The 113,355-nt window shown below is 63.5% G+C and carries 104 protein-coding genes and 4 pseudogenes; 67 read left to right on the top strand and 41 right to left on the bottom strand.

Translation table 11 applies throughout. The features are described from left to right. Positions 1-71: 71 nt before the first annotated feature. Complete coding sequence (locus FEV53_RS06725) at positions 72-1,250, top strand: TIGR03862 family flavoprotein (RefSeq protein WP_142834048.1); 1,179 nt, start codon at positions 72-74, stop codon at positions 1,248-1,250. On the opposite strand, the gene FEV53_RS06720 is transcribed toward FEV53_RS06725, so the two are convergent. The 4 genes from FEV53_RS06720 to FEV53_RS06705 all read right to left on the bottom strand — a co-directional run bounded on the left by FEV53_RS06720 (position 1,223) and on the right by FEV53_RS06705 (position 5,682). Beyond that, positions 1,223-2,092 carry a polysaccharide deacetylase family protein gene (locus tag FEV53_RS06720; RefSeq protein WP_142834047.1) on the bottom strand — a complete coding sequence of 290 codons (870 nt, stop codon included), beginning with the start codon at positions 2,090-2,092 and terminating at the stop codon, positions 1,223-1,225. The two genes, FEV53_RS06725 and FEV53_RS06720, sit on opposite strands and share 28 nt — an antisense overlap. Further along, the gene (locus FEV53_RS06715) at positions 2,089-3,837 is read right to left on the bottom strand and encodes a carbamoyltransferase family protein (RefSeq protein WP_185962129.1); all 1,749 of its coding nucleotides are present in this window, start codon (positions 3,835-3,837) and stop codon (positions 2,089-2,091) included. Before FEV53_RS06715 ends, FEV53_RS06720 begins: the two co-directional genes overlap by 4 nt. Positions 3,838-3,992: 155 nt before the next feature. Then, complete coding sequence (locus tag FEV53_RS06710; RefSeq protein WP_142834045.1) at positions 3,993-5,129, bottom strand: S-(hydroxymethyl)glutathione dehydrogenase/class III alcohol dehydrogenase; 1,137 nt, start codon at positions 5,127-5,129, stop codon at positions 3,993-3,995. 64 nt (positions 5,130-5,193) lie between these two features. Continuing rightward, on the bottom strand, positions 5,194-5,682 hold the full coding sequence (locus FEV53_RS06705; RefSeq protein WP_185962128.1) for a GNAT family N-acetyltransferase: 489 nt from the start codon (positions 5,680-5,682) through the stop codon (positions 5,194-5,196). A gap of 227 nt (positions 5,683-5,909) precedes the next feature. Between FEV53_RS06705 and leuC the strand changes: the two genes are divergently transcribed. From leuC to FEV53_RS06690, 3 genes are read left to right on the top strand one after another with little or no spacing between them, the layout of a single operon-like run. Beyond that, a complete protein-coding gene (gene leuC, locus FEV53_RS06700; protein ID WP_142834043.1) occupies positions 5,910-7,331 on the top strand; it encodes a 3-isopropylmalate dehydratase large subunit in 1,422 nt (473 codons plus the stop codon). A gap of 15 nt (positions 7,332-7,346) precedes the next feature. Next, positions 7,347-7,952 carry a 3-isopropylmalate dehydratase small subunit gene (gene leuD, locus FEV53_RS06695; protein ID WP_142834042.1) on the top strand — a complete coding sequence of 202 codons (606 nt, stop codon included), beginning with the start codon at positions 7,347-7,349 and terminating at the stop codon, positions 7,950-7,952. Continuing rightward, the gene (locus FEV53_RS06690) at positions 7,949-9,001 is read left to right on the top strand and encodes an endonuclease/exonuclease/phosphatase family protein (protein ID WP_246100747.1); all 1,053 of its coding nucleotides are present in this window, start codon (positions 7,949-7,951) and stop codon (positions 8,999-9,001) included. Before leuD ends, FEV53_RS06690 begins: the two co-directional genes overlap by 4 nt. A gap of 111 nt (positions 9,002-9,112) precedes the next feature. On the opposite strand, the gene FEV53_RS06685 is transcribed toward FEV53_RS06690, so the two are convergent. The 4 genes from FEV53_RS06685 to FEV53_RS06670 form a co-directional block, all read right to left on the bottom strand. Then, entirely contained in the window at positions 9,113-10,327 is a 1,215-nt protein-coding gene (locus FEV53_RS06685; protein ID WP_142834041.1) for an aminopeptidase P family protein, read from the bottom strand. Positions 10,328-10,651: 324 nt separating this feature from the next. Next, positions 10,652-11,707, bottom strand: coding sequence for an ABC transporter ATP-binding protein (locus FEV53_RS06680; RefSeq protein WP_142834040.1), 1,056 nt, complete (start codon positions 11,705-11,707; stop codon positions 10,652-10,654). 11 nt (positions 11,708-11,718) lie between these two features. Further along, a complete protein-coding gene (locus FEV53_RS06675; protein WP_142834039.1) occupies positions 11,719-13,875 on the bottom strand; it encodes an ABC transporter permease in 2,157 nt (718 codons plus the stop codon). A 54-nt stretch (positions 13,876-13,929) separates the two neighbouring features. Continuing rightward, complete coding sequence (locus FEV53_RS06670; RefSeq protein WP_221931590.1) at positions 13,930-14,961, bottom strand: ABC transporter substrate-binding protein; 1,032 nt, start codon at positions 14,959-14,961, stop codon at positions 13,930-13,932. Positions 14,962-15,476: 515 nt separating this feature from the next. On the opposite strand from FEV53_RS06670, the gene FEV53_RS06665 reads away from it, so the two are divergent. The 7 genes from FEV53_RS06665 to trxA all read left to right on the top strand — a co-directional run bounded on the left by FEV53_RS06665 (position 15,477) and on the right by trxA (position 25,442). Then, complete coding sequence (locus FEV53_RS06665; protein ID WP_142834037.1) at positions 15,477-16,694, top strand: PAS domain-containing protein; 1,218 nt, start codon at positions 15,477-15,479, stop codon at positions 16,692-16,694. A 61-nt stretch (positions 16,695-16,755) separates the two neighbouring features. After that, on the top strand, positions 16,756-17,232 hold the full coding sequence (tsaE, locus tag FEV53_RS06660; protein WP_142834036.1) for a tRNA (adenosine(37)-N6)-threonylcarbamoyltransferase complex ATPase subunit type 1 TsaE: 477 nt from the start codon (positions 16,756-16,758) through the stop codon (positions 17,230-17,232). Continuing rightward, entirely contained in the window at positions 17,225-18,145 is a 921-nt protein-coding gene (locus tag FEV53_RS06655; RefSeq protein ID WP_142834035.1) for an aminoglycoside phosphotransferase family protein, read from the top strand. Before tsaE ends, FEV53_RS06655 begins: the two co-directional genes overlap by 8 nt. Next, positions 18,142-18,816, top strand: coding sequence for a nucleotidyltransferase family protein (locus tag FEV53_RS06650; RefSeq protein WP_142834034.1), 675 nt, complete (start codon positions 18,142-18,144; stop codon positions 18,814-18,816). Before FEV53_RS06655 ends, FEV53_RS06650 begins: the two co-directional genes overlap by 4 nt. Further along, the gene (gene addB, locus FEV53_RS06645; RefSeq protein ID WP_185962127.1) at positions 18,809-21,757 is read left to right on the top strand and encodes a double-strand break repair protein AddB; all 2,949 of its coding nucleotides are present in this window, start codon (positions 18,809-18,811) and stop codon (positions 21,755-21,757) included. Before FEV53_RS06650 ends, addB begins: the two co-directional genes overlap by 8 nt. Continuing rightward, entirely contained in the window at positions 21,754-25,065 is a 3,312-nt protein-coding gene (addA, locus tag FEV53_RS06640) for a double-strand break repair helicase AddA (protein ID WP_142834032.1), read from the top strand. Before addB ends, addA begins: the two co-directional genes overlap by 4 nt. A 56-nt stretch (positions 25,066-25,121) precedes the next feature. After that, on the top strand, positions 25,122-25,442 hold the full coding sequence (trxA, locus tag FEV53_RS06635) for a thioredoxin (protein ID WP_142834031.1): 321 nt from the start codon (positions 25,122-25,124) through the stop codon (positions 25,440-25,442). A gap of 56 nt (positions 25,443-25,498) precedes the next feature. Here trxA and FEV53_RS06630 read toward each other — a convergent pair whose 3' ends face one another. Further along, positions 25,499-26,509 (bottom strand): phosphotransferase, encoded by a 1,011-nt coding sequence (locus tag FEV53_RS06630; protein ID WP_185962126.1) that lies wholly within the window; start codon positions 26,507-26,509, stop codon positions 25,499-25,501. Positions 26,510-26,599: 90 nt separating this feature from the next. On the opposite strand from FEV53_RS06630, the gene hslV reads away from it, so the two are divergent. Further along, the gene (gene hslV, locus FEV53_RS06625; RefSeq protein ID WP_142834029.1) at positions 26,600-27,157 is read left to right on the top strand and encodes an ATP-dependent protease subunit HslV; all 558 of its coding nucleotides are present in this window, start codon (positions 26,600-26,602) and stop codon (positions 27,155-27,157) included. Positions 27,158-27,196: 39 nt separating this feature from the next. On the opposite strand, the gene FEV53_RS06620 is transcribed toward hslV, so the two are convergent. From FEV53_RS06620 to FEV53_RS06610, 3 genes are read right to left on the bottom strand one after another with little or no spacing between them, the layout of a single operon-like run. Then, a complete protein-coding gene (locus FEV53_RS06620; protein WP_142834028.1) occupies positions 27,197-28,633 on the bottom strand; it encodes an aldehyde dehydrogenase family protein in 1,437 nt (478 codons plus the stop codon). A 12-nt stretch (positions 28,634-28,645) separates the two neighbouring features. After that, positions 28,646-29,242, bottom strand: coding sequence for a glutathione S-transferase family protein (locus tag FEV53_RS06615; protein ID WP_142834027.1), 597 nt, complete (start codon positions 29,240-29,242; stop codon positions 28,646-28,648). Between the two features lies 1 nt (position 29,243). Beyond that, positions 29,244-30,041 carry an SDR family NAD(P)-dependent oxidoreductase gene (locus FEV53_RS06610; protein ID WP_142834026.1) on the bottom strand — a complete coding sequence of 266 codons (798 nt, stop codon included), beginning with the start codon at positions 30,039-30,041 and terminating at the stop codon, positions 29,244-29,246. A 340-nt stretch (positions 30,042-30,381) separates the two neighbouring features. On the opposite strand from FEV53_RS06610, the gene FEV53_RS06605 reads away from it, so the two are divergent. From FEV53_RS06605 to FEV53_RS06585, 5 genes are all read left to right on the top strand, one after another. Next, complete coding sequence (locus FEV53_RS06605; protein WP_142834025.1) at positions 30,382-31,572, top strand: ABC transporter substrate-binding protein; 1,191 nt, start codon at positions 30,382-30,384, stop codon at positions 31,570-31,572. Between the two features lie 73 nt (positions 31,573-31,645). Beyond that, on the top strand, positions 31,646-32,536 hold the full coding sequence (locus FEV53_RS06600; protein WP_185962125.1) for a branched-chain amino acid ABC transporter permease: 891 nt from the start codon (positions 31,646-31,648) through the stop codon (positions 32,534-32,536). A gap of 12 nt (positions 32,537-32,548) precedes the next feature. Beyond that, complete coding sequence (locus FEV53_RS06595; RefSeq protein ID WP_142834023.1) at positions 32,549-33,469, top strand: branched-chain amino acid ABC transporter permease; 921 nt, start codon at positions 32,549-32,551, stop codon at positions 33,467-33,469. Further along, positions 33,469-34,236 (top strand): ABC transporter ATP-binding protein, encoded by a 768-nt coding sequence (locus FEV53_RS06590; protein WP_221931589.1) that lies wholly within the window; start codon positions 33,469-33,471, stop codon positions 34,234-34,236. The genes FEV53_RS06595 and FEV53_RS06590 overlap by 1 nt, the downstream gene beginning before the upstream one ends. Further along, the gene (locus FEV53_RS06585) at positions 34,229-34,948 is read left to right on the top strand and encodes an ABC transporter ATP-binding protein (RefSeq protein ID WP_142834021.1); all 720 of its coding nucleotides are present in this window, start codon (positions 34,229-34,231) and stop codon (positions 34,946-34,948) included. The genes FEV53_RS06590 and FEV53_RS06585 overlap by 8 nt, the downstream gene beginning before the upstream one ends. A gap of 9 nt (positions 34,949-34,957) precedes the next feature. On the opposite strand, the gene FEV53_RS06580 is transcribed toward FEV53_RS06585, so the two are convergent. Beyond that, positions 34,958-35,917 carry a LysR family transcriptional regulator gene (locus FEV53_RS06580; protein ID WP_142834020.1) on the bottom strand — a complete coding sequence of 320 codons (960 nt, stop codon included), beginning with the start codon at positions 35,915-35,917 and terminating at the stop codon, positions 34,958-34,960. A gap of 198 nt (positions 35,918-36,115) precedes the next feature. Here FEV53_RS06580 and FEV53_RS06575 point away from each other — a divergent pair, with 198 nt between their 5' ends. Genes FEV53_RS06575 through FEV53_RS06550 form a run of 6 tightly spaced genes read left to right on the top strand, consistent with a single transcriptional unit; the run spans position 36,116 to position 41,317 of the window. Then, positions 36,116-37,036, top strand: a complete 921-nt coding sequence (locus FEV53_RS06575) for a glutathione S-transferase family protein (RefSeq protein WP_142834019.1) — start codon at positions 36,116-36,118, stop codon at positions 37,034-37,036. A gap of 27 nt (positions 37,037-37,063) precedes the next feature. Continuing rightward, complete coding sequence (locus FEV53_RS06570) at positions 37,064-37,480, top strand: ester cyclase (RefSeq protein ID WP_142834018.1); 417 nt, start codon at positions 37,064-37,066, stop codon at positions 37,478-37,480. Then, on the top strand, positions 37,480-38,229 hold the full coding sequence (locus FEV53_RS06565; RefSeq protein ID WP_142834017.1) for a glucose 1-dehydrogenase: 750 nt from the start codon (positions 37,480-37,482) through the stop codon (positions 38,227-38,229). The genes FEV53_RS06570 and FEV53_RS06565 overlap by 1 nt, the downstream gene beginning before the upstream one ends. A gap of 3 nt (positions 38,230-38,232) precedes the next feature. Beyond that, positions 38,233-39,042 carry an HpcH/HpaI aldolase/citrate lyase family protein gene (locus FEV53_RS06560; RefSeq protein WP_142834016.1) on the top strand — a complete coding sequence of 270 codons (810 nt, stop codon included), beginning with the start codon at positions 38,233-38,235 and terminating at the stop codon, positions 39,040-39,042. Positions 39,043-39,045: 3 nt separating this feature from the next. Then, on the top strand, positions 39,046-40,533 hold the full coding sequence (locus FEV53_RS06555) for a citrate lyase subunit alpha (protein ID WP_142834015.1): 1,488 nt from the start codon (positions 39,046-39,048) through the stop codon (positions 40,531-40,533). A gap of 49 nt (positions 40,534-40,582) precedes the next feature. After that, positions 40,583-41,317, top strand: coding sequence for a glutamine amidotransferase (locus FEV53_RS06550; RefSeq protein ID WP_142834014.1), 735 nt, complete (start codon positions 40,583-40,585; stop codon positions 41,315-41,317). Between the two features lie 13 nt (positions 41,318-41,330). Here the strand turns inward: FEV53_RS06550 and regB are convergent, their stop codons facing one another. Further along, complete coding sequence (gene regB / locus FEV53_RS06545) at positions 41,331-42,749, bottom strand: sensor histidine kinase RegB (RefSeq protein ID WP_142834013.1); 1,419 nt, start codon at positions 42,747-42,749, stop codon at positions 41,331-41,333. A gap of 68 nt (positions 42,750-42,817) precedes the next feature. Between regB and FEV53_RS06540 the strand changes: the two genes are divergently transcribed. Both FEV53_RS06540 and FEV53_RS06535 read left to right on the top strand, forming a co-directional pair. Beyond that, entirely contained in the window at positions 42,818-43,453 is a 636-nt protein-coding gene (locus FEV53_RS06540; protein ID WP_142834012.1) for an SCO family protein, read from the top strand. A gap of 67 nt (positions 43,454-43,520) precedes the next feature. Beyond that, complete coding sequence (locus FEV53_RS06535) at positions 43,521-44,075, top strand: ActR/PrrA/RegA family redox response regulator transcription factor (protein WP_142834011.1); 555 nt, start codon at positions 43,521-43,523, stop codon at positions 44,073-44,075. A 417-nt stretch (positions 44,076-44,492) separates the two neighbouring features. Here FEV53_RS06535 and FEV53_RS22035 read toward each other — a convergent pair whose 3' ends face one another. Then, the gene (locus FEV53_RS22035; protein ID WP_342778281.1) at positions 44,493-44,894 is read right to left on the bottom strand and encodes a hypothetical protein; all 402 of its coding nucleotides are present in this window, start codon (positions 44,892-44,894) and stop codon (positions 44,493-44,495) included. Between the two features lie 281 nt (positions 44,895-45,175). On the opposite strand from FEV53_RS22035, the gene FEV53_RS06525 reads away from it, so the two are divergent. From FEV53_RS06525 to FEV53_RS06490, 8 genes and pseudogenes are all read left to right on the top strand, one after another. Then, positions 45,176-46,225, top strand: coding sequence for an ABC transporter ATP-binding protein (locus FEV53_RS06525; protein ID WP_142834010.1), 1,050 nt, complete (start codon positions 45,176-45,178; stop codon positions 46,223-46,225). Between the two features lie 66 nt (positions 46,226-46,291). Next, entirely contained in the window at positions 46,292-47,521 is a 1,230-nt protein-coding gene (locus FEV53_RS06520) for an ABC transporter substrate-binding protein (RefSeq protein ID WP_142834009.1), read from the top strand. Positions 47,522-47,584: 63 nt separating this feature from the next. Continuing rightward, positions 47,585-48,613, top strand: a pseudogene (locus FEV53_RS06515) (carbohydrate ABC transporter permease). Then, positions 48,613-49,491: pseudogene (locus tag FEV53_RS06510) on the top strand (carbohydrate ABC transporter permease); the annotation flags it as partial. The pseudogenes FEV53_RS06515 and FEV53_RS06510, both read left to right, overlap by 1 nt. Positions 49,492-49,500: 9 nt before the next feature. Continuing rightward, on the top strand, positions 49,501-50,001 hold the full coding sequence (locus tag FEV53_RS06505) for a VOC family protein (RefSeq protein ID WP_142834090.1): 501 nt from the start codon (positions 49,501-49,503) through the stop codon (positions 49,999-50,001). Next, positions 49,976-51,562, top strand: coding sequence for a histidinol dehydrogenase (gene hisD, locus FEV53_RS21430; protein WP_142834008.1), 1,587 nt, complete (start codon positions 49,976-49,978; stop codon positions 51,560-51,562). Before FEV53_RS06505 ends, hisD begins: the two co-directional genes overlap by 26 nt. Further along, complete coding sequence (locus FEV53_RS06495) at positions 51,559-52,266, top strand: alpha/beta fold hydrolase (protein ID WP_142834007.1); 708 nt, start codon at positions 51,559-51,561, stop codon at positions 52,264-52,266. The genes hisD and FEV53_RS06495 overlap by 4 nt, the downstream gene beginning before the upstream one ends. Beyond that, entirely contained in the window at positions 52,259-52,828 is a 570-nt protein-coding gene (locus tag FEV53_RS06490) for an RraA family protein (protein WP_142834006.1), read from the top strand. The genes FEV53_RS06495 and FEV53_RS06490 overlap by 8 nt, the downstream gene beginning before the upstream one ends. Here the strand turns inward: FEV53_RS06490 and FEV53_RS06485 are convergent. The 12 genes from FEV53_RS06485 to FEV53_RS06430 all read right to left on the bottom strand — a co-directional run bounded on the left by FEV53_RS06485 (position 52,825) and on the right by FEV53_RS06430 (position 66,273). Beyond that, positions 52,825-55,488 (bottom strand): hypothetical protein, encoded by a 2,664-nt coding sequence (locus FEV53_RS06485; RefSeq protein WP_142834005.1) that lies wholly within the window; start codon positions 55,486-55,488, stop codon positions 52,825-52,827. The genes FEV53_RS06490 and FEV53_RS06485 overlap by 4 nt on opposite strands. Further along, entirely contained in the window at positions 55,428-56,453 is a 1,026-nt protein-coding gene (locus FEV53_RS06480) for a TAXI family TRAP transporter solute-binding subunit (RefSeq protein WP_185962124.1), read from the bottom strand. Before FEV53_RS06480 ends, FEV53_RS06485 begins: the two co-directional genes overlap by 61 nt. Positions 56,454-56,593: 140 nt before the next feature. Continuing rightward, positions 56,594-57,049: a CreA family protein gene (locus tag FEV53_RS06475; RefSeq protein WP_142834003.1), complete on the bottom strand. Its 456-nt coding sequence runs from the start codon at positions 57,047-57,049 to the stop codon at positions 56,594-56,596. Positions 57,050-57,116: 67 nt separating this feature from the next. Beyond that, entirely contained in the window at positions 57,117-58,100 is a 984-nt protein-coding gene (locus FEV53_RS06470) for an SMP-30/gluconolactonase/LRE family protein (protein WP_142834002.1), read from the bottom strand. Positions 58,101-58,139: 39 nt separating this feature from the next. Further along, a complete protein-coding gene (garD, locus tag FEV53_RS06465) occupies positions 58,140-59,648 on the bottom strand; it encodes a galactarate dehydratase (protein ID WP_142834001.1) in 1,509 nt (502 codons plus the stop codon). A 3-nt stretch (positions 59,649-59,651) separates the two neighbouring features. Next, entirely contained in the window at positions 59,652-60,539 is an 888-nt protein-coding gene (gene glxR / locus FEV53_RS06460; RefSeq protein WP_142834000.1) for a 2-hydroxy-3-oxopropionate reductase, read from the bottom strand. A gap of 18 nt (positions 60,540-60,557) precedes the next feature. Then, a complete protein-coding gene (locus tag FEV53_RS06455) occupies positions 60,558-61,346 on the bottom strand; it encodes an HpcH/HpaI aldolase family protein (RefSeq protein WP_142833999.1) in 789 nt (262 codons plus the stop codon). 28 nt (positions 61,347-61,374) lie between these two features. After that, on the bottom strand, positions 61,375-62,211 hold the full coding sequence (locus FEV53_RS06450) for an NAD-dependent epimerase/dehydratase family protein (protein ID WP_246100746.1): 837 nt from the start codon (positions 62,209-62,211) through the stop codon (positions 61,375-61,377). Positions 62,212-62,241: 30 nt separating this feature from the next. Beyond that, positions 62,242-63,225, bottom strand: a complete 984-nt coding sequence (locus FEV53_RS06445) for a TRAP transporter substrate-binding protein (RefSeq protein WP_221931588.1) — start codon at positions 63,223-63,225, stop codon at positions 62,242-62,244. 76 nt (positions 63,226-63,301) lie between these two features. Further along, positions 63,302-64,459 carry a M24 family metallopeptidase gene (locus tag FEV53_RS06440; protein ID WP_142833997.1) on the bottom strand — a complete coding sequence of 386 codons (1,158 nt, stop codon included), beginning with the start codon at positions 64,457-64,459 and terminating at the stop codon, positions 63,302-63,304. A gap of 28 nt (positions 64,460-64,487) precedes the next feature. Further along, a complete protein-coding gene (locus tag FEV53_RS06435) occupies positions 64,488-65,765 on the bottom strand; it encodes a TRAP transporter large permease (RefSeq protein ID WP_142833996.1) in 1,278 nt (425 codons plus the stop codon). Between the two features lies 1 nt (position 65,766). Continuing rightward, the gene (locus FEV53_RS06430; RefSeq protein WP_142833995.1) at positions 65,767-66,273 is read right to left on the bottom strand and encodes a TRAP transporter small permease; all 507 of its coding nucleotides are present in this window, start codon (positions 66,271-66,273) and stop codon (positions 65,767-65,769) included. Between the two features lie 150 nt (positions 66,274-66,423). On the opposite strand from FEV53_RS06430, the gene FEV53_RS06425 reads away from it, so the two are divergent. Together FEV53_RS06425 and FEV53_RS06420 are read left to right on the top strand one after the other, a co-directional pair. After that, positions 66,424-67,467 carry a LacI family DNA-binding transcriptional regulator gene (locus FEV53_RS06425; protein WP_142833994.1) on the top strand — a complete coding sequence of 348 codons (1,044 nt, stop codon included), beginning with the start codon at positions 66,424-66,426 and terminating at the stop codon, positions 67,465-67,467. 19 nt (positions 67,468-67,486) lie between these two features. Further along, positions 67,487-68,719 carry a glycerate kinase type-2 family protein gene (locus tag FEV53_RS06420; protein ID WP_142833993.1) on the top strand — a complete coding sequence of 411 codons (1,233 nt, stop codon included), beginning with the start codon at positions 67,487-67,489 and terminating at the stop codon, positions 68,717-68,719. A gap of 6 nt (positions 68,720-68,725) precedes the next feature. Here the strand turns inward: FEV53_RS06420 and FEV53_RS06415 are convergent, their stop codons facing one another. Continuing rightward, entirely contained in the window at positions 68,726-69,409 is a 684-nt protein-coding gene (locus FEV53_RS06415; protein ID WP_142833992.1) for a D-lyxose/D-mannose family sugar isomerase, read from the bottom strand. Between the two features lie 139 nt (positions 69,410-69,548). Between FEV53_RS06415 and FEV53_RS06410 the strand changes: the two genes are divergently transcribed. From FEV53_RS06410 to iolB, 9 genes are all read left to right on the top strand, one after another. Then, positions 69,549-70,580, top strand: coding sequence for a LacI family DNA-binding transcriptional regulator (locus FEV53_RS06410; RefSeq protein WP_142833991.1), 1,032 nt, complete (start codon positions 69,549-69,551; stop codon positions 70,578-70,580). A gap of 171 nt (positions 70,581-70,751) precedes the next feature. Further along, a complete protein-coding gene (locus FEV53_RS06405; protein WP_246100745.1) occupies positions 70,752-71,567 on the top strand; it encodes a TIM barrel protein in 816 nt (271 codons plus the stop codon). A gap of 79 nt (positions 71,568-71,646) precedes the next feature. Then, a complete protein-coding gene (locus tag FEV53_RS06400) occupies positions 71,647-72,594 on the top strand; it encodes a sugar ABC transporter substrate-binding protein (RefSeq protein WP_142833990.1) in 948 nt (315 codons plus the stop codon). A 103-nt stretch (positions 72,595-72,697) separates the two neighbouring features. Further along, positions 72,698-73,780 (top strand): ABC transporter permease, encoded by a 1,083-nt coding sequence (locus FEV53_RS06395; RefSeq protein WP_142833989.1) that lies wholly within the window; start codon positions 72,698-72,700, stop codon positions 73,778-73,780. A gap of 16 nt (positions 73,781-73,796) precedes the next feature. After that, positions 73,797-74,585, top strand: coding sequence for an ATP-binding cassette domain-containing protein (locus tag FEV53_RS06390; protein WP_142833988.1), 789 nt, complete (start codon positions 73,797-73,799; stop codon positions 74,583-74,585). Between the two features lie 63 nt (positions 74,586-74,648). After that, a complete protein-coding gene (gene iolG / locus FEV53_RS06385) occupies positions 74,649-75,653 on the top strand; it encodes an inositol 2-dehydrogenase (protein WP_142833987.1) in 1,005 nt (334 codons plus the stop codon). A gap of 42 nt (positions 75,654-75,695) precedes the next feature. Beyond that, positions 75,696-77,516 (top strand): 3D-(3,5/4)-trihydroxycyclohexane-1,2-dione acylhydrolase (decyclizing), encoded by a 1,821-nt coding sequence (gene iolD / locus FEV53_RS06380; RefSeq protein WP_142833986.1) that lies wholly within the window; start codon positions 75,696-75,698, stop codon positions 77,514-77,516. A gap of 82 nt (positions 77,517-77,598) precedes the next feature. After that, positions 77,599-78,744, top strand: a complete 1,146-nt coding sequence (locus FEV53_RS06375) for a phytanoyl-CoA dioxygenase family protein (RefSeq protein WP_142833985.1) — start codon at positions 77,599-77,601, stop codon at positions 78,742-78,744. A 13-nt stretch (positions 78,745-78,757) separates the two neighbouring features. Then, positions 78,758-79,564, top strand: coding sequence for a 5-deoxy-glucuronate isomerase (iolB, locus tag FEV53_RS06370; RefSeq protein ID WP_142833984.1), 807 nt, complete (start codon positions 78,758-78,760; stop codon positions 79,562-79,564). Here iolB and FEV53_RS06365 read toward each other — a convergent pair. Genes FEV53_RS06365 through FEV53_RS06355 form a run of 3 tightly spaced genes read right to left on the bottom strand, consistent with a single transcriptional unit; the run spans position 79,561 to position 82,265 of the window. After that, positions 79,561-80,493, bottom strand: a complete 933-nt coding sequence (locus FEV53_RS06365) for an ornithine cyclodeaminase family protein (RefSeq protein WP_142833983.1) — start codon at positions 80,491-80,493, stop codon at positions 79,561-79,563. The genes iolB and FEV53_RS06365 overlap by 4 nt on opposite strands. A gap of 3 nt (positions 80,494-80,496) precedes the next feature. Further along, the gene (gene rsmD / locus FEV53_RS06360) at positions 80,497-81,063 is read right to left on the bottom strand and encodes a 16S rRNA (guanine(966)-N(2))-methyltransferase RsmD (protein ID WP_142833982.1); all 567 of its coding nucleotides are present in this window, start codon (positions 81,061-81,063) and stop codon (positions 80,497-80,499) included. After that, positions 81,060-82,265 (bottom strand): NAD(P)/FAD-dependent oxidoreductase, encoded by a 1,206-nt coding sequence (locus FEV53_RS06355; protein WP_142833981.1) that lies wholly within the window; start codon positions 82,263-82,265, stop codon positions 81,060-81,062. The genes rsmD and FEV53_RS06355 overlap by 4 nt, the downstream gene beginning before the upstream one ends. Before the next feature lie 72 nt (positions 82,266-82,337). Between FEV53_RS06355 and FEV53_RS06350 the strand changes: the two genes are divergently transcribed. Next, positions 82,338-82,826, top strand: a complete 489-nt coding sequence (locus FEV53_RS06350; RefSeq protein ID WP_142833980.1) for a peroxiredoxin — start codon at positions 82,338-82,340, stop codon at positions 82,824-82,826. Positions 82,827-82,865: 39 nt separating this feature from the next. Here FEV53_RS06350 and ilvA read toward each other — a convergent pair whose 3' ends face one another. Further along, the gene (gene ilvA / locus FEV53_RS06345; protein ID WP_142833979.1) at positions 82,866-84,113 is read right to left on the bottom strand and encodes a threonine ammonia-lyase IlvA; all 1,248 of its coding nucleotides are present in this window, start codon (positions 84,111-84,113) and stop codon (positions 82,866-82,868) included. A gap of 156 nt (positions 84,114-84,269) precedes the next feature. On the opposite strand from ilvA, the gene FEV53_RS06340 reads away from it, so the two are divergent. The 4 genes from FEV53_RS06340 to FEV53_RS06325 are packed head-to-tail and all read left to right on the top strand — an operon-like array spanning position 84,270 to position 88,424. Beyond that, positions 84,270-85,310: an ABC transporter ATP-binding protein gene (locus FEV53_RS06340; protein WP_142833978.1), complete on the top strand. Its 1,041-nt coding sequence runs from the start codon at positions 84,270-84,272 to the stop codon at positions 85,308-85,310. Positions 85,311-85,342: 32 nt separating this feature from the next. After that, a complete protein-coding gene (locus FEV53_RS06335; protein WP_221931587.1) occupies positions 85,343-86,686 on the top strand; it encodes an ABC transporter substrate-binding protein in 1,344 nt (447 codons plus the stop codon). A gap of 6 nt (positions 86,687-86,692) precedes the next feature. Further along, complete coding sequence (locus FEV53_RS06330) at positions 86,693-87,589, top strand: ABC transporter permease (protein ID WP_142833976.1); 897 nt, start codon at positions 86,693-86,695, stop codon at positions 87,587-87,589. Position 87,590: 1 nt separating this feature from the next. Continuing rightward, complete coding sequence (locus FEV53_RS06325; protein ID WP_221931586.1) at positions 87,591-88,424, top strand: ABC transporter permease; 834 nt, start codon at positions 87,591-87,593, stop codon at positions 88,422-88,424. A gap of 59 nt (positions 88,425-88,483) precedes the next feature. Here FEV53_RS06325 and FEV53_RS06320 read toward each other — a convergent pair whose 3' ends face one another. The 4 genes from FEV53_RS06320 to FEV53_RS06305 all read right to left on the bottom strand — a co-directional run bounded on the left by FEV53_RS06320 (position 88,484) and on the right by FEV53_RS06305 (position 92,659). Beyond that, positions 88,484-89,329, bottom strand: coding sequence for a fumarylacetoacetate hydrolase family protein (locus FEV53_RS06320; RefSeq protein ID WP_142833975.1), 846 nt, complete (start codon positions 89,327-89,329; stop codon positions 88,484-88,486). Positions 89,330-89,500: 171 nt separating this feature from the next. Further along, positions 89,501-90,775: a bifunctional folylpolyglutamate synthase/dihydrofolate synthase gene (locus FEV53_RS06315; RefSeq protein ID WP_142833974.1), complete on the bottom strand. Its 1,275-nt coding sequence runs from the start codon at positions 90,773-90,775 to the stop codon at positions 89,501-89,503. Positions 90,776-90,778: 3 nt separating this feature from the next. After that, complete coding sequence (accD, locus tag FEV53_RS06310) at positions 90,779-91,702, bottom strand: acetyl-CoA carboxylase, carboxyltransferase subunit beta (protein ID WP_142833973.1); 924 nt, start codon at positions 91,700-91,702, stop codon at positions 90,779-90,781. 60 nt (positions 91,703-91,762) lie between these two features. Next, on the bottom strand, positions 91,763-92,659 hold the full coding sequence (locus FEV53_RS06305) for a CPBP family intramembrane glutamic endopeptidase (RefSeq protein WP_185962121.1): 897 nt from the start codon (positions 92,657-92,659) through the stop codon (positions 91,763-91,765). 85 nt (positions 92,660-92,744) lie between these two features. Here FEV53_RS06305 and ilvD point away from each other — a divergent pair, with 85 nt between their 5' ends. From ilvD to FEV53_RS06275, 6 genes are all read left to right on the top strand, one after another. Next, positions 92,745-94,508, top strand: a complete 1,764-nt coding sequence (ilvD, locus tag FEV53_RS06300) for a dihydroxy-acid dehydratase (protein WP_142833971.1) — start codon at positions 92,745-92,747, stop codon at positions 94,506-94,508. Positions 94,509-94,561: 53 nt separating this feature from the next. Continuing rightward, positions 94,562-95,332, top strand: a complete 771-nt coding sequence (locus tag FEV53_RS06295; protein ID WP_142833970.1) for a DUF6478 family protein — start codon at positions 94,562-94,564, stop codon at positions 95,330-95,332. Positions 95,333-95,344: 12 nt separating this feature from the next. Continuing rightward, entirely contained in the window at positions 95,345-95,722 is a 378-nt protein-coding gene (locus FEV53_RS06290; protein WP_142833969.1) for a hypothetical protein, read from the top strand. A 70-nt stretch (positions 95,723-95,792) separates the two neighbouring features. Beyond that, positions 95,793-97,628 carry an ABC transporter ATP-binding protein gene (locus FEV53_RS06285; protein WP_142833968.1) on the top strand — a complete coding sequence of 612 codons (1,836 nt, stop codon included), beginning with the start codon at positions 95,793-95,795 and terminating at the stop codon, positions 97,626-97,628. A gap of 1 nt (position 97,629) precedes the next feature. Continuing rightward, on the top strand, positions 97,630-98,829 hold the full coding sequence (locus tag FEV53_RS06280; protein WP_142833967.1) for a class I SAM-dependent RNA methyltransferase: 1,200 nt from the start codon (positions 97,630-97,632) through the stop codon (positions 98,827-98,829). Positions 98,830-98,954: 125 nt separating this feature from the next. Then, on the top strand, positions 98,955-99,458 hold the full coding sequence (locus FEV53_RS06275; protein ID WP_142833966.1) for a L,D-transpeptidase family protein: 504 nt from the start codon (positions 98,955-98,957) through the stop codon (positions 99,456-99,458). Between the two features lie 60 nt (positions 99,459-99,518). Here the strand turns inward: FEV53_RS06275 and dalA are convergent, their stop codons facing one another. Beyond that, the gene (gene dalA / locus FEV53_RS06270) at positions 99,519-100,031 is read right to left on the bottom strand and encodes a divisome-associated lipoprotein DalA (protein WP_142833965.1); all 513 of its coding nucleotides are present in this window, start codon (positions 100,029-100,031) and stop codon (positions 99,519-99,521) included. Positions 100,032-100,193: 162 nt separating this feature from the next. Here dalA and FEV53_RS06265 point away from each other — a divergent pair, with 162 nt between their 5' ends. Together FEV53_RS06265 and FEV53_RS06260 are read left to right on the top strand one after the other, a co-directional pair. Further along, entirely contained in the window at positions 100,194-100,790 is a 597-nt protein-coding gene (locus FEV53_RS06265) for a L,D-transpeptidase (protein ID WP_142833964.1), read from the top strand. A 149-nt stretch (positions 100,791-100,939) separates the two neighbouring features. Further along, a complete protein-coding gene (locus FEV53_RS06260; RefSeq protein WP_142833963.1) occupies positions 100,940-101,128 on the top strand; it encodes a hypothetical protein in 189 nt (62 codons plus the stop codon). A gap of 91 nt (positions 101,129-101,219) precedes the next feature. Here the strand turns inward: FEV53_RS06260 and hemH are convergent, their stop codons facing one another. Together hemH and FEV53_RS06250 are read right to left on the bottom strand one after the other, a co-directional pair. Further along, positions 101,220-102,308: a ferrochelatase gene (gene hemH, locus FEV53_RS06255; protein ID WP_142833962.1), complete on the bottom strand. Its 1,089-nt coding sequence runs from the start codon at positions 102,306-102,308 to the stop codon at positions 101,220-101,222. Between the two features lie 52 nt (positions 102,309-102,360). Further along, on the bottom strand, positions 102,361-103,206 hold the full coding sequence (locus tag FEV53_RS06250; RefSeq protein WP_142833961.1) for a methyltransferase domain-containing protein: 846 nt from the start codon (positions 103,204-103,206) through the stop codon (positions 102,361-102,363). Positions 103,207-103,226: 20 nt separating this feature from the next. On the opposite strand from FEV53_RS06250, the pseudogene FEV53_RS21425 reads away from it, so the two are divergent. From FEV53_RS21425 to FEV53_RS06235, 4 genes and pseudogenes are all read left to right on the top strand, one after another. Continuing rightward, positions 103,227-103,412 (top strand): annotated as a pseudogene (locus FEV53_RS21425) (double zinc ribbon domain-containing protein); the annotation flags it as partial. A gap of 66 nt (positions 103,413-103,478) precedes the next feature. Further along, positions 103,479-103,946 carry a ComF family protein gene (locus FEV53_RS06245; RefSeq protein WP_246100748.1) on the top strand — a complete coding sequence of 156 codons (468 nt, stop codon included), beginning with the start codon at positions 103,479-103,481 and terminating at the stop codon, positions 103,944-103,946. A gap of 31 nt (positions 103,947-103,977) precedes the next feature. After that, the gene (grxC, locus tag FEV53_RS06240) at positions 103,978-104,232 is read left to right on the top strand and encodes a glutaredoxin 3 (protein WP_142833959.1); all 255 of its coding nucleotides are present in this window, start codon (positions 103,978-103,980) and stop codon (positions 104,230-104,232) included. Beyond that, positions 104,229-105,056 carry a carbon-nitrogen hydrolase family protein gene (locus FEV53_RS06235; RefSeq protein WP_142833958.1) on the top strand — a complete coding sequence of 276 codons (828 nt, stop codon included), beginning with the start codon at positions 104,229-104,231 and terminating at the stop codon, positions 105,054-105,056. The genes grxC and FEV53_RS06235 overlap by 4 nt, the downstream gene beginning before the upstream one ends. On the opposite strand, the gene ubiG is transcribed toward FEV53_RS06235, so the two are convergent. Continuing rightward, positions 105,053-105,784 carry a bifunctional 2-polyprenyl-6-hydroxyphenol methylase/3-demethylubiquinol 3-O-methyltransferase UbiG gene (ubiG, locus tag FEV53_RS06230; protein ID WP_142833957.1) on the bottom strand — a complete coding sequence of 244 codons (732 nt, stop codon included), beginning with the start codon at positions 105,782-105,784 and terminating at the stop codon, positions 105,053-105,055. The two genes, FEV53_RS06235 and ubiG, sit on opposite strands and share 4 nt — an antisense overlap. A 68-nt stretch (positions 105,785-105,852) precedes the next feature. On the opposite strand from ubiG, the gene pip reads away from it, so the two are divergent. From pip to FEV53_RS06200, 6 genes are all read left to right on the top strand, one after another. Next, complete coding sequence (gene pip / locus FEV53_RS06225) at positions 105,853-106,824, top strand: prolyl aminopeptidase (protein ID WP_142833956.1); 972 nt, start codon at positions 105,853-105,855, stop codon at positions 106,822-106,824. Between the two features lie 140 nt (positions 106,825-106,964). Beyond that, positions 106,965-107,561, top strand: coding sequence for a ribosome maturation factor RimP (rimP, locus tag FEV53_RS06220; protein ID WP_142833955.1), 597 nt, complete (start codon positions 106,965-106,967; stop codon positions 107,559-107,561). A gap of 3 nt (positions 107,562-107,564) precedes the next feature. Continuing rightward, positions 107,565-109,181 carry a transcription termination factor NusA gene (gene nusA / locus FEV53_RS06215; RefSeq protein ID WP_142833954.1) on the top strand — a complete coding sequence of 539 codons (1,617 nt, stop codon included), beginning with the start codon at positions 107,565-107,567 and terminating at the stop codon, positions 109,179-109,181. A 2-nt stretch (positions 109,182-109,183) separates the two neighbouring features. After that, on the top strand, positions 109,184-109,816 hold the full coding sequence (locus FEV53_RS06210) for an RNA-binding protein (RefSeq protein ID WP_142833953.1): 633 nt from the start codon (positions 109,184-109,186) through the stop codon (positions 109,814-109,816). Continuing rightward, positions 109,816-112,329 (top strand): translation initiation factor IF-2, encoded by a 2,514-nt coding sequence (gene infB / locus FEV53_RS06205; protein ID WP_142833952.1) that lies wholly within the window; start codon positions 109,816-109,818, stop codon positions 112,327-112,329. Before FEV53_RS06210 ends, infB begins: the two co-directional genes overlap by 1 nt. Before the next feature lie 166 nt (positions 112,330-112,495). Further along, a complete protein-coding gene (locus tag FEV53_RS06200) occupies positions 112,496-112,945 on the top strand; it encodes a hypothetical protein (RefSeq protein ID WP_142833951.1) in 450 nt (149 codons plus the stop codon). Between the two features lie 125 nt (positions 112,946-113,070). Here the strand turns inward: FEV53_RS06200 and FEV53_RS21420 are convergent. Beyond that, positions 113,071-113,355: pseudogene (locus FEV53_RS21420) on the bottom strand (IS5/IS1182 family transposase); the annotation flags it as partial.

Here is a 113,355-nt window from a genome sequence, read left to right as displayed (position 1 = left end):
GCTAGGGCTAACCCCGCCCGAGGCAAAGCACAACGCTTTGCTTTGCCGGCCCGTGCGCGTAGATCGTCGCCATGACCGATCCTGATATTCTCATCATCGGCGCCGGACCGGCAGGGCTGATGGCAGCCGAAGCCGCCGCGATGGCAGGTGCCTCGGTGCTGGTCGCCGACCAGATGCCGTCCCCGGCACGGAAGTTCCTGATGGCTGGGAAATCCGGGCTGAATCTCACGAATACGGTGCCGAAGGAACAGTTTCTGGCGGCGTTCGGCGACAATCCGGTGGCGGCCCACGTGGCCCGGTTCTCTGCGCGCGATGTGATGGACTGGGCAGAGGGGCTGGGACAGCCGCTCTTCACCGGCTCCACGGGACGGGTTTTCCCCCGGGCGATGAAAGCATCCCCCTTGCTCAGGGCATGGCTGGCGCGGCTGGACGGGCTTGGGGTGAGGTTCAGGACCCGCTGGCGCTGGGACTCGTCGTCGGTGCAAGAGGCCCGTTTTGACACACAGGACGGCCCTTTCACGCTCCACCCCCGTGCCACCGTTCTCGCTCTGGGCGGAGCGAGCTGGTCGCGCTTGGGCTCTGACGGAGCATGGGCCGCGCGGTTCGCAGCGCATGGGCTGGTCGCGCCTTTCGCCCCCAGCAACGCCGCGCTGTCGTTGCATTGGAGCCCCCACATGACGCCCCATTTTGGGGCGCCGGTGAAAAACACAGCGCTCCTGACCGGCGACCAGATTCATCGGGGGGAGTTCGTGGTCAGCGCACGGGGTCTTGAGGGCGGTGGGATCTACCCGCTGACGCCGTGGCTGCGGGACGGTGGTGCGCTGACATTGGACCTGAAACCAGACTGGAGTCTTGACCGCGTCGCCGAGCAACTCGCCCGCGCGAAAGGCTCCGTCTCCAACCGCCTGCGCAAGGGGCTGCGTCTGAGCCCGGTACAGATTGCACTGGCTCAGGAATTTGGCCGCCCCTTGCCTGCGGATCTCGCGCCGCTGATCAAGTCCCTGCCCATTCGCCACAATGGCCCCCGCCCGCTCGACGAAGCGATCTCGACCGCTGGTGGACTTCGATTCGACGCGCTGACCCAGGACCTGATGTTGCATGAATCCCCCGGCGTTTTTGCCTGCGGAGAAATGCTCGACTGGGAGGCGCCAACGGGCGGCTATCTGCTGACCGCTTGCCTCGCCACGGGGCGGAGCGCCGGGCAGGCCGCTGCGCAGTGGGTTCAGGCGACCGCCAATTCGGAGAGGTGATCGCAGAGCCGCCCTCGTGGGGGACGGCTGTCGCAGATCTTTTTGAGCTTTGTCAGGAGACTGCGGTTCCCGACCGTGTTCCACTGGTGCTGCCGCAACCGCCAATAGGCTGCCTTGCGCTGTCCCAGCCCGGATAGCTCGTTACGGCTCAGCAGGAATTCTCCCTCCGACGCGAACTCGTAGGGGTGCAGATAAATATGCGGCACCATCCCCTCAGCCTCGGCACCGGTGATGAGCCGGTCGGTGAGGACACGGGGAAAGAGTTTGAGATAGGTGCCGCCCAGGTTCAAAGCTGGAAAACTGCGCGTGGGCGGAGCAGAATAAATCGGCAGGATGTGGAGGGAGGTCAGTCCCATGCGTCCGCGAAACGCCGTCACCTCGGCCTTGGTCGCAACACAGAGCGAGGAATCGTAGGCAAAGAGACGTTCCACCTCCCGATACTGCGCCGGGTCGTCTTTACGGATGCGGAATTTTGGCGCACGAAACCCGAGAACCGGAGTGTTGGCGGCAGTCTCCAGCGCGGCCTTGGCCCGGGCGAGGCTCCGGGCGGTCTCGCTTGTCTCCTGCCGGTCCATCTCGTCGTGGAAATGATAGTGGCAGGCGACCTCATGCCCATCCGCCGCGATGCGCCGCACCAGATCAGGCGCCTGATCGGCGATCACGCCCGTGCAAAAGAACGTCGCCCGCGCGCTGTATCCGGCCAGAAACCGGTCGATGATCTCATAGCAGCGCCAAAGCGCGTCGAGCCGCAGCGGTCCGGTGTCCCACAGCCCAAGGTCACGCTTCAGATCATGGGCGAAATCCTCGAAATCGATCGAGAGAAACAGCCCTCCGCCCGTCATGACAGGTCTGCACGCCGGATCAGGTAAGGTCCCAGCGCCAGCACGTCTACGCCCGACGCGCGGAAGGTCGCCAGCGCGTCTTCGGGCGTGTGCACGATGGGTTCCTGAATGTTGAACGAGGTGTTGAGAAGCACCGGCACCCCGGTCAGGTCCCCGAACGCGGTCAGGAGTGCATGGTAGATCGGGTTCGCCTCAGGTGACACCGTATGCACCCGCGCCGTCCCGTCCACATGCGTCACGGCGGGAATGACCGAGGCCATCTCGGGTCGGACCTTGGCGACAATGTTCATGTAGGGGCTGGGCTGGTCAATCTCGAAGAAGCGCGAGGCCGCTTCCTCCGCCACGCTGGGCGCGAAGGGACGGAACAGTTCGCGCTTTTTGATCTTCTGGTTCAGCTCCTCCCGCACCGCATCCCGGCGCGGATCGGCGAGAAAGCTGCGCGCCCCCAGCGCCCGGGGTCCGAACTCGCTGCGGCCCTGAAACCAAGCGACGACCAGCCCGTCTGCCAACGCCTGAGCTGTATCGCGGGCGAGATCCGCATCCGACCGCGGCGGGGGCGGCGTCACACCTGCCGCGGTCATGGCGGCCTCGATCCGGGAGCGATCATAGGCGGCCCCCAGATAGGGCGAGCGGACCGTCTCCGTCTCAGGCGATACACTTCGCGCGGCCAGATCCGCCAGCCCCGCGCCTATGGCGCAGCCCGCGTCATGGGGAGCCGGAGGGATGATGATTTCGTCGAAGATCCCATCGGCCAGCAACCGCCCGTTCGCGGTCACGTTCAAGGCGCAACCGCCCGAGATGACCAGCTTGCGCAGCTCCGGCGCGCGTTCCCGCAGCGGTTCAAAGAGGTGGATCAGCGCGTCCTCATGGACCTGCTGCACCGAGGTCGCCAGATCCACATGCTCCGGCGACGGGTCCGCATCGGGCTGGCGCCGGGGTCCAAAAAGCTCTTCGGCCTCTGCCGGAAAATGCCCCTTGAGCGCGGCGTGATAGTCGCAGAGCGCGGTGTTCAGCCGGTAGCGTCCGCCGGGTTCCAGATGCAGGGCATGGGCTTTCAGCGCGTCGGCATAGCGGGGCGTGCCGTAGGGCGCCAAGCCCATCATCTTGTACTCACCCTCGAGCATCGTGAACCCGAGGAAGCCGGTGAAAAAGCTGTAATAATGCCCCAGCGAATTGGGCCAACGGTGGCGGGAGACGGTCTCACGCCTGCCGCCGCGCACCGTGCTCAGAACGGTGGAGTTCGTCTCTCCGCCACCGTCATATGAGAGAGACACAAACTCGTCCCAGTCGCGCATCTGCTCGGCATAGAGCTGATGGCACAGGTGGTGGTCGTGGTAGCTGATCCGCGCGTTCAGAGGACCAAAGTGCCCGGTCAGATGCTTGCGCAGGCGAAACAGATCGGACCAGGAGCTGCGCGGATCTTCCTCGGCATCTCCCTGTCCCATGATGTGCCGGAGCCGTCCCAGAATTGCGGAGCGCGCGTTAGAGGACCCGGCCATCTTGCGCAGGGTCTGAACGCCGCGCGAGGCCACACGCCATGGCTGCCAATAGACCGCAATCCGATCGATCTGGCTGGCCGTGATGCCGGCCATGGTCAGACATTCTTCGATGGCGAGAAAGGGCAGGGCGCCGTCATTCTTGATCCGGCTCAGGCGCTCTTGCTCGACAGCTGCGATCAGCCGACCGTCATGAAACAGTGCCGCCGCGCTGTTATCCATCGTCGCCAGACCCAGAGTATACGTCATGCTACGTCGCCATTCGTTGTTTCGCCCGACGGTATAGAGGGTCTGACGCCGGGGTGAAGCGCATTTCGGTGCAATCCGTCTCAACAGCCCTCCCGCAATCGGGATCTCCTCCCCGGAGGCCGGGCCCGCCATCGAGGCGGACCCGTTGAGGCGGTTCAGAACTCGACGACGGCGCGGATTGACTTGCCTTCGTGCATGAGATCGAACCCTGTGTTGATCTCGTCCAGCGTGAGTTTATGGGTGATCATAGGGTCGATCTCGATCTTGCCGTCCATGTACCAGTCGACGATCTTCGGCACGTCGGTCCGGCCCTTTGCGCCCCCAAAGGCCGTGCCTTTCCAAACGCGGCCCGTCACCAGCTGGAACGGCCGGGTCGAGATTTCGGCCCCCGCCGGGGCCACGCCGATGATCACCGACACGCCCCATCCCCGGTGCGAGCATTCCAGCGCGTCGCGCATGACCTTCACATTGCCCGTGGCGTCAAAGGAATAATCCACCCCGCCGAACTGGTCCTTTTCCGTCTTGGTCAGCTCAATGATCGCCTGCGTCACGGACTGCCCCTCGGGCAGCTCGGACGGGTTGACGAAATCGGTCATGCCGAATTTGCGCGCCATTTCAGCCTTATCGTCATTCAGATCGACGCCGATGATCTTGTCCGCACCCGCCATGCGCAGGCCCTGAATGACGTTCAGGCCGATCCCGCCGAGGCCGAACACCGCCGCGGTCGAGCCGATCTCGACCCCCGCCGTGTTGATCACAGCGCCGATGCCGGTGGTCACGCCGCAGCCGATATAGCAGATTTTGTCAAACGGGGCGTCGTCGCGCACCTTGGCCAGCGCGATCTCGGGCATCACCGTGTGATTGGCGAAGGTCGAGCAACCCATGTAGTGGTAAATCGGCGTGCCATCGAGCATGGAAAACCTGGTCGTGCCGTCGGGCATCAGGCCCTGTCCCTGCGTGCCGCGAATGGCGGTGCAAAGGTTCGTCTTGCCCGAGAGACACGCGTGACATTCGCGGCATTCGGGCGTGTAGAGCGGGATCACATGGTCGCCCGGCTTCAGCGTCGTGACGCCCTCGCCGACTTCGATGACGACGCCCGCACCCTCATGGCCGAGGATCGAGGGGAACAGACCCTCCGGATCGTCGCCCGAGCGCGTGAACTCGTCCGTGTGGCAAATGCCGGTGGCCTTGATCTCGATGAGAACCTCGCCCTTTTTCGGGCCGTCGAGGTTGACCTCCATGATCTCAAGGGGTTTGCCTGCTTCGAGTGCTACCGCCGCGCGTGTCCGCATAATCGTCTCCCTGCTGAATGTGTTACCCCAGCCTTGCTGGAACGCGGGCGCGGACGCAAGGATCTCAGGGCGCAAAGCCGTTAACGTGCTCGCGGATCGGCGTCCCGGCGATCTCCTCATCCCGGGTCAGGAGCCGCCTGCCGCCTATGGCTTCGTAGAACGCGATGGCGGGGAGGTTGGTGATCAGTACGCAGCAGGTCATGGGTTTCTGCGGGGCCAAAGCCGCCCAGAGCGCGCGCCCGATGCCTCGACGTTTGGCGTCGTCGAGCAAGTACATCGCCCACAGCTCCAGCGGCCAGTCGGCGGCGAACTCTGCTTCTCGTTGTGGCCCGAGCTGCGCAAACCCCGCACCCGGGGCGATGACGATCCGGGTCTGGCCCTGCTCCAACGCCTGTTCCCAGATCTTCTGCCGCGCGCTCACGTCTTGCCGGGCGAGCAGGTCATCGGGCAGAAGGCCGCGATAGCTCTCCTGCCACGCCTGCACGTGGATCCGTGCAATCTCAGCGGCATCTTTAGGGCGAGCGGGACGGATCTCGACAGGTAACCGGGTCATACAGGGATCATGGGGCATCGCTGCGGCAGGGCAAGCTTCTGTCTTCTCTTTCGCGCCGCTTTGGGCTATGTATCACCGCCATGATGTTCAGACTCGATATGAGCGACCACGCACGGCTGACCGAGCGCTTTGAGGGCGACACACGGTCGGTCCTCGCGCGACTTCGCGCGGCCTGAACCCGTCACCCCATCAAGACCCGTTACATTTTCTCCTGAAGGAGACCCGCCATGGCTGGCAAGACACTCTATGACAAGATCTGGGATGCGCATCTCGTGCATGAGGCCGAAGACGGCACGTCGCTCCTCTATATCGACCGCCACCTCGTCCATGAGGTGACGAGCCCGCAGGCCTTTGAAGGGCTGCGCATGTCGGGCCGCAAGGTCCGCCGTCCCGATCAGACCATCGCCGTGCCCGATCACAACGTGCCCACCACCCCGGGCCGCGAGGATCCGGCAAACATGACCGAGGACAGCGCCATTCAGGTCGCCGCCCTCGACAAGAACGCCAAGGATTTCGGCATCCACTACTATCCGGTCAGCGACGTCCGTCAGGGTATCGTCCATATCGTCGGCCCCGAGCAGGGCTGGACGCTGCCTGGCATGACCGTCGTCTGCGGTGACAGCCACACCGCCACCCACGGGGCGTTCGGTGCGCTGGCCCATGGCATCGGCACGTCCGAGGTCGAGCACGTTCTGGCCACCCAGACGCTGATCCAGAAGAAGTCGAAGAACATGAAGGTGGAGATCACCGGCAAGCTTTCGCCGGGCGTCACCGCCAAGGATATCGTCCTGTCGATCATCGCCGAGACCGGCACCGCCGGCGGCACCGGCTACGTGATCGAATATTGCGGCGAGGCGATCCGGGACCTTTCGATGGAGGGCCGGATGACCATCTGCAACATGGCCATCGAAGGCGGCGCCCGCGCTGGCCTGATTGCGCCGGATCAGAAGACCTTCGACTATGTGCAGGGCCGTCCTCACGCCCCCAAAGGCGCCCAGTGGGAAGCCGCGCTCAACTGGTGGAAGACCCTCTATTCCGACGACGATGCCCATTGGGACAAGGTCGTGACGCTAAAGGGCGAAGACATCGCACCGACCGTCACCTGGGGCACTTCGCCCGAGGACGCTCTGCCGATCAACGCGACCGTTCCCGCGCCCGAGAGCTTCTCCGGGGGCAAGCGTGAGGCCGCTGCCCGTTCGCTCGACTACATGGGCCTGACCGCCGGGATGCCGCTGACCGATATCGAGATCGACACGGTCTTTATCGGCTCCTGCACCAATGGCCGGATCGAGGATCTGCGCGCCGCCGCCGAGATCCTGAAGGGCCGTAAGGTCAAGGACGGCATGCGCGCCATGGTCGTCCCCGGCTCGGGTCTTGTCCGCGCACAGGCCGAGGAAGAAGGTCTGGCCGACATCTTCCGTGAGGCCGGTTTCGAATGGCGTCTGGCCGGGTGCTCCATGTGCCTCGCCATGAACCCCGACCAGCTCGCACCCGGCGAACGCTGCGCCGCCACCTCGAACCGGAACTTCGAGGGCCGTCAGGGCTACAAAGGCCGCACCCACCTCATGAGCCCCGCCATGGCCGCCGCGGCCGCCGTGACCGGGAAAATCACCGACGTGCGCGAGCTGTCCGCGACCGAAGCCGCCTGAGAGGGAACAGAGACCATGGAAAAATTCACCACTCTCACCGGCGTTGCGGCGCCTATGCCTTTGGTCAATGTCGATACCGACATGATCATTCCCAAGCAGTTCCTGAAGACGATCAAGCGTTCGGGTCTTGGCGTGAACCTCTTTGACGAGATGCGCTATGATCGCGAGGGCAACGAGATCGCCGATTTCGTGCTGAACAAGCCCGCCTATCGCGAGACCGAGATCCTCGTGGCGGGCGAGAATTTCGGCTGTGGCTCGTCGCGGGAGCACGCCCCCTGGGCGATCAAGGATTTCGGCATCCGTTGCGTCATCGCGCCGAGCTTTGCCGATATCTTCTTCAACAACTGCTTCAAGAACGGCATCCTGCCCATCGTCCTGCCGCAGGAGCAGGTGGACCTGCTGATGTCAGACGCCGAAAAGGGCCAGAACGCCCGGATGACCGTGGATCTGGAGAACCAGACCATCACCGCGTCGGACGGTATCGAGATCTCCTTTGAGGTCGATCCGTTCCGCAAGCACTGCCTGCTCGAAGGTCTCGACGATATCGGTCTGACGCTGGAAAAGGGCGCAGCCATCGACAGCTTTGAGGCGCAGGCCAGCCAGGCGCGCCCCTGGGTGTGATCCGCGCCGTCCTCCTCCTCGGGCTTTGCCTCCTCGCGGGGCCGCTCGGGGCGGAGACGGTTCGCGTCGCGACTTTCAAGACCGGGATCTCCGCGAGGGGGCCCGGTCTTTTGTTGCGCGACCTGATGCGCGGTGAGGACGCCCGGATCGAAGCGGCGCTGGCCCTGATCCTCGCGACACGCGCCGATATTCTTGTGCTGCAGGACATCGATTATGACGCCGGGCAGGCAACGCTCGGCGCGCTGGCCGATCGTCTGAGGTCGAATGGGTTGGACTACCCGCACCTGTTCTCCGCCCTGCCCAATAGCGGTATGCGGACGGGCCTCGATCTGGACGGGGACGGGCAGTTGAATGGCCCGCGAGACGCGCAGGGCTACGGGCGATTTGCCGGAGCGCATGGAATGGCGGTGCTGTCTCGCTACCCCTTTGACCTGGGGGGGGTCACTGACCTCTCGGCCCTGCTGTGGCGTGATCTGCCGGGTGGGATACCCCCGGAGCTGGGGTACGCGACAGAGGTCCAGCGCCTCTCCTCGGTGGCGCATTGGGTTCTGCCGGTGGTCGTCGGTGACACGCGCCTGACGCTGTTGACGTGGGCTGCCACTCCACCGGTCTTTGACGGCCCCGAAGACCGCAATGGCCGCCGCGCCAATGACGAGGCGGCGCTGTGGATGAGGCTACTCGACGGTGTGTTGGAGCTGCCCGCGCCAGAGCCGCCATACGTTATTCTGGGCCTCGCCAATGTGGACCCGCTCGATGGCGAGGGCCGACGGGACGCGTTGAACGCGCTCCTGAGCGACTCGCGCCTTCAGGATCCACAGCCCCGCAGTACGGGGGCAGCGCAGGAGGCGGACCCGCAACATAGCGGGGACCCGGCCCTCGACACTGCCGCCTACGATATGCCGCCGGGCAATCTGCGGCTCAGCTACGTGCTGCCATCCGCGGGTCTGCACGTGGACGGGAGCGGGGTTGTCTGGGGCGTGGACGGCCTCGACGATCTGCCTCCGCATCGTCCGGTCTGGGTCGACCTCCGCTTGAAAGACGCACCCTGACCACGGTCGCCCCCGATGAGATGGATCACCGTCCACCTTCACGCCACAGGGATGAAATGGCAAGACATATCAAAGCACTAAGTACCTTGACGTTTGTCCTGCCCCCGGCGCTCAACCGACCACGTTGAAGTCCGGACCATAGGGATAGCCGGTGATGTTTTCTGCGCCGTCTTCTGTGATGACAAGAATGTCATGCTCCCGGTATCCGCCTGCGCCGGGTTGACCGTCAGGGATGGTCAACATCGGCTCCATCGAGATCACCATGCCCGGCTCAAGCACCGTGTCGATATCCTCCCGAAGTTCCAGCCCGGCTTCGCGCCCATAGTAATGCGACAGCACACCAAAAGAGTGTCCGTAGCCGAAGGTCCGGTATTGCAGCAGATCGCGCTCTGCGAAGAAGCGGTTGATCTCCCCGGTCACCTCCGCGCAGCTCACACCGGGGCGGAGCAGGCTCATACCGAATTCATGAGCCGCGACATTGGCTTCCCAGATCCGCAAGCTGTCGGGATCGACCGTCCCGATGAACAGCGTGCGTTCGAGGGCCGTATAATAGCCGCTGATCATCGGAAAACAGTTCAGGCTCAGGATGTCGCCTTTTTCGAGGCGTCGCCCGGTGACCGGGTTATGGGCGCCATCTGTGTTGATCCCCGACTGAAACCAGACCCATGTATCGCGATATTCCGCGTCGGGATATCGGCGGGCAATCTCCAGCTCCATCGCGTCCCGGCCCGCCATGGCGATATCAATCTCACGCTGGCCGGCGCTGATCGCGTCGCGGATGGCATAACCGCCGACATCCGCCACCTCAGCCCCCGCCCGGATCAACGCGATCTCGGCCGGGGATTTGTGCATCCGCTGACGCATGGAGACCGGAGCCATGTCTACGGTCGCGGCGGGGCTCAGAAACGTGTCAAGCAGCGCCTTCTGGGTCAGGGTCAGGTGGTCGCTCTCAAAACCGATGGTCTTGCCCGTCCCGGTCACCGAGACGATGGCGCGCCAATAATTGTTCCGCTGCCAGTCGGTGTAGGTGATGTTGTCGCCATGGCAACGGCGCCACGGCTGGGCTGCGTCGATCCCGGCGCTGAAGGTAACGCTCTCCGAAGCCGTCACCACCAGTGCATAGGGGCGGCCGAACGCGCAGTAGAGAAATCCGCTATAATAGGCGACGCAGTGCATTGAGGTGAACAGGCAGGCATCCACGCCGTGATCTGCCATGGATCGCCGCAGGATTGCCAACCGGGACTCATACTCATCATCGGCAAAGGGCAAGATCTTCTCACCCTGATGAAACCGGTAGAATTCCGGGCGCTGTTGTGTTTCGGCCATGAACAGGCTCCTCCGATCCGAATGCGGTCCGGCCGGAGAGGGACTGTCTCCATCAGGCCGGGAGGCGACATGAAAACGTCCCGGCGTTCAGGAGATTGATTGCGGAGCACCTTGGGTGAGGCGCCGGCGACGCTATCGCCAGTCCGCAACCCGAACATGCCGCTATCGACCCCTCTTTTCAAGACAGAACGGTGCCCATGGGGCAGCGCTGCGCGGAAGCCGGGCGACAACCCGAGGGTGGAAACTGTCTGTTCAACCCAAGGCATGGGACCGGACATCTGATTCGCAGCGACAAGCCACGCCTGACAACGCGGTCAGGATCGGTCAAGCCGTGCGGACGAGGCGCACGTCTTCGGGGCGGAAGTTCACGTGGACCGTATCGCCGTGGGCAAAGGGGTGTGCGACCGGCGGGCTGAGGACAAAGAGCGGACCGACTGGCGTAGCCAGCGTGTACTGGATCACATTGCCGAGCCAGGCGGCATAGCTGATTTCCGCGGCAAAGCTGCCCGGCACCGGCTCGGGGCTGAGTTGGACCTGATGGGGACGCAGAACCATCTGCGCCGGGCCGGTCTTGTCATGGGCCAGAGGCAGGGTGATGCGTGTGTCATTCACCAGGATCTCGGTTTCGGCACCTGTCCGTGTTACCTCCACGCCGATCAGGTTCGCGTCCCCGATGAAATCCGCGATGAAGGCCGAGGCGGGGCGGTCGTAGAGCTCAAAGGGCGTGCCTTCCTGTGCGATCTCGGCGTTGCGCATAACGATGATCCGGTTAGAGACGGCCATGGCCTCTTCCTGATCGTGGGTCACATAGACCGCCGTCAGGCCGAGGCGCTGCTGGATCTCGCGGATCTCCTCGCGCACGTGGCGGCGCAGCTTTGCGTCGAGATTCGACAGCGGCTCGTCCAGCAGCAGCACCTCAGGCTCCAGCACGATGGCGCGGGCCACGGCCACGCGTTGTTGCTGGCCGCCCGACAGCTCCGAGGGCAGACGGTCGCCGAAGCCCTTGAGCCCGACCATGGCAAGACCCTCTTCGGCGCGGGCATGGGCCTCGGCCCTGGGTGTCTTCGTCACCGTCAGACCGTAGGCCACATTCTCCCGCACGGTCATGTGGGGGAAGAGGGCGTAGGACTGAAACACCATCGAGACCTTCCGATAGGTGGCCGAGAGATGAGTCACATCCTCGCCACCGATCAGGATGCGCCCGCTCGTGGCGCTCTCGAGCCCCGCGATGAGGCGCAGGGTGGTGGTCTTGCCGCAGCCCGAGGGCCCCAACAGCGTCACCAGCGTGCCCGGGGCGATATCGAGGGAGAGGGGCTTTAACGCCACCACGTCCCCGAACATCTTGGTCACGGCCTCAAATCGAACAGCACCTTTTGTCATCGAAGCTTCCTTCACGCGGTTTCCACCCGGTCCGCGCGGCGCAGACGGCGGCGGCCGATGATCAGTTGCAGGGTGAGAATGGCCAGCAGCATCGTGACGATGAGCACGGCGGAATAGGCGATGGCGATGCCGTATTCCCCGTTCTCCACCCGTCCCACGATGAAGGAGGTGGCCATATTGTAACGCGCCGAAACGAGGAAGATCACCGCCGAGACTGAGGTGATCGCCCGGACAAAGCTATAGGTTAGCGCGGCGAGGATCGCAGGCCCCATGAGCGGGAGGATGACCCGGCGTAGTGTGGTGGCGGAATTCGCCCCGAGGGTGATGGACGCCTCGTCGAGGGATTTGTCGAGCTGGCTCATGGCCGCGATCCCGCCGCGCACCCCCACTGGCATGTTGCGGAAGATAAACACGATGACGAGGATCAGCCCGGTCGCGGTCAGCTCGATGGGCGGGAAGTTGAAGGCCATCACATAGGCCACGCCAATCACCGTTCCGGGGATGGCAAAGGAGAGCATGGTCGAGAACTCGAAAGCGTCCTTGCCAAAGAACTTCTGCCGCACCAGCAGGTAGGCTGTGGCGAGGCCCACCGCAGCGGTCAGCGGCGCGGCGATCCCGGCGATAGTGAGCGTCGTCATGTAGCTGTCCCAGGCGGCGCCGGTGAAATGCACCCCGTTCCGGACGACGATGCCAAAGGCGCGCTTGTAATGCTCCAGCGTGAAGGTGTGATCGTATCCCCAGAGTTTGACGAAGCTGCCAAATACAATCAGCACATAAAGGAGCAGCGTGAACGCCGCCCAGGGGATGGCGACGAGGTAGCAGGTCCACCGCAGGGCCGGGTTCAGGGCGGCGTGGCGACCGCTATCGGCCTTGCCCGTGACGGTGGCGTAGTTCTTTTTACCGAGCCAGGTGCGTTGGGCGATGAAGGCGGTCAGGGTTAGAGACAGCAGGATCACCGACAGAATCGCGGCTTTGGCCGGGTCGGCGACCGTGCCGACGATTGAGAAATAAATCTCCGTCGACAGCACGTTGAAATTGCCCCCCAGCACCAGCGGATTGCCGAAATCGGCCACGCTCTCGATGAAGCCCAGCAGGAACGCGTTGGCGAGACCCGGGCGCATGAGTGGCAGGCTGATATGGCGGAAGGTTTGCCAGCGATTGGCGTCGAGGGTCTGGCTGGCTTCCTCCATGGAGGGGCTGACTCCTTCGACCACGCCAATGAGCACCAGGAAGGCGATGGGGGTGAAGGACAGCATCTGCGCGAGCCACACCCCCCAGAAGCCATAGAGCCATCGGGTTTTCTCGATGTTCAGGAGGTCGGCGAAGAATACGGTGAAGGTGCCTTGGCGGCCCAGCAGCAGGATCAGCACCAGCCCGATGACGAAGGGCGGAGTGATGATCGGCAGGATTGTCAGAACCCGGAGGAGTTTCTTTGCGCGAAAATTGGTGCGGGTGAAAATCAGTGCAAAGGCAAGGCCCAAGAGGGTCGTTCCGGTGGCCGTCGCGAGGCCGAGCAGCGCCGAGTTGACCGCTACCCCGCAGGACCCGTTGCCGGTCAGGCAAGCGACCGACCAGTTGGCGGGCGCAAAGAAGCGAGGCAGGAATTCCGTCAGCCCGAACCCTGCGCCGTCTTTCAGCTCAAAGGCGCGGATCAGGATGAAGCTCATCGGGTAGAACACAAACACCGCTACCAGCGCGATGATGGCGCCCACCATGCCGGTGATGAAGGCATCGCCCCGCCCGCGTCGGAGCCCGGAAATGCCGGTGGTCAGAATGAACAGCAATGCGGCGGATGTGACAAACGCCCCCATGCCCATGCCGGGCTGTGTGGCTCCGTCAAAAAGACCAAAGCGTGTGCCATTGCCGAGGATGGTCAGCCCCTCGAAGACAAGGGCTGAAAGACCCAGCACCCCGCTTGCCACCAGCCCGCGGGCCAGCGTGACGGAGTGGCCGAGGAACCCGAGGCTGAGCGTTGCGCCAAAGAGGCCCAGAAGCGGCAGCATCAGCCACGGCCGCTCTGCCGCCATCCACAAAACCGCCGGGGCGTCACCTGCAAACAGCGTCGGGAGCCAGCCAAAAGACCAGAACCCGCCCCCGGTCGCGTACCAGGGCAAGAGCACAAAGGCACCAAGCCCGATCAGGAGCCACAGCCCCGCCGTTCTTCGCATGATCTTGTCCCCGATCCCGTCAGGCCCGCCCGTCATCAGGCGGGCCGTCGGTCGTTACTCTTCGAAATTGCCGCCTTTGGCCTTCACGTCGGTCTCCCAGCGCTCCAGCAGACGGCTGCGGGTGTCGGAGGAACCGTAGGTGGCGAAATCATAGTCGATCAGCTTCACGGCCTTCATGTCGGGGGCGTCAGGGTCGGTGGAAGCGTTCGTGTTCGACGGGATGTTGAACACGCCGACCTCCAGACCGCGTGACTGGGCATCGGCGCTAAGCACGTAATCGACCCATTTCTTTGCGGCATCCATGTTCGGCGTGCCATTGATGACGGAGACGGCGCCTACTTCGTACCCGGTGCCTTCACAGGGCGAGACGATTTCGACCGGGAAGCCCTGCTTTTTGAGATTCACCATGTCATGCATGAAGCCCACGGCGATTGTGGTCTCCCCACGCGCGGCCATCTTGCCCGGCGCGGAGCCGGATTTGGTGTTCTGGTTCACGTTGGCGCCGATTGCAGCCAGCATCTCAAAGGCTTCGTCCTCGCCGAAGAGCTGCACCAGCGTGGCCAGCTGGGTATAGGCCGTGCCCGAGGATTGCGGGTTGGCCACGGTGATCTCGCCATTGTAGTCGGCCTTTGTCAGATCGCTCCAGCAAGCCGGGGCAGGCAAGCCTTTCTCGGCCAGAACCTCCGTGTTGTAGAGCATCCCGAGGAGACCCACATGAACGCCGATAGCCTTGCCTTCGGTCATCTCGGCCATGCTCTGGGACCAGTCATGCTGCTCAGAGGTATCCGCCTCCGAGGCCACGGTGAGCCCTTCGTTTGCAGCGATCAGATGCGGATCACCGGTGCCGCCCCACCAGACGTCAACCTTCGGGTTGCCGGCCTCGGCGCGGATCTGGGCCAGCACTTCGCCCGTGGATTTGCGCACGATGGCGGTGTCGATCCCGGTGTCGATCTTGAAGTTCTGGGCCATCAGATCGCACCAGGACTGCTCGTTCGAGCAGACCACGTTCAACGTCTCGGCCATGGCGCCGGTCGCGAAAAGGCTGGTCGTAACGGCAATAGCACTCACGGTTGTCTTCGTTATCATCAATAAAATCCTCCCTGTCCCGGTTTCTTCCATCCGGGCGCGACCACTGTGTTACGTGAAGTCGCGCCGCGCGAGCAATACTTTGTTAACAATATTGCTCCGCAGGTCTGTGCGCCGCACGATCTTGAGCCTGGTCCGGCCAGACTGCGCGTTGCGTGACCGGCAGACACCAGTCGAACAATTGGGTTCATTATGAAGCGCGGCCCATGGCTGTTGCTGCACATCCTGTTCGGCCCCGTCGGACCCGTATTTTGGTTTACGCTGGATTAATCATGTCTCGGTAGATCTGCAGACGGAATTGGTGGTTTGAGGGTGTTTTGGTGTTTTCAGGTGGTTTACTGTCATCTTTGGTCGCCCGCGTTGCGGGGGCCCGCCGGTCCCCCCGGCTCTCCCGCTGCGCCGACAGCAAACCCCCGGCCTCCGCCGAGCCCGTTCGGGTGACCTTTTCCGATGGAGTTCTGACTGGTTGGGATCCGCGGATCGCAGAGTTTCTCGGCAGATCACATGGCGCGAAAATGACGGATGATACGCTCTGGCGCCAGTTGGTCGCGCGGTTTCCGACTCTGGCTCCGCTCGTGCACGACATGGGTGATGGCGAAACAGAGATGCTCATGGCGGCTGACGGATTGTCCCGCGCCCGGCTCGAACGCTCGGGGAACCGGGTGACGCTGGAGGCCCTCGATGATCGCAATGATCGGGTCGAGATCGACCGGGTCTGCATCAATGCGCTGCAACTGGAGTGCGCTGCGAAAAATAGGTTGATCAAAGCGCTCCCGTTCCCTGTCTGGCAGCATGACGCGGCAGAACGGATCGTCTGGGCCAACCGGGCCTATATGGACGTGGTCGGCGCGGGGCAGGACATCTGGCCGATTCCCCGCATTGCAGGCCATGACATGTCCACCGACGGGGGACGCTTAGAGATGGGTGATCGGCAATATGTTTTTGCGAGCACCGAGTCTGTCGATTCGATCATCTGTGCCTTGTTGCCAACAGGTGAGGCACGAGGCGCTGGCAGGATCAATCAGTCCATGTCGCGGATCTTCTCACAACTCCCGAACGGGCTGGCGATCTACGACGCGGAGGGCCGGATTTCCGCGTTCAACCCGGCGTGGCTGGATCTGACAGGACTTGCTGCGGAATGGATTCTCACCAATCCGCTTCGGAACAGCCTGTTCGACCGGTTCGAGGCGTGCGGCATCGCAGGGCAAATCGAGGGCGAAGATCTGCGCACGCGCTTCGCCCGACAGGCGCAAAGGAACGGTCAGATCATGGAGATCTGGCGCCAGGAGGATGGTCGCATTCTTCGGTTTTCTGCCAATCTTCAGGAGGACGGTTCCTGCGGGTTCATGCTCGAAGACGCCACCGCCGAAATCAGGCAAGTTCAGCGCGCCCAAAGCGAACTCAGCAGCTACCGCGCGGCGTTTGATGCGCTGCCGGGCGCAACAGCACTCTGTGATCGCGACGGCGCGCTCACCTATGCCAATCACGCGTTCCGGAAGATCTGGCCATCGGCCCGCCCCGGCCAGTCATGGGGTGAGCTGTCAGACCAGTGGCGCCTGAAAATTCCAGCCGGTGATATTCCGGATCTTCACGCCCTCACCGGTTCAGGCGATCGGGTCGAACCGCTGGAGGACAGGGCATTGCAGGTCAACCCGCTGGGGCAGCATGGCTTTATCGTCCGCTACAACCCGGAGATGACGGCGGACGCGGTATTGGAGAGTTGGCGCGCCTGACCGTATTTGGTCTGCACGCTTGTCCCTTGCAGTGGGCGGCCTCTGCGGCCATCTTCCGCCCATGGCAAACGTCACGTTTTCTCTGCCCGACCCGTCTGCCACGGACCGGCTGGCTCAGGCGCTCGCTCCGATGTTGGAGGCGTGCGATACCCTGTTGCTTACGGGGGATCTGGGCGCGGGTAAGAGCCATCTCGCACGCGCAATCATCCAGTCGCTTCAGGAGCCCCACGGGCCGGTCGAAGACGTCCCATCCCCCACCTACACGCTGGTCCAGACCTATCGGGCCGGGCCGCTGGAGGTGCTTCATGCGGACCTGTACCGGCTGGGCGATCCGTCGGAATTGCCCGAGTTGGGGATCGAAGAAGCGCTGGGCGAGGCTGTCTGTCTCATCGAATGGCCCGAGCGCGGCGAGGGCTGGCCCGACAGCGCGCTGAAGCTTGTCCTGACCCCGGCGGGCGACGGTCGGATCGTGACGCTGACCGGTCAGGATGACCATTGGGCCGACCGTCTGGCGCATCTGGAGCAACAGCATGTCTGAGCGGTTTTTGTCGGATTGCGGCTGGGACTCTTCGAACCGGGCGCCGGTGGCGGGTGACGCGTCGGGCCGGAGGTTCACGCGCCTGACCGGCCCCCGAGGCTCCGCGATCCTGATGGAGAGCCCCGGTACCGACATTGAGCCGTTTGTTCGCGCGGCGGCGCATTTCTCAGCGCTCGGCCTGTCCTGTCCCGGTATCTTCGCAGAGGACCGCGAGGCTGGGCTCGTGCTGATGGAGGATCTGGGCGATGCTCTGTTCAGCGTCGAGATCGCCGCCGATCCGGCCCTGGAACTGCCGCTCTACGAAGCTGCAACGGATCTGCTCGTCGCGCTCCATGCTCATGCACCGCCCGACTGGGCCGAACGCTATGACCCGTCGCGCATGGCCGCGTTTCTCGAACCGTTTGAGGCGGCCTATGGCTCCAGCAATATTCCCGCGCGTCTTAACGAGCTGCTGACACGCCACGCCCCTGAGACAGACATACTTCTGCACCGGGACTATCACGCACAGAACCTGCTCTGGTTGCCGGATCGGACAGGTGTGGCGCAGGTCGGGCTTGTGGATTTTCAGGACGCACTGGCCGGCCATCGTGCCTATGACTTGGCTTCTCTCCTGCAGGACGCGCGGCGCGACGTCGCCCCGGCGCTCGAAGAGCAGATGATCGCCCGCTACCTCGCCGCGACGGGGCTCGACCCCGAGCGATTCCGCGCCGCGTATGCGCTGCAATCTGCCCAGCGGCACCTGCGGATACTGGGCATTTTCCGCCGCCTTGCTGCGCAGCAGGGCAAGACCCAGTATCTGGCGCTCGTCCCGCGGGTGCGCAGCTATCTCGAACGCTGCCTCAGCCATCCGGTGGCCGCCCCTCTCGTCGAAGAGCTGACAAAGATCATGCCCCAACCCGAAGGCACCGCATGAGCTTGCCCCTGATGATTTTTGCTGCCGGGCGTGGCACGCGGATGCTGCACCTGACCCAGACCCGGCCCAAGCCGATGATCGAGGTGGCCGGCCGTCCGCTGATCGACCACGCCATCGCACTGGGTCGGGACGCGGGTGCAGGCCGGATTGTTGCCAATGCCCATTACCTGCACGAGCGGCTCGCGCCGCATCTGCGAGCGCAAGACGTGCAGGTGTCGCTGGAATGGCCCGATCTGCTGGATACGGGGGGCGGGTTGCGGCTGGCGCGGCCTCTGCTGGGCGACGGACCGGTCTGGACGCTGAATTCTGACATGCTGTGGACGGGACCGAACCCGCTGCGCGCGCTGGAGGCCGCCTGGCGTCCCGGCATGGGTGCGCTGATGATGACCGTGCCTCTGGACCGCGCCCATGGCCGCAAAGGCGGCGGGGATCTGAGCCTTGACGCGAAGGGGCGGCTGAGTTTCGGCGGTGATCTGGTCTATGCGGGCGCGCAGATCATCGACCCGACGCTGGTCGAGGACATCCCTGATCGGGTTTTCTCGATCCGCGAGGTCTGGCTGCGGCTGGCTGACGAGGGTCGGTTATTCGGGCTCGTGCATCCCGGCCATTGGGCAGATGTGGGTCACCCCGAGGGCATTGCCATCGCAGAGGATATGCTTGCCCGTGCCTGACGCGCCCCTCCCCAACCTCTTTGCCCTGCCTGTGGGGGCGGATTTCACCACCGAGGTGGTGCGCGGGCTGGAGTCGCGTCTCGGCGACGACCCCTTGCTCTGGGCGCGGAGTACGATCTACGTGAACTCCGCCCGGATGGAGCGGCGCCTGCGCGAAAAACTGGCCGAAGGTCCCGCTCGGCTCCTGCCCCGGATGCAGGTGGTGACGCATCTCGCCGATCATCCACTGACCCGGGATCTGCCCCGCGCGCCCTCTGCGGTGCGACGGCGGCTGGAACTGGCGGAACTGGTGCGTAAGCTGATCGAGCAGGACCCGACCCTGGCCCCTCGAAGCCATGCCTTCGCCTTGGCTGACACGCTGATCGAGCTGTTCGAGGAGATGGAGGCCGAGGGCATCGACCCGGATGCGCTCAGCGCCCTCGATGTGAGCAATGAGAGCGGCCACTGGCAGCGCGCTTTGCGGTTTCTGACCATCGCCGACAACTTTGCCGCGCGCGATGATGTGCCGGGACAAAACACGCGGCTGCGGCAGGCCGCCCTGACACTGGCCGCCCATTGGAGCGGGTCTCCCCCGGCGGATCCGGTCTTTGTCATCGGTTCGACCGGGTCGCGGCGCCCGGTCACGCTGCTGATGGAAGCGGTGGCCCGGATGCCCAATGGTGCGGTGATCCTGCCCGGTCTCGACCTCGATCTGCCCGCCCCGGTCTGGCGCAGCCTCACCGCCGAGCCGCCCCAGGAGGACCATCCGCAATTCCTGCTGGCGGATCTGATCCGGCGCCTCGGGATGACCCCCGATGAGGTGCGCTGCTGGACGGATGCGCGTCCCCGCCGCGCCCGTGCCGCCATGGTCTCCATGGCGCTGCGGCCCGCGCCGGTCACGGATCAGTGGATGCGCGACGGGCCGGAGCTCGGCGACCTGATTGCGGCGACCGAAGGGCTCGACCTGATCGAGGCCGCCGACCCCGCCGAAGAGGCGCAAGCCGTTGCCCTTCGCCTGCGCCGCGCTTTGGATGAGGGCCTCAACGCCGCGCTAATCACTGCCGACCGGACACTGGCCCGCCGGGTCGAGGCCGCAGTGGATCGCTGGGGGCTGGTGGTTGATGACAGCGCCGGGGCGCCGTTGCACCTGACCGCACCGGGGCGGCTCTTGCGGATGCTGGCCCGGATCATGGGGCAGGCGCTTGCGCCCGAGCCGCTCCTGTCGATGCTGAAACACCCTCTGGTCGCCGCCCCCGACCGCCGTCTCCATCTGGAGCGGGTGCGGGCGCTGGAGATCTGGCTGCGCGGACGTCCGCTGCCCGCCGTGACGCCGCGCGACCTGAGCGAATGGGCGGACCAAGCTGAACTGCCGGAGCACGACCTGTGGCTCCTCTGGGTGCAGACGCTCACCTCGGAAATCCCGGTCATCGCCGCCGCGCCGCTTTCGGATCTGCTAAACGCCCATCTGACGCTGGCAAACCGTCTGTCCGGCGGGCCGACCGGCGACGGGGCCGATTTGTGGAAAGGCGATGACGGACAAAAGGCTGCCGAGGCGCTCGCGGCACTCACCGCCGAAGCCGACGCGACCCCGCAGATTGAGCTGGTGGATTTCGCCGCGCTGATCGACACCCACTTCGCGGGTGAACAAGCCCTTACCCAGCGCAAGGACAGCAGCGGGATCGTGATCTGGGGGCGCACCGATGCGCGGATGCAGGGCGCCGACCTGATCGTGCTCGCGGGGCTGAATGACGGGGTCTGGCCCGAGACCGGCGATCAGGACCCCTGGCTGAACCGGGCAATGCGCCGCGCCCTCGGCCTGCCGTCGCCCGAGCGACGCATTGGCCTCTCGGCTCACGACTTCCAGCAGGCCATGGGCGCACCTCGGGTTGTCCTCACTCGCGCGCGCCGGGATGCCGAGGCGGAGACCGTTGCTTCGCGCTGGCTGAACCGGATGACGACCTTGCTGGAGGGCCTGCCCGGGCAGAACGGTCCCGAAGCGCTTGCGGCCATGCGGACGCGCGGGTCCGACTGGCTCAGGCTGGCGCGCGGTCTCATTGACGAGCAAGATGTGTCGCCGCTGGCCTTCCGCCCCTCGCCCCAACCGCCCGTAGCGCTGCGCCCGAACCAATTGTCGGTGACGCGGATCCAGACCCTGATCCGAGACCCTTACGCCATCTATGCCGAACGGATCCTCCGGCTGAAGCCCCTCGACCCGTTGCAGGTTCTGCCCGACGCGCGGCTTCGCGGCATCCTGATCCACGAGATCCTGAAGAGCTGGATCGACGTCCTGCCCGAACCGGCGGATGCAGAAACGGCCCTGACCGCCCTGCGAGAGACAGCGGAGACGTATCTGGCCCAATTACCCTGGGCGATCACACGCGTGCAGTGGGCGGCGTTCCTCGAACAGAGCGCCGGAACTCTCATCCCCGACGAACTCTCCCGTCAATCCGAGGCCGATCCGTTGGTGCGTGAGGTCAAGGGGCGTCTTGAACTCAGCGACCCCCCTTTTACCCTCACCGGCACGGCGGACCGGATTGACCGGCGCCCTGACGGGGAGTTGCTGATCTACGACTATAAGACGGGCAAACTGCCCACGGCCGACCAGATGACCTATTTTGATAAACAGCTTGTGCTTGAGGCTGCCATGGCCGAGCGCGGGGCCTTTGAGGGCGTTGCCGCCGCGCCTGTGCACGGAGTTTCGCATATCGGTCTCGGTCCGAAAGGTGGCGCGGTGCAGCATCCCCTGCGCGTTGACGACCCCAAGGGGAAGAAGCCGACGCTGGACCCCGATATCGCGGTGGCTGAGCTGTGCGGGCTGTTGCGCTGTTATGCCCGGCCGGAGCAAGGATACACGGCGCTCAGGGCCATTGAGACCACCGGCGCCTACGCGCATTACGCCCATCTGGCGCGCTATGGCGAGTGGGACCTGTCAGATGAGCCGGTTGCGGAGCGGGTCGAATGAACGACGCAACGCAACGCCAGATCGCCGCTGCCAGCCCCGGCACGTCCACATGGCTCTCGGCGAATGCGGGGTCGGGCAAGACGCGGGTTCTGACGGACCGTGTTGCGCGTCTCTTGCTGGCGGGGTTTGCGCCGCAGAACATCCTGTGCCTGACCTATACCAAGGCCGCTGCGAGCGAGATGCAGAACCGCTTGTTCAAGCGGTTGGGCGAATGGGCAATGATGCCTGACACGGACCTGCTGGAGGCGCTGAGAACGCTGGGGGCGGAAGGGTTCGCACCCGATGATCTGCCCCGTGCCCGCCGCCTCTTTGCCCAGGCCATCGAGACGCCGGGGGGGCTGAGGATCCAGACGATCCACTCCTTCTGCGCTGTGCTTCTGCGCCGCTTTCCGTTGGAGGCAGGCGTCTCTCCGGCCTTTCGCGAGATGGATGACCGCAGTGCCACGGCGCTGCGTCAGGCGTGTCTCGAAGAGATGGCCCAGACCGACCCTGATCTGATCCGGGCCATGGCGCTGCGGATGGGTGATCTGGACCGCCTCGCACGCGACATCACGGGCAAGCGCGATCCTTTCGCCCGGACCACGCCCGAGGACATTCGCGCGGCGTTGGAACTGTCGCCGGCCGACACTGCTGACAGCATCCGCGCTGAGGCGTTTCTCGGGGGCGAGGCGGATCTGGCGGAGGAGATCCGCGATCTTGGTCAGGGCGTGACGAAGACGCTGGATGGCTTCATTGCCGACCTTCTGTCTGTCGATTTCTCCAATCCCGATGAGGCTGACTTCGCGACCCTTTGCAAGCTGTTTCTCTACGCCAACTCGCTTGAACCGAGGGCTGGCAAGTACCCGCAGACCAATCACAAAAACGCCCGCGCGGCGCTCGAACCGGTGCTGGACGATCTCGACGCCTGGATGGAGCGGGTTGCCGCGGCCAAGGGCCGTGTCGTGGCGCTGGAGCTGGCGGACCTGTCCCTGCTGGTGCTGCGTTTTGGGAAACGTCTGCTCGACATCTATGCAGCGCGGAAGGAAGCCCTCGGCTGGCTCGATTTCGACGACTTAATTCTGGGTGCGCGCGATCTCTTGTCAAAGCGCGAGGTGGCCGATTGGGTTCTCTACAGGCTCGACGGAGGGATCGACCAGATCCTCGTGGACGAGGCGCAGGACACCAGCCCCGTGCAATGGACCGTCATCGAGGCGCTGGCCCGAGAATTTGCTGCCGGGGACGGCACCCATCGGACCGGTGAGCGAACGATTTTTGTGGTCGGCGACAAAAAGCAGTCGATCTATTCCTTTCAGGGCGCGGATCCCGAAGGATTCGACCGAATGCACGCGCATTTCCACGACCGGCTCGGGGAAGGCGGCATCCAACGGCTCGAATTGCAGCACTCCTTCCGCTCGGCCCCAGCGGTGCTGGAGGCTGTGGACGCGGTATTCGCCGACGGGATGGGCGGCGATGACGTGCGGCATCTGGCGTTCCATGGCGCAAAACCCGGGCGGGTCGATCTGTGGCCTTTGGTCGAGCCGGAACCCAAGCCGGAACACGGGGACTGGTTCGATCCAGTGGATCAGCCCAGCCCCGAGGACGCGACCAACATCCTTGCCCGCACCGTCGCCGGGCAGATTCGCCAGATGATCGACCGGGGTGAGCAAATTCCCGATGGCAAGGGGGCGCACCGTCCGGTGACCGCGGGCGATATCCTGATCCTCGTGCGGCGCCGCAGCGGCGTCTTCGCCCCGCTGATCCGTGCGTGCAAGGCGCGCGGAATCGAGATCGCCGGGGCGGACACGCTGACCTTGCAGGACGATCTCGCGGTTCAGGATCTCCTGTCGCTCCTGCGCTTCCTCGGCCTCACCGCCGACGATCTGTCCCTGGCCGAAGCGCTGCGATCGCCGCTCTTTGGCCTGACCGAGCAGGACCTGTTCACGCTGGCCAATGGGCGCGAGGGGACGCTTTGGCGGGCGCTGCAACGTTCCGACGCCCATCCCGACGTTGTGGACACACTGCGCGATCTGTTGCAGGCGGTCGATTTCCAGCGCCCCTATGAGCTGCTCGACCGGATTCTGTTGCGGCACCACGGTCGGGCACGGCTGCTCGGGCGACTGGGACAGGAGAGTGCGGACGCGATTGAGGCCCTGCTCCATCAGGCCATCGAGTATGAACGTCTTTCCGTGCCGTCTTTGACCGGCTTTCTCAACTGGTTTGACAGCGAGGAGGTCAGGATCAAGCGTCAGCTCGACAGCGCCGGGTCGCTGTTGCGGGTGATGACGGTCCATGGGGCGAAGGGGCTGGAGGCGCCGGTGGTGATCCTGCCCGAGACCGTCTACACGCGGCCGCCAACCAAGGATCCACTTTTTGTGATCCCGGAGGGTCCGGTGCTGCGTCGTCCGGCCAAGCCGGAAACCCCGCCGGTCCTCCAGCCTTTGCTTGAGGCCGAGCAGATCGCGGACGAGGCCGAGCGTCGGCGCCTGCTTTATGTCGCCATGACCCGCGCCGAAAGTTGGCTGATCGTCTGTGGGGCCGGGACGGCACAGGACGCAGACAGGGGCTGGTATGGGCAGATCGAGGCAGGACTGTCGCGGCTGCAGACGGCGGAGCATGAGACGCCGTTCGGCATGGGGCAACGTTATCAGGTGAATGACTGGCAGGTACCGCAGATTCCTGACCGCGATTCGGTTGCGCCTGATGAGGATGTTCTGCCCGACTGGGTCCATGCTCCGCCGCCCACCATGCTGCCACGTCCGAGAATCCTGTCCCCTTCGGAGCTGGGTGGCCGCAAAGTTTTGCCGGGTGAAAGCGCCACCGCCGAGGATGGCGAGCTGGCGCGACAGCGGGGGACGAACCTCCATCTGCTGTTGGAACACCTGTCTCTCACGGAGCCTGAAAGTTGGCCGGCTGATGCCGCGACGCTGCTGCCCGACGAGCCCCCCGCTCTGCGCCACGCGCTCCTGTCGGAGATTAGCACCCTGATGGATGCGCCCGGGTTGGGCGCGCTCCTGAGTCAGTCCGCGATGACTGAGGTCGATCTGGTTGCACCCCATGGCACGGGCGCGGTGGCCGGGACAGTGGACCGGCTCATCGTCACCGAGGATCACGTCCACGCGATTGACTACAAATCGAACCGCATTGTGCCGGAGACGGTCGATCAGGTGCCGGACGGTATTCTACGACAGATGGGCGCTTATGCCTCAGCTTTGAAACAGATTTTCCCGGGAAGCACCGTGACGGTCTCAATCGTCTGGACCCGTGAGGCCCGGCTGATGGAGGTGCCGATTTCAACGGCTTTGGCGGCGCTGGAGACCGTGGGCGCTTGACGGGCTCGCGGGGCGTCCATACCTAGCAGATCGAGCTTTTGAACAGGAGAAAGCAAATGGCGACCGTAGCCGTGACCGACGCGACCTTCGACAGTGAAGTGAAACAGTCCGACATCCCCGTGGTGGTGGATTTCTGGGCCGAGTGGTGTGGTCCGTGCAAGCAGATCGGCCCGGCGCTCGAAGAGCTGTCCGCCGAGCTTGAGGGGCAGGTCAAGATCGTGAAGGTGAACGTGGACGAGAACCCGAATTCCCCCGCCCAGATGGGTGTGCGCGGCATTCCTGCGCTGTTCCTGTTCAAGGGCGGTCAGGTTGTCTCGAACAAGATTGGCGCGGCCCCCAAGGCGGCGCTCGAAAGCTGGATCAAGTCCGAGATCTGATCTGATCTTGTGACCCGAGAGAGAGCCGGCCCTGCGCCGGCTCTTTGCGTCTCAGGTCATGCCTTGGCGAACAGCCGAGCTGCCATCGCGCGCAGCCCCGAGAGCCGCTCAATCTGGGTTAGGCTCAGAACAGGGTCGCTTGCCATTTTACTTTTATCCCCGGAACTGACGAGCTTGGCCCAGTCCATCAGCGCCCGGTGGCGCAGGAAAAACGCGAGCACGGGACTGTCCGGGAGGGTCAGCCGGTAGCCGCTAAAGAACGCTTCGGTGATATCAGCGGGCACGGCGGCCCCATCCGGGATCTCATCATATGATGCGGAGAGCGCGCCGTAGCGGACCAGGAACAGCGCAATGTCACGCTCAAAGGGACCGGCATTCACCGGCAGCAGATCAACACCCCAGACGGCGTTGCCAATCAGCAGATTCCGCAGGTGGAAATCGCCGTGCAATTCTCCCGTGAGGCAGTCAACCTCGTCCATCTGCCGGCCCTGCCGGATGTGTTTGCGCGCTATGTTCAGAAACTGTTCCGGCATCGGAATGGAACTCAGCCCCTCGCTGGTCAGAGACACCAGATCTTTGATGTTGTTAATAAAGAACTTCGTCCGAAAGACACGCTCCTCTATGGCGCCGGTGCGATGGAACTGGTCCAGCCACGCCCCGGCGCGTTCGATTATGGGCAGATGCTCGGCTCGGGGCTTTTGCCTGATCAGATGATAGACATTCGAGGCTTCGGCATATTCGAGCAGAACTGCGCCGTCCTGCACAGCCAGTATGTGCGGCACGCGATAATCTGAATTGTCCGCCATCTTCTCGGCCGCTCGACGGTTAGCTGCGATTTCTGCCGGGAATTTCTTTTGTTTACGGGCTTCGAGCTTGCATTTCAGGGCGACCGGACCTGTCGAGCCGGAGAGTTTTAGGACGATGCGTGGACTGGAGGCATCGTGCCGCGAATGAAGCACCTCGACCCTTTCCAGATGCTCTTCGAGTCCGGCCTGTTTCGCGAGCGCAGGCCAGTGGCGCAAAGCTGCGCGCTTCAGTTGCTCTTGGGTGATCGTCTTATCGGGCATCGTCTCTCCGGTGCTGATGGAGGCATAGTATCGGTTGCAGCCCGCCGGTGACACACCCATATGGCGACAAACGGAACTGGAATGAGAAACATGTCTGAGCAAAGCTTCCCCGGATGGCACGGCACTACGATTATTGGCGTTCGCAAGGGCGGAAAGGTTGTCGTCGCCGGAGATGGACAGGTCTCGCTGGGCCAGACCGTGATCAAGGGCACCGCCCGCAAAGTGCGCCGTCTCTCGCCAGGGGGCCATGACGTCGTGGCGGGATTCGCCGGTTCAACGGCGGATGCGTTCACCCTTCTCGAACGGCTGGAGGCCAAGCTCGAAGCCACCCCCGGCCAGCTCCAGCGTGCGGCGGTGGAACTGGCCAAGGACTGGCGCACGGATAAATACCTGCAAAAGCTCGAAGCGATGCTGATCGTAACCGACGGAAGCGAGCTCTACGTGATTACCGGCGCAGGCGATGTGCTGGAGCCGGAGCATGACGTGGCCGCGATTGGTTCGGGCGGCAACTACGCGCTGGCGGCGGCGCGGGGTCTCTATGACAGCGATCTCGACGCTGAAGAAGTCGCACGGCGTGCCATGACGATTGCTGCGGACATTTGCGTCTACACCAACGGTAATCTCACCGTGGAGAGCATTGGCGCCTGAGCGGCCAGCCCCCCCCGTGCGGGCGTCTTGTGGTGGGCTTCAGATCTTCACAGTGATGGTTTTCGAGTGGCTGTAATGGTGGATCGCCTCGATCCCCTTTTCGCGCCCGTAGCCTGAGTTCTTATGACCGCCGAAAGGCGTCTGCACGGACATCGTGTTCCAGACGTTGACGAAGATTTGCCCCGCGTCGATCCGGTCGGCTACCCGTAATGCGCGGCTGACGTCCCGTGTCCATAGCGTGCCGATCAATCCGTAATCGCTGTCATTGGCGATGCGGATGGCGTCCTCTTCGGTGTCGAAGGGAATCAGCACGCCGACGGGGCCGAACACCTCTTCCTGCGCGATGCGCATGTCGTTCGACACATCGGCATAGACGGTGGGCTGCACATAGAACCCGTCGCCATCCGACGCTGCGCCACCTGCCACAAGTCGCGCGCCGTCTTCCTCTGCGACCTTGAAATAGCTCTGGACACGCTGGAACTGGGCGGGGGTGATGATTGGGCCGAGGGTGTCACCCGGCACCACCCCGGCGATCGCCTCGCGGACTTTGTCGACGAAGCGGTCATAGATGCCGCGCTGCACCAGCACCCGTGTCCCGGCGGAGCAGACCTGACCGGCGTTAAGGGTGAAGCCTTTGACCGCTTCGGCAGCGGCCAGATCCAGATCGGCATCGTCGAAAACGATATTGGCCGATTTGCCGCCCAGCTCCAGCGTCAGCGGGATGATGCGCACGGCGGCGATGGCTCCGATGGCGCGTCCCACGCCGACGGAGCCGGTGAAGGCCACCTTGCGCACGGCGGGATGGCGACCGATGGCCTCGCCGACCTCCTGTCCGGTTCCCAGAACGATGTTGATCACCCCGTCGGGGAAGCCCACCTCGGACGCCATCCGGGCCATGGCGATGGTGGTGCGCGAGGTGATTTCGGAGGGCTTCGCCACCACCACATTCCCAGCGGTCAGGGCCGGCGCGATGGCGCGGGCGGCCTGATTTAGCGGCAGGTTCCAGGGGGTAATGACGCCGATCACCCCATAGGGCTCACGCTTGGTAAAGACGTGCTGGTCGGGGGCCACGTCCAGCACATCGCCGGTCGGCAGATAAACGAGGCTGCCATAAAACTCGAAGTAGGCGATGGAGCCGTCGATTTCAGCCAGTGCCCCGGCCATGGGTTTGCCCGTATCGGCGCGTTCGAGCTCGGCCAGATGCTGACGATTGTCCCGCATTTTCGCGGCCAGCGACAGCATCAGACGTCCCCGGTCAGCGGCGTTGTAGCGGCGCCAGCCGTCCTTGGCGGCTTCGGCGGCGGCGCAGGCGGCCCCCACGTCCGCAGCCGTCCCGGCAGCGACTTCGACCGAGGGGGCGCCGGTCATGGGACAAGTGTTAGAGATGTAGGAGCTGGAGCCCGGAGCAATTGAGGTGCCATTGATCCAATGGTCCAGCCGGTCGAGATCGGCGGTCGCGGTGGTGTGAGTGTTCATAGAAACCTCGGGTCAGATATAGGGCATGGTGGCTTCGACGGAGGGGTGGCCATTCTGGCGCTCACGCCACGCGGCAAGCTCCAGTAGATCCGCCAGCCAGTCGCGGTCAGGGAAGCGGAAGGTGATGTAGTCGAGGGCCGTGATGGCCGCGATATTCCCGATATCGGGCCGGTTGGCGAAGTCGCGGGGCAGCCGTGCGTTCAGCCGCTCCAGTCCCTCGGCCATACTGCGGAAGCGCTTTGACCCGACCATATCTGAGTCGAAATTGTCGGACGATTTCCGGCCGATAATCACCGCCGTAGCGGCCTCCATGGCGCCCAAAGCCGGGGCGGCGATGGCCAGCGTTTCGGCCAACCCGTCAGATGGGAACAGGCTCGGTCTGGCGATCTCGTCAAGATAGCGCAGGATCAGATGCGCCTCGGCGAAGGAAACGCCGTCATCCGTGGTCAGGACCGGCACCCGGCCCGCCGGGTTGGCGGCGAGAAAAGCGGCGGGATCGGCCCAGGGGTCGACAATCTCTGTAGTGATCCGATCCGACAGGCTCTTTTCCTCGATGGCGAGCCGCACCAGACGGACGAAGGGCGAGGTCGTGTTGATATAGAGATGCATGTCACTTCACCTTCAATGTGATGCCACCATCGACGACCAGTTCGATGCCGGTGATATGCTTGGCCTCGTCGGACGCGAGGAAGACGCTGGCCCAGGCCACATCCCAACCGTCGCCCATTTGTCCCAGCGGCACCAGTGCATTGCGCGCCTCGACCATTGCTTCGGTCGAGCCATAGACCGAGGTGACGTTGCCCGCGTGGATCAGGGGCGTGTTCATCAGCCCCGGCAGGATCGAATTGCAGCGGATGCCCTTGGGGCCGTAGTTCAGGGCGATATCGCGGGTGAAGGCATTCACCGCGCCCTTCGAGGCGGAGTAGCTGATGCAGCTATAGCCCAGTGAATGGGTCGAGGCGATAGAGCTGATATTGATGATCGAGCCGCCACCCTGCGCCGTCATGATCGGCAGGATGTGGCGGCAGGTGAGGTAGATCGACTTGACGTTGATCGCCATCAGCCGGTCCCATTGCTCCTCGCTCAGATCTTCGGGGCCGCCGGGGTCGATGATGCCCACATTGTTGTCGAGCACGTCGATCCGCCCGAACTTGTCCATACAGGCGGCCACGGCGGCCTCGACCTGATCCGCCTTGGATACGTCGCAGACGGCGGTTTCGACCGTTCCGCCCTCGTCGCGGATGATCTGCGCCGTCTCCTCGACCGCGTCAGCGCTCAGATCGAGAGCAAAGACCCGGGCCCCTTCGCGCGCCATGGCAACTGCCGCAGCCTTGCCATTGCCCCAGCCCGGGCCGATGGAGCCCGCTCCGGTGAAGAACACCACCTTGTCCTTGAGTCTGTCACCCATCGCTCCCGCATCCTTTGCTGATCTGTCGAGGTTGCGACGATCATCCTTCGTAAGACTCTGCGGCACAAATACCATTCGGCTCTGTCCGATATTGCATTTCGCTCTAGCAGTTCGGCGATGTGCCGCGACGGGAAGATTCCGGGTCTCTTCGGCACGATCAAAGCGCCTGGTTTCCCAAATGGCGCGAGGCTGCGGTCACCGATCAACGCAAGGGTATAGGTTTTCCATATACGCGGCATGGGAAAACCGTCTTTGCGAAAATCGCGTTCAAAACTTCAGGATGGCGCCATCGATCGCCGCCCAACCATTGGCGGGATCATCTGGAGCACTGGAGAAGCCCATGACACTCGCCAAATTCCTGACCGTTTCCACTCTGGCCCTCACCGTAGCCGCACCCGCTCTCGCCGAAGACAAGACCATCAGCATTGCGGGCTTTGGCGCCGCCTCGGGGGTGGTCGGCATCTTCGGCCAGAATTCGGGCGCTGCCATGTCTGCCGCTGCCGAGAAGATTAACGCCGAGGGCGGCGTGACGCTGGCCGACGGCAGCACCGCAATGATCGAGACCACCTATTACGACGACCGCTGCAATGCTGAGGAGGGCATTTCCGTCCTGCGCCGCATCGCCACCACTGATGCTTTGGTGGCCGTTGGGCCGACCTGCTCGAACGTGGCCGAACCGCTCTTTGGCATCCTGCAGGCCAAGGTCGATGACGACGGTGACACGGGCCTGCAATTCCCGGTTTTTACCGACGTCGCGATCAAGGGCGGACTGGCCGGCATCTCGGAATGGGTGTTCCGCAACACGCCGTCCGAGGCGATGATGTATGACAACCTCTTTGCCTGGATCCGCGAAACCCACCCGGAGGCCAAGACCATCTATGGCGGCGTCGAGGAGGACTTCGCCCATTCCCGCGCGACCTGGTACGCCGTGATGAAGGAAGCCGCGATCAAGCACGGCTTCGAGGTAGTGGGCGAGGCGCAGTGGCTGCTGAACGACACTAATTTCTCCAATCAGGTGAGGGGTATGCGCCGGGCCGAGCCCGATGTGGTGGCGATCTCCGCCCACCCCTTCACCACCTGTGGCGCGTTGCGGGAGATGGCGCGGCAGAAGGTTGAGCCGGAAGTCCTTGTCGGCCTGACCTCATCGTCCTCGCTGGAGACCCTGTCCGGATGCGCGGCCGAGGCCGAGGGCATGATCATCCCCACCTCTTTTGCGCCGGTGAATGACGACGCCAAATTTGCCGCCGATGCCGTGGCTGCCAAGGGGGCCGCGCTGGATCTGCACAGCGCCGCCGCATGGGAGAATTTCATGATCCTGCGCGATGTGATCAACGCAGCCGGGATCGAGGGGACGGCCGACAGCCGTGACGCCGACCGGCGCAAGATCCGCGACGGGCTGGCCGCTCTGACTGAGGCCGAGGGTCTTCTGGGCCAGAACAAGCGTCTGCCCGATGGCGAGGCCGAAAAGCCTTACGTCTTCGTCGGCGCCAGCGATGCCAGCTGGACCGTGGTCCACGCGCCCGACAGCTGATCCTCAGTGCTCGCCCCGGGGGCTGACCCCGGGGTTTCCCCTCCCTCCGACCGCTGCACCGCGTGAGGTTCCCATGGATTATTTCTTCTTCATCGATCTGCTCCAATCCCTGACGGACGGTCTGCTATTTGGCACGACCTACGCGTTGATCGGCATCGGCTTTACCCTGATCTTCGGTGTCATGCGCAAGCTGAACCTCGCCTATGGCGCGGCTTCGCTGGCGGGCACTTACATCGGCCTTCTGGCCTTCCTCAATCTCGGCGCCCCTCCGGCGCTGGTCTTTGTTATCTCGGCGCTGGGAGCCGGGGTGATCGGGCTGGTGGTCTATTACTGCTGCTTCCGCTTCACCCCCGAAACTGTTCCCATGGCCTCGTTGCTGGCCTCGGTCGGGATGCTGCTCTTCATCGACGAGGTGGTGGTCCATCTCAGCCACGGGATGCCCTATCCCTATCCGTCCGTCTTCCGCGACTCGGTCATCGAGATCGGCGAAGTCTGGGTGCGCGGCGACCTGCTCTTTGTTTTCCTAATGTGCGTCGTCGCCATGGGAGTGCTGTTCTGGCTGTTGCACCGCACGCCTCTGGGGCTTGCGACCCGGGCCGTCAGCCAGCAACCACGCGCCGCCCAACTTTGCGGGATCGACAGTGCTAGGGTGAACGCCCTGACATTTGTGATCGCTGGCGTGCTCGGCGGGGTCGCGGGGGCCATGACTGCCGCCGCTGTCGGGGTGCTCTCGCCGATCATCGCCATGGGGCTGACGGTGAAGGGGCTGATCGTCGTGGTCATCGGAGGTCTCGGGTCGATCCCGGGCGCGATCATCGGCGGATTGCTGGTGGGTGCGGCGGAGAACATCTTCCTGCTGCTGCGCGGTGTGACCGAGCGCGACATCTACGTGATGCTCCTGCTCTTTTTGTTCCTCACCCTGCGTCCGGGCGGCCTGTTTGGCGCCCACGCGGGCCGCGACTGAGCGGAGGCGATCATGGATTTCTACTTCGGACTTTTGCAGATCTTTGGCGTGCACACGCTGCTCGGTCTTTCTGCCTATGTAGTACTGCTGACCGGACAGGTCAGCATGGCGCAGGCGGGTTTCTACGCCATCGGGGCCTATGCCGCCGGGGCCGCCACGGCCATGTTCGGGATGCACATCATCCCTGCCGTCCTGCTCGCCGGTCTCGTGTCGGCGGCCATTGCCTGCGCGGTCGGTTTCCCGGCTCTGCGGGTCAAGGGCCTGATGCTGGTCGTCGCCACACTGGCCTTCGGCGAGATGGTGCGGATGATTTTCTTCAACCTCACCTGGCAGGTTGAACGCGACGGTGCGCTGGTCGGCCCGAATGGTGCTGAAGGCTTTCGCGCGATCCGTTATTTCCCGGAGAATGGCTGGGAGATCTGGCAGGTGACGACGCTGATCTGGATCTTCGTCGCACTGGTCATGGCGGCGCTCTGGTGGATGGACCGGACCCGCGCCGGAGCGGTGCTCCGCGCAGTGGGTCATGATGAGGTCGCCGCGCAATCCATTGGCCTGAACCTGACCGCGGTGAAGGTCGGAGCCATGACCGCCGGGGGCTTCATCGCCGGGATCGGCGGCAGCCTTTACGCCCACACCGTGACCCATATCGAGCACGGGATCTTCGGCGTGCTGCTGGCGACCTTTGCCGTGGCCTATCCGATCCTTGGCGGGCTTGGCTCTGTCTTTGGCACGCTCATCGCGGTGCTCTTTATTCAAGGGTTTCTCGTCGAAGGACTGCGCTTCATGGGCGACTGGCGGTCGCTTCTGTTTGGCGCGCTGATCGTCGTGGCGATGAACCTGCGGCCCAAGGGCTTACTGGGTGACACCCCACTGCGACTGGGGGGGCTGAGGCGCAAACCCAGCTCCACGCCGGCATTACAGGAGGCTGACTGATGCTGACCCTTGAAAACCTGTCCAAGCATTTCGGCGGCGTGCGCGCGGTCGATGATGTGAGCCTGACGATCCGCGAAGGCGAGATCTTTGGCCTGATCGGTCCGAATGGCTCTGGCAAATCGACCACGGTAAACCTGATCACCGGCCTCTATGCGCCGACGACGGGCCGGGTGATGCTCGACGGCTACGATTTGACCACCATGGCGCAGCATGAGCGCACGGCAATGGGGGTGGCCCGGACGTTCCAGAACATCCGGCTCTTCGGCAACCTCACCGTGGCGGAGAACCTCTGGGTTGCGCAGAACGGCCATGAGCAGCGCCGCGCCCATTTCCTGTCCCGCTGGTTCAGGGCGGGCGGCGAAAGGGGCGCCGACATCGACGAGCTGCTGGAGTTTTCCCGGCTCCTGTCGAAACGCGATGTGCCGGCCTCGGCGCTCTCCTTCGGAGAGATGCGGCGGCTGGAGATGGCGCGGGCGCTGGCCTCAAACCCACGTGTCCTGTTGCTCGATGAACCGGCCGCCGGGGCAAGCCTGGAGGACGGCCAACTGCTGGCCGAGCGCATCCGTGCGGTGCAGGGGCGCGGCGTCACCGTTCTCCTGATCGAGCACATGATGGAGCTGGTGATGGGCATCACCGACCGCATCGCCGTGCTGAATTTCGGCGGCAAGATCGCCGAGGGCACGCCTGCAGAGATCCAACGCAACGACGATGTGCGCAGCGCTTATCTCGGCTCGAAGCACAAGAACGAGGAACTGGCCCATGCTTGAGATCCGCGACATCCGCACCTCCTACGGCAAGATCGCCGCGCTCAAGGGCGTCTCTCTGGATATCCGCGAAGGCGGGCTGACCTGCCTCCTGGGGCCGAATGGCGCGGGCAAGACCACGCTGATCTGGACCATCGCCGGAATTCTGCGCGCCCAGTCGGGGTCGATGACCCTCGATGGCGAGGAGCTGACCGGCCTGAAATCTCACACCATCGTCGGCAAAGGCGTCGTCACCGTGCCCGAAAACCGGCTGGTCTTCCCGGAAATGACCGTGCGCGACAACCTGATCGCCGGCGCCTTTTCCCGCCGGAAGGACAAGACGGGGGTGATGGCCGATCTGGAGGATGTGCTGCAGCGTTTTCCGCGTCTGCGCGAGCGGGCCAGTCAGGAGGCGGGGACGCTTTCAGGCGGTGAACAGCAGATGCTGGCGGTGGGCCGCGCGCTGATGGCACGGCCCAGGGTCCTGCTGATGGACGAGCCGTCCACCGGGCTTGCGCCGATCATCGTCGAGGAAATCTTCGCCATTATTGGCCAGCTCCGGGACGAGGGTCGGACGATCTTTCTCGTGGAGCAGAACGCCCATATGGCGCTCGACTACGCGGATCACTTCTATCTTCTCGAACAGGGACACGTGACCTTTGGCGGTCGTCCCGGCGAGGTGGATCACGAGGAGCTGATCGCGCAGGCCTATCTCGGCGCGCGCAAGGCGAGTTGAGTCCTCACCTCATCCCCTGTCGGGGGTAACCACATCCGTCGGGTCCAGCGCCTGCCAGATCCCACGGGCCACCAGATCGCGGATCACCTCCAGCGTGATCCGCTCCACCTCGCGGCTCGCGCGGGTCGCGGGGCGGCCCGGATTGCGCATCAGGTAGACGGGTCGGACCATGGCTGGGTCCACGATGGGCGCCATGATCAGCTCCCCCCGCTCCACGTAGTCAATGGCGGCAGCAGGGGCGAGGATCGTGTAACCTGACCCGCGCGAGACCATGGATTTGATATGTCCGAGGCCGTCCATTTCAGTGGGCACATTCAGATCGATGCCCTGCGCTTTCATGAAACGGTCGATCATGCTCCGAAGCCCGTGATGGGGCGAGGGCAGCACCAGTTCGGCCTCCGGCAAAGCGGTCATCGGGACGGGCGATCCGGGCGGGCTATCAAATGGCCAGGCATCGGGCGCGGAGAAGAAATGGAGCTCCTCGGTCATCAACTGCCGGTGCGACAGATGCCGGACTGATCCGAGGTCATAGAGGATGCCCATGTCGATGGTCTGGTCCTCCAGCCACGTCTTGATAAAGCCCGACATGGCATCGACGAGGCGCAACCGCACCTTCGGCAGTTCAAGCCGGACCGTTTCTGCCAGCGGGACCGACAGCACCATGGCGATGGAGGACGGCAGGCCGAACGTCACCTCCCCCTGCGGCTCGCTGCCCGACTGGCGCACCGCCTCTTCGGCCCGGCCCAGCGCCGCGATAACCTCGCGCGCGTGAGACAAAAGAATCTCCCCCGGCTCCGTCAGGGTCACGCCGCGTGGGCTGCGTTCCAACAGCTGCACATCAAGCTCTTTTTCCAGCGAAATGACATGCTGGGACAGGGAGGGCTGGGCCACATGAACCCGTTGTGCGGCCGCGGAGAGGGAGCCTTCTTCGGCGATGGCCACGAAATAGCGAAGTTGCCGAATATCCATCGCCAATACTCCCTGTCAGACAGATCCTCTATGATGGGTCCCGGCCGACACAGGGCTACAGCCCTGTTCCAAAGGGAAATCCTCCCGCCACAGGCTCAGTCAAAACAAAACCTTCTAACGACGCAAGAAAAACTGTCTTACCGCTCCGCAGATCAGGGCTGCTAGCCGTAGGTCATGGCCGAAACCGGAGGAGCGCCCATGACCGAGATCACCCTGCACCATTACGACCTGTCGCCGTTTTCCGAGAAAATCCGTCTGGCGCTGGGGCATAAGGATCTCGACTGGCGCTCGGTCAAGGTCGAAGCGGTGCCGCCCCGCCCGCTGCTAGATGTGCTGACCGGCGGGTATCGCCGGGTGCCGGTGTTGCAGATCGGTGCGGATGTCTATTGCGATACCGAAGTGATCTTTCGCGCGCTGGAGCGGGTGAAACCCACGCCGTCGCTCTACCCGACGGGCGAAGGTCTGTCGAAGGCTCTGTCGCTCTGGTGGGACCGCGCCACGTGGAAGCCCGCCATCGGCGTTCTGGTGGATTACATCGGCGAGCATCTCCCCGAGGAATTCTTGCGCGACCGCAAGGAGCATTATCTGGGCTATGACATCTCGAAGGATGCCATGGCTCCGCAGATGCCCGCCTATGTGCAGCAGATGACGGCCTTTGCCGCGTGGCTCGATGATATGCTGGGCGAACAGCCCTACCTCACCGGCGACGCACTCAGCGCGGCGGACCTGACCTGCTATCACTCCCTGTGGCTCCTGCGCGCCAATTGCGGAGCGGAGGCCATCGACAGCCGCCTGCGTCTGTCCACGCGTCTGACCGACTGGATGGACCGAGTCGCCGGGATCGGTCACGGAACCTCCACCGAGATGACCTCCGACGACGCCATTGCCGCCGCCAAAGCTGCCACACCCGTAGACGGATTCGACGCCGATGATGATCCGTCAGGCCTTCATTTCGGGCAACGGGTCACCGTGACCCCCGACGACAATGCCCGCGTGCCCGTCACAGGACAGATCGTTGCGGCAGATGCGCAGGAAATCGTCCTCGCCCGCGACACGGACGAGGCGGGCCTGATCCACATCCACTTCCCGCGCGCCGGGTTTGAGGCGCTGCCCGCCTGAGGCACGCAAACCAACGGAGATCCCCCAATGACTGACATCATCGAAGCCAACCGCCAGCGCGCGCAGGATTATTTCAAGGCCTTCGCGAGCAAGGACCGCGCCTGGCTCGAAGCCAATGTGAGCCCGGACTATATCCGCAACGACACCACCCTGCCATTCGAGGTCAAAGGCCCCGAGGGCGTGCTGCAACTTGGTGACCTCCTGCTGGGCGCGTTCTCCGAGATCGAGCTCGACGTGCAGGATACCGTGGCCGAGGGCGACAAGGTTTTGGTCCGTCTCCAGTTTCGGGGTGTCCATTCGGGCGCGTTTGGGGACTATCAGGCGACGGGCAAACGGTTTGACGTGGCCGTGCTCGACCTCTTCCGGATGGAGGATGGGATGATCGCCGAGCAATGGCCCGCCATCGACAATATCGGCCTGCAACAGCAGATCGGGATGCTCTGATGCGGCTCGCTGGCAAATCGGCGCTGGTCACCGGCGGTGGGGCGGGGTTCGGAGCGGAGATCGCCCGGGTCTTTGCCCGCGAGGGCGCCAGCGTGGTGATCCTCGACCTGAACGGGGAGGGTGCCGCTGCCACCGCTGCGGAGATCGGCCCAGTCGCGCGTGCCGTCACCGGGGACGTGACCCGCGCCGAAGATATCGGCGCTGCCGTCTCGGCCGCCCGGGATAACGGTGGGGCGCTCGACATCGTAGTGAACAATGCCGGCTGGACCCATCGCAACAAGCCCATGCTGGAGGTCACCGAGGACGAATTCGACCGCCTCTACGCCATCAACGTCAAGTCGATTTATCACATGGCGAATGCCTGCGTGCCGGTGATGCGGGCGCAGGGCGGTGGGGTAATCCTGAACATTGGTTCCACCGCCGGGATCCGCCCTCGTCCGGGCCTGACCTGGTACAATTCGACCAAGGGCGCGGTGAACCTTCTGTCGCGCTCCATGGCGGTCGAGCTCGCTTCCGACAGGATCCGGGTAAATTGCGTGGCCCCGGTGATGGGGGCGACAGGGCTGCTGGAGTCCTTTATGGGCCTGCCCGATACGCCGGAGAACCGCGCCCGGTTTATCGCGACAGTACCGCTGGGCCGACTGGCCGAACCGCGCGATATTGCCAGCGCCTGCCTCTACCTGGCCTCCGACGAGGCGGAGTTCATCACCGGGACGGTCTTTGAAGTGGACGGAGGTCGGACGGTCTGAGCCATGACGTTGCCGGTCACATATCTCTTTGTCCCCGCCGACCGTCCTGACCGCTTCGCCAAGGCGCTGGGGTCTGGTGCGGATCGGGTGATCCTCGATCTTGAGGACGCGGTGCGGGCCGAGGCCAAATCCGCCGCCCGCGAGGCCATCCGGAACGCCGGGCTGGACTGGCGACGGATCGTTATCCGCATGAACCCGGCGGACTCTCCTTTCTGGGATGACGATCTGGCGCTCCTGAAACGGATCCGCCCGCCAGCGGTCATGCTGCCCAAGGCCGAGTCTGCCGCTGTCATTGCCATGATCGTGGAGCGTTCGGGTCCCGGCACCACCGTTTTGCCGCAGATCGAGACCGCACGTGGCCTTGACCGGATCGACCAGCTTCTGACTGCGACCGGAGTTCGGCGTGTGGCGTTCGGGCATCTGGATTTCGCCGCCGATCTTGATGCCGAACCCGTGAGAGAGGCGCTCAGCTTTGCCCGGCACAGGCTGGTCTGGCGGTCCCGGGTGATGGAGCGCGGCGCGCCACTGGACAGTGTCACCGCCAGGATCGACGACGCTGCGACCCATGAGGAGTCTGCGGCGGCCCGGGCGCTTGGCTTTGGCGGCAAGCTGCTGATCCACCCGGCGCAAGTCGCGCCCTGCGCCCGCGCTTTTGCCCCGACCGACGCCCAGATCATCTGGGCGCGGAGAGTTATCGCGGCGACTTCCTCCGGTCAGCCGGGCGCGGTGGCGCTCGACGGCCAGATGATCGACAAGCCGGTCGAGAACGCGGCGCGCCGGGTCCTTGACCGGGCCCGGCAGAATGCGGAGTAGCAGATGATTGTTCTTCCCAGAGAGATTGACGGCTACGGCCCGCTGAAGCTGCCGACGGGCCGACTGAGGCCCGCCCGCAGACCGTCAAAGCTGCTGGCGGATCTGGACGCTGCGCTTGACGCCTGCGAGATACGTGATGGCGCGACGGTGTCCTTTCACCACCACCTGCGCAATGGTGACGGGGTGCTGAACCTCGTGCTCGACCGCCTGGCTGCGCGCGGGCTGAAGGGTCTACATGTCGCGGCCACGTCGATCTTTCCAGTGCATGCGTCGCTGGTCGGGCACATCCGCAGCGGCACGGTGACGCGGCTGTCCGCGAACTTCATCTCCGGACCGGTGGGCGAAGCGGTAAGTCACGGCCTCCTGCCCCATCCGGTTATTCTGCGCACCCATGGGGGTCGGGCACGGGCGCTCGATCAGGGAGAGTTGCGCGTTGACGTGGCTTTTGTCGCCGCTCCGGCCGCTGATGACATGGGCAATATCTCCGGGCGCATTGGCCCCACCGCCTGCGGCACGCTGGGTTATCCGCTGACCGATGTGGAGGTTGCGCAGCATGTGGTGGCGGTGACCGACACGCTGGTTCCTTTTCCGGCGCCCAGCATTGATATCCCACAGGGCAAGGTTGATTACGTCGTGGCCGTCTCCAGCATCGGGAACCCGGGTGGCATTGCTTCGGGCACCACCCGTCCTGCCAGCGATTCAGTCAGCACCGGGATCGGAAACACCGCAGCCGCAGCGATCGCCGCCAGTGGAGTGTTGGTGGACGGATTCTCTTTCCAGACGGGCGCGGGTGGCGTGTCACTGGCCACAGCCGATGCGGTAGGTCAGATCATGGCCGAGCGCGGCGTGACCGGTAGTTTTGCTGCGGGGGGGATTACCGGCTTTCATGTGCGGATGTTGCGGGACGGATTGTTTCGCGGGCTGATGGACGTGCAATGCTTTGATCTCGAAGCAGTCGAGTCCTACAAGTCAGACCCGCGCCACCAAATGATGAGCGCGGCCACGTATGCCGGGCCGCATATGGGTGGAGCTGTGGTTGACCGCGTCGATACAGTCGTGCTGGGGGCCGCTGAGTTCGACCTGTCCTTCAATGTAAACGTGACGACCAAAGCGGGCGGAATCATCATCGGTGGCTCCGGAGGGCATGCAGATACCGCCGCCGGTGCCAGTCTGACCGTTGTCACCACCCGGCTTACCGCCTCCGGCTATGCGAAAATCGTGCCTGAGGTCGGAACGCTGACGACCCCGGGATCAACCGTAGATCTGGTCGTTACCGAAGAGGGCATCGCTGTGAATCCCCTACGTCCTGAGCTGGCCGAACGGTTGAGAGCGGCCGGACTGAATGTGACGGGGATCGAGACCCTCTTTGACAAAGCGCAAGGATTGGCCAAGGTCCCGACACCGCCCCGATCGCAGGGCCGGGTCGTCGCGGTTTCCGAATATCGCGATGGCAGTGTGACGGACGTGGTTCGTAAGATTGGCGCGGGCTGAGGGGGTCGTCTCTCTTGCACTTTGAGACGCCGGACAGTACCGCGCCGACATGAAGCGTTTTTTGATCCTGCAACTGCGCCCGGAAACCGAGGCGTCTGACGAGGAGTTCAGGTCGATCCTGAACAAGTGCGGCTTGCCGGAGGAGCGGACTCACCGCATCCGGGTCGACCAGCAGGATATCCAGGCCGATCTCGACGTGACCGCCTATGCCGGGGTTATCGTCGGCGGCGGGCCGGGCTGCGTCAGCGACCGGCCCGAGGACAAGAGCCCTCTCGACGCTCGGATCGAAGGGCAGATTCTGGCTCTGATGCCGCAGATTACTGCGGCAGATCACCCCTTCATGGGGTGTTGTTATGGCTTGGGTATTCTGGCGCATCATCTGGGTGGCGAAGTCAGCAAGGCCCGCTTTGGCGAGCCGGTGGGGCCGTCGCTTTGTACCATGACGCCCGAGGGTGAGGACGATCCGCTCCTGCGCGGGCTGCCAGCGGAATTTGAAGCCTTCGTCGGTCATAAAGAAGCTGTACAGGATCTGCCCACGGACACTGTCCACCTGGTCGGCTCTGCCCCGTGCCCGTTTCAGATGATCCGCTACCGAAGCAATGTGTACGCGACTCAGTTTCACCCCGAGGCCGACGCAAATGACTTTGAGCGGCGTATTCAGATCTATCGCGGGTATGGGTACTTCCCGCCCGAAGATGCAGACCGTCTGATCGCGGCCTGCCATGCCGCGCGCGTTTCCGTTCCGGGTGAGATCCTGCGCCGGTTCGCCGTGCGCTACGGCTGACCGGCGGTACGGATCAAACCCTGTCGTCGGTCCAGGGGTTTTCGCCAAGGGCGGCGCGATCTTCGGTGATTTCTACGGCATCGCGGGGCCAGACGATGGTCACGACGGCCCCGGACCGTTCGCCCTCCTTTAGCGCCGGACCAAACTTGTCGCGACCGTTGGCAAAGGTGATTTCGGCCCCGGATCGCTCCAGCAGGGTTTTGGCGATGAACAGCCCGAGGCCCATGCCTTCGTAACTTTCGCGCGGTGTGCTATTGTCGGGGGCGCGGCGGTGACGCTGGAACGGGTCGCCCAGATGCGGCAGCACCTCGACTGGAAAACCCAACCCGTCATCCGCGATTTGCACGGTTATGCGCTCCGTCGTCCAGCGGACGTCGATCCAGACCGTAGTGGTGGCAAAATCAACGGCGTTCTGGATCACATTGCGCAATCCATGGATCATTTCCGGGCGCCGCGCGACACTGGGGTGGCCCTCTGTGGGATCACTGACATCCGGTGTGTCGATGATCACATGCTTGCTCCGGTTCAAATGAGGCTCGGCGGCGTCCTCAATCAGCCCCAGGATGGGCACGATGCGAATGTGGATGTCTTGCTTGCCGGCCTGCCCCATCGACCTCAGGATCTCGCGGCAGCGCTCGGCCTGAGCGCGGATGAGCAGCGCATCGTCGCGCATGTCTGCGTCCACTGCCTCATCCGCCATCTCCTGAGAGACCAAAGCGATTGTCGCAAGCGGTGTCCCAAGCTCATGTGCCGCCGCAGCCACCACGCCGCCCAGATCGGTCAGCTTTTGCTCGCGCGCGAGTGCCATTTGCGTGGCTGAGAGTGCTTCGGCCATAGCGGCGACCTCTGCTGTCACCCGACGGGCGTAGCTTGCCTCGAACGTGATCCCGACCACAAGCGCCGCCCAAAACCCGATCCGGAACAGTTCGGGGATCTCCAGCAGGTCACCGGTACGGGTCTGCAAGGGGGCATAGAAAAACAGCATGAGCGTAATGAGCGTGATCGCCAGACTGCAAAGGCCGATGATCTTGCGAGACGGGAGAGCTGTGGCCGAGATAGCGACCTGAGCCAGCACCAGCAGTGCGAACGGGTTGTTCAGGCCTCCTGACAGCGCGAGCAGCGAGCAGAGCTGGACCATGTCGAACGCCAGAGCCCCTGTGAACTCGGCTTCGTTCAGGCGCCGGTTCGGGGGCAGAAGTTGCAGGGCCATCAGGTTTGTGATCACAGCAGCGTAAATCACCAGCAGCACAAGCCCGAGATCAAGCCGAAGGTCGAACACCCATTGCGCCACCAGAACGGTGACAAGCTGGCCGCTGACGGCAATCCAGCGGAGTCGGGTCAGCGTACGCACCCGAACCCAATCGGACCGGTCCCGGATACTGGGCGAGCCGTCGAATGGGCTGAGCGAGAGGGGAAGGCGGGTCTGCGGCATTGCCCCCCCTTGTAGGCAGCCGAAAGCTTTGAGATCAATGCGGCGACCTGTCGACGTGAGGCGCGCTGATGAAACGAACCTATGTAACAGTGGCCGCGACTGCCGCGACAGCCCTCCTTGCAGGTAGCGCAATTCTGCTGTGGCTCGGCGACGAAGACACGCCCTGCCGCTCCGGCACCACCGTCGCAGGCGGGGCGCTGGGTGGCCCGTTTGAGCTGGTCAGCGAGACCGGCGACACCGTTACGGACGCCCAGATCATTGACCGCCCGTCGCTGATCTACTTTGGCTACACCTATTGCCCCGATGTCTGTCCCCTCGATGCGAGCCGCAATGCCGAAGCGCTCGATCTGCTCGCTGAGCGCGGCCATGATAACGTGCAGGCTCTGTTCATCACCGTGGACCCGGAGCGGGACACCCCGGAGGTACTGACCGAATACACCGATTATATGCATCCTGACATGATCGGTCTGACGGGCACCCCCGAACAGATCCGCGCGGCGGCCAAAGCCTACCGGGTTTATTATCAGCGGCAAGGTGACGATCCGGCGACCTATCTCGTGGATCACACCTTCTACACTTACCTCGTCACGCCCGAAGAGGGATTTGTGGATATTTTGCGCGGTGCGCCCGGTGCTGGCGGATCCGAGGGGCAGAGCGCCGAAGATGTCGCTGCGATTACGGCCTGCTATTTGGAACGTTTCTAAATCCACCCCTTTGAAACTGCGCCCCTTGTGACTAGTTAAGGGCTGCAACAGGAGAGGAGCGCACGGCATGTCGGATACGCAGGCACTGGAAATCGGCCCGGATCCGTCCCTGTTGCTGGTCGATGATGACGAGCCGTTTCTGCGGCGTCTGGCCAAAGCGATGGAAAAGCGTGGTTTTCAGGTAGAAACGGCGGACTCGGTCGCGGCTGGGATGGTCATTGGCAATCACCGGCCTCCAGCTTATGCGGTGGTGGATCTTCGGCTCGGGGATGGCAACGGGCTCGACGTTGTCGAGACGATTCGGGCAAAGCGCGCGGACGCAAAGATCGTTGTGCTGACCGGCTACGGCGCGATTGCGACCGCCGTGGCTGCCGTAAAGATCGGCGCTACAGATTACCTCTCAAAGCCAGCCGATGCGCATCAGATCACCGACGCTCTGCTCAGCGAGACGGCCGAGCTGCCTCCGCCGCCGGAAAACCCCATGTCCGCCGACCGGGTCCGTTGGGAGCATATCCAGCGCATTTATGAGCAGTGTGATCGCAATGTCAGCGAGACGGCGCGGCGTCTCTCCATGCACCGGCGAACTCTACAGCGTATTCTGGCGAAACGCAGCCCGCGCTGATCAGGACCCCGCCACCTCAGCCAGAAAATCACGCCCCGGCATTTCCTAGAAGTGCAGAAGGTCGATGAAAATCTAGTTTTGGCCCAGCTTGTCCCCGTCGCGGCGGTAGACATCGATTACCCGGAAGTCTCCGGGCCACCCCGTGGGGGGATGTCCCATGAAGGGGCCTGACAGGGTTGCGGTGAAATTGGGCCAGCCAAGAAAGCCGCCAAAGGCTTCCTCCGCCAGACGCGCCAATGCCGCGGAGCGGCTTAGTCCTTGGGCCGGAATGCTGCTCTGCGTCGCGGGCGATGGTGTAGGTCGCGCCGATCCCCTCCGGACCCCACCAGAGCATGTCATCGGCCCATGTCCGCGCCAGCTCATCCTCCAGCGACAGCTCAGAACTCCACTGCCCGAGATCCGTGATCATCCTGTTGATCAGTGCGAGGGTCTGCTGACCTTCTTCGGGGGGGGGGGCGGGTCATAGAGGAGCCCATCATGGGTTGCCGGGCCGGGCTGGACCAGATGCTGGGCCGTCTGATCGCGCCATATGGGCAGCCCTGCCTGCGCCATGAGGTGCGGGAGGTCGAAATACATGGCGGTTTCGGTGATCCGGTCGCCCTCAACCCGGTAAAAGCTGCAGTAGCGGAGCATGGCGATCTTCTCCGTGGGCCGGACCCCCAGCCACGGCCGGTCGAATAGCCCCATCAGATGCCCCATGGACACCACCCATGTGGTGGCAAAACCGTCCATCTCGTTTCGCCCGGCAAAGAAGATGTCTTCACGGTGGGTCAGGGCAGTGAGAGCGGCTTTGAGCGGGGTCCAGAACTTTGTGGCCATCTCCTGTGGTTCTGTGATCAGGACAAAGGTATGAAAGCTGCGCCACAGTTGATCCGGGCTGAGAAATCGCGCCAGTGATTCGCCCGTGGCGTGATCTGAGGCGGCGTCCAGAGCTCTGTGAAACTCCCGAAAGATGGCCTGTTCTCTCTGGAACCTTCTATCTTTCCAACCTTCTGGGGAAAAATTGCATACGCCTTCAAGAAAACAATCCCCCAAAAGACAGATAAAAGTCCGCGTTTATTGCCAGCGTCTGCAATTATCGATTGCCGGGGAAGGCTCCAGTGGCCGAGATCAGATTGTCGGGCGTCTCAAACCGCCGGGGCTCCTTTGTCTGTGTGGGCAAGCTCGACCTGACTATTCCTGACCGCGAATTCCTCGTCTTGCTGGGCCCCTCGGGCTGCGGCAAGACCACCACGATGCGGATGATCGCCGGTCTCGAAGACCCGACCGAGGGCGAGATTCTGATCGACGGGAAGGTGGTGAACGATCTGGAGCCCAAGGATCGGGACGTGGCGATGGTGTTGCAGAGCTATGCGCTTTACCCGAACCTGAACGTCTATGAGAACATCCGCTTTCCTTTGCGCGTGCGTGGCAGCGACCCGGCGGGACAAAAGGAAAAAGTGATGCTTGCCAGTGCGATGGTCGAGCTGGACGATTTTCTGCACCGCAAACCGGCGGAGCTGTCTGGCGGTCAACGCCAGAGGGTCGCGCTCGCCCGGGCCATTGTGCGCCAGCTCAATGTTTTCCTCATGGACGAGCCCCTGTCCAATCTCGATGCGAAGCTGCGCGTCTCCACACGGGCGCAGATCAAGAACCTCAGCCACGAACTCGCGGTGACCACGGTCTACGTCACCCACGACCAGATCGAGGCGATGACCCTCGCGGATCGTGTGGTGGTGATGGAGAAAGGCGTGGTTCAGCAGGTGGGCAGTCCGACCGAGATCTATGACCGACCCGCGAATACCTTTGTGGCGAGTTTCATCGGCAGTCCGGCGATGAACCTCATCAAGGGCCAGATCTCCGGCGGTGTGTTCCGCGCCGAGAATACCGAAATCGGAGGTCTGCGGGCCCCTGACGGGCCGGTGACGCTGGGCTTCCGGGCCGAGGATGCGGAGGTCGGCACCGGGTCCGGTCAGATCACCGGGCCGATCTACACGCTGGAGTTGCTTGGTGACGCGACCATGGTCAGCCTGCGCATCGGCGGCGCGCTGGTCAGCGCCAAGGCCGACAAGAGCTTTCGAGCCGAAATCGGGGAGCCGGTCTCGATCCGCGTCCCCGGCGAACATTGCCATCTCTTTGATGGCGGGACCGGAGCGCGGCTCAGCGAGTGATACCCAAAGACCTGGATGCGTGGTTGCAAGGCGCATCCCGAACCAAAAGGAAACAGGGAGGACAACATGTTTCTGAGAAGCCTGACTACCGCCGGAGTTCTGGCTCTGACCGCAGGCGGCGCCTTTGCCGAGTGTGAGATCACAGCGCGCGTGAGCATCGTGGGTAACGAATTCCCCGCGATCCAGACGGTCGGCGCGGGAGCACAGGACTGCTCCGGGGCGGAGGTCACAACGAACCTCACGGCCGACCACCAGAAGATCAATCTGGCGGGCATGCAGGGCGATCCGGCGGAGTATACCTCGGCGATTATCGCCAACTCCTCGATCGTCGCGCTGATGAACGAAGACGTGATCCGCCCCCTCAACGACCTGGTCGACACCCATGGCGACCGGCTGAGCGATCAGCAGCTGATCCGCATTGGCGATGATGTGATGGCTGTGGCTTTCATGGCCAACGCCCAGCATCTGGTCTACCGCGCGGATGTGCTCTCAGAGATCGGGGTCGAGCCACCGAAAACCTACGAAGACATGCTCGCCGCCGCAAAGATGATCCGTGACAAGGGTCTGATGGATAACCCGGTCGGCGGCGCCTATGCGGCGGGCTGGAACCTCGCCGAAGAGTTCGTGAACATGTTCATCGGCTATGGGGGCGAGTTTTTCGAGGCCGGGACCGCCAATCCGAGCGTGAACACCGAGGCCGGTGTGAATGCGCTCAACATGATGAAGTCGCTGTCGGAGTACATGAACCCGGATTTCCTGACCCATGACAGCAATGCCACCAATGCCGAGTTCCGCGTTGGCAATGTGGCGCTGATGAACATGTGGGGCAGCCGGGCCGCGACCCTGACCGATGCCGAGGGCGTGCCGCAGGAGGTCATTGACGGCATGGCCATTGCCGGACCGATGACTGTCGGCGGCGGCGAGATCCCCGCATCGACCCTGTGGTGGGATGGCTGGACCGTGGCGAAAAACGTCTCTGACGACGAGGCCGCCTCCACCTTCAAAGCGCTGAGCTATGCCATCCGTCCGGAGATCCTCGACGATGAAGAGGTGGCGAAGCAGGCCGTATGGCTGATCCCCGGCTATGAGCGGACCGAAGCTGCCAAGGGCGTCTTTGCCGCCGCGCAGATGGGGACGAAGCCCTATCCGATGCTGCCCTATATGGGGCTGATGCACACCGCGCTCGGCAATGAGCTGTCGGACTTCATGCAGGGCAAGGAAAGTGCGGAGCAGGCGCTGGCCGATGTGGAGGCCGCTTACACCGCTGCTGCCAAGGAAAACGGCTACCTCCAGTAAGCCACCGCGCTGGGGACCTCAGGGCCCCCTGCCTTCCCCGTTCCGTCGAGAGACCCCGATCCGATGAAGCACCGCACGTTCTTTTGGTTTTTTCTGCCCACAGGTCTGGCGATGCTCCTGTTCATCGCCGCGCCGATCGTATCAGTGGTGACCTAGTCCCTCTTTGCCCCCCATGAGGCTGTGCTGAAGGTGGTCGAGAACTGCACCCCGCTGGTGGGCTGCACCAAGGAAACCACGGTCGATCAGGAGGCCACCCGTGCGCTGCGGGACGCGGCACCGCTGGGCCGGTTCATCGGGCTGGATGTCTATCTCGACCGGGGCCATCTGGCGGTCGCCGAGGTCGGCGAGGCGTGGCGGAGCAGCGACAGCCTGGGCGCTTTCTTTGGCAAGCTGCAAAACCTGCCCTTCTACCGCGCCATGAGCTTTACGCTGGTCTACACGTTCGTCACCGTCCCCTTGCTGATCCTGCTGGGGCTGATGATCGCGGTGGCGGTCAATTCCCTGCACCGCCATCTCAAGGGGCTGGCGATCTTCTTTTCACTCCTGCCTATGATCGTCACGCCGATCATCGGGGCGTTGATCATGTTCTGGATGATCGACAGCCGCGGCGTCATCGGCAATCTGATGATCTACCTGACGGGCGATCCGCAGCTCTCGCTGAAGGCCTCGACGCCGCTCATGTGGATCGCAATCATCATCTACGGGATCTGGCACTCGGCGCCCTTCGCCTTTGTGGTCTTCTATGCCGGTCTCCAGACCCTGCCCAAAGACCAGATCGAAGCGGCGCAGATCGACGGCGCCAGCCGGTTCCAGCAATTGCGTCTGGTGGTGGTGCCGCATCTGATGCCGCTCGTGACCTTCGTCACCCTGATCAAGCTGATGGATAACTTCCGGGTGTTCGAGGAGATCGTCGGGTTCAACGCGCAGGCCCATGCCACGTCCCTGTCATGGATCATCTTCAACGATCTGGGTGGCGAGACGCGCCAGCTCTCCGCCGCTGCAGCGACCTCGGTTCTGACAATCCTCGGGGTGGCGGTTCTGCTGTCACCGGTTCTCATCCGCACATGGCGGGATTCCAGGAGTACGCACTGATGGCTTCCAAAGCGCAACGCGCACCCCTCGGCCTGCGGATCGCCACAAACGTCTTCATCATTGTCTGGCTGATCATCGCCGCATTCCCGTTCCTTTGGACGTTCTGGGGGTCGTTCAAGGTCGAGCTGGATTTCTTCTCTATCTCCGACTGGACCAATGCGCTGACGGGCAAGAACACCGAAGAGACTTATGGCAGCCCGTTTACCGGCGCCGGTTACTACGGCGCTTGGGTCGCAGAGGGTTTCTGGCGGCCCGCAATCAATACCTTCATCGTCTGCTTCTTCGTGGTCTGCACATCGCTGACCATTGGCACGCTGGGTGGCTACGCCCTGTCGCGGTCCTCCTACCGCTACACGTTCTGGCTGCTGATCACCGCGCTGATTTTCCGCGCCATGCCGCCGATCACCCTCGTGTCGGGCTATCTGCTGCCATTCTTTGAGTGGAACCTCTGGGGCATCCTGCCCACGACCATCATCGTGCTGGTGGCGATCAACCAGCCTTTTACCCTTTGGATGCTACACAGCTTCTTTCAGAATATTCCCAAGGAGCTGGACGAGAGCGCCAAGGTGGACGGGTGCTCGCAGTTTCAGGCCTTCCGGCTGGTCATCGTGCCGGTCATGTGGCCGGGGGTGATCACCACGGGGCTGTTCAGCTTCCTTCTGGCCTATAACGATTTTGCCGTGACCTCGATGCTGCTGGCCGAGAGCCACCGGACCATGATCCCGCAGATCGCGGCCTTTCTCGGGACGACCCAGACCGAAGGCAACGTCATGTTCGCCGTCGCCGCCGTGGTCTCCGCACCCGCGCCGCTGTTCATTCGGGTGATGTTCCTCCAGCGCCAGATCGTTTACGGTCTCACTGCAGGCGCAGTGAAGGGAGAACGGGTCATGGAGCGGGGTTTCGACATCAAGGCGCTGGGCGAGATCGCCATTCGATGCGGAGACGTTGGGCGTCAGGTGGCGTTCTACCGCGATGTGCTCGGGCTGGAAGTGCTCAGCGGATCCTCCGACGACGACGGCATCGTGTTTTTCCGGATCGGGCCGGGCTATGGAGGGCATACGGCGGTTTTGGCGCTGTTCGCCCGCGACGCCGGGCGGGCCGAGATCCATCCCCACACCAGTGACGCACCCCGGACCGGCGCCGGGTCCTCCCTGCATCACCTCGCTTTGACCGTGGACCATGAGGCGCAGGAGAACGCCATGCGGTGGTTCTCGCATCACGGCATCGATTACCGGGTCGAGGTCTTTGACTGGATCGGCTGGCGGGGCGTGTTCTGCCTCGATCCGGAGGGAAACACCGTGGAACTGGTTGCGTTTGACCCGTCGCTGCTCGCAGCGGACGGACAGGAAAAGGAAGACTCCGATGGCAAAGGAGTGTCTCAACCGTAGTAAGCCCGAGGTGGAGAGGACCGAGGATGATGCGAATGTCCGCGAGGCCGTGGCCAGCACGCTCGCGGATATCGAGGCACGTGGCGATGTGGCGGTGCGCGAACTGGCGATGAAATTCGACAGCTACGACCGCGACAGCTATCGGCTGAGCGACGACGAAATTAAATCGATCATAGCCAAGGTCCCGCCGCGCGACATGGAAGATATGAAATTCGCACAAGAGCAGGTGGTGAATTTCGCCCGCGCCCAGCGCGCCTCCATGACCGATATCGAGGTCGAAACGCTGCCGGGTGTGATCCTTGGGCATAAGAACATTCCCGTGCAATCGGTGGGTTGCTACGTGCCGGGTGGCAAGTTTCCCATGGTTGCCTCCGCCCATATGTCCGTAGCCACGGCCAAGGTCGCAGGCGTGCCCCGCATCATCGCCTGCACCCCGCCCTTTCGGGGCGAGCCCAACCCGGCGGTCATCGCGGCGATGCATCTGGGCGGCGCGGATGAGATCTATGTGCTGGGCGGCATTCAGGCGGTGGGCGCTATGGCGCTCGGGACCGAGAGCATCGCACCCGTGCATCTGCTGGTTGGTCCGGGGAACGCTTTTGTTGCAGAGGCGAAACGGCAGCTGTTCGGTCGTGTCGGGATCGACCTCTTTGCCGGTCCGACCGAGACCATGGTGATCGCGGACAACACTGTCGATGCGGAGATCTGCGCCACCGACCTGCTGGGGCAGGCCGAACACGGCTACAACTCCCCGGCGGTCTTGGTGACGAACTCGTGGAAGATGTGCGTGGGCGAGGTGCGGTCGAAGGGTCAGGGCGAGCTTGAGAAAGACATCGCCAATCTGCGGGCCGCGATGGCTGTGCACGGGGCGGAGCGGGGCTTTATGAATGCCGCGTCTCCGGGGGTGATCTCGCTGTTTTTGCAGAACGACCACTATGCCACCCGCGACGCCTATCTGGCCGCCCTCGCGGACGCGATGAAGGCGGAGTACGAGACCATCGTCGCCGCCGGGCTGGATCTGCAGCTGGACTGCCCCGATCTGGCCCTTTCCCGGCACATGCTGTTCAACGATCTCAGCGACGATGAGTTCGTGACGATCGCCGACAGTCATGTGGAGGTGCTGAACCACGCCCTGAGCGACGTTCCGCAAGAGCGGGTGCGCATCCATATTTGCTGGGGCAATTACGAAGGCCCCCATTGCTGCGATATCTCCATGGCAAAGATGTTCGACACCCTGATGTCGGCCAGGGCCCGCTATGTTCTGTTCGAGACCTCGAACCCCCGCCACGGCCACGAATGGGCCGTCTTCCGCGATCGGAATGGCGATATCCCCGACGATAAGATCCTCGTGCCCGGCGTCGTGGACACCACCACAAATTTCGTCGAGCATCCGGAGCTGATAGCCCAGCGGCTGGAGCGCTTTGTCGATATCGTTGGGGCGGAGCGAGTGATGGCGGGCAGCGATTGCGGCTTTGGGACCTTCGCGGGATTTGGTGCGGTGGACCCAGATATCGCCTATGCGAAACTTCGCGCGATGGCCGATGGGGCGGCGCTGGTCGGATGAGCCTGCCCCTGGTCCTCTTGCCCGGCATGATGTGCGATGCGCGGCTCTTTGGGCCGCAGATCGCGGAGTTCTCCCGGGACCGCGCGGTGCAGGTCGCTCCGATCACCGGGGCAGACACGGTTGAGGCGCTGGCCGCTGAGATATTGCTCCACGCCCCGCCCCGCTTCGCGCTGGCTGGCTTGTCGATGGGCGGGATCGTGGCCATGGAGGTAGTCCGGCAGGCGCCGGAGCGGGTTGCCGGTCTGGCGCTCCTTGGTACCAACCCTAAGGCTGAGGCCGACAAGATCCGCGCCCTGCGCCGGCCGCAGATGGAGCGGGTCCGCCAAGGGGAGCTGGTTGCTGTGATGCGCGATGAGATGAAGCCGAACTACCTCGCCCCCGGTGCCGGCCGCGAGGATGTGCTGGCCCTCTGCATGGAGATGGCAGAGTCGCTTGGGCCGGACGTGTTCCTGCGTCAGTCGCAGGCGCTGATGGACCGGCCGGACCAATGCGACGCGCTCCGCGCCTATGGCGGTCCGGCGCTGGTGCTCTGCGGGAGCGACGATGCGCTTTGCCCGGTCTTCCGGCATGAATTGATGCGCGACCTCCTGTCTCGTCCGCGGTTGGTGGTCATCGAAGGCGCCGGGCATCTGCCAACACTGGAACGCTCCAAAGAGACCATCGCCGCACTCAGGGACTGGCTGAAGGAGACAGACGATGAATGACGCGCTGCTGGATTTGCTTCGCCGGGTGGGTACGCCCTCCGTCTGCAACTCCCTGACCGCAAAGATCGCTGTTGTCGCGCCTCCGACTGAGCCCGCCGATGTCATCCGGGCGCGTCGGATGGAATGCTACCGCCATATGGCAGAGGGCCCGCGTCCGGCCCTCGCGGTGCTTGGGCATCTGGACTGCGCAGAGGCTGTGGGCGCGTTCTGGGGCGAGATCAATACCACGATCCACCAATGCTTCGGCCTCTCTGGCGCGCTGACCAACGGTGTGATGCGGGATCTGGATGACATGGCGGATGGATTCCCGGTGATCGCGGGGTCTGTGGAGCCGAGCCACGGCTTTGTCCATGTGCTCGATATTGGCGCGTCGGTGACGGTGTTCGGTCTGACCGTTGACGATGGCAACCTGGTTCATGCCGACCGTCACGGAGCGGTGGTTATCCCGGAAGCCCATGTTGCGGAACTGGATCGGGCTATTCACAAGCGGCTCGATACCGAAGCGCTGATCCTCGGTTCAGCCCGGCAACCGGACTTTGACTTCGAAGCGGCCGGAACTTAGGCTCCGCAGAGCTCGCTGAAATCCCGGCAGAGGCGCAAAGCGATCAACCGGTGGGGATCTCCGAACGCGTCCTCAAAAGCCTGCTGTATCGATGCGCCAGCCGCGACGGCGTCGACCCATGCGTCGCGCTCTGACGCTGTGCCGAGGCTGTATCGCTCAGCCAGTTCTGATTGGATCTGCGTCGCCAGATCCCGCCGCCGGGAGGTCTCGACGGTTTCGGCAGATGGCGCCGTCGTGACTGATACAACCGGCGGTGCGGCGAGGGCAGGTCGTGCCGCCGGAATATTCGCTTTCACCAGAAGCGCGTCGTTTTCGGCATTGGCTTGCGCCAACAACTCGGTCAACTCGTCTTTCCGGGCGGTCAGGCTGGCGATTTCTTGTTCGAACATTTGGGCCCGCCCTGAAAAATCCTGACGGAGATCAAGCAGCTCCGCACGCGACGCATTCCGCTCCGCAACGAGCTCAGCCAAAACCGCGTCGCGCTCCGCCAGCCCCTCGGAGAGCTGCTGTTCCCGAGAGCGCGCTTCGGCGATTTCAGCGGCATGCTGGGTTTGGAGCTTGGCAAGCTCTGCCGTCGCCGATTTGGCCTTCTCTTCGGCGACCTGACGCGCCTCGGTCAGTTCCCTGATCTGCTCTGAGAGTGCGGTGCTCTGCCCGGCCAGCGATCCGAGTTGGGTCTCTGTCTCGCTCTGTAAAGCCGCCAAGGCGTTCTGGCCCTGCTTCACAGACTGGATGGCGGAGTCTCGCTCGTCGCGCAGGGTGGCGACGACACTGTTTAGTGCGCTGATTTCACCGACGAGGCGGGTGTTCTCGTTCGCAAGATCCGTCGCCGTGCGGACGCTCTCGTCGATGCGGGCCTCGCTTGACCGGACCTGCCCGATGAGATCTGTCCGGTCGATTGTCAGTGCAGCGAGTTCTGCCTCGGCTGCTTCGGCCCGATCTTCCGCCACCTGACGCGCCTCGGTCAGTTCTGTGATCTGCTCCGAGAGCGCGTCGGCTTGCCCGGTCAGCGATGCGATTTGAACCTCTGTCTCGCTCTGCAAAGCCGCCAAAGCGTCTTGGCTTTGGTCCACAGACCGTATGGCATCATCTCGCTCGTCGCGAAGGGTGGAGACAACTTCATTCAGCGTGCTGATTTCATCGGACAGGCGGGTTTTCTCATCGGCAAGATCTGTGGCTGTGCGCGCGCTCTCAGCGATCCGGGTCTCTCTGGACCGGATTTGCTCGAGCAGATCCTTCTGATCGATCTTCAGCGCGGCGAGCTCGGCCTCCGCCGCTTTGGCCTTCTCTTGGGCGACCTGACGCGCCTCGGTCAGCTCTGCGATCTGAGTCGACAGAGCGTCGGTCTGGCCGGCCAGTGATCCGAGTTGGACCCCCGTCTCGCTCTGCAAAGCCGCCAAAGCGTCTTCGCTTTGCTGCACTGACCTGAGAGCAGCGTCCCGTTCTTTGCGCAGGGCGGAAACGACTCCGTTCAGTTCGTTGTTCTCATCGGACAGGCGCGCGTTTTCACTCGTGAGATACCGGGTTGTACGCTCGCTCTCGGCGATCCGGGCTTCGCGTGATCGAACCTGTTCGAGGAGGTCCTGTTGGTCGATCTTCAAGGCGGCCAGTTGGGCGTCCCGCGTGGACAGGGCGCTTTGTAGCGCGGAGGTTTCGGCTGTGGTCGATCCTGCGTCGCGCAGTTGCGCCTCCAGCTCCTCAATCCGTGCTGCGAGTTGATCTCTGGCGCGCTGGCTGTCGCTGTTGGCGGCTTCGAGCGCGCTGATCTGGGCATCACGCGTGGCCAGGGCGGCGAGTTGTTGTTCGGTGGGAGCAGGAACAGCAGCGATCTCCGTGGGAGTCGCCGGATCCTGATCTCCGGTCCACAGCACCAGAGCCCCTGCCAGAAGGCCGACAGCCAGAGACGAAGAATAGAGGGTCGCGTGGCGCGCGACATGCCCCCGGGCGCGGGCCACCAGCCCGGTCTGAGCCGTTGGCAGCACCATGGGCACGGGTGGTGCGTGGGCTGCCTCAGCTTGGGAAATCAGCGTATTAAGTTGAAAAATAGTGGCCGCGTGAGACACTGGTCCACCAGCTTCGGGCATGAGCTGAAACAGGGTGATCTGGGTGATCGCATCGTCGATTTGCTGATGGGCCTGGGTAACTGTGGCAAAGCGATGGAACCCGTGCGCATGGCGCAGAATTGGGAAAAGCAGCTTGGCGTTTGCAGACAATAATAGCGGCGTCCAGTCCCGGATCTCTGCACGGATGCCGGTGACAAATCCGCTGACCCATTCCGCAATTACCCGCCGTGGCTCCAGCCGGTCGGGCATAAAGATGGTGGCGTCGCCCTCGCCGATCATGTGACGTATCTGCTGTGCCCGAGCGATGACCCTTTGGCGCAGTTCGGGATCAGGTGTCCGTTGGTCGGCGTCAACGTGGCCGAAAATGCGGGTGAGGTGCCGCTCGCGCAGGGACAGTTCCCCCAAGGACGGCAGGAAGATCGCGGTCAGAAACCCGTCCAGTTCTGCCGCAGTCATCGTGTCGAAGGGCCCGGCCTCTTCGAGGCTGACATCGAGGCGGTGGTACTCCGCCATCGAGAGAGGCCGGGCCGCCTGCATCACTTGGCCGTCTGGCTCAGGCAGAGCTGCCGGGTGATCGGGTTGACGATCTCGCCGCATTGGGACGGGTCGCTAAAGACGGTATCACCACCGGTCGCGAGCTGTTCTCCACGGCGCACACATTCATCCTTCTCCCAGCCGGGCGGCACGTCCTGAAGGTCGACCGCCTGCCATTTCGGGTGGCCGCTTTGCTTGAGCGCGTCGATATTTTCCCAAACAGCGCGGGTCACATCGGTCACAATCGCGCAGGACTGTTTGAAATAGCTGCTGGGGTTGGAAGAGAAGTCATAGGTCATCAGCACCGCTTTGACCGCCAATCCATTATAATCCGTCGGCTGAAAGGCGTAGGTTCCTGCCGGGATTGTGCTGGAGACATAGTAGTCGGCCAGTCGTGGATCATCCAGCGGCAGAAGCTGACTGTTCTCCGGCGTCAGGCGCGGATCGGCCAGCAGCTTCAGGGGAGCCCCGCCGACATAGAAGAACGCGTCGATGTCGCCAGCCAGAAACGCTTCGAGCGCCTCGGTCGTGCTCAGCGATACCGTTTTGCGCGGTGTCACTCCGGTCGCATCAAGCAGGAGCGACGCGGTGAGCTGGCTGCCGCTGTCCTGTGGTCCGACACTGACCCTAGCCTGCGACAGGTCGGAGAGCCCCGCCAGTCCGGGCCGAGCGACCAGATGGATTTCCTCGTTATAAAGCGGCATGACCAGCCGGACCTTGGCCGCCAGGCTGTTTAGTTCGGCATCGCTCGCTTTAAGGTTGCGGATGAAGTCCAGAACGTCATTCTGCACAATGCCCAATTGAGTCTGGGGGCGTTTATAAACCCCGTAAATATTTTCCAATGAGCCGTTCGATTCGTTGACAATCAGATCCACGCCATCGGCTGGCAAAACCGCCGAAATATCCCGCCCGATCTGGATATAGGTCCCCGAAGCGCCACCCGTCAAAATATTGGCATCGATCGACTGAGGCAGTGCCTGCCCCGCTGAAAGACCGAAAACCATCCCTGCCAGTAAAGTTACCCTCATGACTCTCCCCCACATAATCCAACAGTATTCGGGCAGGGGAGAGGTGCAATTGTCAACCTCCGGTCGAAATTTCGCCGAGCGCTTGTTGAATTGGATCGCTCTTGGGTGGCTTGGGGGTCACGCGACCGAATGTCATCCCGTTATGGTGTGGCAGGGTTCAGCGCGACCGTGGAGATCGACATTTTCGCGGAGCCCTCTTTGATATCGCGGGCGTGGGAAAGGTAGATCAGCACCTGATTCTCTTCGTCGTAGATGCGTTTGACCCGGAGGCTCTTAAAGACGATCGACCGGCCCTTGCCGAAAACCTCTTCGCCCTCGTCGTCGCGGTCGATATCGCCAATCTCGATGGGTCCGGTCTGTATGCAGGAGATGGAGCTGTTCGAAGGATCCTCGAACCAGTTGCCCTTGGATACGCGGTCGATCACGCCCCGGTCGAAATAGGCGACATGGCAGGTCACGCCTTTGACATCCGGATCGGCGAAGGCTTCGATCAGGATGTCATTGCCCAACCAGTCCACATCGACCTTGCCGACCTCTTCGGCGAGGGTCCCGGTTGCGGTGAGCGCCAGAGCGGCGGCGAAGGCGAGCTGTTTCATGGCTGTCGATACCTTTGCAATTGTTGGCCCGGAAACGCGGCGGGAGCCAGATCGTTCCGAAGATGCCTCACCAGCGCAGCAGATCGCCCGGTTGCGCCCCGGCGACATTCACGTACAGCGCGTAAACGGAGTGGCTCGCGGCCATGAACAAGCGGCTGTTCGAGCGCCCGCCAAAGCACAGATTGGCGCAACGCTCGGGCAGGACAATGCGGCCAATGGGTGTGCCATCGGGGGCAAAGATCATCACCCCGTCGAGATCCGGGTCACCCATCCCCCAGCCGCACCAGAGATTGCCCTCCACATCGACGCGGAAACCGTCCGGCGTGCCGGGACCGGCATCAATGAGAACCCGTTTGTTCGACAGGCTGCGCCCGTCTTCGCTGACGCTGTAGGAGAGGATCTTGCGCGTGGGGACGCCACGGGATTCGACGATATAGAGATGCCGCTCATCAGGGCTGAAGGCGAGGCCGTTCGGCCCCAGAATATCGTCCGCCACCACCCGCACATCGCCGGTCTCGGGGTCCAGCCGGTAGACGTTCTGACCCAGCTCCGGCTCGGAGCGGTGGCCTTCATAATTACCCAGGATGCCAAAGACCGGGTCGCTGAACCAGATGCTGCCGTCGGATTTCACGATCACATCATTGGGGGAATTCAGCCGCTTGTCATCATAGCTGTCGATGAGGCAGGTGATGGTGCCGTCATGCTCCGTCCGCGTCATCCGCCGTCCGCCATGTTCGCAGGTGATGAGGCGGCCTTGCAGATCGCGGGTCTGGCCGTTGGCGAAATTCGACGGCGCGCGCCATGCATCCACCCGTCCGCTCACCTCGTCCCAGCGCATGGTGCGGTTGCTCGGAATATCGTTCCACAGCAGATACCGCCCGTCCCCGAACCAGACGGGCCCTTCGTTCCACCGACAGTCGCTCGCCAGCCGCTCGACCCCCGCCAGAGGCAAGCGCAGCGCGTCAAAACGCGGATCGAGAGATATCACCGACGGGTCGGGATAGCGCAGCGACGGGCGCCAGTCATCGGGGGGCAGGTCAAGATCGGCCATCGGGTTACGCTCCGGCTCGGGTGGGTCTGTGGGATCAGCCTAGGTCACCGGGCCGGGGTTGAACAGAGCGAGCTGATTGCCGATCCCCAGCCGCTCGGCGCAGGTCTTCTGGCCGCTCGCCGTAGCCAGGATCGTCTCAAAGATCTGCTGGCCCATGGTCTCGATGGTTTCTCCGGCGGTGATGATCCGGCCTGCGTCGATGTCCATGAGGTCATGCCAGCGCCGGGCCAGATCGCTGCGGGTGGCGAGCTTCAGAGTCGGGACATGGGGCAGGGAATACGGCGTGCCGCGCCCGGTGGTAAAGACGTGCAGGGTCATCCCCGCCGCCAGTTGCAGCGTGCCGCAGATAAAATCCGAGGCGGGTGTGGCGGTGAAGAGCAGGCCCTTTTGCTCCGCCCGCCGACCGGGACTGACCACGCCGCTGATCGGCATGGAGCCTGACTTCACGATGGATCCCATGGCTTTCTCAACGATGTTGCTGAGGCCGCCTTTCTTATTGCCCGGCGTCGTGTTGGCGCTGCGGTCGGCCTGTCCCCGCGCCAGATAGGCGTCGTACCACGCCATCTCTGAGAGGAGCGCTTCGGCCACCTCGTCGCTGGCGGCGCGCCGGACGAGCTGGTCGATACCGTCACGCACCTCGGTCACTTCGGAAAACATCACCGTGCCGCCCGCCTGCACGATCAGATCCGCCGCATGACCCAGCGCCGGGTTGGCGGTGACGCCCGAGAGCGCATCGCTGCCGCCACATTGCAGTCCCACCACCAGATCCGAGGCCGGACAGGTCTCGCGGTGGCGCTGGTCGAGGCGGATCAGATGCCGCTCGGCGGTCGTCAGGATGGAGGCGATCATCGCTTCGAACCCCGTATGGCTCTCATCCTGAAGCGTCACCAGATCGGGGAGCGCTTCGGGGAAAAGCCGCGCGGGTTGCAGTTTTTCGCATCCGAGGCTCACCGCCATGGTGGCGCCGCCGAAATTGGGATTGCGGGCAATGTTGTGCAGGGTGCGGATCGGGATCTCCGCGTCGGGCGCGTCGATGGCGACGCCGCAGCCATAGGTGTGATCGAGCGCAACCACATCGTCCACATGAGGGTAACGGGGCAGCAGTTCGGCGCGAATGCGGGCGACCGCGTGATCGACCACGCCGGAGACGCAGTGCACCGTGTTGGTGATCGCCAGAATGTTGCGGGTGCCGACGCTGCCATCGGCGTTGCGGTAGCCCTCGAACGTGTAACACGTCAGCGGCTCGGGCTGAGGCTGGTCCGGCCCGCGTGCGAGGCCCGTCAGTGCGGGAGGTGCAGGCATGTCGAGGCTCGCCTCGTTCACCCAAGTCCCCGCTGGGATCGCATCGCGGGCGGTGCCGATGGTCACGCCGTAGCGGATGACCCGCGCGCCCCGCGCCAGATCCGTCAGCGCGACCTTGTGGGCCTGTGGCACATGCGAGGCGAGGGTGATGCCTTCGACCTCGGTCCCCGCCGCGAGGCCGCCTTCATTTGCTACCACGGCCACATTGTCAGAGGGGAGCATCCGGATCAGCCGCGCGGGTGTCATGTCTCAGTCTTCGGCCACTTGATGACCGGCCATCAGCTCCAGCGCGCGGACCATTCCGGAGTGGTCCCATCCGGCCCCGCCATTCGCGACACAGGCGTTGAACAATTCCTGCGTCGTGGCGGTGTTGGGCAGGCTGACACCGATCGCGCGGGCGCTGGACAGGGCGAGGTTCAGATCCTTTTGATGCAGCTCAATGCGGAAGCCCGGGTCAAAGGTCCGGTTGATCATCCGCTCAGCGTGGATCTCCAGCGCCTTCGACGAGGCAAACCCGCCCATGAGCGCTTGCCGGACCTTCGCCGGGTCAGCACCAGCCTTGGCGGCAAAGACCAGTGCTTCGCTCACCGCCTCGATGTTCAGGGCGACGATGATCTGGTTGGCGACCTTGCAGGTCTGCCCGTCCCCGACGCCGCCCACATGGGTGATATTCTGGCCCATGATCTCGAAAAACGGCTGCACGCGGGCAAAAGCGGCCTCGGTGCCTCCGCACATGATGGTCAGCGTCCCGGCCTTGGCCCCGACCTCGCCGCCCGAGACGGGTGCATCCACGTAGTCGCAATCGAGTTCGGCGATGCGGGCGGCGAAATCCTTCGTGGCGATAGGTGAGATGGAGCTCATATCGACCACGCATTTGCCCTCCGACAGGCCAGAGGCAACGCCGTTCCCGGCAAAGAGGACTTCCTCCACATGGGGCGTGTCCGGCACCATGACAAAGGTGATCTCGGCGGCCTCAGCCACGGCGCTGGGGCTGTCACAGGCGGTGCCACCGGCCCCGGTCAGATCGGCAGGAACGCCGCTGCGGGTGTAGAGGAACAGCTCATGCCCCGCGTCGATCAGATGCCGCGCCATGGGCGTGCCCATGATCCCCAGACCGATGAAACCCAGCTTGCTCATAGAAGTCTCCTGTCGATGTCAGTAGCCGCCGCCGTCACCCGTCGGCATGCCGTCGCGCATGACCGACAGAGCCTGCTGCGAGCCGGTGGCCAACAGCCGCGCATCGGCGCCTGCAGTGACGAATTGAAAGCCCATCTCCACGCGCTTCAGCGCGGCTTGCGGGGTTCCGTTATGGATGCCCGCGATCTTGCCCGCTTCGCGGGTCTTGGCGCAGATATACTCGACAGCCTCGGCCGCGGGCGGGTCGAGATCGTCGAAGAGCGGGCTGCAACCCAGCGCCAGCGACAGGTCGGACGGGCCGATATAGACCGCGTCGATGCCCGGAACGGCGAGAATCTCTTCGAGATTGTCGAGTCCCGCGCGGGTCTCGATCATCGCAAAGACGACAATCGTGTCATTGGCAGCGGACGGATAATCCGGTCCGCCATAGAGCAGCCCCCGGACAGGCCCGAAGCTGCGGGTCCCACGGGGCGGATAGTGGGTCCACGCGGCGAGGCGTTCGGCATCTTCGCGCGTGTTGATCATCGGGCAAATGACGCCATAGGCGCCCCCATCGAGCGCCTTCATCAGGTGGCCCGCATCGAGCCACGGCACCCGCACCACGGGCACCGTGTTGGTGGTCGAGATTGCCTGCATCATGGTGACGGCGGCCTGATAGTCCACCAGACCGTGTTGCAGGTCGATGGTCAGGCTGTCCCAGCCCTGATGGGCCATGGTCTCGGCGGAAAAGCTGTTGGGCACCGCCAGCCAGCCATTCACCACGGCGCCACCCGATGCCCAGATCTGTCTCAGCTTGTTTGCACGCATGAAAATCCCTTAGGGTTGAAGTCGAGGATCAGTCCTCGTGAATACCATCGGCGCAGAACAGACCGCCTTGCAAGCGGGCACGTGGGTCTTCCGGCCCCGGGCGTGGCTGGGCGGCGTCGAGTTTCGCGCGATACGCCTCGGCATTGTCTTTGGGCTGCCAGCCCAGATAGGCGACTTCACGATTGTCCCACCAGCCCGCATCGTTGTTCGAGGCGCCGTAGATGATCGGACATCCCAGCACGGGGATCGCAAAGATCCGCTCGATCAGCGAGATGAGGTCATCGGGGCTGAGCCATGTGGACAGCATCCGGTGGTCGACAGGCTCGGGCACGCAGGACCCGATGCGGATGCTGGCGGTCTCGATGCCGAATTTGTCGAAATACATCCGCGCCAGCGCCTCGCCAAAGACCTTGGAAACGCCGTAATAGCCGTCGGGCCGGGTGGAAGACTTTGCATCAAGCCGCTCCGTCTGCGGGTGGAACCCGATCGCATGGTTGGAGCTGGCAAAGACGATACGCGGGCGGGTCGGGGCTTTGCGGGCAGCCTCGTAGAGATTCACCATCCCGTCGATATTGGCGTTGCGCACGATCTCCCATGTGGCCTCGACGGGTTGGCCGCCCATATGAACGATGCCGTCGCAGCCCTCGACCAGCGCCTGAACGGCGGCCTTGTCGCCCAGATCGCAGCGGATGATTTCTTCGTTGGGACCGGCCTCGCCCAGATCGCCCCGGGCACTGACGCGGATCACCCTGGCCAGATGACCCAGCCGGGCACGGCAAAGGGAGCCAAGCGCACCATTCGCGCCGGTGATGAGCAATCGTTCGAGCATGGGGCGGTCTTTCCAGTCAGGGAGTCCGGGGCGCATCGCAACGCCCCGGACATGAGCTTAACGCGATTATTCGGTGTTCTGCACCGCTTCGAGGAGTTCGGCGCCGTTCTTCTCCTTGAAGTCCTCGTAGACGGGACCCATCCGGTCGCGGAAGGACGCCACATCGGCCTCGTTGATTTCCATGCCCTTGGCCTTGAGCTCTTCGAGTGCCTCGGCACCAACCTGCCCGGTCAGCTCGATCTCGTATTCCTGCAGCGCGGCGGCCTGCTCGGTGATCGCGGCCTGTTGCGCTTCGTCGAGACCGTTCCACGTCGCCATGCTGATCGCCACGACCCCCGGCGGACGGAAGTGCTGGGTCAGGGAGTAGTAGCCGCTGACCTCGTAAAATTTGTCGTTCAGCACGTTGCCCGCCGCGTTCTCGCCGCCGTCCAGCACGCCCTGTTCCAGCGCGGTGTAAAGCTCGGAATAGGACATGGGCGTGGCCGAGCCGCCCATGGCGTTGACGGTGTTCACCATCAGCGGGCTCTCCATCACGCGGATCTTCAGCCCGTCGAGATCGTCTGGCGTGTTGATCGGGCGGACCTTGTTGAACACGTTGCGATAGCCGTTGTCGAACCATGCAAGGATCTTGATACCGCGCTCTTCGGCGAGGGCGCTGAACTCTTCGCCCACGGGACCATTTACCACGTTTTTGAAGTGGTCGGTGTCGCGGATCAGGTACGGCAGGCTGAACAGATCAAACTGAGGGATAAAGCCCGAGAGCGGCGCGGTTGAGACCTGCGCCATCTGGATGCTGCCCAGCATCATGCCTTCGATATAGTCTCGCTCGCCACCGAGCTGCGCGCCGTCGAGCACCTCGATCTTCAGACCCACATCTGCTGCGGCGATCTGGTCCGCGAACCAGCGCAGCGACACGTTGTGGTGGTGGGTCGGGCCGGTCACCGACGCCACGCGGATGGTGGTGTCGGCGGCCAGAGCCGGTCCGGCGAGGCCGCCCGCGACAAGGGCCAGCGCCCCGGCGGTCGAGAGCAGTGTTCTGCGGTTCATCATGGTTTTCCTCCCTTTATGACGTCTGTTTTGTACGGCTAGCGGCACCGTGATTGGGGCCGCGGTCATCGGTGCAGGTTCAGCGCTGCACGGCGAAATCGTCGGGCATGTCGAGCACCAGCTTATTCAGCGGACGCACGCCGTCTTCGGTCACGGCCACCACGACTTCGACACGGTAGCCCCCGCCGGGCAGGTCGTGCAGGTCGAGTTTCACCGCCAGCGTCATCCCGGCCTCCAGCTCGAAATCACTGTCGGAGCTGAGGTTCGGCGGCTCCACCACGTCGAGCCCCACCGCGTGACCCACCCCTCGCAGACCCTGCGCGTAAGGCGTGAAGTTGTCGGCAAACCCGTGTGGCTCCAGCTCGGCCAGCAGCGTGTCAAAGATCGACCGCGCGGTGATGCCGGGGCGGATGGTTGGGATGACTTTCTTCAGCGCCTGATGGCCCACAACCAACGCGCGCTCCTGTTCGGGATCGGCACCGGGCATCAGGATCGTGATGCCGCCATCGTTGCAGTAATGGCCGATGGCCGGGTTGAAATCGAGCATGACGAATTCGCCGGGCTGGATCTTGCGATCCGTCGCGCGCCATGCCGGGTAGTTTGTATTCGGGCCCGACATCACCACCGTCGCCGAGCCGATATCGGCGTTCATCTCGCGGGCGAGGCCTTCGGCGAGACCGGCGACCTGAATTTCGGTCATGCCCACCTTCACCTCTCTGGCGGCGCGCTTCAGCACCGCGTCATTGATGTCGGCGGCCTGCTCCATGAGGTCGATCTCGGCGGCGGTCTTGATCTTGCGCAGGTCCAGCATGATGTCGTCGCGGTTCTCGATCACCGCCTCGGGGACCGCATCCACGAGCTGTTCGTAGATCTCAAAGGGCAGGATGTTCTTGCCGATCAGGCCTATCTTGCTGGCGCGCCCGACGATGGGTTTGAAGACCTGCGGGAAATCCGTGTAGGGGCGGTGGATGCCGCGCACATCTTCGATCCAGCACATATCCTTGGCCGCGTAGGCATTGAGCCGCCCGAGAAACACCACCGGCGCCTCGTCCCCAACAATCAGCACCAGTTGCGGGCTCTCCTCGATGACGTTGATTGGCTTGTAATCCGTGACATAGGTCGAGTGGCCCGAGCGGTATTCGTCCGAATAGATGATCAGCGCGTCATAGCCTTCGGACTTCATCCGGCTGCGGAGGTTCTTGACTCTTTGTTGGAGTTCTTCGGTGGCGATAGTCACGGGCAGGATCCCTTTGTTGTGTGGGGCGTCAGTTTCCGAAAATCGCCGGCACGGTCATGACGAGCGGCGGGAAGAGGACGCAGAGGAAGAGGACGAAGACCAGCACCGCGCAGAAGGGCACGAGCCCTCGCATCGCTTGCGAGATCGTGATCCCCCCGATGGCGCAGGAGATATAGGTGAGGATGCCGACGGGCGGCGTGACCGACCCGATCACGACCGACAGAACCATGATCACCCCGAAAAAGACCGGATCGATGCCGAGGCCCTGAATGACCGGCAAAAGGACAGGGGTGAAAATGATCAGGATCGGGATGCCCTCGATAAAGAGGCCAAGGATCAGGATGAAGAGGACGATCAGCATCAGCGCGACGGTCGGGTTGCTGGAGATGCCGCCGAGGACCCCGAGCACGGCCGCACCGAACCCCGCCCAGGCCAGGAGCCAGGCAAAGGACGTGGCCATGGCGATCAGGAACATCGCGGCGGCTGTGGTCACGGCGGCGTCGATCAGGAGCGTGCCGACCAGCTTGAAGGACAGGGTTTTGTAGACAAATGTCCCGATGATGGCCGCATAGGCGACGGCGACAACCCCGGCCTCGGTCGCGGTGAACACGCCGGAAAAGATCCCGCCAAGGATGATGATCGGCATGAGGAGCGCCAGCGCCGCTTCCTTGAGCGAGCCGAGGATCGGCGGCAGTTCGCTGCGCGGCGGGGCCGGGTAATTGCGTTTCTTGGCGATGTAATAGGCCACGCCCATCAGCCCCAGTCCCATCGCGATGCCGGGCACGAAGCCGGCGAGGAACAGCGAGGCGATCGAGACATTGGCGATCGAGCCGTAGATGACCATCATGATGCTCGGCGGGATGATCGGGCCGATGGCGCTGGAAGAGGCGTTCACCGCGACCGCATAATCTGCGTCGAAGCCGTTCTTCTTCATCGCCGGGATGATCATCGACCCCAGCGCTGAGGCGTCCGCCGTGGCGGAGCCGGAGATCCCTGCAAAGAACATGCTGGAGACGATGGACACATGCGCCAGCCCGCCGCGGATGAACCCCACCAGCGAGCGCGCAAAGGCCACGATCCGCTCGGTGATCCCGCAGGCGTTCATCAGCTCGCCGGCGATGATGAAAAACGGGATCGCCAACAGGGTAAAGCTGTCCACCCCGACAAAGGCCCGCGTGACGATGCTGTTGATCGGTAGCACCGGGTCGGTGAGCAGTGTCACAGCCGTCGCGATCCCCAGCGCGAATGCAATGGGCATGTTGATCAGCAGCAGGACGAAGAAGGTCAGGAACAGGATCGTCAGCATATCACACGCCCTCTTCGGCGGCGGGGGTGCGCAGGATGTGGATCAGTCGCTCCAGACAGATCAGCACGATCAGCACCATGGAAACCGGGATGGCGAGGTAGATCCACGACATCTGGACGCCCAGCGCGGGGGAACGCTGCATCATGTTCATATTGATCACCGGCACGCTGGCCCAGATCACGGTCGCCGCAAAGACGCCGATGAACATGGTGGTAAGGGCTTCGAGGCCGCGTCGAATGCCCGGCGGCATCGCGTTGACCAGCAGATCCACCCCGAGGTGAAACCCGCGCTCCAGCCCGACGGCACCGCCGAGGAAGACGATCCAGACAAAGCAGTAGCGGGCCAGCTCCTCCGACCATGGCAGGGGTTCGGCCAGCACGTAGCGAAAGATCACCTGCGCCAGCGTCACGACCACCATGACGACCGAGATTCCGATGATCGACGCTTTCACCACGGCCAGCAGCGCTGTGAGAATGACTGAGTTTTTCTGACCCGTCGGCCGCATCATGCGCCTTCCTCTCTGCGTAGCTTTGGTGCATTTATGAAAACGATTTCATGTACAGAGGCGATTCGTGTCAACGTTTTTCTGGCGCTTTGGGTAACTTTATTCTAAAATCGACATCAACAGAGCAAGACTCCGGTTGGTTGGGATCGTTCATTGAGAGATCGTTTTCATGATGGGGCGGCACGGGTACGGGTGACGGATGTTGCGCGTCGGGCGGGGTGTGCCGCGGCGACGGTGTCGCGCGTCCTGAACACGCCGGACATGGTCTCCCCGGACAAGCGGGCAAAGATCGAAGCCGCCATGCGCGAGCTCGGCTATGTGCGCAACCATGCGGCGCGAGCCTTGCGGTCCCAGCGTTCCAACATGGTGGGCGTACTCATCCCGACGCTGGACTACGCCCTCTACGCGAGCCTCGTCGGCGCCGCGACGGCGAGGCTGTCGGAGGCTGGGCTGACAACGCTCATCGCGACCTTTGGGTATGATCTGGAGGCGGAGTTTCGAGAAGCGCGCCTGCTGGTGGAGCGCGGGGCCGAGGCCTTGATCCTGATCGGCGACCGGCATCATGAGGACCTCTATCGCCTGCTCAGGCAATTCGATACGCCGTTCGTGAACACCTATGTGCTGGATCCCGCGAGCCCCCGCCCCAGCGTCGGGTTTGACAACGCCGCCGCAGGGGCGAGCCTTGCGCGGCATCTGATCCATCTGGGGCACCGGAACATCTGCGTCATTTCCGGTCTGACGACAGATAACGACCGGACAACCCAGCGACTTGAGGGAATTCGTGCGGAGATGCAGCGCCACGGGCTGCCACTCGACACCGACCACATCATCGAGCGACGGTACTCGATCGGTAACGGGCGTGAGGCCTGTGCCGCGCTGCTGGACCGGCTCTCACCGCGTCCCACGGCGATCATCTGCGGAAACGACGTTCTGGCGCTGGGCGCCATGGGAGAATGCCGGGCGCGGGGACTGGCGATTCCGGCTGACATCTCTCTGGTCGGGTTCGACAATCTGGAACTGTCCGAGCACTGCTCTCCGCCTTTGACGACGCTGAACGTGCCCGCTGGCGAGATGGGCACACGGGCGGCGGGGTATCTGCTTGACCGGCTTGCCGGACGACAGCCCTCCGATCATATTCCCGTGGGGGTCGAGCTGATCCTGCGCGACTCGACTGCGCCGCCGCCAACTGTCTCCTGAAGCCACCGAAGGATCCTCGATGACCGATCTGAGGCGAGTCGCCCGCACTATGTTTGACGCCGCTGTTCGGCGCGCCGACCCGGCCCGCGCCGTAAAGCGTCATCTGGAGGTCCCGGCGGCAGGTCGGTGTTATGTTCTGGCGGTCGGCAAGGCCGCCGTGCCGATGATGCGCGCGGCGCTCGCGAAACTGCCTGAAGTCGCGGATGCCCTGATCGTCACTAACCCCGAAAACGCTTGCGAGGTTGAAGGGGCCACCGTTCTGACCGGCAGCCATCCAGTCCCCGATGTCGCCTCCGCCGAGGCCGGGCGGGCTGTGATGCGGTTTCTGGATCAGGCCGGGGAGGATGACACCGTGATTGCCCTGATCTCGGGCGGGGGGTCGGCGTTGATGACCGCTCCGGCCGAGGGCATTTCGGTCGCGGAGTATGGCGCGGTGAACACGGCTCTGCTCGGCAGTGGCCTCGGGATCGAGCAGATGAACCTGGTGCGCCAACAGATTGATCAGCTCAAGGGCGGCGGGCTGTTGCGTCTTGCGGCTCTGGCACAGGTGCGGGGCTACCTGCTCTCTGACGTGATCGGAGACGACCTGCGGGCGATTTCCTCGGGTCCGACCGTTGCTCCCATCGGGACGGCGACGGAGGCGCGACATGTGCTGGAGAACGCCGGGCTGTGGGAGGGCTTGCCAAACAGTGTGCGTCAGCATCTTCAGTCCGCGTCTTCCCCCGGACCCTTGCCTGCTGCAACGAACCTGCTCATCGGCTCAAACCGGCATAGCCTCGAGGCGATGCTGGACGCCGCACCGGACGGCTATCCGGCACGCATCGTCAATGACGCGTTGACCGGCGATGTGGTGGAGGCCGCTGAGGAGATCGTAGAGGCGGCTTTGGCAGCCAAAAGTCCGGTCGCGTTGATCTTTGGCGGCGAAACGACGGTCCGGCTGCGTGGCACGGGGCTTGGTGGACGCAATCAGGAGCTGGCGCTCCGCGTGGCTGAGTTGGTCACAGACCGCCTGCCTGCGGGATGGGTCTTCCTCTCGGGCGGCACAGACGGGCGCGATGGCCCGACAGATGCGGCAGGCGGCATAGCGGACGCGGACACGCTGGGCCGGGTTCGTACGGCAGGCGGTGACCCTGCCAAGTTGTTGGCAAATAACGACAGCTATGCCGCGCTGGCTCTCGCCGGGGATCTTCTGATCTGCGGCGCGACGGGGACAAATGTCGCGGATGTGCAGGTCTTGCTCATCCCGGCCTGACCGGGATCAGAGCCAGGCGCGGTAGTCGCTGACCAGCAGATGGGTCGGTGCCTCGTCTTCTTCGATCTTGGCAAAACGGCCGATTGGCTCGCGAAAGATGTTGTCGGTCTCGTCATCGTTCACCGTGGAAACCTCGCCGATCAGCACGTCACCGCCCTCGCCCCAGAAGGCATGCCAGTCGCCGGGCCGCAGAGTGACGCTCTCGCCCGGGGCCAGCCGCAGCTTTTGCCCGGGTGTGTAATCCAAGGCGATCCCGTCGCACCACACGCGTCCGCCACGATCCTCGGCGAACTGGCCCGCGTCATCGGAGCCGTAGAGCTCGATAATCAGCGTGGCGCCGCCGCGGTTGATGATGTCCTCGGCCTTGATCACATGGGTGTGCATGGGGCTGAGTTGGTCCTGCCGGGAGATCAGCAGCTTTTCCGCGTAGCACATGCCACGCCCGGTGTTCAGGTCCGACAACAGCCCGTTGCGCAGGGTAAAGAGAAACAGCCCCATCTCGTCGAATCGTCCTTCGCCATAATCTGTGATATCCCAGCCGCAGCGGGCGTCGATCACGTGACGGGCGTCAGAGGCGCGGGCGCGGAAGGTCTCCGGGCTCCAATAGGCGAAGGGGGGTAGGGTGAATCCGTGGTGGCGGATAAGCTCGTCCGCCTCCTGCATAATGGCATTGATGCGCGAGCGCTTCATCTCGGGTCCAGTTCGTTGACGGTCCTTCGCTCTTTGTCGCGCGACCGGGGCTGTGCGGCAAGGGGACATCCCTCTCAAAGGCGCTATGACCGCCGACAATTTTCGTCTATGAATGACGAAAATCCGTCACGGAGGTTTCATGGCCCGTCGTCCCACGATCCGCGATGTGGCCCGCGAGGCCGGGTTCAGTGTTACCACGGTGGACCGTGCCCTGAACGGGCGCGCGCGGGTTCGTGAGGCGACCATGCAGCGGATCATCGAGGCGGCCCACGCCGTCGGCTACCACGCGCGTGGCCTGTTGCAGCAGAATATGTCGTCCAGCGCGCCGCCGATGCGGCTGGGCTTTCTGCTCATCAAGCAGCAACAGGAGTTCTATAAGATCCTGTCCCGCGAGATTGAGGCCGCCGTCGCGCGTCGTACCGATATCCGGGGCAAAGCCGTGATCCGCTACGTGACCTCGCAGGCGCCCGATGACTTTGCCGAGGCCATACGGGAGCTGGGGGCCAGTTGCGATGCGGTTGGCGCGGGGGCGGTGAACCATCAGAAGCTCGCAGAGGCAGTCGGAGACCTGCGGGCCGAGGGTGTGCCGGTGTTCTCGATGTTCAACGATTTTGCCCAAGGTCTGCGAAGAAATTACATTGGAATGAATAACGTAAAGGTCGGTCGCACCGCCGCCTGGATCCTCAGCAACACCATTCGGGGACCGGGAAAGGTGGCGATCTTTGTCGGCGGCAATCGCTGGCACGGGCATGATCTGCGGGAGGTTGGGTTCCGGGCCTATCTACGGGAGGCGGCGCAGGGGATCCACGTGCTCGACCCGCTGATCAATTTGGAAACCCGACAACTGACCTATGAGGCGACCATGGATCTGGTTGGGCGACACCCGGATCTGGCGGGGATTTACGTGGCGGGTGGCGGGATGGAGGGCGCCATCGCGGCGCTGCGCGAACTGCATGAGGCCCCCAAAATCCGTCTAGTGGTGAATGAGCTGACCGTCGAAACGCGCGCCGCCATGGCGGATGGCTACGTCACCATGGTGATCTGCACGCCGATCGCAGATGTGTGCCGCGATCTGGTCGAGCTGATGATCCGCGCGGTGCTGGATGGGGATGACGGCCTGTCGGGACAGCATTTCCTCGATCCGATGCTGGTCGTGCCGGAAATGCTGTGATCCCCTCGGTAATTTCTAGACAATGACGTTAAAACGTCATTTTGCACGCGCAGAAAACGTCATTTCCTGACGCATAATGCCCCCCGCATATTGACCGAATCGTGCATTGTCGCCCAGCGTGCCCCCAACAAGATGCGGCTCAGACTGCACATTTGGGAGGATATCCGGCTCGTGAAGTTCGGACTTAATCAGGTGACGGCGCCGGTTCTGGCGTATCCGGAGTTTCTCGATCTGGCGGCAGAGCTCGGATGTGTGGGTGTCGAGCTACGAAATGATCTGGGACGACTGCTCTTTGACGGGATCGAGGCGGCTCAGGCCGGTGATATGGCGCGGGCGCGGGGACTGCGGATCCTTGGGCTCAGCGAAGTGCCGCAGTTCAATGACTGGGGCCTGGAAGCCGAGGCCCGGACGCGGGCGTTGATTGGTGCGGCACGGGACGCCGGGGCCGAGACAATCAGCCTCATTCCCCGCAATGACGGTCTGGGGGGCGCAAATGGGGAGCGGCAGGCCAATCTGCGCATCGCGCTAAAGGCGATCTGTCCGCTGGTCCGGGAGGCAGGCCTGCGGGCGCTGGTCGAGCCTCTGGGCTTTGCCAGCTCATCCCTTTGCGATGGTCGTGAGGTGGCCGAGGTGGTCGAGACGCTGGGGATGATCGACTGCGTGTCGCTGGTCTACGATACCTTCCACGCCGCGCTGGCGGGAGGCGCTCCGATGGCGGCGGATCGGATCGGGATCGTGCATATTTCGGGTGTCACCGACCCCGGGGTCGGCCTTGCCGAGATGCAGGACGGCCACCGGGTTCTCGTCGCGGACGGGGATCGGCTGGGCAATACGGACCAGATCGCCGCCCTGCTGGCGGACGGCTATGACGGCGTGTTCAGCTTCGAGTGTTTTTCGCCGGAGGTGCAGCGGCTTGAAAACCCCGCCGATGCGCTGCGGCAATCGATGGAATTCATCACATCCCGGGTGATGGCCAAAGCGGCCTGAGCGCGGGACGAATCAGCCCCGCACGGGGCTTCCGGTGGAAAAGAACGGTGGGCCGGACACCATCCTTGGGAGGAACGATATGAAAAAGACCCTTTTGGCCGCGACCGCGATGGCGATGCTCGGAGCCCCGATGGCCATGGCCGAGACGATCGGCGTGTCCATTGCGCGCTTCGACGACAACTTCCTGACCGTGATGCGCAACGGCATGGAAGACTACGCGGGTGGCATCGACGGTGTCGATCTGCAGGTCGAGGATGCCGTCGATGACGTGGCCAAGCAGCTCGACCAGATCAACAACTTCATCGCTTCCGGCGTCGATGCGATCATCGTGAACGCTGTGGATACCTCCGCGACCGAAGCCATGTCGCAGGCCGCCGCCTCCGCCAATGTGCCGCTCGTTTACGTGAACCGTGAGCCGGTGAATGTGGACACGCTGCCCGACAATCAGGCCTTCGTGGCGTCCAACGAGATCGAATCCGGCACGCTGGCGGCGTTCGAGGCTTGCAAGATGCTGCGCGCCGCAGGTCATGCGGGCGGGGCCAAGGGCTACATGCTGATGGGTCAGCTCTCCAACCAGGCCGCCGTTCAGCGCTCGAAGGATGTCGAGGACGTGATCGGCATGGACATGTGCAACTTCATCACGCTGATCGACAAGCAGACCGCCGAGTGGTCGCGCGACAAGGCACAGGACCTGATGACCAACTGGTTGTCCTCGGGCGAGGAGTTCCAGGTCGTGTTTGCCAATAATGACGAAATGGCCATCGGTGCCATTCAGGCGATGAAGGCCTCGGGCGTCTCCATGGAAGACGTGGTCGTGGTCGGCGTGGATGCGACCCAGGACGCTCTGGTGGCCATGCAGGCCGGCGATCTGGACGCCACCGTGTTCCAGGATGCCGCCGGTCAGGGCCAGGGTTCGGTCGATGCGGCGCTGTCGCTGGCTCGCGGCGAGGACGTGGAGCAGAAGGTCTACATCCCCTTCAAGCTGGTGACCCCGGCCAATATCGACGACTTCCTGAGCAAGAACTGATCCCGCGCGTGACGTGAGATCTTCGCGGCCGGGCGGCCCTGATCGCCCGACCGCAGCCATTCGGCAGACAGACTTAACCACTTTACACGCACGGGGTAACCCAATGTCCAAGACTGACCACGGTGTCGGCGGGCTGACCTATGACAAGTCCAAGAAGGGCTGGCCGAACGAGGTCAACATCTTTGCCGCGCTGATCCTGATCATCCTGATCTTCGAAGCGCTCGGGCAATTCCTGCCTTACATGAATGACCAGAGCTTCCTGTTCGACACAAACGGTCGCTTTGACACGATTTTCAACGAAGCCCGCCTGAAGATCATTATCCTGCAGGTCGCGATTATCGGGATCATCTCTCTTGGGGTCACGCAGGTGATCATTTCCGGCGGGATTGACCTGTCCTCGGGTCCACTTGTGGGCGCTGCGGCGATGATCGTCATGTCCTTTGCCCAGACGGAGCTGGTGAACGGTAACCCGAACCCCAAGGCGGTGTTCGGCGACTGGGCTTTCGATTTGCCGGTTATTGTGCCCGTGATCGTGGGCTTGTGTTTTGGCGCCTTTATCGGCGCGATCAACGGCTCGCTCATTGCTTTCACCCGCATCCCGCCCTTCATCGCAACGCTGGGCATGTTCCTGATCTGCCGGGGCATCGCCCAGTGGTGGACCAAAGGCCAGCCGGTCTCTTTCCCCACCGAGAGCTTTGCGGCGCTGGGTTCGGGCATGATGCCGGTGGTCTGGTTCGCGCTGCTGGCCGTGCTGTTCCATCTGGTGCTGCGCTACACGCTCTATGGCAAGCACACCTACGCCATCGGCTCGAACGAGGACGCGGCGCGGATGTCGGGCATCAACGTTAAGCGTCACAAGGTGCTTGTCTACATGATCGCCTCGATGCTGGCCGCCTTCGCCGCCATTATCCTGAGCTCCAAGAACCTCACCGCCCAGACTGGCATGGGCCAGTTCTATGAGCTCTTCGCCATCGCCATGGCGGTGATCGGCGGGGTCAGCCTGACCGGCGGACGCGGCTCGATCATCGGCACCGTTCTGGGCGCCATGGTGTTCGGCGTGATCCAGTCGGGATTTACCTACATCAAGCTTGATGCGTTCTATCAGCTCATGGCCATGGGCGCGATCATCATCAGCGCTGTGGTGCTTGACCAGTGGCGTCAGCAACGCGGCTCTTCGCGGAACTGAGGCAGAGGAGGGACTTATGACCGAATTAGGCAATATCATCCTCGAAACCCGGGACCTGACCAAGCATTACGGCGGTGTCCACGCGCTGGAGGGGGCGGACTTTACCCTGCGCAAGGGCGAACACGTGGCGATCATGGGCGATAACGGGGCGGGGAAATCCACCTTTGTGCGCCAGATCACCGGGGTTGAGCAGAAGACGCGCGGCGACATCATCTTCGACGGCAAGCCGGTGAACTTCACCGGCCCGCTGGACGCTCGCGAGGCGGGGATCGAGGCGGTGTTCCAGACGCTGGCGCTGGCTGACCATCTCGACGTGCCCGACAACCTGTTTCTCGGGCGCGAAAAGACGAAATGGAACTGGCTCGGCCCGTTCCGTCGTCTGGATTACAAATCCATGCGCGAGGACACGCTGGAAGCGTTGCAGAAAACCGGGGTGAAGATCCCCAACATCCGCAATACGATCCAGAACATGTCTGGCGGTCAGCGTCAGTGTGTGGCGATCGCCCGGACGGCGACCTTCCACTCGAAGCTGACGATCATGGACGAGCCCACCGCGGCGCTTGGGGTGCAGGAGACCGCGCAGGTCGAGAACATTATCCGTACGCTCAAGGAACAGGGCGAGCCCCTGATCCTGATCAGCCACAACATGCGTCAGGTCTTTGATCTGATGGATCGCGTGGTGGTGTTCCGCCGGGGCCGGATCTGCGCCAATCTCGATATCCGCAACGAGGATATCACGGGCGAGGACGTCGTGGCCTATATTACCGGCGCGAAGACCCAGCCGGAATACGAAGACGCCGCCTGACCCGAGACGCGCCCGGACCGGTTCCGGGCGCATCCCCCCACACCTCACCAGAGGGAGGTTCCCTTGACCCTTCGTTTTGCTGTTCTGGGCGCGGGCCGCATCGGCGTCACCCATGCGCGCGCCATCGCCGCCGTGCCGGGTGCCACGCTGGTGGCCATGGCCGAGCCGAGCGAGGCCGCCGCCACTTCCGCCGCCGAAACCTTTGGCTGCGAGATCCGCAGCATCGAGGCCATCGAGGCCGCTGGGGATGTGGATGCGGTGGCGATCTGCACGCCCACCGACACCCATGCCGACCTGATCGAGCGCTTCGCCCGCGCCGGCAAGGCGATATTCTGCGAAAAGCCCATCGATCTGGATGCCGACCGGGTCCGCGCGGCCCTCGCCGTGGTCGAAGACACCGGGGCGACGCTCATGGTCGGGTTCAACCGCCGCTTCGATCCCGATTTCGGTGCGCTGAAACAAACCATCGACGCCGGCCGCATCGGCGCCGTCGAGATGGTCACCCTGACCTCCCGTGACCCGGGCCCGCCCCCGGCCGAGTATATCAAGGTCTCCGGCGGGATCTTTCGCGACATGACGATCCACGATTTCGACATGGCCCGCTGGCTCCTGGGGGAGCCGGTGGAGACCGTCACGGCGCAGGCTTCTGTCCTGACCGACCCCGAGATCGGCAAGCTCGGCGATTATGACACCGCGACCGTGATCCTGCGGACCGCATCAGGGCGGCAGGCTGTGATCACAAACTCCCGCCGTGCCACCTATGGCTATGACCAGCGCATCGAAGTGCTGGGATCCGACGGGGCGGTCAGCGCGCAGAACCACCGCGAGGCCAATATCGAAATCGCCGACAGTGCCGGGTTCCACAGCCCGCCGCTGCTGAATTTCTTCATGAGCCGCTACACCGCCGCCTATGCCGTCGAGATCACCGCTTTTGTCGAGGCGGTTCGGGATGGCACCCCCCCGCCCACCACGGGTGAAGACGGGCTGATGGCGCTGCTGCTGGCGGATGCCGCCGTGCTGTCCGTGGCAGAGGGCCGGACCGTGCGGGTTGATGAATTAACCAGATAAAATGACCGGGCCTCCGGGCCTGAGACACAGGAGACACAAGAGATGAGCGGAACCATCCGATTGACCGCAGCTCAGGCGCTGGTGCGCTATATTGCGGCGCAAAAAAACGAGGACGGCGAGACCTTCCTCGCAGGTTGCTGGGCGATCTTTGGCCACGGCAACGTCGCGGGTCTGGGCGAAGCGCTCTATCAGGTGCGCGAGGAGCTCCCGACCTATCGTGGCCATAACGAGCAGACCATGGCCCACGCGGCCATCGCCTACGCGAAACAACTCCGCCGCCGCCGCGCCATGGCGGTGACATCTTCCATCGGGCCGGGCGCCACCAACATGGTGACGGCTGCGGCGCTCGCCCATGTGAACCGCTTGCCGGTTCTGTTCCTGCCCGGCGATGTCTTTGCCCATCGCGGCCCTGACCCGGTGCTGCAACAGATCGAGGGGCACACGGATGGCACCACCTCGGCCAATGACTGTTTCCGTCCCGTCAGCCGTTATTTCGACCGGATCACCCGGCCCGAGCAGCTCCTGACCGCCCTGCCGCGCGCGTTCCGCGTGATGACCGACCCCGCTGAGTGTGGTCCCGCGACGCTGGCGCTCTGTCAGGATGTGCAGGCCGAGGCCTATGACTGGCCCGAGGCGTTCTTTGAGCCGAAGATCTGGCATCAGCGCCGCATCCGCCCCGATCTGGGCGAGCTGTCGCGGGTGGCCGAGCTGCTAAAGACCGCGAAAAACCCGGTGATCGTCGCCGGTGGCGGTGTCCACTATTCGGGTGCGACCGAGGCGCTGAAGGTCTTTGCCGAGGCGCATAACGTGCCCATCGCCGAGACGCAGGCGGGCAAGTCAGCGCTGCCTTGGGATCACCCGCTGAACCTTGGGCCCATCGGGGTCACGGGCGGGGAGCCCGCCAATGACCGCTGCGCCGAGGCGGATGTGGTGCTGGGTGTCGGCACGCGTCTGCAGGATTTCACCACCGGATCGTGGAGCATTTTCTCCGGTCAGCTCGCGACACTGAACGTGAACGCCCATGACGCGGCCAAGCACCACGCCGAGCCGCTGCTCGCCGATGCGCGGGTCGGGTTGCAAGAGCTGTCCGAGGCTCTGGGCGATTACCGCGCCGAGGCCCCGGATGCGGGCAAAAAGGCGGATTGGTTCGTCAAGGTCGATCCGCTCACCGACGCGCCCACGGGCAACGCCCTTCCGACGGATATGCAGGTCGTGGGCGCTGTCCAGCGCGCGGCCCGGGACGAGACCGTGGTCATGTGCGCTGCGGGCACCATGCCGGGCGAGCTGCATAAGCTGTGGAAAGCGGGCAAGCCGGGCTCCTATCACATGGAATACGGCTTTAGCTGCATGGGCTACGAGATCGCCGGGGCCATGGCGATCAAGATGGCCGAGCCCGAGCGGGACGTGATCTGTTTTACCGGCGACGGCACCTATATGATGGCCAATTCCGAGATGGCGACCGCCGCGATGATGGGCATCCCTTTTACCGTTGTGATCACGGATAACCGGGGCTTTGGCTGTATCAACCGGCTGCAAATGGGCACGGGCGGGGCAGAGTTTAACAACCTGCTCGACCATGCGGTGCATGAGACGCCCTCGGCCATTGACTTTGCCAAGCACGCCGAAGCCATGGGCGCCGTATCGGTAAAGGTCAGCACCATCGCTGAGCTGGAGGAAGCGCTGGCCAATCGCGACGGGCATAAGAAGCCTTACGTGGTGGTGATCGACACGGATCCTTACCCCTCAACGGAGCACGGTGGGTCGTGGTGGGAGGTCGGCATCCCCGAGGTCAGCCCGCGCGAGACCGTCAATGCCGCCCGCGCCACCTACGAGCAGAAGAAAAAGCTGCAAAAGGCGCTCTGAGACGCATGACGCAGACCTGCGCTCCCATCGGGTGGCGTGGGTCTCGCCTGTTTGCGGGTCTTTCAGCAGGGAGGAGGATTGAATGACGCAGCATCACGGGTTTTTCGATGCCAATTCCGGCGATCTCGCCGCGTTCAAGGTGCTGATCGACCGCCAATTGACCCAGGCCGAGGTGCCTCTGGCAGACGAGATTGCGCAGAATGTGCCGCTCTATCGGGTTGGGGACCTGACTGATCCCATCCGGCGGACCGCGGTTCTGTCGGAATGGGGGTCTGTACTGGGCCGGTCTGCTGGTGTGCTGGTGCTCAAAGGCGCGCTGCCTGATCCTGCCGTGATCGACCAGGCAACGGAGGTCTATAACCAGATCATCGCCGATGAGCGGGCCGGGGCCTCGGGCAAGGGCGACCACTTTGCAGCCTCCGGCGCCAATGACCGGATCTGGAACGCGGCGCAGAAACATTGCCTCCGCGACCCGGAAAACTACGCCCGCTACATGGGTAGCCCGTCTGTTGCCGCTGTGTGCGAGGCGTGGCTGGGTCCGAATTATCAGGTGACGACGCAGATCAATCAGGTCCGGCCCGGCGGTCAGGCGCAGTCCGCGCACCGGGATTACCACCTCGGCTTTCAGACCGCCGAGGCTGCCGCGCGGTACCCGGTCCACGCCCATTTGGTCACCGCCACTCTGACCTTGCAAGGCGCGGTGGCCCATTGTGACATGCCGGTGGAGAGCGGCCCGACGAAGCTCCTGCCGTTTTCGCAGCTCTATGAGCCCGGCTATGTCGCGTTCCACGACCCCTCACATGCGGAGGTTTTCGAGGCGCGCTGCATCCAGTTGCCGCTGGAGAAAGGGGATGCGGTGTTCTTTAACCCCGCCCTGTTCCACGCGGCGGGGGAGAATCGCAGCGCGGACATTCACCGCATGGCAAACCTGTTTCAGGTCTCCTCCGCATTTGGCCGCGCCATGGAGAGCCTCGACCGCCTCGCCATGTCCAAAGCGCTCTTTCCGGTGTTGCGGGACGCGGGGCTGAGCGTGGCCGAACGGGATGCCGCCATCGCCGCCACCGCCGAGGGCTACCCGTTCCCAACCAATCTCGACACCGATCCGCCCGTAGGCGGACTTGCCCCCGAGAGCCAGGCCGAGCTGATGCGCCGCGCGCTTGACGCGGGCTGGTCTGAGGCCGAGTTTGCGGAGGCGTTGGACGCACAGGCCCGCCGCCGCCTGCCCTGAACGAGGAGGACCCATGCCCGATCTGCTCAGAAAACCCTTTGGCACCCATGGCGAGGTGCACCGGATCACGCCTGAGAGCGCGGGGTGGCGTTATGTGGGTTTTGCGCTCCACCGTCTGCGCGCAGGGGAGAGTGCCGCAGAGGCGACCGGCGACCGCGAGGTCATTCTGGTGATGGTCGAGGGTAAGGCCCGGATCACCGCTGCCGGGCAGGATTGGGGCATCTTGGGCGACCGGATGAGCGTTTTTGAGCGCACGCCGCCCCATGCGCTCTACGTTCCGAACGGGCAGGACTGGTCGCTGGTCGCGGAAACCGATTGCACCGTCGCTGTCTGCTCGGCTCCGGGCAAGGGCGGCCACGAGGCGCGCAGGATCGGTCCCGACGGCATCACCCTGACCGAGAGGGGCAAGGGCACAAACACGCGCTATATCAACAACATCGCCATGGAGGCGGAGGATGTGGCCGACAGCCTCTTGGTGACCGAGGTCTTCACCCCCGCCGGGCACTGGTCCAGCTACCCGAGCCATCGTCATGACGAAGACGACTTCCCCCGGATCACCTATCTGGAAGAGACCTATTACCACCGACTGAACCCCGCTTCGGGCTTTGGGATTCAGCGGGTCTATACCGATGACGGGGGGCTCGACGAAACGATGGCGGTCAGCGACGGGGATGTGGTGCTCGTGCCGCGCGGTCACCATCCCTGCGGCGCGCCCTACGGGTTCGAGATGTATTACCTCAACGTGATGGCGGGTCCGCTGCGCAAATGGCGCTTTGTAGCTGCGCCGGAGGTTGAGTGGATCATGGAGCGGGATGCCTAGGCAACAGCCTGCTCAAGGATCATCCGGGCGATCATCAGGTCCAGATGTGCACCACCGCCGTTCTTGAACACGGTGATGTCTTCCGGCGTTTCACGGCCAACTCTCCCGGCGACGAGATCGTAGAGATCGCCCACCACATCCTGCGCCGTGATGACGCGTTCCGAGACGGGGATCATCAGCTCTCCGATATGGCCAAGGGTGGTGTCGCGACTGTCCACGAACAGCCTGCCCCGCCTCAAGACCGTATCGTCAGCTTCGCGCATATCCGCCTTGAACGCGCCGATCAGATCCACATGGGTGCCGGGCCGGAGCCAGTCGCCCCGCAGAATCGGTGCTGTCGCCATGGTCGCAGTGGAGATGATGTCGGCCGCGCGGGCGGCGCTCGTCAAATCGGCCACAGCTTGCAGTGGCGCGGGCGGAGTGTCGATGCTGTCCACCAGCGCCTGGGCTTGCTCGGGACGCCGCGCCCAGATCAAAATCCGCTCCAGCGCCGGGAAGATCGCGCCATAGGCCGCGACCAGATTGCGCGCCACCTGCCCTGCTCCGGCGATGAGCAGGGTCCGGCTGTCCGACCGCGCCAGGAGCCGGGCGCCCAGAACCGAGTCGGCAGCGGTCTTCAGATCGGTGACCAGCGCGCTGTCGATTACTGCCAGTGGGGTGCCATGCGTATCGTCAAACAGCAGCATGGCCCCCTGAACTGTGGGCAGGCCCGCTTTGGGATTGTCGCCATAGACCGTCACTGATTTCTGGCCGAAGCCCAGCCCCTCAATCCGCGCGCCCCGGCTGAGCAGGGTGCGTCCCGCAGGGCCGAGAAAGATGTCGCCGACTTCAGCGCGGGGCAGCCGGTGTCCGGCCTCCAGCGCCGCGACCGCTGCGTGCCAGTCCGGGGCGTCGGGCAGGTCGTCACCCGTGATCATTCGTAGTGCCATCGCTCAATCTCCGTCGCCGTGTCGGGCAAATGTGATCCAGGTATCGCCGTATCGCCGCGCGTCGAGACGGCTGAGGCCGTGGGGCAGGGCGGCCTCGGAGGCGTCCTCCCAGACGATCAGCGCGCCGGGGGCGATCCATCCGCCTGCCAGCGCAGCGGTGAGCGCGGGCGCGCCAAGGCCTTTGCCATAAGGCGGGTCCAGGAAGACCAGCGCTGCGGCCGCCGACGCCTCACGCAGTCGGGTCGCGTTGGATTTGACCACGCGAGTCCGGGCAGCCTCGCCGAGGCTCGCGATGTTACGGCCAAGGAGCCCCAGCGCCACCCGCCCGTTTTCGACAAAGGTCACATGCGCCGCGCCGCGCGACAGGGCCTCAAGCCCCAGCGCCCCTGTCCCGGCAAAGAGATCCAGCACCCGCGCGCCTTCGATCGGATCGCCAAACCGCCCGCCCTCCAGCGCGGAAAACAGGCTCTCGCGCACCCGGTCGGTGGTGGGTCGCAGATGGGCGCCGGGGTCGCCCTTGCCGACGCTGGCCAGAACCCGGCCTCCGTGACTGCCGCCGATGATCCTCATCCGCGCAGGAGCGTCTTCAGCTCGGTTGCGGGGTCTGCCACGGCATCGGGATCGGGGGATTTGTCCATGGAGACCAGACGCTTGCCGACCATGAAGGCACGGGGGTCGTTCAGCGCATCGACCGCCACGAAGCGGTCGCCCGCATAGTACCAGTGGGACACACCGTCACCGTCTGTTCGCGTGATGATCCTGTCATAGTCGCGCGCAAGACCGGCGATCTGCAGTTTCATGTCATATTGGTCGGACCAGAACCACGGCACCGGCACGTAATCCTGACCCTGACCCAGCATGTCAGAGGCCAGGGCAGCGCCCATGTCGATGGCGTTCTGCACGCTTTCGAGCCGCGTCGGCTGGCCTTGATAGGGGAAGACAGCCACATCGCCCGCCGCCCAAATGCCTTCGGCACTCGTCCGGCCACGCGCATCTGTGACGATCCCCCCCGCTATTTCCAGCCCGGCCTCCTCCGCGATGGGACAGGCGGGGCAGAGGCCGATGCCGACGATGACCAGGTCGGCGGCAATCTCCTCGCCATCCGAGAGCACCGCTCCAGTCACGCGGGTGTCGCCCGTCAGCCGCTCCAGCGTGACGCCCTCGCGCAGGGTCACACCATGGCTCTGGTGTAGCGAGCGCATGGCATCGGCGGTCTCGGCGCAGGCGACACGGCCAAGGATCCGCTCTCCGGCCTCCAGCACGGTCACCTCGGCCCCGAGCTTGCGCGCGACGGCGGCGGCCTCAAGACCGATATACCCGCCGCCTACCACAACCACGTGCCGCGCCGATGTCAGAGGCGCCTCCAGCGCGTCCACATCGGCCAGTGTCCGGATGGTAAAGACGTTCTCCAGATTACCCCCAATCTCCGCAGGCAGGCTGCGCGCGCCGAGACCCGGGGTCAGCACCAGCCCGTCATAGCCCAGAACCTCGTCCCCAACCCGCACCGTCCGGGCCACCGGGTCCAGCGCCTCGGCGCGGGTGCCCAGACGCAGATCGACCGCACGCTCGTCATACCAATCCTGCGGGCGCAGGAGCAGCCGCTCACGGGTCATCTCGCCCAGGAGATAGGCCTTCGACAAAGGCGGGCGCTGGTAGGGCAGGTGCGGCTCGCCGCAGATCAGGGTCAGCCGACCGGCATATCCCTTGGTCCGGAGCGTCTCGACGACCGACTGCCCGGCCTGCCCGCCGCCCACGACAACAATGTGATCCATCCCGGCCCCCTCTGGAAAGCGCTGCTCACCCGCCTATAAACGTGCATGAGTCCAACGCAAAGGAGTTCGCTCATGGCCATCAAGACCGGCGACCGTCTGCCCGACGCTACTTTCCTGATTTTCGACGACGAAAGCGGCCCCGGTGAGGTCCAGCTCCGGGAGAAGCTGGAGGGCCGCAAGGTGGTCATCTTTGGCCTGCCAGGCGCCTATACGCGCACCTGCACGGCGGCGCATATGCCGTCTTTCGTGCGGAACGCCGACGCGCTTCGTGAAAAGGGGATCGACGAAATCATCTGCATTTCGGTCAACGATCCGTTTGTGCTGGCGCAATGGGGCAAGGATACGGGCGCCGCAGAGGCCGGGATCACGATCCTTGGCGATTCGGCGGCGGAGTATTCCAAGGCCATCGGCATGAGCTTTACTGCCCCGCCGGTTGGGTTCTACGACCGCTCCAAGCGCTATGCGATGGTGGTTGAAGACGGTGTGGTCCTGACCCTCGACGAAGACGAACCCGGCACCTGCAACACCAGCGGCGGCGAATATATCCTCTCGACGCTCTGACAGGCTGAGGGCCTGCCCGGCGTCGGGCAGGCCGCGCCCTCACACGAGGAATTCGGCGAGAATCTGATCGTCGGTGATATCGCGATAGGCGAAGTCCGCCCGGTCGAGCCGCTCGAACAGAACGTCGAAATTCTGCGGCTGCGTGGTCTCGATGCAGATCAGCACCGAGCCGAAGTTCCGGGCTGATTTTTTCAGGTACTCGAACCGGGCGATGTCGTCTTCGGGACCCAGCATCTCCAGAAAATCCCTGAGCGCGCCCGGGCGCTGGGGCATACGCAGGATGAAATACTTTTTCAGCCCCGCATGGCGCTGGGCGCGTTCCTTCACCTCGGGCAGGCGCTCAAAGTCGAAATTGCCGCCGGAGGTGACGCAGACCACGCGCTTGCCCCGGATCTGGTCGGCCAGTTCGGGCAGCACGTCCACCGACAGGGCTCCGGCAGGTTCCAGAACCACGCCTTCGACATTCAGCATTTCGAGGATCGTTTCGCAGACCCGATCCTCCGGCGACAGCAGTACGCTCTTGGGTGGCACATCACGCAGGATGTCAAAGTTTCGCGCGCCGATTTTGGCCACCGACGCGCCGTCCACAAAACTGTCCACCTGCGGCAGCGCCACCGGCTCGCCTGCGGCCAGCGCGGCGGTCAGACTGGCGCCACCGGTAGGCTCGACCAGAACCAGCGGGATTTCGGCGCCCACTGCTTCGAAATAGCGTTTGATGCCCGAAGACAGGCCGCCGCCGCCCACGGGCAGAACCACCAGATCGGGCGCGTCGCCCAGTTCTTCGAGGATTTCCACCGCGACGCTCGACTGCCCCTCGATGACAAAAGGATCGTCGAAGGGGGCGAGAAAATGCCCGCCCTCGGCGGCGCAGAACTCCTGCGCGACCCGAAGGGTTTCGTCGAAATAGTCGCCGATCAGCTTGATCTCGACATGCTCGCCGCCAAAAGCCCGGGTCTTATCGACCTTTTGTTTTGGCGTGGTCACCGGCATGAAGATCACCCCACGCACGCCGAAATGCGCGCAGTTAAAGGCCACCCCCTGCGCGTGATTGCCCGCACTCGCAGCAACGAACAGCGTCTGATCAGGGTTTGCCTCGCGGGCCTTGCGCATGGCGTTGAAGGCGCCCCGGATCTTGTAGGAGCGGACGGGCGTCAGGTCCTCGCGCTTCAGCCAGATCTCGGCCTCGTATTTCTGGCTGAGATAGGCATTCTTTTGCAGCGGCGTCGCCGGAAACATCGCGCGCAGGCGGGCAGTGATGGCGAGGGCGGTGTCGGTGAAATCGTTCATGGGCTCTCTCGCGCAGGGTGACAGTCTCCCTGCATCGCCCAGACCGGATCAGATCGCAAGCTGGCGCTGCATCTCCGCCACGGGATCGTGAGGTGTATTTCTTTGCCCTTGCTGGCAAAAGCGCGCCACGTCAGGGTGAGCCGCGAGGGAGTGTGCGTGACAGAAGTTCAGCTCAGATCGGTGGCCAAGCGCTTTGGGGATGAGGTCGCCATCGAGGCGCTCGATCTGCGCATTCCAGACGGCGAACTGGTGGCGCTGCTGGGGCCATCGGGCTGCGGCAAGACCACGACACTGCGGATGATTTCCGGGCTGGAGACGCCGAGCGCGGGTCAGATCCTCTTTGAAGGGCGCGATGTCTCCGGGGTGAGCGTTCAGGAGCGCAATGTGGGCATGGTGTTCCAGCGTTACGCCCTTTTCCCGCACATGACCGTTGAGAAGAACGTGGCATTCGGACTGAGCATACGTGGGCTGCCGAAATCCGAGATCGCGGAGCGGGTCGCGGAGATTCTCGGCGTGGTGCAGCTCTCGGAGTATCGGAAGCGGTTCCCGTCGCAGCTCTCGGGCGGGCAGATGCAGCGGGTGGCCATCGCGCGGACGCTGATCACCGAACCGGATGTGCTGATGATGGACGAGCCGCTGGCCAATCTCGACACCGGCCTCCGGGGCGAGATGCGACGCTTTATCCGGGAGTTGCAACAGCGGCTGGGAATTACGACGATTTTCGTCACCCACGATCAGGTCGAAGCGATGGAGCTTGCCGACCGCGTCGCGGTGATCTTCGACGGGCGGTTGGCGCAGTACGGTGCGCCTGACCGGCTGTATCGCAAGCCCGCCAGCCTCAACGTTGCGCGGTTTTTGGGCGCGACAAATCTCGTGCCCGGACGGTTGCGGGATCCTGACCTTGTGGACACGCCGTTGGGAACGCTGGTTTGCCCCTGGCGTCAGGGACAGACCGGCGACGCGGTGCACGTCATGGCGCGCAGCGAGCTCATCGATATAGGGACAGAGCGCACGGCCCCCACAGATATCGAAGGTCGCATCATTGCCCGCGAGTTTTTCGGTGCGACGGTCAGCTACTCGGTTGCGTGTCAAAATACTCACGTGAATGTCACTGAACAGGCGCGCAGAATGCTTGAACTCGGGGCGCCGGTCTGGCTGAAGCTGGCGCCGGAACACATGTGGATTATACCAGAATGACAGGGTCTTGGCCCAAACTGCGGGAGAAAAGAATGAAACGGACAGTCGCACTCGCGGGGCTTTTGACCCTGACCACGGCACCCTTGGCATTGGCGCAGGATGCTGCCGCGTTCCGGGATGCATTTCTGGCGGGCGAAACCGGCTGGCCTGCCGTGGAAGCCCGCGCCCGCGATGAGGGCGAGGTGAATTTCTACTACTGGGGTGGCTCTGACTTGCTGAACGTTTGGGTCGACAGCATGGCTGTGCCCGCTCTGGCCACCAAGGGCGTCACCCTGAACCCGATCCGTATCACCTCGACCAAGGACGTGGTCGATGTAATTCTCGCCGAAAAGGCCGCAGGCAAACGCCTCGGTGATGGATCAGTGGACGTGCTCTGGGTCAATGGTGAGAACTTTGCCACGCTGAAAGTGCAGGATGGCCTTTTTGGCAGCTTTGCCCAACTCCTGCCGACGTCGGCGAATATCGAGTGGAACGCCGAGGATCCCCGGTCGCTCCTGAACCTTCGTGATTTTGGGGTCGAAACCGGCGGGGCCGAGATGCCCTGGTCGGGCGAGCAATATGTCTGCGCTTATAACGGCGATACGGTCGAAGAGGATGCTCTGCCCGCCACATTCGACCAACTCAAAGCCTACCTGACCGAGAACCCGGGCCGGTTTACCTATGTGAAGCCGCCCCATTATCTCGGGAATACCTTCGTCCAGCAGGCCGTTTATGCGTTCAACCCTGACGGCACCGGTGCTGAACCGTTTCAGCAGAACCGCGACGACATTGCGCCGGAGGAGCTGGCCCGTCTGATCGCGCCGGGGCTGGAGTACCTGAAGTCTCTGGAGCCGCTGTTGCTTAACGGCTCCGACAGCGGCGCCCGCTACCCCGAAGATCCGGCTGCCATTGACGGGATGTTTCTGAACGGCGAGGTCGATTTTAACTGCAAGTTCGGCATCTACGCGGTGTCCACCGGCCTCTCCACCGGCACCTATCCGGAAGCTGCGCGGGAGTTCATTTTCCCCGAAAAGGGCATGATCAAGAACAAGAACTACCTCGCCATCCCTGCCAACGCCCCGAACCCGGCGGCCGCTCTGGTGCTGGTGGACTGGATGACCACGGTGGATGCGCAGGCGACGAAGCTGGAAGCCACCGGTTTCCCGGCAGGAATCGACGGCTGGACGCTGGAACTGTCAGATCGCGCAGCGCTGGAAAGCGCCTCGCCGGGCCTGATCGCCCTGACCGAGGAAGATCTTGAGGCGAACGCGGTCCCCGACACCAACGCGACGCTGGTGGATGTGATCGAGGCCGTCTGGCTGGACTACATCGAGCGTGACAGCACCGAGGGGATCGAGGCGCTCGTCCAACGCGCCTACGAAACGCTGGGCCAGTAAGACCCTATGCCGCCCACCACATCTCCCGACGCCCGTGCGCGTTTGTGGCGGGCGGCGCAACTGGCGCCGGTGCTGAGTGTGCTGGTGCTGTTGTTTGGCGGAGCGCTGGTGCTGGCACTGGCCCAGTCACTGGGGTTCGCGCCGTGGTTTGGGGTGAACACGTTCCCCGATCCCAGCTATTTCGGATCACTCTGGGGATCAGCGGATTTCTGGGTCTCTCTGGGCCTGACGCTGGCCTACGCGCTCGCCGCCACGGGGCTCGCCCTGATCCTCGGGACTGCGCTTGCACTTGCACTGGTGCGGGCTTTCCGGGGCCAGCGGCTCTACAAATACATCTACAAACTGCCGCTGATGATCCCCTACACGGTGGGTATCGCGCTGGCGGTTCTGATGCTGGGCAATGGGGGGATGGTGTCGCGGCTGGCCGCTTTTGTGGGTCTGATCGACTCGCCCGGAGAGTTTCCCCGTATCCTCAACACCCATTACGGCTGGGGCATCATCGCCGTATATGTCTGGAAACAGACGCCTTTTGTCGCACTGTCGGTCTATGCGGTGCTGCTCGGGATCGGGCGCGACACCTCCGAAGCTGCTGCGATCCTCGGCGCGAACCGGCGTCAGATCTTCTGGCGGGTGACCTTGCCCCAGATCCTGCCCGGGATCGTCTCGGCGGCGCTCATCTGCTTTGCCTTCAACGTTGGCGCGTTCGAGGCGCCGTTCATCCTCGGGGGCGGCTATCCGGACACGCTGCCCGTGGTCGCGTGGCGCTATTTTAACGACGCCGACTACACGCTGCAAATTCAGGGCATGGCAGTGGTGGTGTCTATCGCGCTTGTGGCGGGGCTGATCCTGTTTGCATGGCTGGCGCTCTATCGCTGGCAGGAACGCCGGATGGGGCGGCGCTGAGATGGGCCGCTTGTCACCGTTTCAGAAAATCTACCTGTTCCTGATCGCGGGCTTCATCCTCGGCCCGTTCCTGCCGCTGATCATTCAGAGCTTCGCCTTCCGCTGGGCCTGGCCTGATCTCCTGCCGGGGACATGGTGGCTGGAGCAACGCGAAAAATCACCGATCCCTCTGGCCTGGGACTACGTCCTGTCCCCCTACAGTCGGATCTGGGAGGCGACCCTCAACACGGTCCTGATCGGCGGTATCGTCACCGCGATTTGCCTCGCCATCTGCCTGCCCGCCGCCAAGGTGCTGGCGCGGGATCGGTTCCGGGGCAAGAGCCTGCTGGAATTCGGCCTGTCCCTGCCGCTCATCGTACCCGAGACCGCCATCGGCATCGCGTTATTGATGATGTTCATCCGGCTGGGGCTGGCGGGGACCTATACAGGCATCATCATCGCTCACCTGATCCCGACCATCCCTTACATGATCCGGATGCTTACCTCCGTCTGGCAGGGGCTCGGCCGCGAGTTCGAGGAGCAGGCCATGATCCTTGGCGCTTCACGCTGGCAGGTGTTGCGCCTTGTAACCTTGCCGATGCTCATGCCGGGCGTGGTGGCCGGGGCGCTGTTCAGCTTTCTCGTCTCGACGAATATCTTCCTGCTGACCTTCCTGCTGGGGCAGGGCAAGATCGTCACCCTCCCCACGCTCCTCTTCTCCAAGATTTCGGGAGGCCAGATTGATGCCACCGGCGCTGGGATCGCTCTGATCGTCACGGTGCCGGGGATCGCCATGCTGCTGATCTCAGAGAGGTTTCTGAGGGAAGAGGCGTTTGGCCAAGGGTTTGGAAACTGAGTGTCCGGGATGGGCAGCCCCCTGCTAGGGCTGCACGGTCGAGCACATGATGCCAACACCTAACGGGCAGCGACGGTTTCCAGAAGCTGACGGCCCAGTCCTTCGACTTCGACCTCCATCACATCGCCGGGTTTCAGAAAGCGCTGCGGCTTCATTCCCATGCCGACCCCGGACGGCGTGCCAGTGGCAATGATGTCCCCGGGACGCAATTCCATGAACCGGCTCAGATAGCTGATGATCTGGCGCACGCCAAAAATCATGTCCGAAGTATTCGAGTTCTGCACTGTTACACCGTTCAGGTCGAGGGAAACGCGCAGGTTTTGCGGATCGGGCACCTCATCTGCCGTGACGAGATAGGGGCCAACCGGCCCGAAACCTGGCGCGGATTTACCTTTGATCCACTGTCCCTGCCGGTCCAGCTGGAACGACCGCTCCGAGACGTCATTCACCGTGCAATAGCCGGCGACATAGTCCAGAGCATCGTCTTCGCTGACCTCATAGGCCGTTGCGCCGATCACGACGCCAAGCTCGACCTCCCAGTCGCTTTTCTCCGAGCCACGGGGCAGAACCACCGGGTCGAAAGGACCGGACAGGCAGGAGGTTGCTTTGGAGAACAGGATCGGCTCGGAAGGCGGTGGCATTCCGCTTTCCTGCGCATGGAGTGTATAGTTCAGGCCGATGCAGTAAAAGTTCGGAACCGTGGCGAGGCAGCAGCCGATGCGGCCCGGATTTTCCACAATCGGCAACGCATCTGTGTCAATCTCCCTGAGCAGATCGAGCGCCGCAAGCGATACGTTCTCGCCGGCGAAGTCCGGTGCGTGGCCGGAGAGATCGCGGATCCGACCATCGGCGTCGAGAAGACCGGGGCGCTCCGTCCCCTTTGATCCAAATCGCAGAAGTTTCATCCTCGTCCTCCCCAGATGCTGGCTCGCATCGCCATCGGCCCCACCGTGGCGGCCGTGAGTATGGGGCAAACTCGTCCGATGATTGTCAATGGGGCATTGTGAGCGGATCCGCAGGCCTTTTCGGGGACTCCGATGTCGCGGTGGGTCGCGTAAACTGATCGGGAAATCGCCTCAGCCGTTCTCGCGCAGTATCCGCCCGGCGAGATAAAGCGACCCACAGATCAGGATGCGCGCGGCTGGATCGCTGGCGGTGATCGCGGTGACGGCGTCCCGCACGCTGTCTGCGGTATCCGCGTCGATGCCCACGGCGCGGGCGGCTGCGGCAGTTTCCTGGGCGGGCAAGGTATTGGCTTCCCCGGGGATCGACACAGCGGTCAAGGACACGGCTTGCGCAGCCAGAGGCCGGAGAAAGCCGCCGATATCCTTGGTGTTCAGCATGCCGCAGACCAGATGGGTCGGGCGTTTCGGCAGGGTGGCCAGAACAGCGGCCACGGCCTCGCCTGCGGCCGGGTTGTGGCCACCATCGAGGTAGAGCTCGGCAGTTCCGGAGGCCTCGATCAATGGCCCGCGGGTCAAGCGCTGCATCCGGGCGGGCCAGTCGGCGCGGGTCACGGCGGCCTCACACGCGTCTTCGGAGGCGTCCAGATGGCGCAGGGCTGCCAGCGCAGCGCCCGCGTTCACGATCTGATGCCCGCCGGGGAGGTTCGGCAGGGGCAGATCCAAGAGGCCGCGCTCGTCCTGAAAGATCAGCCGCCCACGTTCTTCCCAGACATGCCAGTGCTGCCCATAGGCCAAAAGCGGCGCACGGAGACGTTCGGCGCGGGCCTCGATCACCGCCAGCGCGGCGTCTTCTTGCGGGCCAACCACGCAGGGCACGCCCCGCTTAATAATCCCCGCCTTTTCACCCGCGATTTCAGGCAGGGTCTCGCCGAGGAACTGCTGGTGGTCGATGGACACGGGCGTGATCACCGACAGAGCCGGGGTCATCACATTTGTGGCGTCGAGGCGACCGCCCAGCCCCACCTCCAGCAAGGTCCAGTCCGCAGGCGTTTCGGCAAAGGCGAGAAAGGCGGCGGCGGTGGTGATCTCGAAAAAGGTGATCGGCTGCCCATCATTGGCGGCCTCGCAGCGGGCCAGATGGTGGGCCAGAGCAGGCTCGGAGATCAGCTCTCCGGCCAGCCGGATGCGTTCATGAAACCGGGCGAGGTGCGGCGAGGTATAAGCATGGACCCGCGACCCATCAGCCTCCAGACCGGCGCGGATCATGGCCTGGGTCGATCCTTTGCCATTGGTTCCCGCGAGGTGGATTGCCGGGGGGATGCGTGCTTCGGGGTTGCCGAGCGCACCCAGCACCCGTTCCATCCGGTCGAGCGACAGGTCGATAACCTTCGGGTGCAGTGACAGGAGCCGCTCCAGAATGGCGTCCGAGCCGCTCGAGTGGTCCATCGGTCAGTCGGCTTTCTGTTCTTCGGTGTCTGGAGCCTCAACCTGCGCAGGGGCGGGCAGGTCTGCCATCACCGCAGCATCGCGGCCGGTCAGCATCCGCAGGAGCGTGATCAACTCATCCCGCATCTCCCGGCGGTCTGTCACCCGGTCGAGCATCCCGTGTTCGAGCAGATATTCGGCCCGCTGGAAGCCCTCAGGAAGGGTCTCGCGGATCGTTTGTTCGATCACCCGGGGTCCGGCAAAGCAGATCAGCGCGTTCGGCTCAGAAATCTGGATGTCCCCGAGCATCGCGTAGGAGGCCGTCACCCCGCCGGTCGTGGGGTGAGTCAGCACGACGATATAGGGTAGATTCGCCTCGCGCAGCATCTCCACGGCAACGGTGGTGCGTGGCATCTGCATCAGGGAGAGAATGCCCTCCTGCATCCGCGCGCCCCCGGCGGCGGAGAACAGCACCAGCGGACGTTTGCCCGCCACGGCGGCCTCGGCGGCAGCAACGATAGCGTTGCCCACATACATCCCCATGGATCCGGCCATGAAGCTGAAATCCTGCGCGGCGGCAACGATGGGAACCTCGCCCAGCTCACCTTCCGCAACCAGCATGGCCTCCTTTTCGGAGGTGACGCGCTGGGCGGCCTTCAGCCGCTCGGGGTATTTCTTTTGGTCCCTGAACTGCAAGGGGTCGGTGATCGGCATCGGCACCTCGACCTCACGGAAGGCCCCGCCGTCGAACAGCGCCGTGAACCGGTCCCGAGGGCTGATCGGCATGTGATGACCGCATTGAGAGCAGACGTTCAGATGCTCGGCCATTTCTCTGTGAAACAGCATAGAGCCGCATTCGGAGCACTTGGCCCAGAGATTGTCGGGCGTCTCACGGCGTGTGAAAAAAGAGCCGATCTTCGGCCGGACGTAGTTGGTGATCCAGTTCATCGGGTCCGCTTCCCTTTGGTTAGGTCGGAAATAGGCCCGGCGGGGCGGATTTGCAATTGCTCAGGTGGTCCGGCGTCTCAGCCACCAGCGCATCAGGGCCCAGACCAGCGCCGTTGTGGCCAGATCGCCTACCATCACAAGCGGCGAGGCCCCCATTTCGGCGGCGGTGTAAGGCGTGAGGTGCAGCGCCAGTCCTGTGATCGTCCCGTCTGTCGCGACGAAGAGCAGCGCCACCACGTTGTTTACGAAATGCAGTCCCCAAGCGGCTCCGAGCGAGCCTGTCACCCGTGTCAAATCCGCCGCCATCAGGCCGAAGAGCGTGGCGGACGCGGCCACGAACAACGCGTTGTCCCCTGCCGAGCCCGGGTCATAGTGCAGCGCGCCGAAGATCACGCTGGGAAGGACCAGCCAGACCCAAGGCGAGCGGAATCTGGCGGCAAGCTGTTGCAGCAGGTAGCCGCGAAAGACTAGCTCTTCGGCGCCGGTCTGGAGCAGGATCAGCGGCAGAGCGACAGGCAGGAGACCAATCCATGTGTCGAAGGGCAGGCCGGGGACGGCATCAAAGCCCTGCGACCAGACCGTGATCGACAGCGCCAGCAGCGTTCCAATCAGCGCACCCGCGCGCAGGAAATCCCGCATCACGACGGTCCGCGGCCCAAAGAGCGAGCCCACCGAACGCCGGTGCCAGAGCCGGACGGCCAGCATTGGGCCGAGTGCCATACCAGCAAATGTCGCGAGCAGCAGCAGCGTCCCGGCGGGCGTGACCGGGCTCATCAGCTCGGACATCATCCGCAAGGCTCCGTCCTCTCCACCGTGCCAGACCAGCACAGCGCCAAGGGCGAGCAAACCGAGGAGATAGACGAGGAGCATCGTCAGGGTCCCGGCAAGGAGACGCCAGAATTGCGGACGGGTCCGGGCGGGGGCGATATAGCGCTCAAGGGCGGTCTGATAGGTCATAGGCCCTATATTGTGGCTCCATCGTGACTTGTCGATCCGGCGCGTCTGGCCTATGCGGAATGAAACACGCCAGAGGAGTAGAGACATGCTGAAAGGCAAGATTGATAAGTCGAAACTGCCGAGCCGTCATGTCACGGAAGGTCCGGAACGCGCGCCGCACCGGTCATACTACTATGCGATGGGTCTGACCGAGGACGAGATTGCGCAGCCTCTGGTCGGCGTCGCCACCTGCTGGAACGAAGCCGCTCCCTGCAACATTGCCCTGTCCCGTCAGGCACAGGCTGTGAAGCTCGGGGTGAAATCTGCCGCTGGCACGCCGCGCGAATTCACCACGATCACCGTCACCGATGGCATCGCTATGGGCCACGAGGGGATGCGGTCTTCGCTGGCCAGCCGCGAGGCCATCGCGGACACGGTTGAGCTGACCATGCGAGGTCACTCCTATGACGCGCTGGTGGGTCTCGCGGGATGTGATAAGTCGCTGCCCGGCATGATGATGGCCATGGTGCGCCTGAACACGCCGTCGGTCTTTATCTATGGTGGTTCGATCCTGCCGGGCAAAGTGCCCGCCGGCGCCAACGTGCCTGAGGATTTCGCCAGCCGCGATCTGACCGTGCAGGACATGTTCGAAGCCGTGGGCCGTCACCAGAACGGCACCCTCTCGGACGAGGCTCTGGCGATCCTTGAGCGCGTGGCCTGCCCGTCGGCAGGGGCCTGTGGCGGCCAGTTCACCGCCAACACCATGGCCTGCGTCTCTGAAGCGATCGGTCTGGCGCTGTTCAACTCCTCCGGCGCGCCCGCGCCCTATGAGAGCCGTGACCAGTACGGCACTGCCTCCGGTGTCGCGGTGATGAACCTCATTGAGAAAAACATCCGCGCCCGCGACGTGGTGACCCGTCAGGCACTGGAAAACGCCGCGCGCGTGGTGGCCTGCACCGGGGGGTCCACCAATGCCGGTCTTCACCTGCCCGCGATTGCCCATGAGGCGGGGATCGACTTTTTCCTCGAAGATGTGTGCGAAATCTTCCGCGACACGCCCTATTTTGTCGATCTGAAGCCCGGCGGCCAGTACGTGGCCAAGGATCTCTACGACGCCGGTGGCATCCCGGTGGTGATGAAGGAACTGCGCAAGGCCGGTCTGATACACGAGGATTGTGTAACCGCGTCCGGTCGCTCCATCGGCGAGGAGCTCGACCTGATCGACCGCGAGGCCGATGGCAAGGTGATCTATCCCATCGACAACCCGATCACGAAGACCGGCGGCGTTGTGGGCCTGAAGGGCAATCTTGCCCCGGAAGGTGCCATCGTGAAGGTTGCCGGCATTCCGACGCAGGAGCAGAGCTTCACCGGCCCCGCTCGTGTGTTCGAGAGCGAAGAAGACGCCTTTGCCGCCGTGAAGGCGCGCCAGTACAAAGAGGGCGAAGTCCTCGTGATCCGCAACGAAGGCCCAGCGGGCGGGCCGGGGATGCGCGAAATGCTTGCCACCACCGCCGCTTTGTCCGGACAGGGTATGGGCAAGAAGGTGGCGCTGATCACCGATGGCCGCTTTTCCGGCGCGACGCGCGGCTTCTGCGTGGGCCACGTAGGTCCCGAGGCGGCCCATGGCGGTCCGATTGCGCTCTTGAAGGATGGCGACGTCATCACCATCGACGCGGTGAATGGTGAGATCTCCGTGGCGCTCGACGATGCGGAGCTGGAAGCTCGCCGCAAGGACTGGTCGGGCGCCAAGCCTACCAACTACGCCAGCGGGGCCCTGTGGAAATTCGCCCAGCTCGTGGGTCCGACCTACAAGGGCGCGGTAACCCATCCAGGCGCAGAAGCAGAAACCCATATCTATATGGATATCTGACGCCTCAACTGAGCTGGTGTTACGGCTGGTGTCACGATGGAAAGAGTAGTGGTATGAAACTCATTGGTGGCCTTGACGAGATTGTCCATCGCCGTGCGATCAAGCGGTGGACGAAAATCGGTGATGAAACCGAGGATCTCGACCGCTTTTCGCTGGCGGCGCTGCGAAAGCAGGCGGAAGACCTGCGTGAACGACTGGATCGGGTGATCGAAATGACGGATCACCGTCTGGCCAGCCCCGTCACCGGATCGTCAGACCTGATGCAAACGTCGCTCGATGGTGACTGGATCGGTCGACCGCGCACGTTTCGCCACAAGATCGTCCCGGCCTTTGTCTCAGAGCCCCAGAGCGGCGCGTCTTTCGGAAACGAAATCAACCTCTTTCACGATGCCGGACGGCCTGAAGTGATGATCAAGCAGCGCGCCGGGCAGGGCCGCACGGGCGCTGCGCCCTATGGGCTCGAAGTCGACACGCTGGATTTCGACGGCAGTTTTCTCAGCCTCGCGTTCAATATCGATGACGAAATCGCGGTGGGTCTGATCACCTCGCATATCGTACAGATTGACCTGAACTGGGAGACTGAAAGCCTGACGACCTGCTACGCGCGGCTGAACGTGCAGCACGGACCTAATACGGAGCAGATCACCCGGTCTGTTGACATCGCCTCAACCAGCCCGACCGTCGAGTTCGACCTTGCTTACTCCGATATCCACGAGGAGCGGGTCGAGCGGGTTTGGGTCGACGTGATTTTTGAGCGCCCCCGCATGAGCTGGCTTGCCCTTCGTGACATGATTGTCAGCCGCCGCTTGCGAGCTGAAGTTTGACGAGGACATTTGATGAGCAAACAATCTGATACACTGAGTTGGACCGCGTCCTCCGAAACGCTCAAGGATGGGGTTTGGACCATTCGTCTTGAAGGCGATGGCGATCTCCCCGAGGTCGACGTCATTCACCATGGTGAAACACTTGGCCAACCTGACATGACCGCGACCGAGGATGGGCAGATGGCCACGTTCTCAATGTCTGACATAAAGCTGTCTGATGGTGTGCAGAGCGTCTATCTGGTCGAGCGGGCCACGGGCGTTGCGCTGTGCAGCCTGCACATTGCGGCAGGGCGGGCGGTGGATCAGGATCTGGTCACCGAGGTCGCCATGTTGCGCGACGAGCTGGATCTGCTTAAGCGCTCGATCCGGCGCAAGGCTCATAACGGCTGAGCAGCCAGAGGGTTTACGCCTGCGGTCGGACAGGGCATTCCGGGACAGGTAACAACCGGACCGCCTTTCCATGATCCGCCGTATTGGCTCATTTATCGACGCTTTCCGCCCGGCCAAGGGCCCGCCGCCCCGCCGTCCGGGGCGCTTTATGCTCTGGGCGCTGTCGGGCGCCTGGCCCTGGCTGATCATCGCCGCGTTTTTCTCCGCCCTCGCGGGCAGTGCGGAGGTGATCTCCGCCGTGCTTCTTGGTCGGGTCGTGGATGCGGCGGTGGAGACGGGTATGAGCGGCTTTTTCGCCGCCAATGCGGGTCTGCTGATCTCTGCGGTGCTGTTCTTCATCGTGGTCCGCCCCATCCTGTTTGGCCTCGCCGCGACCTCCAACGCAGTGATGATCGCGCCAAATGTGAATCCCATGGTGCTGATGCGGCTGCATCGCTGGACGCTGGGACAGGCGGTCGGCTTCTTCGACGACGATTTCGCCGGCCGCATCGCGCAAAAGCAGATGCAGACCGCCCGCGCCGCCACTGATGTGACCTCCGAGACGATCAATGTGGTGTGCTTTGCGCTGGCCACGCTGGTGGGGTCCGCGGTTCTTCTGAGCACCATCAGCGGCTGGATGGCGCTGGTCTTGCTGGTCTGGCTCGTGGGCTATTTTGCCGGCATCCGCTGGTTCCTGCCGCGCATCCGCGCCCGCTCGAAGGCCCGTGCCGCCGCGCGGGCGATGGTGTCGGGGCAGGTGGTGGACACGATCACCAACATCAAGACGGTCAAGCTCTTCGCCCATGACGATCACGAAGACCGCGTTGCGCTGGACGCCATCGGGTCCTTTCGCGAGCGCGCGCTCGATTTCGGAGTGATCACGGCAGGGTTCCGGCTGGCCTTGATGACGATGGCCGGTGTGCTGCCGGTCCTGCTGGTCGGCGGCACGGTCTGGCTCTGGTCTGATGGCGCGGCCAGCACCGGGGATATCGCGGCGGCGGGTTCAGTTGCGATTCGTATCGCGCAGATGACCGGATGGGTCTCTATGGCGATGATGGCCATGTATTCCAACATCGGCGAGGTGGAGGATGGCGTGAACACCCTCACCCCGCCGCACACCCTGACCAACGCACCGGACGCAATCGCTTTGCCGCCCGGCGCCGCGGTGGAATTCGAGAACGTGCGTTTCACCTATGGGCGCGGCCTGGGCGGACTCGACGGGATCTCTCTGCGAATTGCCGAGGGCGAAAAGATTGGCCTCGTTGGCGCGTCGGGTGCGGGGAAATCCACCCTCGTAGCCATGCTCCTGCGGCTCTATGATACCGAGGAGGGCGCCATCCGCGTCGCGGGTTACGATGTGCGGGAGGTCACGCAAGAGAGCCTCCGGAGCCGCATCGGCAAGGTCACGCAGGATACCGCCATGTTCAACCGCTCGGCCCGGGACAACATCTGTTACGGGCGTCCTGATGCCAGCGAGGACGAGATCATCGCTGCCGCGAAACGGGCGGAGGCGCACGCGTTCATCGTTGGCCTACAGGATTCGAAGGGCCGCACCGGCTATGATGCGCATCTGGGCGAGCGGGGGGTAAAGCTCTCGGGCGGGCAGAGACAGCGGATCGCGCTGGCGCGGACAATCCTGAAAGACGCCCCGATTCTGGTACTGGACGAAGCGACCTCGGCGCTCGATTCCGAGGTGGAAGCGGCCATTCAGGACTCTTTGGAGGGGCTGATGGACGGCAAAACCGTGGTCGCCATTGCCCATCGCCTGTCGACCATTGCGCGGATGGACCGGATCATCGTGCTGGAAGAGGGCCGGATCGTCGAGGAAGGCACCCATGCGGAGCTGCTGGCACAGGGTGGTACCTACGCGCGCTACTGGGACCGGCAATCGGGTGGGTTCCTGAATTTCGACACAGAGGCGGCCTGACATGCGGGTGACCATCGATCGGCTGGGCCATCAGGGCGACGGCATTGCGCCGGGTCCGGTCTATGTCCCGCGCGCCCTGCCCGGCGAACTTTTCGAGGGCAAGGTCGAAGGCGACCGCATGAGTGACCCGCAGATCGTCACGTCCTCGTCAGAACGAGTCACGCCTAGTTGCCCCCATTACGACACCTGCGGTGGCTGCGCGCTGCTCCATGCCTCCGACAGCTTCGTGGCGGAGTGGAAGATCGGTGTGGTGCGTGAGGCTCTTCGCGCCCGCGACCTGCCTGCGCCGATCAAAGGGATCGCCACGTCGCCCCCCGCCAGTCGCCGCCGCGCGTCCCTGTCCGGGCGGCGGACGAAGAACGGGGCATTGGTGGGGTTTCATGGGCGTCGCTCGGGCACGATCACCGAGATCACCGGCTGTCAGGTGCTCGCGCCAGAGATCCTCGCGGCCCTGCCGGTTTTGACCGAGCTGACGGAGGCTGCGGCATCACGCAAGGGCGAGCTGTCCCTGCTCGTGACCTCGGGACCAGCCGGGCTCGACGTGGCGATGGCAGGGGCCAAGGCGAGCGACGCTGCCCTCCTGACCCGTCTGGCCGAAATCGCGGGTCATGCCGATCTCGCACGGCTGACACTGGACGGTGAGCCAGTGATCGAGGCGCGGTCCCCGCGTCAGGTGATCGGTGGGATGACCATTGTCCCACCGCCCGGCGCGTTTCTTCAGGCTACATCACATGGCGAATCAGCCCTGATCGCTTGCGTTGCGCAGGCTCTGGGCGACGGTGGGCCGGTGATCGACCTGTTCGCGGGCTGCGGCACCTTCGCCGTGCCGCTGAGCCGCCGCGCGCCGGTCCATGCGGTCGAAGGCAACGCTGAGATGCTCCGGGCTGCCGCGCGCGCTGGCTCCGGTCGCGTCACCACCGAGCGGCGAGACCTCTTCCGGGATCCGGTGGAGGCGGCCCATTTGTCGGACTACGCTGCCGCCGTTATAGATCCGCCCCGTGCGGGTGCCGAAGCTCAGTGCCGGGAGCTGGCGGAGTCCACGCTCCAGCGGATTGCCTTTGTCTCCTGCAATCCTGTGACCTTCGCCCGCGACGCCGGGTCCCTGATTCGCGGTGGCTATCGGCTCGACTGGGTCCGGGTGATCGACCAGTTTCGCTGGTCGCCCCATGTGGAAATAGCGGCAGCATTTTCCAGACAATGAAACGGGTTACTGCACTGATGGGCGAGCGAAACTCCGCTCCACTCGTATAGGTGCTTTCCCGTGGAGAATTTGGTAGCTATCCTACGTGTATAAAAAAACAGGTTTTCGAGGCAGAAAGCAGTCCAATGGCAATTCTCCGTATCCTCCTGCTGGGGTTGGTCCTGATCGGCGTGGCCAGCTGCGGTGGCAACAGCAAGTTCAAGTCGTATAACGGCCCTGAGGTCACTCGGCTGGTCGTTTTGAAAGGTGAGCGAAAGCTGCGCCTATACCATGGCCGCAAAGTGCTCGAAGAGTACGATATTGGGCTCGGCTTCCAGCCACGCGGGCACAAGATCTACGAAGGGGACGGTCGGACCCCCGAAGGGCATTACTACATTAACCGGCGCAATCCGAACAGCAAGTATCACCTGTCGCTCGGCATCTCCTACCCGGATGTGAACGACGTTCAGGTCGCGCGGGCCACTGGCCGGCGTCCGGGTGGCGATATTTTCATCCACGGTCGCGGCAAGTTCTACGAACGCGGTCGTGGAAGTGACTGGACGGCAGGGTGTATCGCCGTGACTGACCGCGAGATCGAGCAGATCTACGCTATGGTCCGGGACGGGACGCCGATCACGATCTACCCGTAACGGAAGCTTGACAGAGTGAGGAAAGGCAGCTCAGGCTGCCTTTTTTATGAGATCTGGCGCTTAACGCCGTCCGGTGACCATAGTCCACCAGATTTTGCCGGTGGGCTGCTGATACCACGCGAAGCCCAGATCCTGCGCGTTCGGATCCGTGATGACAGCTCTGGTGTTAGGGTCTTCCATCCAAGCGGCGAGGGTCTCCAGCTCTGTCTCATAGGTCTCCGAGATATTCTCGCCCAGGACCCGACCGTAATAGCCGGTGCGCCGTGCCCGGTCGATGGGCGAGGACCCGTCAGACCCGAAATGCCAGGGGCGGTTCTGGACGCTCATGTCTCGCGAGTGGGTTGCCGCAGCGGCGTTCAGCTGCACATCGAGGGCCACGGGCCCGACACCGGCCGCCTGCCGCAAGGCGTTCATTCCGTCCAGAAAGCGGAGCTGGATCACGTCCCGCCCCTCAGACGCCATGTCGTATTTCTGGGGCAGCGGCTTGCCATCGACCAAGGGCGGGGCAGGCGGAGCGGCGCAGGCCACCAGTGCCAGCGAAAGGGCCGTCATTGTCAGCGTCGCGCGGATCATCTGTGTCTCCAATCTTGCTGCTCTCTGGCGCATACAAGCATCGCGGTACCGGATCAATCGGTGCTGAGCGAACTGACGCTGGTGTGAATTGCGCGGTGGCCCCGACAGGCGTATTCTTCGCCACATAAAAAAGCAGACGGCCACCTTTTCGAGGCAGTAACAATGACCCAGACCACCCCCGGCGCGCTGAAGCGACGCGCTTTCATCGCAGGAGCGGCGAGCACCATGCTGGCAGCACCCGCCATTGCCCAGCAGGCGGGCTCCACCGAGTTCCGCCGGACGATTGACAGCAGTACCCGCCGCAATGCGTCCAGTTTCCGGACCTATAGCTGGCAGCCCTTCTTTGACACTCTGACGAACGGAGCAATTCTCTGCGATGTGACGTCCCGCGCCCTGCACTTCTGGAGCGAGGACGAATCGGTTTATAAGCTCTACCCGACGTCTGTTCCGCAAACCGACGATCTGACCCGGAAGGGCCGGACCGAGATTATCCGTAAGGTTGAGGGACCCTCCTGGGCGCCGACACCAGATATGCGCAAGCGGAATCCTGAGTGGCCGGAATTCGTGCCGCCGGGGCCGGACAATCCGCTCGGAACTCACGCGCTCTATCTGAGCTGGCAATACTATCGGATCCACGGCACCCATGACACGCGCAAGATCGGACGGCGATCTTCAAATGGCTGCATCGGGCTGTATAATCACCATATTGCAGAGCTCTACAGCCTGACCGGCCCGGGCACGCAGGTGTTGCTGATTTGACATCGTTGCGTGGCGTTATGGTGCTGTCTGATCAAGCAGGATTTGCCTGCCCTCCCGGTTAGGCTTATATCGCAAGCTAAGGTACACGCTACCTGATTGCTGTTGCGGTCTGCGAAGTGCAGACCGCACTATCAACTGGAGATGACAGAATGAAAAAGATCGCCCTCGCCGCCGCGCTGACCGTTGCCGCCACCGGTGCCTTCGCTGGTGGTTACGTTGAGCCCGCCCCCGTTGCCGAGCCCGTCGTGGTTGTCGAAGAGAACACCTCTTCCTCCTCCGCCACCATCCCGCTCCTCGTGCTGGCCGTGATCGCCGCCGTGGCCGTGGCCGCCGACTAATCCGATCTTTCGGACCTCATACAAAGAAGGGCGACCAGATGTTCTGGTCGCCCTTTTTTCATGCCTTCGTTGCGGAAGCCCAAAGGGCTGGTCAGAGCCAGCCCGACAGATTTTCGACAATCGCCTCCTCGAGGGCAGCCATATGCGCTTCGTCATCGTTGAGGCAGGGGATGTAGGTAAAACGCTCACCCCCCGCTTCCTCAAAGCTCTCCCGAATCTCTTCGTTGATCTCTTCGAGCGTCTCGATGCAGTCGGCTGAGAAGGCCGGAGCGCAGATTGCGATGTTCTTCATCCCGCGTTCCGCCAGTCGTGCTACCTCCTCAACCGTATAGGGTTGGAGCCATTCCTCGGGGCCGAATCGGCTCTGGAAGGTTGTGATGATCTGGGTGTCGTCCCAGCCTAGCCGCTCTTTGAGCAGGCGCGTCGTTTTCTGGCACTGACAATGATAGGGGTCGCCCTCTTTCAGGTAACGCTGCGGCACTCCGTGATAGGAGCAGACGAGGATGTCCGGCTTTGTCTCGAGTGCGCCATAGCTCCGCTCCACCGACTGGGCCAGTGCGTCGATATAGCTCGCGCGGTCGAAATAGGCCGGCACGGTGCGCACGGGCGGCTGCCATTTTTCCTTCATCAGCGCGCGGAAGAACTGGTCATTCGCGGTCGCTGTCGTCGCCCCCGCATATTGCGGATAGAGCGGGAAAAACACGATCTTCTGGCAGCCAGCGGCGATCATCTCGCGAACGACCTTGAGCGTAGAGGGGTTGCCGTAGCGCATACAGAAGGACACCATCACGTCTTCGCCGTAGCGCTCGGTCAGCCGGGCGCGCAGCTTCGCCGTCTGGCTCTTGGTGATCGTCATCAGCGGGCTTTCGCCCTGCTCTTCGTTCCAGATCGACTTATAGGCCGCGCCGGAGGAGAATGGCCGCTTGCTGAGGATGATGCCCTGCAGGAGCGGCTGCCAGATCAGAGCGGAGTAATCGATGACCCGCTTATCCGACAGGAACTCACTGAGATAGCGGCGCATGGACCAGTAGTCGTAGTTATCCGGCGTACCAAGATTGGCTACCAGCACACCGACCTTGGCGCGCGGAATCTTCGGGTGATCCGCTGGAGCGTGGACGGGGCATTTGGCCTCACGCGCGGCGGTCTCGATCGGATCGTCGGTCGAATGGCTGTCCAGCATATCACTCATCCTCGTTGCGGTGTGCAGTCACATAAGGAAGTCGGGCGCGAGGTCAATCGCTCTGACCGGGCGAATCGTCGCGCAACCGGGTCTCGGCCGTGCCCAGCGCATCGGCGAGCCGGGCTGTGGCGGAGCCGGGGCGGAGTGGCACTGGCTGACTGTCATCGGGCGCCCACCCCAGCAGATGCACCAATTCAAAGGTCGCCCGAATCCGGGTGCCGTCCTCCGTGGCGTGATGATCGTGGTAGAGCCGGGCCGCTTCCGTCAGGACGCCGCGTGGCAGGAACCGACGATCGCGAGCGCTTTGGGCGTTAGCTTCGCCCATCGTCCGCAGCTCTTGCATGAGGGCGGTGATATCGGCGTAGCTGACGTCGTATCGATCCGTGTCGGCAACCGGCAGGGCGAGGCCTGCTCGCTGTAAAAGACTGCCCGCACTGCGCAATTCCATCATTGGGAGCACCCGGGGTGCCAGCCCTCCGCGCATCTGCGTCTCAGCCGTGGCAAGGGCCTCACGCAGTTCCTGCAAACTCCCGCCGCCCGGGAAGATCGCGAGAAACAGCCCATCAGGGCGGAGGGCTCTGCGGCACTGGATCATCTGTCCCACCGGGTCATTCGCCCAGTGCAGCGCCATGGCGTGGATCACGAGGTCATGGGCGGCCTCGCGCAGGTCCAGCACTTCCGCATCTGCGACGAGCCGTGCGTCGGGAAATTCGCGGGACCAGAAATCCGGATGTCCGGTCACAATCGCAGGGTTTCGAAACGTCCTTTTAACAACCTCCAGTGTTTCATGGAGCCGTTCCGCAGCCTGCTTATGGAGAAACAGCGCTTCGGGTTTGATGCGGCGACGGGCGCGGGTCAGAGCCTCGCGGTCGGTCAGGAGAACAGGTGTGGTCGACATTGGATGGATCTAGGCAAGCCATGCGATACGTTCAATCGCTTCTTGATGTCGTTTATCCGCCGGTTTGCGCGATATGCGATACCCCTCTTGCGGGGCGGGTGGGGCTATGCGGGTGTTGCTGGTCTTCGGCCCATTTCATTCAGGGCTTGTGCTGTGAAACCTGTGGCGCCCCTTTGCCAGGCGAATCCTGCAGGCGACCGCTATGTGACGAGTGCCTCGCGACACCGCGGCTTTGGTCCGCCGGGCGCGCAGCGGTTGCCTATTCGGGAACCATGCGTGATTTCGTGTTGCGATTGAAGCATGGAGATCGGCTGGATCTGGTCGCACCTGCGGCCGATTGGATGAGTGCGGCCTCCCGCCAAATCTGGCCTGATGATGCCGTGGTGGTTCCCGTTCCGCTGACGTGGCGACGGCTGGTTCATCGCCGTTACAATCAGGCGGCGCTTTTGGCCCGGGCACTGGCGAAACGGCGCAACGCCCGATTTGCTGCGCGTGCCTTGGTCCGGGTGCGCGCTCCGGCCCCGTCGGGCGCCGATCGGACAGCACGGTTCGCAGCATTGGACGGCGCGATCCGACCGCATCCAAACATCGCGGCGGCGCTTCTGGGGCGTAATGTCGTGATCGTGGATGATGTTTTGGTGACCGGGGCGACGCTGACTGCAACGACACGGGCAGCCTTTGCTGCCGGTGCGGCAGATGTGAGAATCGTGGTACTGGCGCGCGCGCTTCAGGAGGCCTAGATAGTCGCAAATGACTTTTGGGAGCGGTGCCATGGCCACGATCGAAATCTACACCTCTGCGCTCTGCGGATATTGCCACGCCGCCAAGCGATTGTTGAAAAGCAAGAACGTGGGTTTTACCGAAATCGACGTGACGACAAAGCCCGCGCTCCGGCAGAAGATGATGCAGCGGGCCAATGGCCGCCACACGGTGCCGCAAATCTTCATCAACGGGGCGCATGTCGGTGGCTATGACGATCTGTCCGCGCTGGACCGTCAGGGCAAGCTTGACCCATTGCTCGCGTGAAGATCGGCCTGATCCAGTGCAGCGCATCGGATGATCCGGTAGCAAACCTGTCGATGCTCACCTCGCAGATCCGCCAGGCAGCGGCGCAGGGGGCTGAACTGATCCTGACGCCCGAGGTGAGCAATTGCGTGTCGCTCGACCGTCGGCATCAGCAAAAAGTGCTCTGCCTTGAGGAGGAAGACCCCTGTCTGGCGGGGCTTCGGGCCTGTGGCCGGGATCTCGGGATCTGGCTGGGGGTTGGCTCACTGGCGTTGAAGACCGGCGACGCGGATGGGCGCTTTGCCAACCGTTCGTTTCTGATTGACCCCAGTGGCGAAATCGTCGCGCGCTATGACAAAATCCACATGTTCGATGTGGCGATCTCCCAGCGGGAGACCTATCGCGAATCCGATGGCTACCGGCCCGGAGACCGGGCGGTGCTGGCCGAGACCCCGCTGGGGCGGATCGGGATGACGATCTGTTATGACCTGCGGTTTCCGCATCTTTACAGACGTTTGGGGCAGGCGGGGGCGGAAATTCTGCTTGTTCCGGCAGCCTTCTCTCGGGTGACCGGCGCGGCACATTGGGAGCCGTTGTTGCGCGCGCGGGCCATTGAGACCGGGTGTTACGTGCTGGCAGCCGCTCAGACCGGGCGGCATGCGTCCCAAAGCCGCGTTCGAGAGACCTTTGGCCATTCCATGGCCGTCGCGCCGTGGGGGGAGGTGCTGTTGGACATGGGGACAGAGCCTGGCGTGGCGGTGCTGGAGATTGATCTGGTTGAGGTGGCGCAGGCAAGGGCGAAGGTCCCCAGCCTGATCACCAATCCGTCTTTCGATGGACCCTAGCTGGATCGCGCCAGCATCATGTAGTTCACCGATAAGTCGGTGGGCGAGAGGCTCCACTGACGGCTGAGAGGCGCCATCACCATGCCGGTGCGGTCGAGCACATCCAGCCCGGCCTGTTCGCAGAGTGCGGCAAGTTCATCCGGCGTGACAAAGCGCGACCAATCATGAGTCCCGCGCGGCAGCCAGCGGAGGACCCACTCGGCGCCAATGATGGCGAGGGCAAAGCTTTTTGGAGTTCGGTTGAGGGTGCTGAGGATCAAAATCCCCCCCGGTTTCAGCAGCGCATGACAGTCGCGGACAAAGGTCGCTGGGTCAGCCACATGTTCGATGACTTCCTGCGCCAGAACCACGTCCACCGGCTCGATTTCGGAGGCAAGCGCCTCGGCAGTGGTGGCGCGGTAGTCGATGTCGAGGCCCTGCTCAACGGCGTGGTGACGTGCCACGCCGACGGAGGTCTCCTCGGCGTCACAGCCTGTGACCTCGGCTCCGAGCCGTGTCATGGGCTCACACAGCAGCCCGCCACCACAGCCGATATCCACGATCCGCAGCCCCTCAAGCGGTCGGGGCGCCGTCAGGTCGCAGCCGAATTCAGCGGCGATCTGACGGGTGATGTAGTCGAGGCGGCATGGGTTCATTCCGTGCAGCGGCTTGAATGCTCCCTCGGGGTCCCACCACTCGGCGGACATGGCCGCGAATTTCTCGACCTCGGCCGGATCGATGGTGGACATGGCATTCTCTCCCGAATATCGCCGCTTCGCTCTCGCAACAGAGCGGTTTCCCGTTATATAAGTGTGGTATGGACCAGATGGCAGCCCAAAAGAGCGCGGCACATTATCTCTACCCGCGGATAGAGCCCTATGATCAGCGGATGCTGTCCGTCGGGCAGGGGCACCGCGTTTATGTGGAGCAATGCGGCAACCCCGACGGGATTCCGGTCGTGGTGTTCCATGGCGGGCCGGGTGGCGGCTGTTCCCCGGCCATGCGGCGGTTTTTCGACCCAAAGGTCTACCGGATCATTTTGTTCGACCAGCGGGGCTGTGGCCGGTCACGACCCCACGCGTCTGTTGAAGACAACACCACCTGGCATCTGATCGCCGATATCGAGCTGATCCGGCGGACGCTGGGTATCGAGCGGTGGATTGTGTTTGGCGGCTCCTGGGGGGCGACCTTGGCGCTGCTCTATGCGGAGGCCTGTCCGGAGCGGGTGGCGCATCTGGTTCTGCGGGGCGTGTTCCTGATGACACGCGACGAGCTCGACTGGTTCTACGCCGGTGGCGCCGGGCGTTTTTGGCCAGAGGTGTGGCGCAGTTTCGAGGAACTGATCCCGGAGGAAGAGCGTGGCGACCTGATCGCAGCCTATCACCGGCGTCTGTTTAGCGGCGACCGAAACACCGAGATCCGCTATGCGCGCGCGTGGGCGGGCTGGGAAAACACGCTTGCCTCTATTGATACCACCGGCCCAGGCGGGGACAGCCCGGCGGAATACGCCCGTGCCTTTGCCCGGCTGGAGAATCACTACTTTCTCAATGGTGGGTTCTTGGAGCGGGACACGCAGATCCTCGACGAGATCCACCGAATCGCCCACATCCCCGGCACCATTGTTCAGGGGCGATATGATATGATCTGCCCCCCCGCTGCGGCGGAAGCCTTGCACCGGGCCTGGCCAGCGTCCCGCCTTGTTATGGTTGCAAAATCCGGACACGCCATGTCGGAGCCGGGAATTAGTGCGGCGCTGGTCAAGGAAATGGACCGGCTGGCGGCGGCGTAACACAGCTTGCATTTTCAGGCGGCTGCGACTATGTGGACGTCAACAGCGGCGTTGCCGGGGTCCACACCCGGTACCCACCGACCACGACAACGGGCCGCGCGCCCGTTTTTTTGTGCCCAAACGCAAGAGAGAAACCCGGAATGTCCGACCTCATCGCAAAGGCCAGTATCGACCGACGCCTCGCCGAGGTGGTGACCCCTGTGATCGAAGATCTGGGGTTTGAGCTGGTGCGCGTCCGGTATCAGGGTGGCAACACGCCTACCGTACAGATCATGGCTGACCGGCCTGATGGCGGGATCGAGGTGGACGATTGCGCGACGATTTCGACCGCGATATCGGCGCATTTGGATGTCGAGGATCCGATTGAAGGTGCCTATGACCTCGAAGTCTCGTCACCCGGCATCGACCGGCCGCTGACCCGGCTGAAGGATTTCGAGATGTGGGCGGGCTATGAGGCCAAACTTGAGACCACCGAGATGATCGACGGCCGCCGCCGCTTTAAGGGCGAGCTGGCGGGGATCGAGGGGTCCGAAGTGCTTATCAATATCGAGGAAGGTACCATCGGGTTGCAATTCGACTGGCTGTCCGAAGCCAAGCTGGTGCTGACCGACGACCTGATTCGCGACGTGCTGCGTTCGCGCAAGGACAAGGGCCAGATTGACGAAACCCAATTCGACGAGGTCGAAACCGTGATTGACAGTGAAGACGACGCGCGTCTTCCGCAACAAAAGGACTGACAGATGGCGATTACCTCTGCCAACCAGCTTGAGCTGCTCCAGACCGCCGAGGCGGTGGCGCGCGAAAAGATGATCGACCCGGGTCTCGTGGTCGAGGCGATGGAAGATTCCCTCGCCCGCGCCGCCAAGTCCCGCTACGGCAGCGAGATGGACATCCGCGTGTCCATCGACCGGAAAACTGGCAAGGCGACCTTTACCCGCGTGCGCACCGTGGTCGAGGAAGAGGAACTTGAGAACTATCAGGCCGAGATGACCGTCGAGACCGCGCGTCAGTACCTCGAAAATCCCGAGGTGGGCGACCAGTATGTCGAGGAGGTCCCGCCGGTCGAGATGGGCCGCATCGCCGCCCAGTCCGCCAAGCAGGTGATTCTGCAAAAGATCCGCGAAGCCGAGCGTGACAAGCAGTACGAAGAATTCAAGGATCGCGTGGGCACCATCATTAATGTGGCGGTAAAGCGCGAAGAATATGGCAACGTCATCGTTGACCTGAACCCGGGTGAGGGCGTGCTGCGCCGGACCGAAAAGATCGGCCGCGAAAGCTACCGCAACGGCGACCGCATCCGCGTGTTCATCAAGGATGTGCGCCGCGAGCCGCGTGGCCCGCAGATTTTCCTCAGCCGGACGGCGCCGGAATTCATGGCGGAGCTGTTCAAGATGGAAGTCCCCGAGATCTACGAGGGCGTTATCGAGATCAAGGCCGTTGCCCGCGATCCCGGCAGCCGCGCGAAGATCGGTGTGGTGAGCTACGACACCTCCATCGATCCCGTGGGCGCCTGCGTCGGTATGCGCGGCTCCCGCGTGCAGGCCGTGGTGAACGAGCTTCAGGGCGAAAAGATCGACATCATCCCGTGGAACGAGGATATGCCGACCTTCCTCGTGAACGCGCTGCAACCAGCCGAAGTGTCGAAGGTGGTGCTCGATGAGGATGCCGAGCGGATCGAGGTCGTGGTTCCCGATGAGCAGCTCAGCCTCGCCATCGGTCGGCGCGGTCAGAATGTGCGTCTGGCCAGCCAGCTGACCGGACTTGATATCGACATCCTCACCGAGGAAGAAGAATCGAAGCGCCGTCAGGCGGAGTTCGAAGAGCGGACGAAGCTCTTTGTCGACACACTGGATCTGGATGAATTCTTCGCCCAGCTGCTGGTGGCCGAAGGCTTCACCAACCTCGAAGAGGTGGCCTATGTGGAGCTGGATGAGCTGACTGTGATCGACGGCGTCGATGACGACACCGCCAACGAGCTTCAGGCCCGCGCCCGCGATTATCTGGACGAGCAGAACCGCAAGGCGCTCGAAGCCGCACGCGAGTTGGGTGCCACGGACAGCCTTATTGATTTCGAGGGCCTCTCTCCCCAGATGGTAGAGGCGCTGGCCAAGGACGATGTGAAGACGCTCGAAGATTTTGCCACCTGCGCCGACTGGGAACTGGCTGGCGGATGGACCACCGACAATGGTGAGCGCGTCAAGGATGACGGTATTCTGGAGCCCTTCGGCGTGGATCTGGCCGAAGCGCAGAACATGGTAATGACGGCGCGCATCCAGCTTGGCTGGGTGGACCCCGCGGAGCTTGAGGCCGAAGAAGCTGAAGGCGAAGAAGACGAGACCGAGGAGGCGCAGGCCTGATCGTGACCCGCGGCAAGCCCCGTCCCGCGCCTGAGGAAACAGAGCGCAAGTGCCTCGTGACCTGCGAGGTGAGCCCTAAACGCGGGCTCATCCGCTTTGTCGTGGGGCCGGGGGATATAGTATATCCGGATGTGGCGGGAAAGCTGCCGGGACGCGGCATGTATGTCTCGTCCGAGCGCGAGGCGCTGGAGACCGCGGTGGCCAAACGGCTGTTCTCGCGCGGGGCGAAACGACAGGTCTCGGTGCCCGAGGGCCTCGTGGATCAGGTCGAAGAGCAACTGGCGCAACGTTGCGTCAACCGCCTCGGGTTGGCGCGTAAGGCTGGCAAGGCGATTGCCGGGTTTGAGAAGGTGAAGGACTGGCTGGAAAAAGACCAGTGCCGCATCCTCTTACAGGCCTCGGACGGCTCCGAGCGGGGCAAGTCCAAGCTCTTCCGCCCGGGTGGGCGGGGCAGCTTTTTTGACATTCTGACTGCGGATGAATTGGGTTTGTCCTTCGGTCGGGAACGTGTGATACATGCGGCGCTGGCTGCAGGCAGACTCGCTGAGGATTTCAGGGACGATGCCGTGCGGCTTTCAGGCGTTCGCAAGACAGAAGACCAAGGCGGCGACGCCGGAAAGGTGAAGAAGACCTGATGAGTGACAACGACGGCAAAAAGACCCTCGGCGTGCGCGGCTCCGGTCGTCCCGGACAGGTAAAGCAGAGCTTTTCTCACGGACGGACGAAAAACGTTGTGGTCGAAACCAAGCGCAAGCGCGTGGTCACGCCCAAGCCCTCTTCGACGAAGTCGGGTGATGGCAAGCCCGTGATGGGTGACCCCAAACGACGCCCGGCCGGTATTTCCGACGCCGAGATGGAGCGCCGGATGAAGGCGCTTGCCATGGCGAAGGCCCGCGAATCCGAGGAGGCCGCCCGCCGTGAGGCGGAGGAGAAGGCCCGTGCCGAAGAGCGGGAACGCCGTCGTCGCGAGCAGGAAGAGAAAGAGCGCGAAGAGCGCGAGCGCGAAGAGGCGTTGAAGGCCAAGGCCGAGGAGGACGCCCGGCGTCTGCGCGAAGAGCAGGAGGCCAAGAAGAAGGCCGCCGAGCCCGCGCCCGCCAAGCAGGCGAAGCCCGCAGCCGCCGCGCCGACCCCCGCCGATGTAGAAGCGCAGGCGAAATCCGGTGGCCGCCCCAGCGGCGGCGGTCGTGATCGGCCCGGTACCCCGGACAAGGACCGCACTGCGCGTCCGGCCCGTGGTGGCGGTGACAAACGTCGCTCCGGCAAGCTGACCGTGAACCAAGCACTGGCTGGAGGCGAGGGCGGACGCCAGCGCTCGATGGCCGCCATGAAGCGTCAGCAGGAACGCGCCCGCCGTAAGGCGATGGGCGGGAGCCAGGACCGTGAAAAGGTCACGCGGACCGTCCAGTTGCCCGAGGCGATCGTGGTCTCAGAGCTCGCCAACCGGATGTCCGAGCGTGTCGCCGACGTGGTTAAGTCGCTGATGCAGAATGGTATCATGGCGACCCAGACCCAGACCATCGACGCCGACACTGCCGAGCTCATCATCGAGGAATTCGGCCACAAGGTGCAGCGCGTCAGCGATGCCGATGTGGAACAGGTGATCGAGCAGGATGAGGACCGGCCCGAGGATCTGAAGCCGCGCGCTCCGATTATCACCGTCATGGGCCACGTGGACCACGGTAAAACCTCTATCCTCGATGCGATCCGCAATGCCCGCGTGACCGCCGGCGAGGCTGGGGGGATCACCCAGCATATCGGCGCCTATCAGGTGAAAACCGATGGCGGGTCCACGCTGACCTTCCTCGATACGCCGGGCCACGCTGCCTTTACGTCCATGCGGGCGCGCGGTGCTCAGGTGACGGATATCGTAGTGCTGGTCGTGGCCGCCGATGACGCAGTGATGCCGCAGACGGTCGAGGCGATTAACCACGCCAAGGCCGCCAAGGTGCCGATGATCATCGCGATCAACAAGATCGACAAGCCCGCCGCCGATCCTGATAAGGTAAGGACGGATTTGCTCCAGCACGAGGTCATCGTCGAGAAACTCTCGGGCGACGTGCAGGATGTGGAGGTCTCCGCCCATACAGGTCAGGGGCTCGACGAGCTTCTCGAAGCCATTGCGCTGCAGTCGGAGATCCTGGAGTTGCAGGCCAACCCCGAACGTCCCGCCATGGGCGCGGTGATCGAGGCTCAGCTCGATGTGGGTCGTGGCCCCGTCGCCACCGTTCTGGTGCAGAGCGGCACGCTCAAGCAGGGCGATATCTTCGTCGTCGGCGAGCAGTGGGGCAAGGTCCGTGCGATGGAGAACGACCTGGGCGACCGGGTCAAGGAAGCCGGGCCGTCTGTACCTGTCGAGGTGCTGGGTCTTAACGGCACGCCGGAGGCGGGTGACGTTTTGAACGTTGTCGAGACCGAGGCGCAGGCCCGTGAGATCGCCGAGTACCGTCAGCAGGCCGCGAAAGATAAGCGTGCTGCCGCCGGTGCCGCCACCACGCTGGAGCAGATGATGGCTAAGGCGAAGGCTGACGAGAACGTCGCCGAGCTGCCGATTCTGGTGAAGGCCGACGTCCAAGGCTCCGCCGAGGCGATCGTTCAGGCGATGGAAAAGATCGGCAATGACGAGGTACGTGTCCGGGTGCTCCACTATGGGGTCGGCGCGATCACCGAGACCGATGTGGGTCTGGCCGAGGCGTCTGGCGCCCCGATCATGGGTTTCAACGTCCGGGCGAATACCTCGGCGCGGAATACGGCCAACCAGAAGGGCGTCGAGATTCGCTACTACAGTGTCATCTACGATCTCGTGGACGACGTGAAAGCGGCGGCGTCGGGCCTTCTGTCGAACGAGGTGCGCGAGAACTTCATCGGCTATGCCCAGATCAAAGAGGTCTTCAAGGTCTCCAAGGTCGGCAATGTCGCGGGCTGTCTGGTCACCGAAGGTGTGGCGCGCCGCTCCGCCGGTGTACGACTGCTGCGCGACAACGTGGTGATCCACGAGGGCACGCTGAAGACGCTGAAGCGCTTCAAGGACGAGGTGGCCGAGGTCATCTCCGGTCAGGAGTGCGGTATGGCCTTCGAGAACTACGAAGACATCCGCCCCGGCGATGTCATCGAGATCTTTGAGCGCGAAGAGGTTGAGCGGTCGCTCTGATTGCTGCACATGCAACAAAAAGGCCCGCCTAATGAGGCGGGTCTTTTTCGTTTATGGCCAATGGCTAAGGAAATTCTTGGAATTTTCCCTCACGTCACAGTTGAAAATGCTGCGGTGCAGCGACATATGTACCTCAACAGAAACGCAGATATAGAGGACCGACATCATGGCCACCAAGACCACCAAAGCTGCCGCCGAAAAAGCCAACAACCTGCTGGACAACAGCTTCGTGCAGAGCCTGACCTCCGTCGGCTACCGCTTCGCCAACGTGACGCTGGACCTGGCCCAGAACACCACCCAGATCGCAGCCACGGCCTCCTACGAGACCATCGGCAACCTTCGCGAAGTGTACACGCCCCGCACCGAGTTCGGCGCATACGCCAACGCCTACACCGACCTGGTGAAGAAGCAGTTCGACCTGACCTCCCGCTCGGTCAAATCGCTGGGCGAAGCGGCCTCCGAGTTCGGCTCCAAGGCTAAAGACATCGCCACCGATGCTGGCGAGCAGATCACCGACACGGTTTCTGCAAACGTGAACGCCGCTGCTGAGAAGGTCTCGGAAACCGTCTCTGATGCCGCTGATAAGGTTTCTTCGGCCACGAAGTCCGCCGCCTGATCCAAGGCAATCCCTCCAGAGAGCCCTGCCCAGCCGGCGGGGCTTTTATTTTTGAAAGAACTATTTTTCGGGGCTCAGCCTTTGTCCAGTTCTGTGATAAGCTACTATATCTTAGTCCATGCTGATCAACAGGCTCCGGCGGCGATTTGCGGCCTCTGATGGCGGTGGGCGCCGGGGGTGAGGCCTCGGAGCAGTGTGATCAGCCAGATGAAATGGCACAGACAGACCCTCAGGTGGCGCAGGATCATGCGGATGTTGTGACCGCAGCCGCAGAGGACCGCGAAAAGGGCATCACCTTCGGTTCCTTTGAGTGGGCATCGGGTCAGACGTCCGTCGGCTTTCATATGGCCCGTCATTGGTTCGATGGCGCTTCGTCGTCGCAGCAGTTTCGCGATGGTCCTGGTGACGCC

This window comes from Palleronia caenipelagi (assembly GCF_007004065.1).
GTDB lineage: Bacteria > Pseudomonadota > Alphaproteobacteria > Rhodobacterales > Rhodobacteraceae > Palleronia > Palleronia caenipelagi.
This window is presented reverse-complemented; position numbering and strand designations above follow the sequence as displayed.

What these genes read in the sequence shown, in the direction of transcription:
- FEV53_RS06305 (WP_185962121.1), bottom strand. Translation starts at nt 92,659, where the DNA reads ATGACCTATCAGACCGCCCTTGAGCGCTATATCGCCCCCGCCCGGACC.
- FEV53_RS06480 (WP_185962124.1), bottom strand. Translation starts at nt 56,453, where the DNA reads ATGAGGGTAACTTTACTGGCAGGGATGGTTTTCGGTCTTTCAGCGGGG.
- FEV53_RS06365 (WP_142833983.1), bottom strand. Translation starts at nt 80,493, where the DNA reads ATGGCACTACGAATGATCACGGGTGACGACCTGCCCGACGCCCCGGAC.
- FEV53_RS06335 (WP_221931587.1), top strand. Translation starts at nt 85,343, where the DNA reads ATGAAACGGACAGTCGCACTCGCGGGGCTTTTGACCCTGACCACGGCA.
- FEV53_RS06445 (WP_221931588.1), bottom strand. Translation starts at nt 63,225, where the DNA reads ATGATGAACCGCAGAACACTGCTCTCGACCGCCGGGGCGCTGGCCCTT.
- FEV53_RS06295 (WP_142833970.1), top strand. Translation starts at nt 94,562, where the DNA reads ATGAAACTCATTGGTGGCCTTGACGAGATTGTCCATCGCCGTGCGATC.
- FEV53_RS06485 (WP_142834005.1), bottom strand. Translation starts at nt 55,488, where the DNA reads ATGCGGCGAGATCGTCAACCCGATCACCCGGCAGCTCTGCCTGAGCCA.
- trxA (WP_142834031.1), top strand. Translation starts at nt 25,122, where the DNA reads ATGGCGACCGTAGCCGTGACCGACGCGACCTTCGACAGTGAAGTGAAA.
- FEV53_RS06585 (WP_142834021.1), top strand. Translation starts at nt 34,229, where the DNA reads ATGCTTGAGATCCGCGACATCCGCACCTCCTACGGCAAGATCGCCGCG.
- FEV53_RS06725 (WP_142834048.1), top strand. Translation starts at nt 72, where the DNA reads ATGACCGATCCTGATATTCTCATCATCGGCGCCGGACCGGCAGGGCTG.
- FEV53_RS06395 (WP_142833989.1), top strand. Translation starts at nt 72,698, where the DNA reads ATGTCCAAGACTGACCACGGTGTCGGCGGGCTGACCTATGACAAGTCC.
- FEV53_RS06420 (WP_142833993.1), top strand. Translation starts at nt 67,487, where the DNA reads ATGACCGATCTGAGGCGAGTCGCCCGCACTATGTTTGACGCCGCTGTT.
- FEV53_RS06280 (WP_142833967.1), top strand. Translation starts at nt 97,630, where the DNA reads ATGCGGGTGACCATCGATCGGCTGGGCCATCAGGGCGACGGCATTGCG.
- hemH (WP_142833962.1), bottom strand. Translation starts at nt 102,308, where the DNA reads ATGCTGGACAGCCATTCGACCGACGATCCGATCGAGACCGCCGCGCGT.
- FEV53_RS06245 (WP_246100748.1), top strand. Translation starts at nt 103,479, where the DNA reads ATGCGTGATTTCGTGTTGCGATTGAAGCATGGAGATCGGCTGGATCTG.
- nusA (WP_142833954.1), top strand. Translation starts at nt 107,565, where the DNA reads ATGGCGATTACCTCTGCCAACCAGCTTGAGCTGCTCCAGACCGCCGAG.
- FEV53_RS06685 (WP_142834041.1), bottom strand. Translation starts at nt 10,327, where the DNA reads ATGGCCGAAACACAACAGCGCCCGGAATTCTACCGGTTTCATCAGGGT.
- FEV53_RS06710 (WP_142834045.1), bottom strand. Translation starts at nt 5,129, where the DNA reads ATGCGGACACGCGCGGCGGTAGCACTCGAAGCAGGCAAACCCCTTGAG.
- FEV53_RS06595 (WP_142834023.1), top strand. Translation starts at nt 32,549, where the DNA reads ATGGATTTCTACTTCGGACTTTTGCAGATCTTTGGCGTGCACACGCTG.
- FEV53_RS06350 (WP_142833980.1), top strand. Translation starts at nt 82,338, where the DNA reads ATGGCCATCAAGACCGGCGACCGTCTGCCCGACGCTACTTTCCTGATT.
- FEV53_RS06275 (WP_142833966.1), top strand. Translation starts at nt 98,955, where the DNA reads ATGGCAATTCTCCGTATCCTCCTGCTGGGGTTGGTCCTGATCGGCGTG.
- FEV53_RS06315 (WP_142833974.1), bottom strand. Translation starts at nt 90,775, where the DNA reads ATGGACCACTCGAGCGGCTCGGACGCCATTCTGGAGCGGCTCCTGTCA.
- glxR (WP_142834000.1), bottom strand. Translation starts at nt 60,539, where the DNA reads ATGAGCAAGCTGGGTTTCATCGGTCTGGGGATCATGGGCACGCCCATG.
- FEV53_RS06390 (WP_142833988.1), top strand. Translation starts at nt 73,797, where the DNA reads ATGACCGAATTAGGCAATATCATCCTCGAAACCCGGGACCTGACCAAG.
- FEV53_RS06560 (WP_142834016.1), top strand. Translation starts at nt 38,233, where the DNA reads ATGACGTTGCCGGTCACATATCTCTTTGTCCCCGCCGACCGTCCTGAC.
- ilvA (WP_142833979.1), bottom strand. Translation starts at nt 84,113, where the DNA reads ATGAACGATTTCACCGACACCGCCCTCGCCATCACTGCCCGCCTGCGC.
- FEV53_RS06520 (WP_142834009.1), top strand. Translation starts at nt 46,292, where the DNA reads ATGTTTCTGAGAAGCCTGACTACCGCCGGAGTTCTGGCTCTGACCGCA.
- tsaE (WP_142834036.1), top strand. Translation starts at nt 16,756, where the DNA reads ATGGCAAACGTCACGTTTTCTCTGCCCGACCCGTCTGCCACGGACCGG.
- FEV53_RS06490 (WP_142834006.1), top strand. Translation starts at nt 52,259, where the DNA reads ATGAATGACGCGCTGCTGGATTTGCTTCGCCGGGTGGGTACGCCCTCC.
- pip (WP_142833956.1), top strand. Translation starts at nt 105,853, where the DNA reads ATGGACCAGATGGCAGCCCAAAAGAGCGCGGCACATTATCTCTACCCG.
- hisD (WP_142834008.1), top strand. Translation starts at nt 49,976, where the DNA reads ATGGCAAAGGAGTGTCTCAACCGTAGTAAGCCCGAGGTGGAGAGGACC.
- FEV53_RS06470 (WP_142834002.1), bottom strand. Translation starts at nt 58,100, where the DNA reads ATGGCCGATCTTGACCTGCCCCCCGATGACTGGCGCCCGTCGCTGCGC.
- addA (WP_142834032.1), top strand. Translation starts at nt 21,754, where the DNA reads ATGAACGACGCAACGCAACGCCAGATCGCCGCTGCCAGCCCCGGCACG.
- FEV53_RS06580 (WP_142834020.1), bottom strand. Translation starts at nt 35,917, where the DNA reads ATGGATATTCGGCAACTTCGCTATTTCGTGGCCATCGCCGAAGAAGGC.
- FEV53_RS06325 (WP_221931586.1), top strand. Translation starts at nt 87,591, where the DNA reads ATGGGCCGCTTGTCACCGTTTCAGAAAATCTACCTGTTCCTGATCGCG.
- rimP (WP_142833955.1), top strand. Translation starts at nt 106,965, where the DNA reads ATGTCCGACCTCATCGCAAAGGCCAGTATCGACCGACGCCTCGCCGAG.
- FEV53_RS06600 (WP_185962125.1), top strand. Translation starts at nt 31,646, where the DNA reads ATGGATTATTTCTTCTTCATCGATCTGCTCCAATCCCTGACGGACGGT.
- FEV53_RS06650 (WP_142834034.1), top strand. Translation starts at nt 18,142, where the DNA reads ATGAGCTTGCCCCTGATGATTTTTGCTGCCGGGCGTGGCACGCGGATG.
- garD (WP_142834001.1), bottom strand. Translation starts at nt 59,648, where the DNA reads ATGACACCCGCGCGGCTGATCCGGATGCTCCCCTCTGACAATGTGGCC.
- ubiG (WP_142833957.1), bottom strand. Translation starts at nt 105,784, where the DNA reads ATGTCCACCATCGATCCGGCCGAGGTCGAGAAATTCGCGGCCATGTCC.
- FEV53_RS06260 (WP_142833963.1), top strand. Translation starts at nt 100,940, where the DNA reads ATGAAAAAGATCGCCCTCGCCGCCGCGCTGACCGTTGCCGCCACCGGT.
- FEV53_RS06610 (WP_142834026.1), bottom strand. Translation starts at nt 30,041, where the DNA reads ATGGGTGACAGACTCAAGGACAAGGTGGTGTTCTTCACCGGAGCGGGC.
- FEV53_RS06475 (WP_142834003.1), bottom strand. Translation starts at nt 57,049, where the DNA reads ATGAAACAGCTCGCCTTCGCCGCCGCTCTGGCGCTCACCGCAACCGGG.
- dalA (WP_142833965.1), bottom strand. Translation starts at nt 100,031, where the DNA reads ATGATCCGCGCGACGCTGACAATGACGGCCCTTTCGCTGGCACTGGTG.
- FEV53_RS06455 (WP_142833999.1), bottom strand. Translation starts at nt 61,346, where the DNA reads ATGCGTGCAAACAAGCTGAGACAGATCTGGGCATCGGGTGGCGCCGTG.
- FEV53_RS06665 (WP_142834037.1), top strand. Translation starts at nt 15,477, where the DNA reads ATGACGGATGATACGCTCTGGCGCCAGTTGGTCGCGCGGTTTCCGACT.
- FEV53_RS06575 (WP_142834019.1), top strand. Translation starts at nt 36,116, where the DNA reads ATGACCGAGATCACCCTGCACCATTACGACCTGTCGCCGTTTTCCGAG.
- iolD (WP_142833986.1), top strand. Translation starts at nt 75,696, where the DNA reads ATGAGCGGAACCATCCGATTGACCGCAGCTCAGGCGCTGGTGCGCTAT.
- FEV53_RS06565 (WP_142834017.1), top strand. Translation starts at nt 37,480, where the DNA reads ATGCGGCTCGCTGGCAAATCGGCGCTGGTCACCGGCGGTGGGGCGGGG.
- FEV53_RS22035 (WP_342778281.1), bottom strand. Translation starts at nt 44,894, where the DNA reads ATGGCCACAAAGTTCTGGACCCCGCTCAAAGCCGCTCTCACTGCCCTG.
- FEV53_RS06675 (WP_142834039.1), bottom strand. Translation starts at nt 13,875, where the DNA reads ATGCGAAGAACGGCGGGGCTGTGGCTCCTGATCGGGCTTGGTGCCTTT.
- FEV53_RS06680 (WP_142834040.1), bottom strand. Translation starts at nt 11,707, where the DNA reads ATGACAAAAGGTGCTGTTCGATTTGAGGCCGTGACCAAGATGTTCGGG.
- ilvD (WP_142833971.1), top strand. Translation starts at nt 92,745, where the DNA reads ATGCTGAAAGGCAAGATTGATAAGTCGAAACTGCCGAGCCGTCATGTC.
- infB (WP_142833952.1), top strand. Translation starts at nt 109,816, where the DNA reads ATGAGTGACAACGACGGCAAAAAGACCCTCGGCGTGCGCGGCTCCGGT.
- rsmD (WP_142833982.1), bottom strand. Translation starts at nt 81,063, where the DNA reads ATGAGGATCATCGGCGGCAGTCACGGAGGCCGGGTTCTGGCCAGCGTC.
- FEV53_RS06570 (WP_142834018.1), top strand. Translation starts at nt 37,064, where the DNA reads ATGACTGACATCATCGAAGCCAACCGCCAGCGCGCGCAGGATTATTTC.
- FEV53_RS06620 (WP_142834028.1), bottom strand. Translation starts at nt 28,633, where the DNA reads ATGAACACTCACACCACCGCGACCGCCGATCTCGACCGGCTGGACCAT.
- FEV53_RS06200 (WP_142833951.1), top strand. Translation starts at nt 112,496, where the DNA reads ATGGCCACCAAGACCACCAAAGCTGCCGCCGAAAAAGCCAACAACCTG.
- FEV53_RS06415 (WP_142833992.1), bottom strand. Translation starts at nt 69,409, where the DNA reads ATGAAGCGCTCGCGCATCAATGCCATTATGCAGGAGGCGGACGAGCTT.
- FEV53_RS06670 (WP_221931590.1), bottom strand. Translation starts at nt 14,961, where the DNA reads ATGATAACGAAGACAACCGTGAGTGCTATTGCCGTTACGACCAGCCTT.
- FEV53_RS06435 (WP_142833996.1), bottom strand. Translation starts at nt 65,765, where the DNA reads ATGCTGACGATCCTGTTCCTGACCTTCTTCGTCCTGCTGCTGATCAAC.
- accD (WP_142833973.1), bottom strand. Translation starts at nt 91,702, where the DNA reads ATGAACTGGATCACCAACTACGTCCGGCCGAAGATCGGCTCTTTTTTC.
- iolB (WP_142833984.1), top strand. Translation starts at nt 78,758, where the DNA reads ATGCCCGATCTGCTCAGAAAACCCTTTGGCACCCATGGCGAGGTGCAC.
- FEV53_RS06550 (WP_142834014.1), top strand. Translation starts at nt 40,583, where the DNA reads ATGAAGCGTTTTTTGATCCTGCAACTGCGCCCGGAAACCGAGGCGTCT.
- FEV53_RS06250 (WP_142833961.1), bottom strand. Translation starts at nt 103,206, where the DNA reads ATGTCGACCACACCTGTTCTCCTGACCGACCGCGAGGCTCTGACCCGC.
- FEV53_RS06400 (WP_142833990.1), top strand. Translation starts at nt 71,647, where the DNA reads ATGAAAAAGACCCTTTTGGCCGCGACCGCGATGGCGATGCTCGGAGCC.
- FEV53_RS06720 (WP_142834047.1), bottom strand. Translation starts at nt 2,092, where the DNA reads ATGACGGGCGGAGGGCTGTTTCTCTCGATCGATTTCGAGGATTTCGCC.
- FEV53_RS06320 (WP_142833975.1), bottom strand. Translation starts at nt 89,329, where the DNA reads ATGAAACTTCTGCGATTTGGATCAAAGGGGACGGAGCGCCCCGGTCTT.
- FEV53_RS06590 (WP_221931589.1), top strand. Translation starts at nt 33,469, where the DNA reads ATGCTGACCCTTGAAAACCTGTCCAAGCATTTCGGCGGCGTGCGCGCG.
- FEV53_RS06265 (WP_142833964.1), top strand. Translation starts at nt 100,194, where the DNA reads ATGACCCAGACCACCCCCGGCGCGCTGAAGCGACGCGCTTTCATCGCA.
- FEV53_RS06540 (WP_142834012.1), top strand. Translation starts at nt 42,818, where the DNA reads ATGAAACGAACCTATGTAACAGTGGCCGCGACTGCCGCGACAGCCCTC.
- FEV53_RS06535 (WP_142834011.1), top strand. Translation starts at nt 43,521, where the DNA reads ATGTCGGATACGCAGGCACTGGAAATCGGCCCGGATCCGTCCCTGTTG.
- FEV53_RS06505 (WP_142834090.1), top strand. Translation starts at nt 49,501, where the DNA reads ATGGAGCGGGGTTTCGACATCAAGGCGCTGGGCGAGATCGCCATTCGA.
- FEV53_RS06375 (WP_142833985.1), top strand. Translation starts at nt 77,599, where the DNA reads ATGACGCAGCATCACGGGTTTTTCGATGCCAATTCCGGCGATCTCGCC.
- FEV53_RS06410 (WP_142833991.1), top strand. Translation starts at nt 69,549, where the DNA reads ATGGCCCGTCGTCCCACGATCCGCGATGTGGCCCGCGAGGCCGGGTTC.
- FEV53_RS06605 (WP_142834025.1), top strand. Translation starts at nt 30,382, where the DNA reads ATGACACTCGCCAAATTCCTGACCGTTTCCACTCTGGCCCTCACCGTA.
- FEV53_RS06330 (WP_142833976.1), top strand. Translation starts at nt 86,693, where the DNA reads ATGCCGCCCACCACATCTCCCGACGCCCGTGCGCGTTTGTGGCGGGCG.
- FEV53_RS06705 (WP_185962128.1), bottom strand. Translation starts at nt 5,682, where the DNA reads ATGACCCGGTTACCTGTCGAGATCCGTCCCGCTCGCCCTAAAGATGCC.
- FEV53_RS06630 (WP_185962126.1), bottom strand. Translation starts at nt 26,509, where the DNA reads ATGCCCGATAAGACGATCACCCAAGAGCAACTGAAGCGCGCAGCTTTG.
- regB (WP_142834013.1), bottom strand. Translation starts at nt 42,749, where the DNA reads ATGCCGCAGACCCGCCTTCCCCTCTCGCTCAGCCCATTCGACGGCTCG.
- FEV53_RS06615 (WP_142834027.1), bottom strand. Translation starts at nt 29,242, where the DNA reads ATGCATCTCTATATCAACACGACCTCGCCCTTCGTCCGTCTGGTGCGG.
- grxC (WP_142833959.1), top strand. Translation starts at nt 103,978, where the DNA reads ATGGCCACGATCGAAATCTACACCTCTGCGCTCTGCGGATATTGCCAC.
- FEV53_RS06430 (WP_142833995.1), bottom strand. Translation starts at nt 66,273, where the DNA reads ATGATGCGGCCGACGGGTCAGAAAAACTCAGTCATTCTCACAGCGCTG.
- FEV53_RS06290 (WP_142833969.1), top strand. Translation starts at nt 95,345, where the DNA reads ATGAGCAAACAATCTGATACACTGAGTTGGACCGCGTCCTCCGAAACG.
- FEV53_RS06285 (WP_142833968.1), top strand. Translation starts at nt 95,793, where the DNA reads ATGATCCGCCGTATTGGCTCATTTATCGACGCTTTCCGCCCGGCCAAG.
- FEV53_RS06715 (WP_185962129.1), bottom strand. Translation starts at nt 3,837, where the DNA reads ATGACGTATACTCTGGGTCTGGCGACGATGGATAACAGCGCGGCGGCA.
- FEV53_RS06555 (WP_142834015.1), top strand. Translation starts at nt 39,046, where the DNA reads ATGATTGTTCTTCCCAGAGAGATTGACGGCTACGGCCCGCTGAAGCTG.
- leuD (WP_142834042.1), top strand. Translation starts at nt 7,347, where the DNA reads ATGGAAAAATTCACCACTCTCACCGGCGTTGCGGCGCCTATGCCTTTG.
- FEV53_RS06450 (WP_246100746.1), bottom strand. Translation starts at nt 62,211, where the DNA reads ATGCGCCCCGGACTCCCTGACTGGAAAGACCGCCCCATGCTCGAACGA.
- FEV53_RS06655 (WP_142834035.1), top strand. Translation starts at nt 17,225, where the DNA reads ATGTCTGAGCGGTTTTTGTCGGATTGCGGCTGGGACTCTTCGAACCGG.
- FEV53_RS06355 (WP_142833981.1), bottom strand. Translation starts at nt 82,265, where the DNA reads ATGGATCACATTGTTGTCGTGGGCGGCGGGCAGGCCGGGCAGTCGGTC.
- FEV53_RS06495 (WP_142834007.1), top strand. Translation starts at nt 51,559, where the DNA reads ATGAGCCTGCCCCTGGTCCTCTTGCCCGGCATGATGTGCGATGCGCGG.
- leuC (WP_142834043.1), top strand. Translation starts at nt 5,910, where the DNA reads ATGGCTGGCAAGACACTCTATGACAAGATCTGGGATGCGCATCTCGTG.
- hslV (WP_142834029.1), top strand. Translation starts at nt 26,600, where the DNA reads ATGTCTGAGCAAAGCTTCCCCGGATGGCACGGCACTACGATTATTGGC.